Source organism: Affinundibacterium flavidum, assembly GCF_014284175.1.
GTDB classification, from domain to species: Bacteria; Pseudomonadota; Gammaproteobacteria; order Burkholderiales; family Burkholderiaceae_D; genus Undibacterium; species Undibacterium flavidum.
Genome location: NZ_JACOGA010000010.1, coordinates 1 through 115343, shown reverse-complemented (window position 1 = coordinate 115343; position 115343 = coordinate 1). Strand labels below are relative to the sequence as shown.

99 protein-coding genes and 4 tRNA genes (1 of these 103 running past the window's edge) are annotated in these 115343 nt (G+C 44.8%); 39 read left to right on the top strand and 64 right to left on the bottom strand.

Translation table 11 applies throughout. The features are described from left to right. The 8 genes from rseP to rpsB all read right to left on the bottom strand — a co-directional run. Positions 1 to 214, bottom strand: the 5' portion of a protein-coding gene (gene rseP, locus H8K55_RS12065; RefSeq protein WP_186942323.1) for an RIP metalloprotease RseP. The gene continues 1160 nt to the left of window position 1, outside the view; the window shows 214 of its 1374 coding nt (coding positions 1-214); it begins with the start codon at positions 212 to 214; its stop codon lies off the left edge, out of view. Position 215: 1 nt separating this feature from the next. After that, entirely contained in the window at positions 216 to 1403 is a 1188-nt protein-coding gene (ispC, locus tag H8K55_RS12060; protein ID WP_186942322.1) for a 1-deoxy-D-xylulose-5-phosphate reductoisomerase, read from the bottom strand. A gap of 69 nt (positions 1404 to 1472) precedes the next feature. Further along, a complete protein-coding gene (locus H8K55_RS12055) occupies positions 1473 to 2300 on the bottom strand; it encodes a phosphatidate cytidylyltransferase (protein ID WP_186942321.1) in 828 nt (275 codons plus the stop codon). 112 nt (positions 2301 to 2412) lie between these two features. Then, complete coding sequence (uppS, locus tag H8K55_RS12050) at positions 2413 to 3168, bottom strand: polyprenyl diphosphate synthase (RefSeq protein ID WP_186942320.1); 756 nt, start codon at positions 3166 to 3168, stop codon at positions 2413 to 2415. Positions 3169 to 3211: 43 nt separating this feature from the next. Then, positions 3212 to 3772: a ribosome recycling factor gene (gene frr / locus H8K55_RS12045; RefSeq protein WP_186942319.1), complete on the bottom strand. Its 561-nt coding sequence runs from the start codon at positions 3770 to 3772 to the stop codon at positions 3212 to 3214. Between the two features lie 108 nt (positions 3773 to 3880). Continuing rightward, positions 3881 to 4597, bottom strand: coding sequence for a UMP kinase (pyrH, locus tag H8K55_RS12040; RefSeq protein WP_186942318.1), 717 nt, complete (start codon positions 4595 to 4597; stop codon positions 3881 to 3883). A gap of 199 nt (positions 4598 to 4796) precedes the next feature. Next, on the bottom strand, positions 4797 to 5678 hold the full coding sequence (gene tsf, locus H8K55_RS12035; protein ID WP_186942317.1) for a translation elongation factor Ts: 882 nt from the start codon (positions 5676 to 5678) through the stop codon (positions 4797 to 4799). 148 nt (positions 5679 to 5826) lie between these two features. Further along, positions 5827 to 6570, bottom strand: a complete 744-nt coding sequence (rpsB, locus tag H8K55_RS12030; protein WP_186889622.1) for a 30S ribosomal protein S2 — start codon at positions 6568 to 6570, stop codon at positions 5827 to 5829. Positions 6571 to 6951: 381 nt separating this feature from the next. On the opposite strand from rpsB, the gene map reads away from it, so the two are divergent. From map to H8K55_RS12015, 3 genes are read left to right on the top strand one after another with little or no spacing between them, the layout of a single operon-like run. Next, complete coding sequence (map, locus tag H8K55_RS12025) at positions 6952 to 7782, top strand: type I methionyl aminopeptidase (RefSeq protein WP_186942316.1); 831 nt, start codon at positions 6952 to 6954, stop codon at positions 7780 to 7782. After that, complete coding sequence (locus H8K55_RS12020; RefSeq protein ID WP_186942315.1) at positions 7782 to 10343, top strand: [protein-PII] uridylyltransferase; 2562 nt, start codon at positions 7782 to 7784, stop codon at positions 10341 to 10343. The genes map and H8K55_RS12020 overlap by 1 nt, the downstream gene beginning before the upstream one ends. A gap of 36 nt (positions 10344 to 10379) precedes the next feature. Next, positions 10380 to 11126, top strand: a complete 747-nt coding sequence (locus tag H8K55_RS12015; protein WP_186942314.1) for a pseudouridine synthase — start codon at positions 10380 to 10382, stop codon at positions 11124 to 11126. 232 nt (positions 11127 to 11358) lie between these two features. Here H8K55_RS12015 and H8K55_RS12010 read toward each other — a convergent pair whose 3' ends face one another. The 6 genes from H8K55_RS12010 to smc all read right to left on the bottom strand — a co-directional run bounded on the left by H8K55_RS12010 (position 11359) and on the right by smc (position 20650). Continuing rightward, on the bottom strand, positions 11359 to 12219 hold the full coding sequence (locus H8K55_RS12010; RefSeq protein WP_186942313.1) for an ankyrin repeat domain-containing protein: 861 nt from the start codon (positions 12217 to 12219) through the stop codon (positions 11359 to 11361). Positions 12220 to 12390: 171 nt separating this feature from the next. Next, positions 12391 to 12924, bottom strand: a complete 534-nt coding sequence (gene def / locus H8K55_RS12005) for a peptide deformylase (protein ID WP_186942312.1) — start codon at positions 12922 to 12924, stop codon at positions 12391 to 12393. A 32-nt stretch (positions 12925 to 12956) separates the two neighbouring features. Beyond that, entirely contained in the window at positions 12957 to 13841 is an 885-nt protein-coding gene (gene galU / locus H8K55_RS12000) for a UTP--glucose-1-phosphate uridylyltransferase GalU (RefSeq protein ID WP_186942311.1), read from the bottom strand. Between the two features lie 96 nt (positions 13842 to 13937). Then, a complete protein-coding gene (ligA, locus tag H8K55_RS11995) occupies positions 13938 to 16007 on the bottom strand; it encodes an NAD-dependent DNA ligase LigA (protein ID WP_186942310.1) in 2070 nt (689 codons plus the stop codon). A 30-nt stretch (positions 16008 to 16037) separates the two neighbouring features. Then, on the bottom strand, positions 16038 to 17132 hold the full coding sequence (locus H8K55_RS11990) for a cell division protein ZipA C-terminal FtsZ-binding domain-containing protein (protein WP_186942309.1): 1095 nt from the start codon (positions 17130 to 17132) through the stop codon (positions 16038 to 16040). 5 nt (positions 17133 to 17137) lie between these two features. Then, entirely contained in the window at positions 17138 to 20650 is a 3513-nt protein-coding gene (gene smc, locus H8K55_RS11985) for a chromosome segregation protein SMC (protein ID WP_186942308.1), read from the bottom strand. 472 nt (positions 20651 to 21122) lie between these two features. On the opposite strand from smc, the gene dapC reads away from it, so the two are divergent. From dapC to H8K55_RS11945, 8 genes are all read left to right on the top strand, one after another. Next, positions 21123 to 22355 carry a succinyldiaminopimelate transaminase gene (gene dapC, locus H8K55_RS11980; protein WP_186942307.1) on the top strand — a complete coding sequence of 411 codons (1233 nt, stop codon included), beginning with the start codon at positions 21123 to 21125 and terminating at the stop codon, positions 22353 to 22355. A 57-nt stretch (positions 22356 to 22412) separates the two neighbouring features. Beyond that, on the top strand, positions 22413 to 23240 hold the full coding sequence (dapD, locus tag H8K55_RS11975) for a 2,3,4,5-tetrahydropyridine-2,6-dicarboxylate N-succinyltransferase (RefSeq protein ID WP_186942306.1): 828 nt from the start codon (positions 22413 to 22415) through the stop codon (positions 23238 to 23240). Between the two features lie 77 nt (positions 23241 to 23317). Further along, the gene (locus tag H8K55_RS11970) at positions 23318 to 24457 is read left to right on the top strand and encodes a PilT/PilU family type 4a pilus ATPase (RefSeq protein WP_186942305.1); all 1140 of its coding nucleotides are present in this window, start codon (positions 23318 to 23320) and stop codon (positions 24455 to 24457) included. Positions 24458 to 24468: 11 nt separating this feature from the next. Beyond that, a complete protein-coding gene (locus H8K55_RS11965) occupies positions 24469 to 24849 on the top strand; it encodes an ArsC family reductase (RefSeq protein ID WP_186942304.1) in 381 nt (126 codons plus the stop codon). A gap of 6 nt (positions 24850 to 24855) precedes the next feature. Further along, a complete protein-coding gene (gene dapE, locus H8K55_RS11960; RefSeq protein ID WP_186942303.1) occupies positions 24856 to 25986 on the top strand; it encodes a succinyl-diaminopimelate desuccinylase in 1131 nt (376 codons plus the stop codon). A 7-nt stretch (positions 25987 to 25993) separates the two neighbouring features. Then, positions 25994 to 26896 carry a 50S ribosomal protein L3 N(5)-glutamine methyltransferase gene (gene prmB / locus H8K55_RS11955; RefSeq protein ID WP_186942302.1) on the top strand — a complete coding sequence of 301 codons (903 nt, stop codon included), beginning with the start codon at positions 25994 to 25996 and terminating at the stop codon, positions 26894 to 26896. A gap of 126 nt (positions 26897 to 27022) precedes the next feature. Beyond that, positions 27023 to 29023, top strand: coding sequence for an ATP-binding cassette domain-containing protein (locus H8K55_RS11950; RefSeq protein ID WP_186942301.1), 2001 nt, complete (start codon positions 27023 to 27025; stop codon positions 29021 to 29023). A 148-nt stretch (positions 29024 to 29171) separates the two neighbouring features. Next, the gene (locus H8K55_RS11945; protein ID WP_186942300.1) at positions 29172 to 29930 is read left to right on the top strand and encodes a substrate-binding periplasmic protein; all 759 of its coding nucleotides are present in this window, start codon (positions 29172 to 29174) and stop codon (positions 29928 to 29930) included. Positions 29931 to 30333: 403 nt separating this feature from the next. Here H8K55_RS11945 and H8K55_RS11940 read toward each other — a convergent pair whose 3' ends face one another. The 5 genes from H8K55_RS11940 to ppsA all read right to left on the bottom strand — a co-directional run bounded on the left by H8K55_RS11940 (position 30334) and on the right by ppsA (position 36943). Further along, positions 30334 to 31383, bottom strand: coding sequence for a DNA ligase (locus H8K55_RS11940; RefSeq protein ID WP_186942299.1), 1050 nt, complete (start codon positions 31381 to 31383; stop codon positions 30334 to 30336). 179 nt (positions 31384 to 31562) lie between these two features. Next, positions 31563 to 32480 (bottom strand): SPFH domain-containing protein, encoded by a 918-nt coding sequence (locus tag H8K55_RS11935; protein WP_186942298.1) that lies wholly within the window; start codon positions 32478 to 32480, stop codon positions 31563 to 31565. 59 nt (positions 32481 to 32539) lie between these two features. Next, on the bottom strand, positions 32540 to 32974 hold the full coding sequence (locus H8K55_RS11930; RefSeq protein ID WP_186942297.1) for an NfeD family protein: 435 nt from the start codon (positions 32972 to 32974) through the stop codon (positions 32540 to 32542). 532 nt (positions 32975 to 33506) lie between these two features. Further along, positions 33507 to 34424 carry a hypothetical protein gene (locus tag H8K55_RS11925; RefSeq protein ID WP_186942296.1) on the bottom strand — a complete coding sequence of 306 codons (918 nt, stop codon included), beginning with the start codon at positions 34422 to 34424 and terminating at the stop codon, positions 33507 to 33509. 89 nt (positions 34425 to 34513) lie between these two features. Next, positions 34514 to 36943 carry a phosphoenolpyruvate synthase gene (ppsA, locus tag H8K55_RS11920; protein ID WP_186942295.1) on the bottom strand — a complete coding sequence of 810 codons (2430 nt, stop codon included), beginning with the start codon at positions 36941 to 36943 and terminating at the stop codon, positions 34514 to 34516. A gap of 290 nt (positions 36944 to 37233) precedes the next feature. On the opposite strand from ppsA, the gene ppsR reads away from it, so the two are divergent. After that, entirely contained in the window at positions 37234 to 38079 is an 846-nt protein-coding gene (gene ppsR / locus H8K55_RS11915; protein ID WP_186942294.1) for a posphoenolpyruvate synthetase regulatory kinase/phosphorylase PpsR, read from the top strand. A gap of 74 nt (positions 38080 to 38153) precedes the next feature. Here the strand turns inward: ppsR and H8K55_RS11910 are convergent, their stop codons facing one another. The 16 genes from H8K55_RS11910 to H8K55_RS11835 form a co-directional block, all read right to left on the bottom strand. Further along, a complete protein-coding gene (locus H8K55_RS11910; protein ID WP_186942293.1) occupies positions 38154 to 38951 on the bottom strand; it encodes a TrmH family RNA methyltransferase in 798 nt (265 codons plus the stop codon). A 2-nt stretch (positions 38952 to 38953) separates the two neighbouring features. Continuing rightward, positions 38954 to 39598 (bottom strand): ribonuclease HII, encoded by a 645-nt coding sequence (gene rnhB, locus H8K55_RS11905; protein ID WP_186942292.1) that lies wholly within the window; start codon positions 39596 to 39598, stop codon positions 38954 to 38956. Beyond that, positions 39591 to 39866 carry a glutaredoxin family protein gene (locus H8K55_RS11900; RefSeq protein WP_186942291.1) on the bottom strand — a complete coding sequence of 92 codons (276 nt, stop codon included), beginning with the start codon at positions 39864 to 39866 and terminating at the stop codon, positions 39591 to 39593. Before H8K55_RS11900 ends, rnhB begins: the two co-directional genes overlap by 8 nt. Before the next feature lie 137 nt (positions 39867 to 40003). Then, positions 40004 to 41545: a DegQ family serine endoprotease gene (locus tag H8K55_RS11895; RefSeq protein WP_186942290.1), complete on the bottom strand. Its 1542-nt coding sequence runs from the start codon at positions 41543 to 41545 to the stop codon at positions 40004 to 40006. A gap of 30 nt (positions 41546 to 41575) precedes the next feature. Then, positions 41576 to 42577 carry a MucB/RseB C-terminal domain-containing protein gene (locus H8K55_RS11890; protein WP_186942289.1) on the bottom strand — a complete coding sequence of 334 codons (1002 nt, stop codon included), beginning with the start codon at positions 42575 to 42577 and terminating at the stop codon, positions 41576 to 41578. Between the two features lie 4 nt (positions 42578 to 42581). Beyond that, positions 42582 to 43259, bottom strand: coding sequence for a sigma-E factor negative regulatory protein (locus tag H8K55_RS11885; protein WP_186942288.1), 678 nt, complete (start codon positions 43257 to 43259; stop codon positions 42582 to 42584). Between the two features lie 78 nt (positions 43260 to 43337). Continuing rightward, complete coding sequence (rpoE, locus tag H8K55_RS11880; RefSeq protein ID WP_186942287.1) at positions 43338 to 43940, bottom strand: RNA polymerase sigma factor RpoE; 603 nt, start codon at positions 43938 to 43940, stop codon at positions 43338 to 43340. Between the two features lie 82 nt (positions 43941 to 44022). Further along, positions 44023 to 44520 carry a protein YgfX gene (locus H8K55_RS11875; RefSeq protein ID WP_186942286.1) on the bottom strand — a complete coding sequence of 166 codons (498 nt, stop codon included), beginning with the start codon at positions 44518 to 44520 and terminating at the stop codon, positions 44023 to 44025. A gap of 124 nt (positions 44521 to 44644) precedes the next feature. Continuing rightward, positions 44645 to 45886, bottom strand: a complete 1242-nt coding sequence (gene fabF, locus H8K55_RS11870; protein ID WP_186942285.1) for a beta-ketoacyl-ACP synthase II — start codon at positions 45884 to 45886, stop codon at positions 44645 to 44647. Between the two features lie 37 nt (positions 45887 to 45923). Continuing rightward, on the bottom strand, positions 45924 to 46163 hold the full coding sequence (gene acpP / locus H8K55_RS11865) for an acyl carrier protein (protein WP_186889650.1): 240 nt from the start codon (positions 46161 to 46163) through the stop codon (positions 45924 to 45926). 131 nt (positions 46164 to 46294) lie between these two features. Further along, entirely contained in the window at positions 46295 to 47047 is a 753-nt protein-coding gene (fabG, locus tag H8K55_RS11860) for a 3-oxoacyl-ACP reductase FabG (RefSeq protein ID WP_186942284.1), read from the bottom strand. Between the two features lie 122 nt (positions 47048 to 47169). Beyond that, positions 47170 to 48108: an ACP S-malonyltransferase gene (gene fabD, locus H8K55_RS11855; protein ID WP_186942283.1), complete on the bottom strand. Its 939-nt coding sequence runs from the start codon at positions 48106 to 48108 to the stop codon at positions 47170 to 47172. Positions 48109 to 48158: 50 nt separating this feature from the next. After that, complete coding sequence (locus H8K55_RS11850) at positions 48159 to 49145, bottom strand: beta-ketoacyl-ACP synthase III (RefSeq protein WP_186942282.1); 987 nt, start codon at positions 49143 to 49145, stop codon at positions 48159 to 48161. Positions 49146 to 49160: 15 nt separating this feature from the next. Next, complete coding sequence (gene plsX, locus H8K55_RS11845) at positions 49161 to 50228, bottom strand: phosphate acyltransferase PlsX (RefSeq protein WP_186942281.1); 1068 nt, start codon at positions 50226 to 50228, stop codon at positions 49161 to 49163. A 197-nt stretch (positions 50229 to 50425) separates the two neighbouring features. Further along, the gene (gene rpmF / locus H8K55_RS11840) at positions 50426 to 50608 is read right to left on the bottom strand and encodes a 50S ribosomal protein L32 (RefSeq protein ID WP_162018712.1); all 183 of its coding nucleotides are present in this window, start codon (positions 50606 to 50608) and stop codon (positions 50426 to 50428) included. 149 nt (positions 50609 to 50757) lie between these two features. Beyond that, a complete protein-coding gene (locus tag H8K55_RS11835; protein WP_186942280.1) occupies positions 50758 to 51291 on the bottom strand; it encodes a YceD family protein in 534 nt (177 codons plus the stop codon). 146 nt (positions 51292 to 51437) lie between these two features. On the opposite strand from H8K55_RS11835, the gene H8K55_RS11830 reads away from it, so the two are divergent. The 3 genes from H8K55_RS11830 to H8K55_RS11820 all read left to right on the top strand — a co-directional run bounded on the left by H8K55_RS11830 (position 51438) and on the right by H8K55_RS11820 (position 55395). Then, entirely contained in the window at positions 51438 to 52058 is a 621-nt protein-coding gene (locus H8K55_RS11830; RefSeq protein ID WP_186942279.1) for a Maf family nucleotide pyrophosphatase, read from the top strand. Between the two features lie 54 nt (positions 52059 to 52112). After that, the gene (locus H8K55_RS11825; RefSeq protein WP_186942278.1) at positions 52113 to 52862 is read left to right on the top strand and encodes an SAM-dependent methyltransferase; all 750 of its coding nucleotides are present in this window, start codon (positions 52113 to 52115) and stop codon (positions 52860 to 52862) included. Positions 52863 to 53256: 394 nt separating this feature from the next. Beyond that, positions 53257 to 55395, top strand: a complete 2139-nt coding sequence (locus H8K55_RS11820; protein ID WP_186942277.1) for a hypothetical protein — start codon at positions 53257 to 53259, stop codon at positions 55393 to 55395. Positions 55396 to 55508: 113 nt separating this feature from the next. On the opposite strand, the gene H8K55_RS11815 is transcribed toward H8K55_RS11820, so the two are convergent. The 5 genes from H8K55_RS11815 to H8K55_RS11795 form a co-directional block, all read right to left on the bottom strand. Further along, on the bottom strand, positions 55509 to 56762 hold the full coding sequence (locus H8K55_RS11815; protein WP_186942276.1) for a hypothetical protein: 1254 nt from the start codon (positions 56760 to 56762) through the stop codon (positions 55509 to 55511). Positions 56763 to 56776: 14 nt separating this feature from the next. Next, a complete protein-coding gene (locus tag H8K55_RS11810; RefSeq protein WP_186942275.1) occupies positions 56777 to 57550 on the bottom strand; it encodes a hypothetical protein in 774 nt (257 codons plus the stop codon). A gap of 100 nt (positions 57551 to 57650) precedes the next feature. Then, positions 57651 to 58244: a hypothetical protein gene (locus H8K55_RS11805; RefSeq protein WP_186942274.1), complete on the bottom strand. Its 594-nt coding sequence runs from the start codon at positions 58242 to 58244 to the stop codon at positions 57651 to 57653. Next, positions 58241 to 58519 carry a DnaJ domain-containing protein gene (locus H8K55_RS11800; RefSeq protein WP_186942273.1) on the bottom strand — a complete coding sequence of 93 codons (279 nt, stop codon included), beginning with the start codon at positions 58517 to 58519 and terminating at the stop codon, positions 58241 to 58243. The genes H8K55_RS11805 and H8K55_RS11800 overlap by 4 nt, the downstream gene beginning before the upstream one ends. A gap of 250 nt (positions 58520 to 58769) precedes the next feature. Further along, complete coding sequence (locus H8K55_RS11795; RefSeq protein WP_186942272.1) at positions 58770 to 59252, bottom strand: FKBP-type peptidyl-prolyl cis-trans isomerase; 483 nt, start codon at positions 59250 to 59252, stop codon at positions 58770 to 58772. Positions 59253 to 59690: 438 nt separating this feature from the next. Here H8K55_RS11795 and H8K55_RS11790 point away from each other — a divergent pair, with 438 nt between their 5' ends. Continuing rightward, complete coding sequence (locus H8K55_RS11790) at positions 59691 to 60935, top strand: nitronate monooxygenase (protein WP_186942271.1); 1245 nt, start codon at positions 59691 to 59693, stop codon at positions 60933 to 60935. A 156-nt stretch (positions 60936 to 61091) separates the two neighbouring features. On the opposite strand, the gene serS is transcribed toward H8K55_RS11790, so the two are convergent. Further along, positions 61092 to 62387 carry a serine--tRNA ligase gene (serS, locus tag H8K55_RS11785; protein ID WP_186942270.1) on the bottom strand — a complete coding sequence of 432 codons (1296 nt, stop codon included), beginning with the start codon at positions 62385 to 62387 and terminating at the stop codon, positions 61092 to 61094. A 1176-nt stretch (positions 62388 to 63563) separates the two neighbouring features. Here serS and rpoD point away from each other — a divergent pair. Further along, positions 63564 to 65744: an RNA polymerase sigma factor RpoD gene (rpoD, locus tag H8K55_RS11780; RefSeq protein WP_408057973.1), complete on the top strand. Its 2181-nt coding sequence runs from the start codon at positions 63564 to 63566 to the stop codon at positions 65742 to 65744. Between the two features lie 122 nt (positions 65745 to 65866). On the opposite strand, the gene H8K55_RS11775 is transcribed toward rpoD, so the two are convergent. Further along, entirely contained in the window at positions 65867 to 66406 is a 540-nt protein-coding gene (locus tag H8K55_RS11775) for an AAA family ATPase (RefSeq protein ID WP_230408584.1), read from the bottom strand. After that, positions 66394 to 66987: a nicotinamide riboside transporter PnuC gene (gene pnuC / locus H8K55_RS11770; RefSeq protein WP_186942268.1), complete on the bottom strand. Its 594-nt coding sequence runs from the start codon at positions 66985 to 66987 to the stop codon at positions 66394 to 66396. The genes H8K55_RS11775 and pnuC overlap by 13 nt, the downstream gene beginning before the upstream one ends. A 194-nt stretch (positions 66988 to 67181) precedes the next feature. On the opposite strand from pnuC, the gene H8K55_RS11765 reads away from it, so the two are divergent. Further along, on the top strand, positions 67182 to 68216 hold the full coding sequence (locus H8K55_RS11765) for an OmpA family protein (RefSeq protein ID WP_230408583.1): 1035 nt from the start codon (positions 67182 to 67184) through the stop codon (positions 68214 to 68216). A gap of 165 nt (positions 68217 to 68381) precedes the next feature. Here H8K55_RS11765 and H8K55_RS11760 read toward each other — a convergent pair whose 3' ends face one another. The 3 genes from H8K55_RS11760 to H8K55_RS11750 form a co-directional block, all read right to left on the bottom strand. After that, a complete protein-coding gene (locus H8K55_RS11760) occupies positions 68382 to 69299 on the bottom strand; it encodes a ChaN family lipoprotein (protein ID WP_186942266.1) in 918 nt (305 codons plus the stop codon). A 281-nt stretch (positions 69300 to 69580) separates the two neighbouring features. Then, positions 69581 to 70888, bottom strand: coding sequence for a DUF3472 domain-containing protein (locus tag H8K55_RS11755; RefSeq protein ID WP_230408582.1), 1308 nt, complete (start codon positions 70886 to 70888; stop codon positions 69581 to 69583). Between the two features lie 249 nt (positions 70889 to 71137). Beyond that, positions 71138 to 71223: transfer RNA gene (locus tag H8K55_RS11750), tRNA-His, on the bottom strand. 123 nt (positions 71224 to 71346) lie between these two features. Between H8K55_RS11750 and H8K55_RS11745 the strand changes: the two genes are divergently transcribed. The 11 genes from H8K55_RS11745 to H8K55_RS11695 all read left to right on the top strand — a co-directional run bounded on the left by H8K55_RS11745 (position 71347) and on the right by H8K55_RS11695 (position 77526). Then, on the top strand, positions 71347 to 72696 hold the full coding sequence (locus H8K55_RS11745) for a tyrosine-type recombinase/integrase (RefSeq protein ID WP_186942265.1): 1350 nt from the start codon (positions 71347 to 71349) through the stop codon (positions 72694 to 72696). A gap of 42 nt (positions 72697 to 72738) precedes the next feature. Beyond that, positions 72739 to 73011: a BrnT family toxin gene (locus H8K55_RS11740; protein WP_186942264.1), complete on the top strand. Its 273-nt coding sequence runs from the start codon at positions 72739 to 72741 to the stop codon at positions 73009 to 73011. Next, on the top strand, positions 72980 to 73273 hold the full coding sequence (locus H8K55_RS11735; protein ID WP_186942263.1) for a BrnA antitoxin family protein: 294 nt from the start codon (positions 72980 to 72982) through the stop codon (positions 73271 to 73273). The genes H8K55_RS11740 and H8K55_RS11735 overlap by 32 nt, the downstream gene beginning before the upstream one ends. Positions 73274 to 73444: 171 nt before the next feature. Next, positions 73445 to 73582, top strand: a complete 138-nt coding sequence (locus H8K55_RS21850) for a toxin-antitoxin system HicB family antitoxin (protein ID WP_329605034.1) — start codon at positions 73445 to 73447, stop codon at positions 73580 to 73582. Positions 73583 to 73855: 273 nt separating this feature from the next. Then, positions 73856 to 74542 carry a hypothetical protein gene (locus H8K55_RS11725; protein ID WP_186942262.1) on the top strand — a complete coding sequence of 229 codons (687 nt, stop codon included), beginning with the start codon at positions 73856 to 73858 and terminating at the stop codon, positions 74540 to 74542. Positions 74543 to 74675: 133 nt separating this feature from the next. Next, complete coding sequence (locus H8K55_RS11720; protein ID WP_186942261.1) at positions 74676 to 74894, top strand: hypothetical protein; 219 nt, start codon at positions 74676 to 74678, stop codon at positions 74892 to 74894. A 340-nt stretch (positions 74895 to 75234) separates the two neighbouring features. Beyond that, the gene (locus H8K55_RS11715) at positions 75235 to 75474 is read left to right on the top strand and encodes a hypothetical protein (RefSeq protein WP_186942260.1); all 240 of its coding nucleotides are present in this window, start codon (positions 75235 to 75237) and stop codon (positions 75472 to 75474) included. 1 nt (position 75475) lies between these two features. After that, complete coding sequence (locus H8K55_RS11710) at positions 75476 to 75952, top strand: hypothetical protein (RefSeq protein WP_186942259.1); 477 nt, start codon at positions 75476 to 75478, stop codon at positions 75950 to 75952. A 1-nt stretch (position 75953) separates the two neighbouring features. Beyond that, positions 75954 to 76241: a conserved phage C-terminal domain-containing protein gene (locus tag H8K55_RS11705; RefSeq protein WP_186942258.1), complete on the top strand. Its 288-nt coding sequence runs from the start codon at positions 75954 to 75956 to the stop codon at positions 76239 to 76241. After that, positions 76232 to 76648 carry a hypothetical protein gene (locus H8K55_RS11700; protein WP_186942257.1) on the top strand — a complete coding sequence of 139 codons (417 nt, stop codon included), beginning with the start codon at positions 76232 to 76234 and terminating at the stop codon, positions 76646 to 76648. Before H8K55_RS11705 ends, H8K55_RS11700 begins: the two co-directional genes overlap by 10 nt. Beyond that, positions 76639 to 77526 carry an AAA family ATPase gene (locus H8K55_RS11695; protein ID WP_186942256.1) on the top strand — a complete coding sequence of 296 codons (888 nt, stop codon included), beginning with the start codon at positions 76639 to 76641 and terminating at the stop codon, positions 77524 to 77526. The genes H8K55_RS11700 and H8K55_RS11695 overlap by 10 nt, the downstream gene beginning before the upstream one ends. Before the next feature lie 562 nt (positions 77527 to 78088). Here H8K55_RS11695 and H8K55_RS11690 read toward each other — a convergent pair. From H8K55_RS11690 to H8K55_RS11660, 7 genes are all read right to left on the bottom strand, one after another. After that, positions 78089 to 80221 (bottom strand): ATP-dependent helicase, encoded by a 2133-nt coding sequence (locus H8K55_RS11690; protein WP_186942255.1) that lies wholly within the window; start codon positions 80219 to 80221, stop codon positions 78089 to 78091. A gap of 329 nt (positions 80222 to 80550) precedes the next feature. Next, entirely contained in the window at positions 80551 to 80805 is a 255-nt protein-coding gene (locus H8K55_RS11685) for a hypothetical protein (protein ID WP_186942254.1), read from the bottom strand. 554 nt (positions 80806 to 81359) lie between these two features. Beyond that, complete coding sequence (locus H8K55_RS11680) at positions 81360 to 82088, bottom strand: SIR2 family NAD-dependent protein deacylase (RefSeq protein ID WP_230408592.1); 729 nt, start codon at positions 82086 to 82088, stop codon at positions 81360 to 81362. Positions 82089 to 82482: 394 nt separating this feature from the next. Beyond that, positions 82483 to 82558 (bottom strand) — tRNA-His (locus tag H8K55_RS11675). Positions 82559 to 83131: 573 nt separating this feature from the next. After that, on the bottom strand, positions 83132 to 84142 hold the full coding sequence (dusA, locus tag H8K55_RS11670; RefSeq protein ID WP_329605029.1) for a tRNA dihydrouridine(20/20a) synthase DusA: 1011 nt from the start codon (positions 84140 to 84142) through the stop codon (positions 83132 to 83134). A gap of 68 nt (positions 84143 to 84210) precedes the next feature. Next, on the bottom strand, positions 84211 to 84411 hold the full coding sequence (locus H8K55_RS11665) for a DUF3079 domain-containing protein (RefSeq protein WP_186942413.1): 201 nt from the start codon (positions 84409 to 84411) through the stop codon (positions 84211 to 84213). 42 nt (positions 84412 to 84453) lie between these two features. Further along, the gene (locus tag H8K55_RS11660; RefSeq protein WP_186942252.1) at positions 84454 to 85023 is read right to left on the bottom strand and encodes a YIP1 family protein; all 570 of its coding nucleotides are present in this window, start codon (positions 85021 to 85023) and stop codon (positions 84454 to 84456) included. A gap of 321 nt (positions 85024 to 85344) precedes the next feature. Between H8K55_RS11660 and H8K55_RS11655 the strand changes: the two genes are divergently transcribed. After that, positions 85345 to 85776, top strand: coding sequence for a MarR family winged helix-turn-helix transcriptional regulator (locus tag H8K55_RS11655; RefSeq protein ID WP_186942412.1), 432 nt, complete (start codon positions 85345 to 85347; stop codon positions 85774 to 85776). A 9-nt stretch (positions 85777 to 85785) separates the two neighbouring features. Beyond that, positions 85786 to 86982 (top strand): HPP family protein, encoded by a 1197-nt coding sequence (locus H8K55_RS11650; protein ID WP_329605028.1) that lies wholly within the window; start codon positions 85786 to 85788, stop codon positions 86980 to 86982. Positions 86983 to 87040: 58 nt separating this feature from the next. On the opposite strand, the gene H8K55_RS11645 is transcribed toward H8K55_RS11650, so the two are convergent. Continuing rightward, positions 87041 to 89005 (bottom strand): diguanylate cyclase, encoded by a 1965-nt coding sequence (locus H8K55_RS11645; protein ID WP_186942251.1) that lies wholly within the window; start codon positions 89003 to 89005, stop codon positions 87041 to 87043. 373 nt (positions 89006 to 89378) lie between these two features. Between H8K55_RS11645 and aptA the strand changes: the two genes are divergently transcribed. Further along, on the top strand, positions 89379 to 90710 hold the full coding sequence (gene aptA, locus H8K55_RS11640; RefSeq protein ID WP_186942250.1) for an omega-aminotransferase AptA: 1332 nt from the start codon (positions 89379 to 89381) through the stop codon (positions 90708 to 90710). A 140-nt stretch (positions 90711 to 90850) separates the two neighbouring features. Here aptA and H8K55_RS11635 read toward each other — a convergent pair whose 3' ends face one another. Both H8K55_RS11635 and H8K55_RS11630 read right to left on the bottom strand, forming a co-directional pair. Then, positions 90851 to 91315: a CYTH domain-containing protein gene (locus H8K55_RS11635; protein ID WP_186942249.1), complete on the bottom strand. Its 465-nt coding sequence runs from the start codon at positions 91313 to 91315 to the stop codon at positions 90851 to 90853. 4 nt (positions 91316 to 91319) lie between these two features. Further along, positions 91320 to 92444: a M14 family metallopeptidase gene (locus H8K55_RS11630; protein WP_186942248.1), complete on the bottom strand. Its 1125-nt coding sequence runs from the start codon at positions 92442 to 92444 to the stop codon at positions 91320 to 91322. Between the two features lie 415 nt (positions 92445 to 92859). Between H8K55_RS11630 and H8K55_RS11625 the strand changes: the two genes are divergently transcribed. Then, positions 92860 to 92936: transfer RNA gene (locus H8K55_RS11625), tRNA-Pro, on the top strand. 87 nt (positions 92937 to 93023) lie between these two features. Here the strand turns inward: H8K55_RS11625 and H8K55_RS11620 are convergent. From H8K55_RS11620 to H8K55_RS11610, 3 genes are all read right to left on the bottom strand, one after another. Next, entirely contained in the window at positions 93024 to 93611 is a 588-nt protein-coding gene (locus tag H8K55_RS11620; protein ID WP_186942247.1) for a hypothetical protein, read from the bottom strand. Positions 93612 to 93834: 223 nt separating this feature from the next. Further along, positions 93835 to 94125: a hypothetical protein gene (locus H8K55_RS11615; protein ID WP_186924519.1), complete on the bottom strand. Its 291-nt coding sequence runs from the start codon at positions 94123 to 94125 to the stop codon at positions 93835 to 93837. Positions 94126 to 94404: 279 nt separating this feature from the next. Next, positions 94405 to 94495: transfer RNA gene (locus H8K55_RS11610), tRNA-Ser, on the bottom strand. A 404-nt stretch (positions 94496 to 94899) separates the two neighbouring features. Between H8K55_RS11610 and H8K55_RS11605 the strand changes: the two genes are divergently transcribed. Continuing rightward, a complete protein-coding gene (locus H8K55_RS11605) occupies positions 94900 to 96756 on the top strand; it encodes a GGDEF domain-containing protein (protein ID WP_186942246.1) in 1857 nt (618 codons plus the stop codon). A gap of 224 nt (positions 96757 to 96980) precedes the next feature. Here H8K55_RS11605 and purL read toward each other — a convergent pair whose 3' ends face one another. The 3 genes from purL to H8K55_RS11590 all read right to left on the bottom strand — a co-directional run bounded on the left by purL (position 96981) and on the right by H8K55_RS11590 (position 104323). Next, entirely contained in the window at positions 96981 to 100982 is a 4002-nt protein-coding gene (gene purL / locus H8K55_RS11600) for a phosphoribosylformylglycinamidine synthase (RefSeq protein WP_186942245.1), read from the bottom strand. 332 nt (positions 100983 to 101314) lie between these two features. After that, the gene (locus H8K55_RS11595; protein ID WP_186942244.1) at positions 101315 to 103192 is read right to left on the bottom strand and encodes a type IV pilus assembly protein FimV; all 1878 of its coding nucleotides are present in this window, start codon (positions 103190 to 103192) and stop codon (positions 101315 to 101317) included. A gap of 363 nt (positions 103193 to 103555) precedes the next feature. Beyond that, positions 103556 to 104323: an RNA methyltransferase gene (locus H8K55_RS11590; RefSeq protein ID WP_186942243.1), complete on the bottom strand. Its 768-nt coding sequence runs from the start codon at positions 104321 to 104323 to the stop codon at positions 103556 to 103558. Between the two features lie 193 nt (positions 104324 to 104516). Between H8K55_RS11590 and H8K55_RS11585 the strand changes: the two genes are divergently transcribed. The 3 genes from H8K55_RS11585 to mutS all read left to right on the top strand — a co-directional run bounded on the left by H8K55_RS11585 (position 104517) and on the right by mutS (position 109688). Next, positions 104517 to 105311: an inositol monophosphatase family protein gene (locus tag H8K55_RS11585; protein ID WP_230408581.1), complete on the top strand. Its 795-nt coding sequence runs from the start codon at positions 104517 to 104519 to the stop codon at positions 105309 to 105311. Positions 105312 to 105443: 132 nt separating this feature from the next. Then, positions 105444 to 106841: a DEAD/DEAH box helicase gene (locus tag H8K55_RS11580; RefSeq protein ID WP_186942242.1), complete on the top strand. Its 1398-nt coding sequence runs from the start codon at positions 105444 to 105446 to the stop codon at positions 106839 to 106841. A gap of 204 nt (positions 106842 to 107045) precedes the next feature. After that, positions 107046 to 109688, top strand: coding sequence for a DNA mismatch repair protein MutS (gene mutS / locus H8K55_RS11575; RefSeq protein WP_230408580.1), 2643 nt, complete (start codon positions 107046 to 107048; stop codon positions 109686 to 109688). A gap of 177 nt (positions 109689 to 109865) precedes the next feature. Here mutS and H8K55_RS11570 read toward each other — a convergent pair whose 3' ends face one another. Both H8K55_RS11570 and H8K55_RS11565 read right to left on the bottom strand, forming a co-directional pair. Further along, on the bottom strand, positions 109866 to 110585 hold the full coding sequence (locus H8K55_RS11570) for a hypothetical protein (protein ID WP_186942241.1): 720 nt from the start codon (positions 110583 to 110585) through the stop codon (positions 109866 to 109868). Between the two features lie 161 nt (positions 110586 to 110746). Further along, the gene (locus H8K55_RS11565) at positions 110747 to 111553 is read right to left on the bottom strand and encodes a M90 family metallopeptidase (RefSeq protein WP_186942240.1); all 807 of its coding nucleotides are present in this window, start codon (positions 111551 to 111553) and stop codon (positions 110747 to 110749) included. Positions 111554 to 111754: 201 nt separating this feature from the next. Between H8K55_RS11565 and rarD the strand changes: the two genes are divergently transcribed. Then, the gene (gene rarD / locus H8K55_RS11560; RefSeq protein WP_186942239.1) at positions 111755 to 112639 is read left to right on the top strand and encodes an EamA family transporter RarD; all 885 of its coding nucleotides are present in this window, start codon (positions 111755 to 111757) and stop codon (positions 112637 to 112639) included. Positions 112640 to 112859: 220 nt separating this feature from the next. Further along, the gene (locus H8K55_RS11555; RefSeq protein ID WP_186942238.1) at positions 112860 to 115130 is read left to right on the top strand and encodes an arginine/lysine/ornithine decarboxylase; all 2271 of its coding nucleotides are present in this window, start codon (positions 112860 to 112862) and stop codon (positions 115128 to 115130) included. The last annotated feature ends 213 nt before the right edge of the window (positions 115131 to 115343 follow it).

Below are 115343 nucleotides of genomic sequence, written 5' to 3'. Positions count from 1 at the left end.
CGTAACCACCTAATGGAATAGCCGAAAGTGTCCATTCAGTTTCGCTATTACCAAATTTTTTGATCCACAATGGTTTGCCAATACCAACTGAAAAGCGCAGCACGCGCACACCGCATAGTCGTGCCACCCAGAAATGACCGAGCTCATGAAAGATAATCAGGATGCCGAGGGCGAATACAAATGACAGCATGGTTTGCAAGAAGTGTCCGCCCATCTCAAACCTCACGCTTAGCGACAAAATCCGAAGCGACACGTCGCGCTTGCTGATCGATTTCAAGAATAGAGTCAAGCGCATTCAAAGCTTGCGATGCAATCTTCCCTAAAGTATCGGCGACCACTTTTTCTATGTCCATAAATCCCAATTGCGCGTTCAAGAAGGCTTCAACTGCAATTTCATTGGCAGCATTCAAAATCGTCGGGGCCGAACCGCCAGCCCGCAGAGCGTCATAAGCCAGACGCAAACAAGGGAAGCGTTCAAAGTCGGGTTTAAAGAAATTTAATTGCAAGAACTGACTCAGGTCCAATGCTTCAACTCCAGAAGCGATGCGCTCTGGATACGCCAAGCCGTAGGCAATTGGCGTACGCATATCAGGATTACCTAATTGCGCTAACAATGAACCGTCCACATACGAGACCATGGAATGAATCAAACTTTGCGGATGAATCAGAACATCGATTTTATCGGCTGGCGCACCAAACAACCAATGGGCTTCGATAACCTCTAAGCCTTTGTTCATCATCGTGGCGGAGTCAACGGAGATTTTACGTCCCATCACCCAATTCGGATGCGCAATCGCTTCTGCTGCCGTTACTTGCGCTAAGGTAGAAATATCACGTTTCAGGAAAGGGCCGCCAGAAGCAGTTAAGACAATCTTAGCTATCCCCCCTGCATCCAAATTTCTCTGATATCCATGTGGCAAGCATTGAAAAATGGCATTGTGCTCGCTATCAATCGGCAATAAGGTCGCACCACTCTTCGCCACCGCATCGATAAACAATTGCCCTGACATCACCAAGGCTTCTTTGTTCGCCAATAAGATACGCTTACCGGACTGAGCAGCCGCGAGCGATGCAGGCAGACCAGCCGCACCGACGATCGCGGCCATCACGACATCACAATCGTTGGCGCTTGCGACTTCACATAAAGCCGATGCACCATGTAAGACTTGCGTTTTTGAAGAAAACTGCGCCAACAAGTCACGCAACTCCTGCGCCAGTGGAGCATTAGCCACCACCGCAAACTGCGGCTCGAATTGCTGGCATTGCGATGCTAACTTACGGATTTGTGTATGGGCAGTCAATGCAAAAACTTGATAACGCTCGGGATGGCGCGCAAGCACATCCAACGTCGAGACACCGATAGACCCGGTCGATCCTAAAATACAGATTCTTTGTTTTTGCATACGATTCGACAAGTCTGATTGTGCGTGTGATTAAGCGCTTGATTAAGCGTCTGATGATGCTAGGAAAACTTATGCCAGATTCCAGATAGCGACAAACATCGCGGCCAAGGGCAACACGGGAATCAACGCGTCGATTCTATCTAAGACACCGCCGTGACCGGGCAAAAGATTGCTACTGTCTTTCATACCGATACGACGTTTGAGCAAAGACTCGAACAAGTCACCAATCACGCTTGCGGCGGAAATCAAGAGCATGACCAAAGCCAAGCCTATCGGGCCTTGATGCGCATAAATTTTAGCGGGCAATGTATCGGCAAGCGTAGGCGTCAAAGCGCATGCCACACCGAACAACAGCACCAATACGCCACCGCCAATAGCACCTTCCCATGATTTCCCAGGAGAGATCGTAGGCGCTAATTTTCTTTTCCCTATCGCTTTACCAACGAAATAGGCTCCAATATCGGCAATCCACACCAACACCAACACCGACAACAAGAGCTTCGCAGATTTTCCAAACAAATAACTCATAGCGACAAAGCAACCAAAGATCGCAACTGCATACACGCCACTAATCAAGCCACTGGCAAAGCTAGTAAGACTTGGCAAACCAAACTTTAGACTAGGAATTAAGCCAAAGATCCAAAACAGTACACACAGCGTAAACAAAGTTTGCAATGAGAAACTGGTATTTTGTAGCGTCAAATACGCAAACGCCAAAGCCCACACTGCGGAAATAATGATCGCACCAGGCTTATTAAATAGGCGCTGACTTTCCCACATTGCAGCACCCAGAAAAAGTGCCGCAGCAGCGGCAAAAGCCAAACTCGACCCAGAAAATACGATGGGCACCAAAATAGACAACAACACGATGGCTGTAATAATTCTTGTTTTAAGCATGAGAGTTATCCGTGGTGAGTAGATCGATATGCGAGTCGAAAAGAAATCTAAAAGTGCCAAGAGTACGTTAATGAGTCAGGCGGCATTTCAGCAAACTAATTCAGAAATCTGATTAAGCTTGCGTATTGTCGAGTAACTGCGCGCTGGTTCTGCCGAATCGCCGTTCACGCGATTGATAAGACGCAATTGCTTCATCCAAAGATTTGCCATTAAAGTCGGGCCAAAACGTATCTGTAAAAAACAGCTCCGTATAAGCCAATTGCCACAACAAGAAATTGGAAATACGTGTTTCGCCACCAGTACGAATAAACAAATCTGGTTCAGGCGCATACGCCATCGACAATTGTGACTCCAGCATTTCTTCGGTAATTTCTGCTGCAGCTAGCCCGTCAGAAGTCAATTTATTCACAGCCTGAACGATATCCCAGCGACCACCGTAATTAGCGCAGATTGTCACCGTTAAGCGAGTATTCTCCGCAGTCAATTCTTGCGCCTGCTGTATGGCTTCTTGCAACGGAAGATCAAAACGTGACAGGTCGCCGACAATTTTCAAACGAATATTATTGTCATGCATCTTTTTAACTTCTTTTTCCAAAGCAGTGACAAACAGACGCATCAACAAGGACACTTCGTCAGCAGGACGTCGCCAGTTCTCAGAACTAAAGGCGAACAAAGTCAAAAATTTAATATCGCGTTTGATACAGGCTTCAACGATGCCACGCACTGCATCAACGCCTTTAACATGACCTGCAACACGTGGTAAGAAGCGCTTGGTAGCCCAACGCCCATTGCCATCCATAATAATGGCAATGTGTTTCGGCATCAGTCCCGCATCAGGGACTGTTTTCGTTGAGCTTGAATGATTCATGAAACTCCGGGATTGGATAAAAAAGAAGAGAAGATGCCGAAGCTTAAACGGTCAACACTTCTTTTTCTTTTTCAGCCAAAAGCTTGTCCACTTCTGCAACAAACTTATCTGTCAATTTTTGAATATCATCTTGCGCACGACGCTCATCATCTTCAGAAATATCTTTATCTTTCAAAAGTTTTTTCAATGACTCATTCGCATCACGGCGGATATTACGCACAGCGATTTTAGCGTCTTCACCTTCCGTCTTAACCAGCTTCACCATTTCTTTACGACGTTCTTCAGTCAGCGGTGGCGTTGGCACACGAATCAAATCGCCTTGTGACGCTGGGTTTAAACCCAAATCAGATTCACGGATCGCTTTTTCGATCACGTTTAACATTTTCTTTTCCCACGGCTGTACACCGATGGTACGAGAATCGATCAAAGTGATGTTGGCGACTTGCGAGATATTCGTCGGTGAACCGTAGTAATCCACCATCACGTGATCCAGAATACCTGGATGAGCACGGCCGGTACGAACCTTGGATAAATCCGCTTTCAAGGTTTCAATAGATTTTTGCATGCGCTGATCGGCGCTACTTTTAACACTGGCAACTGTCATGATTTACTCCTGAACTAAATGAGAATGAGAGCTTACGCTCTCATTGACCTCAAAACAAATTAAGTTTGGTGAATCAGTAAAGATCACCTTGCAATCCGAAACCGCGCATTATACGTGGACTAAGGTACCTTCGTCTCCACCCATAATCAGATTTTTCAAAGCACCCGGCTTAACGATAGAGAATACTTTAATCGGCAACTTCTGATCACGACATAAAGCGAAGGCTGTTGCGTCCATGACTTGCAAATGACGCGAAATCGCTTCGTCGAAAGAAATAGTTGTGTAACGAGTCGCGGTTGGGTCTTTTTTCGGGTCTGCTGTATAGACGCCGTCAACTTTGGTGGCTTTCAAGACTAATTCAGCACCGATTTCCGAGCCACGTAAGGCGGCCGCAGTGTCCGTAGTGAAGAAGGGGTTGCCTGTGCCAGCAGCAAAAATGACAACCTTCCCTTCCTCCAAATATTGCAAAGCTTTAGGACGTACATAAGGCTCAACCACTTGTTCAATCGCGATAGCAGACATGACGCGCGCAGTGATACCAACCTGACGCATAGCATCGCCCAAAGCAAGGGAATTCATCACCGTGGCCAGCATCCCCATGTAATCAGCTGTCGCCCTATCCATGCCTTGCGCGCCAGGCGCAACGCCGCGGAAAATATTACCACCGCCAATTACGATGGCTAATTCAACACCCATACGGGAAATTTCGGCGACATCAGCCACCATACGCTCAATGGTAGCGCGATTGATGCCGTAGGCATCATCACCCATTAAAGCCTCACCAGAGAGTTTTAAAAGCACACGCTTATAAGCTGGTTTAGTCACGATCTGGGCTCCTTTAAAGTTGGGAAGACATTATTGCAAAAATTCTGTGAGGTCAACTCTGATTCTAAAAACCAAAGAAAAGTCTCGGTGTAAAACACTTGCGATAATCGCTTGCACTGGCAAGATTCTTTATTTATAGCATTACAAACACGGCTCTTAAAAAAACGGGCCTTGCGGCCCGTTTTCTTTTTGAGTCTGCTTACGCTTGTTTAGCAGCAGCAACTTGCGCCGCCACTTCAGCAGCGAAGTCATCTTGCTTCTTCTCAATGCCTTCACCAACGACGAACATCGTAAATGCTTTTACAGATGCGCCAGCAGCTTGCAACATTTGCTCAACTGTTTGCTTGTCGTTTTTGACGAATGGTTGATTCAACAAAGAAACTTCTTTCAAGAACTTCTGGATAGAACCTTCTACCATCTTCGTAACGATGTCAGCTGGCTTACCAGATTCGGCTGCCTTCAAAGAAGCAACTGAACGCTCTTTTTCGATCAATTCTGCAGGAACTTGTTCGATAGACAAAGATACTGGCTTCATCGCTGCGATGTGCATCGCTACGTCTTTACCGATTTGCTCATCAGCCGCGTCAAATTCAACAACTACGCCGATACGTGTACCGTGCAGGTATGAAGTCACTTTAGCTGCAGATTCAAAACGTTGGAAACGGCGGATAGACATGTTTTCACCGATCTTACCGATCAAACCAGCACGAATGCTTTCTACTGTACCATCTTCCAATGGCAATGCTGCCAATGCTGCCAAATCCGCTGGATTTGCTTCAGCGATCAATTTCGCTACTTTATTTGCGAAAGCGATGAAATCATCATTCTTAGTCACGAAGTCAGTTTCACAGTTAACTTCAACCAATGAACCAACACCACCAGAGATGAAAGATGCCACTACACCTTCAGCTGTAATACGGGAAGCCGCTTTAGAAGCTTTGCTACCCAATTTAACGCGCAAAATCTCTTCCGCACGTTCCATATCACCTTCAGCTTCCGTCAATGCTTTTTTGCATTCCATCATTGGCGCGTCTGTCTTTGCACGTAATTCGCCTACCATCGCTGCTGTAATTGCTGCCATGTTTCTCTCCTAATTCATTGCATCACAAGATGCACATTTCAATATAAATTCGATTTAAAAAAAGGGGCAAACACGCGTTGGCCCCTTTTTACTTTTTCAAACACCGCGCTTAATTTTCAAAAAACTTCGAAAAAGCTACGGCGTGAAATTAAGCCTGTTCTACTTCAACAAACTCATCGCTTGGCTTAATAGCTTCAAGCACTTCATTCACTGCATTTGCACGGCCTTCCAAAATTGCATCTGCTACGCCACGAGCGTACAAAGCAATCGCTTTAGAAGAGTCATCATTACCAGGAATGATGTAAGTAACGCCAGCTGGAGAATGGTTAGTATCAACTACGCCAATCACTGGGATACCCAATTTAGCTGCCTCAGTGATCGCGCCTTTGTGGTAACCAACGTCAACCACGAAAATTGCATCAGGAACGCCGCCCATATCTTTAATACCGCCGATAGATTTTTGCAACTTGATCATTTCACGTTGGAACATCAAGCCTTCTTTTTTCGACAATTTTTCTACAGAACCATCTTGCACAGATGCTTCCATATCTTTCAAACGTTTGATAGATGTTTTAACTGTTTTAAAGTTAGTCAACATACCACCCAGCCAACGTTGATCAACGAAAGGCATACCAGCACGGTTTGCTTCTGCAGCGATCAATTCGCGTGCTTGGCGCTTAGTACCAACCATCAAAACCGTACCACGGTTAGAGGACAATTGGCGGATGAATTTCATCGCTTCTTGATACATCGCCAATGTTTTTTCCAAATTCATGATATGGATTTTATTGCGATGACCGAAGATGTACGGTGCCATTTTTGGATTCCAAAAACGGGTTTGGTGACCGAAATGAACACCAGCTTCTAGCATTTCACGCATTGTTACAGACATAATAACTCCAGGGTTAGGTCTTGAACCGAGTCAGTGATTCCTCAACTTTTTATATCGAGTGAGAAACACCCTTTTCGACCAGATTCGTTCTTTAAGAAACAAACTTATTTACTACTACTCGCCTTTACTTCTAATTAGCATGCAATTTGATCAAGCTAACCATCTATTGTAACTCGAAATGCCGACATTAATCAAGTCTGGCAATAAACTCCAGCTTCACTCGGGCTCATAAACACACCACGCATTCAAAAACACGAGAAATAAATTCACAAAAAGTAAGGATTATTCTAGGGCCATCACAGCGCGCTTGTTACTCCTCGTCTATAATTCACTCTTAAATTCCACTAATTCCCCTATTTACCTTCTGATTGCAGAGAACGCATGTCATCTATTTCTATTAAAACCGCTGAAGATATCGCTGGCATGCGCATTGCCGGTCGTTTAGGATCTGAAGTACTTGATTACATCACGCCCTTCGTCAAAGCGGGCGTCACCACTGGTGAACTTGATCGCTTGTGCCATGAATACATGACGAATGTACAAGGATCTATTCCGGCACCTTTAAATTATTGCCCTCCTGGCTACACACCTTATCCAAAAGCGATTTGCACCTCCGTCAACGATGTGATCTGCCACGGCATTCCGGGCGATAAAGTATTAAAAAATGGCGACGTCGTTAATCTGGATATTACGGTTATCAAAGATGGCTACCACGGTGACAATAGCCGCATGTTTTTCATCGGTGAGCCATCCATTTTAGCGAAACGCCTGAGCGAAATTACTTACGAATGCATGTGGCTGGGTATACAACAAGTCAAACCCGGCAATCATTTAGGCGATATTGGTCATGCCATCCAACAACATGCAGAAAAAGCTGGCTACAGCGTAGTACGCGAATTTTGCGGCCATGGTATAGGTAAGGTTTTCCATGAAGAGCCACAAATTCTGCATTATGGCCGCCCTGGCACACTAGATGAATTGAAACCAGGCATGATCTTTACCATAGAACCGATGATCAACGCAGGTAGCCGCAAGATTCGTACAATGGATGATGGTTGGACGATTAAAACCAAAGATCGCAGTCTGTCAGCACAATGGGAACATATGATCTTGGTGACGGAAACTGGTTATGAAGTATTGACCTTATCCGCTGGTTCGCCACCTCCGCCTGCCTTCATTAGCAAGCAGGCTACAGCACAAGCCACAGCCTGATGAAAACAGCCATCGCGAATGCCATGGCTTTCAAAGCAAAGCTCAAGGCTGAACAGCAAGTCATTATTCAATCCTTCAAAGATAAACCGAAGGCTGAAACTCTGCTCAAAGATTTGTGTCGCTGCGTCGATGCTAACTTAGGTGAAATTTGGAAAAGTTTTAATTTTCCGAAAGAGCTCGCCTTGGTGGCAGTCGGCGGCTATGGTCGCGGCGAGTTATTTCCCTATTCGGACGTCGATGTCTTAATTTTACTAGCCGATCATCCGGACAAAGCCCTCAAAGAAAAACTCGAAAGCTTAGTGCAAATATTCTGGGACATCGGACTAGACATCGGCCATAGCATACGCACGATAGACGAATGCATGACGGAAGCTGCCGCCGACATCACCGTCAAAACAGCGCTGCTCGAAGCACGTCTTTTGGCAGGCAGCCGCAATAGTTTTCGTGAACTGAAAAATCGCTACGATGAGGCAATGAATCCTCAACAGTTTTTCCAAGCCAAACTACTGGAATTACATCAGCGTCACGTCAAATACGAAGACACACCATACAGTCTGGAACCGAACTGCAAAGAAAGTCCGGGCGGCCTGCGCGACTTACAAGTCATTTTATGGGTAGCAAAAGCCGCTAAACTCGGTGACTCATGGGCTGAACTCGCCGCGCATGGCTTGATCACCGCGACGGAAGCGCATCAACTCAAACGCAATGAACGCGCATTCAAAGATATTCGCGTGCGCTTGCACATACAAGCTGGTCGTCGTGAAGATCGTTTGGTTTTCGATCTGCAAAACGCGATCGCCGCCACCTTTGGTTTTGAAACCACTGAATCGCGCCGCGCCAGTGAATATTTGATGCAACGCTATTACTGGGCAGCCAAGGCAGTCACGCAACTCAACACCATCTTATTGCAAAATATTGAGGCGGTACTATTCCCCTTGCCGCACCAGGCGCAAGTCATTAACGAACGCTTTAACGAAGTCAACGGCTTAATCGATATCGTCGAAGAAAATGTGTTTGAACAAACACCGTCCGCCATGCTGGAAGTGTTTTTGCTGTTATCACAAAACGCCAACCTGAAAGGCATGACCGCAAAGACACTACGCGCTTTATGGCATGCACGCAATCTGATCGATGCAGAATTCCGTCACGATATTTTCAATCGCGGCACGTTCTTACAAATTCTGCAATCGCCACGTGGCATTACGCACGTACTGCGTAGCATGAATCAAACTAGTATTCTTGGTCGCTATTTGCCCAACTTCCGCCGCATAGTCGGCCAAATGCAACATGATTTATTTCATGCCTATACCGTTGATCAGCATATTCTGATGGTCGTGCGTAATCTGCGTCGTTTCACCATGACCGAGCATGCGCACGAGTATCCGTTTTGCAGTCAATTAATGGCGAATTTTAATCAGCCTTGGGTCTTGTATATCGCAGCACTATTTCACGATATCGCCAAGGGAAGAAATGGCGATCACTCTGTTTTAGGTATGAGCGATGCGCGTAAATTTTGCTTTGATCATGGCATTTCCAAAGACAATACTGAGCTAGTGATTTTTTTAGTACAGCAGCATTTAACGATGTCGCAAGTCGCACAAAAACAAGATCTTTCCGATCCCGATGTGATTCAGGCCTTTGCGAATTTGGTCAAAGATGAACGTCATTTGACCGCTCTGTACTTACTCACAGTATGCGATATTCGCGGCACCAGTCCAAAAGTATGGAATGCCTGGAAAGGCAAGTTACTAGAGGATTTGTATAAAATTACGCTACGCGTACTTGGTGGAGAAACACCTTCGGCCGACCGTGAGCTAAAAAACCGTCAAGAAGAAGCTCTCAAAGCACTGCGCTTAGTTGGGATAGAAAACAATGCGCATACCAAACTGTGGAATGAACTAGATATCGTCTACTTCCTGCGTCACGACGCGTCTGATATCGCTTGGCAAACGCGCGTATTACACGACAAAATCAGCAGCCCGACACCCATCGTCAAGTGCCGTGTTGCACCTATCGGTGAAGGTTTGCAAGTCACGGTTTATTTGCCAGATCAGGCCGATTTATTTGCGCGTATTTGCAATTATTTTGACTGCAAAAATTTTGCGATTCTCGATGCAAAAATTCATACAACAAAAAGTGGCTATGCACTCGATACCTTTTTGGTGACCGAGCCCGCTTTCGCCAGTAATTATCGCGACATCATTAATTTGATCGAACATGAATTGGCAGAAGTATTGGCAAAGCAGGTTCCATTGAGCACACCGAATCAAGGTCGATTATCACGTTTGTCACGCAATTTTCCTTTGGTGCCAACGGTAGAATTGCGCCCCGACGACAAAGGGCAATACTTCCTTTTATCGATTTCTGCAAACGATAGAAATGGCTTACTGTATTCAGTCGCTGGCGTCCTCGCCAAATACAAAATTAACCTACACACAGCCAAGGTAATGACTCTAGGCGAACGTGTGGAAGATGTATTTCTGGTCGATGGCGCAGCTTTACACAATCCGAAAAATCAAATTCAATTTGAATCTGAATTACTAGATGCACTACGCATCTAAATGAACACTCAAATTCAATAAAAAGAAATATTAGCTATGACAGAACAATTAAGACTCTCCAAACGCATGTCCGAATTAGGACTGTGCTCACGCCGCGAAGCCGATGAATGGATCGCAAAAGGTTGGGTGCGCGTTGATGGCAAGGTAGTATCCGAACTTGGCAGCAAAGTCTTTCCGGATCAAAAAGTCACAGTAGAACGCCAAGCCGCCGCAGAGCAATCTAAGCGCGTCACCATACTCATCAACAAACCAGTTGGCTATGTCAGTGGACAAGCAGAAGACGGCTATGAGCCTGCGATTGCTTTAGTCAAAGCAGAAAATCGCTGGAGCGAATGCAAAGTCGAAAACGAATTTCACCCAACACAATTGCGCAGTTTAGTGCCGGCTGGGCGTTTAGATATTGATTCAGTTGGATTACTGGTGTTGACGCAAGATGGCCGCGTTGCCAAGACCTTGATTGGTGAAAATACCGATGTTGAAAAAGAATACTTGGTACGCGTTGAGTACACCAAACCAGGCAAATTACCTGCTGGCGATTTGCGCTTGCTGAATCACGGCTTAAGCTTAGATGGGAAGAAACTAATTCCCGCGAAGGTACGTTGGATGAATGAAGACCAATTACAGTTCATCCTCAAAGAAGGCAAAAAACGCCAGATCCGCCGCATGTGTGAGATGGTGGGATTGCGGGTGGTTGGTCTGAAGCGTGTGCGTATCGGCAAAGTGCGCTTGGGGCATTTGCCTGAGGGGCAATGGCGGTATTTGCGGGATGATGAGCCGTTTTGATTTTTTGTTTTTTTGGATTTTTTATGAAGGAGCTGGCTTACATTGCTGGCTCCTTTTTTTTGTTTCTGCTATTGATTTTGGCTACGGCCAAAAACCTTTTTATCCTGCCCTGCACCGGAAAAGCTACAAGCTGTACAAATCAAAGAATTAGAATTGTTTCTTAAGAAAGCTGACTCCATTTATATTCTAAGGAAGAGACATCCTTCCTTTTAAATCTGACACCCAAGTCTCGTTATTGACATTCTTTTATAAATAGTCCGTCATAATCCAATTTCCATGCAGGCAATATTTGAGCAAGCCGATCATTTATTTGTTTTGCAGTCTCTTCTTTTAAATTTTTCAAGCATTCATCCGCTCCTAGATTCAATAGTTGCTCTACGATTGATCGAGATGCTGAATTTCCTATAGCAAATAAAAGTGGCGTATCACCATCATTATTTTTAATATTCAAATTAAAACCATGTTTTAGCAGGACATTAAGTGCCGACAAATTATTACCGTTAATAGCAGAAAAAATTAACTCCCCTTCATTTTTTTGTTGTCTGTGATAACTTAATTTAACACCAGAATCAACTAATAAATCAAATGCATACGGGGAACCATTTTTCAATGCAAAATTTATTGCATTTTGATTTTCATACGGTTCGTAATACAACTTAGCCCCCGAATTTATCAATAACCTCATCATTTCTAGATTACCGACGCTCGCTGCGACCATCAACGGTGAGTAATCTTTTTTATCAATACTGTTTGAGGACTCACCATTTTTCAATATAACTGACACAAAACGTTGGAGGTTTTGCTTTATCGCCATTTTCATTATGATCTGCTCATTATCAACAAAAATATTGAGTTTTTTTGCTCGATAAAAATGTTTGATTGCTGCACTCTCCGAGCCATACAATACATTTAACAAAATAAGAGACCTACCACACCCATCTCGCCATTTAGGAGATATTTTTTTATCATGTAATGCAATTTTGATTGCAGTCCAATTTGACGATTGATGACATGCTTCAGAATTTGGTGCTGTTGCAAGCGCAGGAGTACTCAACAAAAAAATTGCGGTAAAAATACATATTAATTTGAACATTTTGGCTTTACCACGGTTTCCATTTTAAGTACCCCAAACTTAACGTTTTAAGTACATTGAAATTGCATGGCTGAAACAAAAAAAAGAGATCAGTTCTGACATTAATACATTTGAAAAGCAAATTCCTCAAATCTCAAAATCAGTTAAGCCATACGTACCACTCACTCAAACTCAATCATCCTCACCAGGATCCAACTCAGGAAACAAAACCTCAGTAAACCCAAATTTAGTCAAATCCTTAATCCGCATAGTATACAAAACCCCATTCAAATGATCGGTCTCATGCTGCACAACCCGCGCATGGAAACCATCCACATCACGACTAATCTTCTGACCATACTGATCAAAACCCTCGTACCGCAAACGACTCCAACGTGGTACCAAACCACGCATGCCTGGCACAGACAAACACCCTTCCCAGGCATCATCAGTTTCATCCGATAAGGGCGTCAATACAGGATTGATCAAAACCGTTTCAGGCACATTCGGTGCATCGGGATAACGTGGATTTTGTTTAAAACCGAAGATCACTAATTGTAAATTGATGCCAATTTGCGGTGCGGCTAAACCTGCGCCATTAGCGTGCTGCATGGTTTCAAACATGTCCGCAATTAGCTGATGTAAGGCAGGCGTATCAAATTCTTGAATAACATCCGACACCTTGAGTAAGCGCGGGTCACCCATTTTTAAAATTGGATAGATCATGGCTTCCTATCTCCAGTTAGCATCAATCACAATTACTTCGCATTCATCAATTCATGCAGATATTTTGCAAACTCTTCACCCACGTCAGGATGTTTTAAGCCGAGCGCAACGCTGGCTTTAAGGTAACCTAGTTTAGAGCCGCAATCGTAACGTTTCGCGTCGCAGCGATAGGCGAACACGGGTTCATCCTTGAGCATTGCCGCGATACCATCGGTTAATTGAATTTCACCGCCAGAACCCTTGCCTAGATTCTCTAAATAATTAAAGATTTTCCCTGACAACACATAGCGCCCCGCTACTGCCAGCGTTGAAGGCGCATCTTCTGGTTTGGGTTTTTCAACGATGCCGTGCATACGTTCCAAATTCGGCTTATAAGCTGTGCCGCTAACGATACCGTATTGATTGGTGAATTCGCGCAAAACATCTTGCACCGCGACGATACTGCCGCCTTCTTGCCCATACAAATCTGCCATTTGCGCGGTAACACTTTTTTGACCGGGACGTACGTCCATTAAATCATCGGCTAATAAGACCGCAAATGGCTCATCGCCGACCACGGGGCGAGCACACAAAACGGCATGCCCCAAACCTAAAGCGGCTGGCTGGCGGATGTAGATGCAATTAATGTTATTCGGAATGACGCTACGAACAATTTCCAATAAAGCGTGTTTGCCTGCAGCTTCAAGTTCGCTTTCCAATTCGTAGGCCGTATCAAAGTGATCTTCAATCGCGCGCTTATTGCGTCCTGTGATGAACACCATTTCGGTAATACCGGCTTCTACCGCCTCTTCCACCGCGTATTGAATCAAGGGTTTATCAACGACCGACAACATTTCTTTGGGCTGTGCTTTCGTCGCTGGGAGAAAGCGGCTACCAAATCCGGCTACGGGGAAAACAGCTTTTTTAATTTTTTGCATGGATATCTCTCACCAATTTTTTTACTTTTTATCTTGTTTGCGTAATTTTCTGTGGAACCTTGTTGGGCTTCACTTCGTTCAGCGCCAACCTACCACTTATTGCGCATTACAAAGCGCAAGCAATTCTTCCTCAGATAAAACCGTCACACCCAATTCACGAGCTTTTAATAACTTGCTACCAGCGTCTTCACCCGCTACGACATAACTGGTTTTCTTGGAAACCGAGCCAGCCACTTTGCCACCATTCTTTTCGATCAAGGCACCTGCTTGTTCTCGACTCAAAGTCGGTAAGGTTCCAGTCAGCACCAAAGTTTTACCTGCAAATATGGCTGTGCTCAAATCCATTTTTTCTATCACGGGCCAGTGTATTCCCGAAGCAATCAGCTGACGCACCAACTCGACATTAAAGGGATCGGCAAAAAAACGGATGATCGATTGCGCAACGACAGGACCTACATCATTAACCTGCAATAGTTGCTCTTCTGTTGCAGCCATCAATGCTTCCATATCAGCGAATGTGAGGGCTAGATCTTTCGCGGTCGATTCACCGACATGGCGTATACCTAGCGCATAAATGAAGCGCGGCAAAGTCGTCGATTTGGAGGCCTCTAATGCATCCAACACGTTCTGCGCCGATTTCTCTGCCATGCGGTCAAGCTCAGCCAAAGCCATCAAACCCAATTTATAAAAATCGGCCGCGGTCGTCACCACGTTTTTGTCGACCAACTGCTCAATCAATTGCTCGCCCAAGCCTTCGATATTCAAGGCCTTACGTGAGGCGAAATGAAACAAGCCGCCTTTGCGCTGTGCCGCACATTTGATCCAACCACCGGAGCAACGGGCAATCGCTTCATCTTCTAACTTGACGATATCAGAGCCGCAAATCGGACATTGTTTCGGCAACACAAACACACTAGTTTGTTCTGGGCGTTTTTCTAGAACACTGGCAACGACTTCGGGAATCACATCGCCAGCACGACGCACAATCACCGTATCGCCAACGCGTACATCTTTGCGTTGAATTTCTTCTTCATTGTGCAGCGTCGCATTCGTTACCGTCACGCCACCCACAAAAACCGGCGCTAAACGCGCAACTGGCGTAATCGCCCCCGTGCGTCCAACTTGCACTTCAATATCGAGTACCGTGGTTAAAGCTTCTTCTGCGGGAAATTTATGCGCAATCGCAAAACGCGGTGCGCGGGACACAAATCCCAATGTTGCTTGCTGATCGAAGCGATTGACTTTGTATACAACGCCATCAATTTCATACGGTAATTGCGCACGCTTCTCTTGTATGCGGCGATAAAAATCTAACAATGCTGGCGCGCCATTAACAACGGCTTTTTCTTCGCACGTCGGAATGCCCATGCTCTGATACCAATCGAGCAAAGCACGATGTGAAGTGGGCAAATCGGCATCCTCTAACAGACCAATGCCATACGCAAAAAACCGCAAACTTCGTTGTGCGGTAATTTTTGAATCGAGTTGACGCAAACTACCAGCCGCCGCATTACGTGGATTGGCAAATTCTTTTGCACCGAGGTCGCGTTGACGTTGATTTAATTTATCAAAATCAGCCTTAAACATGAGAACTTCACCGCGCACATCCAGAATTGCCGGTGGCTTCTCACAACGCAGGCGTAAAGGCAAACTACGAATTGTGCGGATATTTTCGGTAACATCCTCACCAGTATAACCATCACCGCGCGTCGCTGCCTGCGTAAATACGCCATTCACGTAACGCAGATTAATCGCTAAGCCATCAAACTTTAGATCTATCGCATATTCGATATCTTGATCGATGATTTCTAATCCCTCGCGCGCACGACGATCAAACGCGATCACATCGTCGTCTTCGAAACCATTATTCAAAGACAGCATAGCTACTGCATGTTGAACCTGGGAGAATTCCGGCAGTATCATGCCGCCCACTCTTAACGTAGGGCTATCTGTCGTTTTTAATTCAGGATATTGTGCCTCTAGCGCTTGCAATTGCTGAAAGAGTTTGTCGTATTCCGCATCGGGTATGGTGGGCGCATCGAGGGTGTAATAGTTATAACCATGTTGCGTCAACTCGCGACGTAAACGCTGTGCCAAGTCTGGCAATGACTCTTGTTCTCGTCCGGCTTGCGGACCTGCATTGCCAGCAAATAAATCATTTTGCATGATGAAGCGCTCTACTAATTAACTACTCAATTAACTAAACAGGCGCTTGGCGCGACGTGACCCAGCCGGGATCTCAGCCACCGCCATCGCATTACAAAAGTCGCGCACTTGATCGGCGATTTCCGCTAAGGCTTGATCAGAAATTGGGTTATTTCCATCGTCAACGACTGTTCCACCCAGACGTGACGCTAAGGATCGTGCGCATTTTGCCATCACGCCAAAACCTTCTAAATCTGGCGATACACAAGGCACATCCAGTAACAAGGTCAATTTAGAGGTCACAGTTTCGCTGGCACTAACATTGGTCGACAGCGTAAACAAGTTACCGACATCACCATCCGGCATTACTAAGCGACCATCTGGACGTACATCAAAGCCCTGTTTCTCCAAGGCTCCCAATAAAGTCGTGATATCCCAAGGTGCACCATTGGATAAAACATTGACACTCAGTTGTGCATCGTGTTCCGCAACAAATTGATGTAATTCACGCGCATTCGACATCACACGATTCATGTCTGGCACATCAGAATGCGCATTGAAGCGATCAGCGATCTCGCGCAGTTTACTGACGAATTCGGAATACTCTAATTCATTCAAAGGACCGCTACGACTGACCATTTGTACGCCAGCGAACAGCGCAGTGTAAACACCGCCATGGGCGATTTCATCACGTTTTCCATCATGCGTTAAACCAATGAAGTGCACAGGCTTACGTCCCACGTATTTCAAATCACTGATTTCTTTAAGTAATTTTTCACCACGAATCGGTGCTTCGAATTCGAGTGGAATAACGCAATCGATCAAATCATCCACCGATAATTCTTTACCATACATCGTGGCATCAAAGTCCGGCTTACTGTTATAAACCTGATCGGCGTTGGAAGTGTCAGCAGTTGCGTCTTCGTCCATGTCGCCAATGCCACTCAAATCGTCTTGATCAAATTGTGGTTCCTGACGAATCAAATCCGCGTCATCACGCGCACTCATTAAGACATCATCATGTCCGCCAGAAAAGGCGCGGTCGACGCTTTTCCGTGCACGATATTCCTGCCATTTACTATAAATATAAACCACCACTACAAATGCAACACCTGCAATGATCAAACTCATCGTTAACTCTGACATACCGCTTAACCCTCACCAACTAAACTTGCCGCCGATTCCATATCGACCGCAACGATTCGAGAAACCCCCTGCTCTTGCATAGTGACACCAATTAATTGTTGTGCCATTTCCATTGCAATCTTATTGTGGGAGATAAATAAAAATTGTGTATTGCTAGACATACGTTTCACCATATTACAGAAACGTTCCGTGTTTGAGTCATCCAGTGGCGCATCGACCTCATCGAGTAAGCAGAATGGGGCTGGATTTAATTGGAACATCGAGAACACCAATGCGGTCGCCGTCAATGCTTTTTCACCACCCGATAACAGATGAATCGTCGCGTTCTTTTTACCTGGCGGTTGCGCCATTACCTGCACACCAGAATCGAGAATTTCGTCGCCCGTCATAATCAATTTTGCCTGACCGCCACCAAACAAAATCGGGAACAATTCGGCAAAATGATGATTCACGCGATTGAAAGTATCTTGCAACAAATCTCGTGTTTCTATGTCGATTTTGTGAATTGCATCTTGCAAAGTCGTGATCGCTTCGGTCAAATCGGCATACTGCGCATCGAGGAAAGTCTTGCGTTCAGTTGCTTGCGCCAACTCGTCTAACGCCGCCAGATTGACTGCACCAAGTGCTGCGATCGCATTGGTTAAACGCGTGACCTCACCTTGTAAATAAGATGGCTTCAAATCGTCATGTAACTTCTCTTCAAGGGCAGCTTCATCGACTTCAAAATTACGCAATTGTTCTTCGTACTGCTCTTGATTCAGGCGTGCCGCTTGCTCTTTCAATTGTAGTTCTACGATGCGATCACGCTGCGGTTGCAGGCTGCGTTCGACTTGCATTTTCGATTCTTCTGCGTGCCGCAATTTTTGTGTTAATTGATCGAGCTCATGCCGTGCATCAGCCAAGACACGTTCTTGATCGCTACGTTTTTCCAGCAGAGTTTGCAAACCAGCATGCGCGGTTTGCTCATCCATGCTTTCTAGTTCGAGCTGGCCTTGCTGCATGTTCGCGAACAATTGCGAAGATTGCTCCAAGGCAGTGGCAATACTACGCTTGAGTTCTTCCATTTTGACGCGATGGGTTTTCTCGGCAAAACTTGCTTCTTGCGCCGCCAATTCCAGATCACGCAGACGAGAACGTGCGTCATTTAGTTGCTGTTCTTTTTCAAGAAAGGCGGTCTGTCCATCTTCGTGCGTTTCCTGCATTTCCGCCAGGGCGATATCGAGCTCTTCGAATTTCGCTTCCGATTCTGCGCGTGCTGTTTGTTGCTCTTGCTCTTGCTCGGCAATCTCTGCCAAGTCTGAATGAATCTGCGTGCTACGCTGATTAAAACGCTCTTGGACTTCAGCCAACTTCATGTACTCAATTTGCAGACCATGCACCGCCTGCGTTAAACCAGCGACGCGTACGCGCAACTCTTGCAATGCCTGAGTCGCCTGGCTTAATAAGGCTTCGGCGCGCACTGCACGGGTTTTGCCTTCGTCGGCCAACAAGTGTTGAGCGCGGGCTTGCTTGGTAATATTTTCAATTTCTTGCTGGCGCGCGAGCACGCCATCTTGCTCAGAATCTGCAGCGTAAAATCGTACGCTGTTCGCGCTGATCAAATGCCCTTCTTTGGTAATGAAACTAGCGCCGGCTGGCAACTTCGCACGTTCGGCAAATGCGGTTGGTGCATCTGGTGCGATATAGACATTGTGCAACCAATCTTGCATCACGCTGCGCACACCCGCGTCATTGAGTTGCAATAGACTGAGTAAAGGCTTCAAACCTTCCACCACAGCTACGGGGGCGATGACTTGTGGTGCATACAGTGCCAATTTCGCTGGTGGAGCATCATTAAAAAATGCTTTCGCCCATTCCAAATTCGACATTTCCAAGGCGGAAGTGCGCTCACGCAGGATAGATTCGAGCGCGGTTTGCCAGCCGTTTTCTATCTGCACTTTTTGCCATAACTTCGGCAATTTTTCTAATTCATGTTTCGCCAACCACGGTTGAACCTTGCCTTGGCTTTCTACTTTTTCTTGTAGCGATTTCAAGGCCGCCAAACGCGCATCGAGTTGGGCTGATTGCGTTGTGTCTTTATTGACTTGTTCTTGGGCGGAACGACGTTCTTCTTCCAACCGCGGCAAACGTTCTTGCGCTTCTTCCAGTTGCATCGTCGTTTCTTCTAACATCTGCTTTTTTTCTTCAAGTTGCAGAGCCAGATTTTGTAAATGAGAAGAGTCCGGGATAACCAAACCTTGCTTCTCTTGGTTCAGACGTTCACGACGTACTGCTAAGGTATTCAGAATATTCGAAGCATTGCGTTGATGTGCAGATTCGAGTTCTATCTGCTGTTGCATCTGCATAATTTTGGCGCGCGACTCGGTCGATTTGAGTTGTGCATCACGCCAGACTTGCTCTAACGCTGGAATTTTTTCGTTTTGTTGCGCTACTGTCTCTTGTGCTTGTTCGCTACGCATCGCCAATTCTTCAACGTGCATTTCTGCATCAGATAAATCATCTTGGAATTGCTGACCTTGGCGCTGCCATTGATCGCGTTGCGCTGACAGGGAATTTAATTGTGATTGCAAACGTGCACGTGATTCAATAACGAATTTAATCTGCGCTTCAAGACTGCCAATTTCAGCATTAGTTTGATACAAATTACCCTGCGCCTGATGCATCTTGTCGCCGACGGCATAATGCGCCTGACGCATTTGATCGAGTTCTAATTCGACATGGCGTAACTTGGCCGTTTGTTCTTCCAGATCAAGCTGGCATTTCTCAATTTCAGCGAAATGCTTTTTTTGCTCAGTTGCAGCTTCGCGCTTACGCAACATCCACAATAATTTTTGTTTCTCTTCTTGATCTGCCTGTAAAGAATGATATTTGTTGGCGACAACAGCCTGCGCTTCAAGTTTTTCTAAATTATTATTTAACTCGCGCAGAATATCTTCAACCCGCACCAAATTTTCGTGCGTATCGTGAATGCGATTTTCGGTTTCGCGGCGACGCTCTTTATATCGTGATACACCCGCAGCTTCCTCCAAGAACACGCGCAATTCTTCTGGACGCGATTCGATAATGCGGGAAATCATACCCTGACCGATAATCGCGTAAGCGCGAGGCCCCAGACCAGTTCCTAAGAAAATATCCTGAATATCACGGCGGCGTACTGGCTGACCGTTGATGTAATAGGTTGACGTACCGTCACGCGTCAATGTCCGTTTGACCGCGATCTCGGCGTATTGGCTCCACTGTCCGGCGGCTTTACCTAAACTGTTGTCAAAAATCAGTTCGACCGAGGAACGCCCGGCAGGCTTACGATGCGTTGAACCATTAAAAATAACGTCTTGCATGGATTCACCACGCAATTCAGAGGCTTTCGATTCGCCCAAGACCCAGCGCACGGCATCGATAATATTCGATTTGCCGCAGCCATTCGGACCAACCACGCCGACTAATTGGCCAGGAACATGAAAGTGAGTGGGATCTACGAAGGATTTAAATCCAGCTAATTTAATAGAAGTTAAGCGCACGTTATTTTTATTTATCGATTTTTAGACCAATTTTAGACCAATTTTAGACCAATTTTAGACCAATTTTAGACCAAGATGCACAAATTCAATCCGCTTCTGACACGCTATCAACTCGTCTTTTGCTTTTACAAAAAACATCATAATAGATGACGATTTACTTATTGTTCAAACAAGTAAGGCTGCACATCATAACATTCTGACGGCCTAGTTTTGCAGATTTTGGCAAGTAGGCGACGCTAAAAAACTTCGGCCTTGACACTTTAAGTGAAGGAATGGCAAAACTTCCTTGAACTTGCCCGCTTAGCATAAGCCAAGCGCGGCTATAATACGTCTCTGCTGCAATCTGAAAATGCATAGGCATCCGTCGCTCAAAGCTGGATGTTCAAAGCTGGAAACTCTTAATTAGCTTGCCACATTTTTATCGTTTTAATTTGAAATCCTATTTTCTCCGTATTTTTAAGTGAATTTCTCCGTGAATCCCAATTTAGAAAAACTACAAGCTTATCCGTTTGAAAAATTAAAACGCCTGTTTGCTGGCATTACTCCCAATCCCGATTACCCTCCTATCAGTCTTGGTCTAGGCGAACCTAAACATGCTACGCCTCAATTGATTAAAGATGCCTTAATCGCCAATTTGAATGGTTTAGCCAATTATCCATCGACTAATGGCATCGAAGGATTGCGCATCGCGATCAGCAATTGGTTAGCGCAACGCTATGACATTCCGGCTTTAGATGCTGCAACGCAGATTTTGCCCGTCAATGGCTCACGTGAAGCACTATTCTCATTGGCCCAAGCGGTGATTGATCCAAGCAAGAATAGCCGCGGTGCACCCATCGTGATGTGCCCAAATCCCTTCTATCAAATTTATGAAGGTGCGGCCTACTTGGCTGGTGCGGAGCCCTATTTTGCGAATGCGAATCCGGCAAAAAATTTCGCCCCGGACTTTAGCCAAATTCCTGAATCTATCTGGCAACGCACACAATTGCTTTTTGTCTGTTCACCAGGCAATCCAACCGGCGCAGTGTTAACGCTGAATGACTGGAAAGAATTATTTGATTTATCGGATCGCTATAATTTTGTGATTGCTGCCGATGAATGTTATTCAGAAATCTACTTTGGTGAAACAGCACCGCTAGGTAGTTTGGCTGCAGCACGTGCATTAGGTCGCGATGATTATCCGCGTTTAATCACCTTATCCAGTCTCTCCAAACGCTCTAACGTTCCAGGCATGCGCTCAGGCTTTGTTGCCGGTGATGCCAATATCATCAAACAATTTTTGCTATATCGCACCTATCACGGTGGCGCCATGTCGCCTAGCATACAAGCAGCATCGATCGCTGCGTGGAATGATGAACAACACGTGATAGAAAATCGTGCTTTATACGTAAAGAAATTTGCACAGGTCACCCCTGTTCTACAAGAAGTTCTCGATGTTGCTCTACCTGACGCCGCATTTTACCTATGGGCAGGCGTTGATAAGCACATTCAAATCTCTGACACAGAGTTCGCGCAAGGTCTTTACCGAGACTATAATGTGACAGTATTACCGGGGAGCTTTTTAGCTCGAGAAGCACATGGCATCAACCCGGGTAGTAATCGCATTCGCATGGCCTTGGTCGCCGAAGTTGAGGAATGCATGGAAGCCGCGCAAAGAATCACTGCTTACACAAAACAATTAATGGAGCTTAATCACACTGGATAGCTCCAGATCATCATTTTCGTATTCAATTTTTTACTTTCACTTTACTCAAATAACGTCATGACACAGCAATTACAAAACATCATCGATCAGGCATGGGAAGACCGCGCTAGTTTTTCACCGAAAAATGCACCAGCAGAATTACGTGAAGCGGTTGCGCACGTATTGGAACAACTTGATTCCGGTAGCTTACGCGTAGCGCAAAAAATTGACGGTGCATGGCATGTCAATCAATGGGTAAAGAAAGCCGTATTACTGTCTTTCCGTCTGGAAGACAATATCGTGATGCCATCTGGCGAGCACATGCAATTTTTCGATAAAGTGCCGACGAAGTTTGCGAATTACACCGCAGAAGATTTCGCTAAAGGCGGCTTCCGTGTAGTCCCACCAGCAGTTGCACGTCGCGGTAGTTTCATCGGCAAAAACGTCGTGTTGATGCCTTCTTACGTCAACATCGGCGCGTATGTCGATGAAGGTGCGATGGTTGATACATGGGCAACGGTTGGCTCTTGCGCGCAAATCGGTAAGAACGTGCATTTATCTGGCGGCGTTGGCATCGGTGGCGTATTAGAACCTATGCAAGCAAATCCAACCATCATCGAAGACAATTGCTTCATCGGCGCCCGCTCCGAAGTCGTCGAAGGCGTCATCGTCGAAGAAAATTCTGTGATTTCTATGGGTGTGTATATCGGCCAATCCACTAAGATTTATGACCGTGCGACTGGCGAAGTTACTTATGGTCGTATCCCAGCAGGTTCTGTCGTGGTATCTGGTAATTTGCCATCGGCATGTGGCAAATATAGTTTGTATTGCGCTGTCATCGTGAAACGCGTTGATGCACAAACACGCTCTAAAACCAGTATCAATGAATTATTACGCGGCGCTTAATTCCGCAGGTTTACGCAACAAAATCAAGCAAAGTCATAACATAGAACAACAGGCTTTATCTTTATAGGGGAATTATCATGGCAATGGATCGTTTGTTTCAGTTGATGAAAGAAAAAAACGCGTCGGATATGTTTTTCGCGATCAATTCACCAATACATTTAAAGATTAATGGCAATCTCCTTCCCATCAATCAACAAAAGATGGATGAAGACAATATTATGGCTTTGCTGGCAGAAGTTCTTTCTACGGAACAGTTAGCGCAGTACAAGCGTGAGAATGAACTCAACATTGGTATTGGTATGGCGGGTGTTGGTCGTTTCCGTCTTTCTGCGTTTAGACAACGTGGCTCTACTTCTGCAGTGTTTCGTTTTGTACCTGGGCATATTCCATCATTTTCGACACTGCATTTGCCGCCGGTGTTGTCTGAGTTGATCATGGAAAAACGCGGTTTGATTTTGGTTGTCGGTGCAACGGGCTCGGGTAAATCGACATCAATTGCCTCGATGCTCGACTATCGCAATGAAACCAAGACTGGCCATATATTGACGATCGAAGATCCAATTGAATATTTATTCAGAAGTAAGAAATCTATCGTCAATCAACGAGAAGTTGGCACAGATGCTGATAGCTTGAAAACGGCATTGCGCAACTCACTGCGTCAAGCGCCTGATGTTATTTTGATTGGTGAAATTCGCGATCTGGAAACCATGATGGCGGCCATTGCTTATGCACAGTCTGGTCACTTGGTCGTTGCAACCCTGCATGCGAATAATAGTTATCAAGCCTTGAATCGCATCATCAGCTTCTTCCCAATTGAAAACCGTAGCGCCCTACTCTTAGATTTGGCGTCTGCTATTAAGGCCGTCATTTCACAACGCTTGATCAAAGCAGTGAATGGTGGTCGCTGCCCTGCAGTCGAAATCATGTTGAATACACGCTATGTAGGCGAATTAATTGAACAAGGAAATATTTTCCAAATCAAAGAGGCCATCGAAAAAAGTCTGGCGCCTGGCTCACAAACATTTGAACGTGCGCTCTTACAATTGATTAAAGATGGCTTAATTACGCAAGAAGAAGGCTTAGCGAATGCGGATTCTGCGAACAATTTACTGTGGTTACTCAACAATGACACAGCGCTTGCGCAAAAAGCCAAAGAAGAGCCTGAGCCAGAACATCACACCGAAGCGACCTTTACTGAATTTAATTTGAACATGTAATTATGAGTGCAATGAGCGCAACAACTAGCATCACCCTATTTGGCATCCCCAATTGCGACACGGTAAAGAAAGCCCGCACATGGTTGGAGCAACAATCGATTCCTTTCGCATTTCACAATTTCAAAAAGGATGGATTGACTGCAGAGCAAATCGAAATCTGGCTACAAAGAATCGAGCTCGATACTTTAATCAATCGCAAAGGTACGACTTGGCGCGCACTCTCAGAAATTCAAAAATCTGAAGCGAATAACAGAGCAAATGCGATCGCATTGATGTTAGAAAATCCGTCCGTCATCAAGCGTCCGGTTTTACAAATCAATGACGACAAATTGACACACGTTGGCGTTGGTTTCAACGAACAACAATACCAAACTATTTTTAAAGAAATCTAAGTTTTCATGAGCAAAACTCTCACACTCACTGAGCAACTAATCGCATTGGATTCTGTTACACCCGAAGATAAAGGCTGCCAAAATACTTTAATCAACTTATTGAAACCATTAGGCTTCCATTGCGAAACTATCCAATCCGGTGATGTCACCAATCTATGGGCGCGCCGCGGCACGAGCCAACCCTTGGTAGTTTTCGCTGGACATACCGATGTAGTTCCAACTGGCCCAGTCACTCAATGGCAATCTGAACCATTTGCACCTACGCACAGAGATGGAAAACTGTATGGTCGTGGCGCAGCAGACATGAAAACCTCGATTGCAGCTTTTGTCGTAGCAACTGAAGAATTTGTCGCTGCGCATCCGGATCATGCTGGCTCTATTGGTTTTTTAATTACCAGTGATGAAGAAGGTCCTGCCACCGATGGTACGGTCGTCGTGTGCAATCAGTTAAAAGCGCGCGGCGAACAACTGGACTACTGTATCGTCGGAGAACCAACTTCTAGTGAAGTGCTTGGTGACACGATTAAGAATGGTCGTCGTGGCACGATGTCAGGTAAACTTACTGTTAAAGGTATACAAGGTCACATCGCCTATCCACAGTTGGCTGAAAATCCGATTCATACAGCCACACCTGCATTAAATGAATTAGTCAGTGAAGTTTGGGATATGGGTAACGACTATTATTTGCCAACTTCCTGGCAAATCTCCAATATTCATGGTGGCACTGGAGCATCAAATGTCATTCCTGGTGAAGTGGTGATTGATTTTAATTTCCGTTTTTCGACAGCTAGCACAGCGGAAGGTTTGCAACAACGCGTGCACGAGATCCTCGACAAGCATCAACTCAAGTACGATCTAAAATGGACCATAGGCGGGCATCCTTTCTTAACTCCAAAAGGTAATTTGAGTGATGCTCTCGCCAAAGCAATCTTGGATGAAACTGGCGTTACTACAGAATTGTCAACAACCGGAGGTACCTCCGATGGTCGCTTCATCGCCAAGATCTGTCCGCAAGTTGTGGAGTTCGGCCCTCCGAATGGCAGTATCCATAAAATTGATGAACATATCGAAGTGCGCTACATCGATCCACTCAAAAACATCTACCGCCGTGCGCTGGAAAATCTTTTACTAAACTAGAATTATTATGACGAGCTCAAACACACTCCCGTTTCAAACCTTACGTGACCTGTTGCGCTATGCCGTAACTCGTTTCAATACGGCGCAACTGTTCTTTGGTCATGGCAGTGCGAATGCTTTAGACGAAGCCGCCTATCTGTTGCTGCATACTTTGAAATTGCCGCTCGATAAAATCGAACCATTTTTAGATGCCCGCCTGTTACCACATGAAATCGATGCGGCGATTGCCGTCATTGAACGTCGCGCTACCGATAGAATTCCGGCATCGTATATTACGAATGAAGCTTGGTTAGGCACGTATAATTTTTATGTTGATGAACGCGTCATCGTACCTCGCTCATTTATTGCAGAATTAATTCCAGAACGCTTCACACCTTGGGTACAAGATCCAGAAGAGGTGACCGATATTTTGGAACTCTGCACAGGTTCTGGTTGCCTGCCTATCATGTTGGCAGATGCCTTTGAAAATGCCCACGTAGATACGGTCGATATTTCTAAAGACGCACTCGCTGTTGCCGCAAAAAATGTCGCTACCTATGAATTAGAAGATCGCATCACGCTGATTGAGTCAGACTTGTATAGCAATGTGCCAGACAAACTCTACGACATGATCATTACGAATCCACCTTACGTGAATTCGAACTCCATGAACAAATTGCCGAAAGAATATTTGCATGAACCGCAAATTGCATTAGCGGGTGGTGACGATGGCATGGATCTGGTGCGCAAGATTGTCGCTGGTGCTGCATCACGCCTCAAGCCAAATGGTATTTTGATGGTGGAAATCGGCAACGAACGCGTATTCGCCGAAGAAGCCTTTGCTGAATTTGGCTTAACCTGGTTGTCAACGAGTGCTGGTGATGACATGGTATTTCTGCTCACGGCTGAACAACTGCAGGAAGGTAATTAATTTGCAGTAAAAGCATCAACAGACTTTTTTTACTCTTTAGTTTTATCGCTCAAAACACTTGTGAAAAAGCGTTTTGAGCATTTTATTTTTGTAGTTCACTACGCCTCTATTTTTTGTTAGTCAATAATGATACGTCTTCAACAGGTCATCCTCGCCCGTGGTACTAAACCCCTTTTCGACAGCGTCGATGTCACACTTAATCCGGGCGATAAGATCGGTCTGATTGGTTCTAACGGCGCAGGCAAATCAAGCTTATTTGCCATGTTGCGTGGTGAATTACATCCTGATCAAGGGAGCATAGAATTCCCCGCCAAATGGCAATTAGCGCACGTCGCACAAGAAACGCCACCTCTCGAACGCAGTGCGATTGAATATGCCATTGATGGTGATGTCACCCTACGTAAGCTAGAAGCGCAATTAGCAGAACTCGAAGCACAACCTGAATCTCACGACAACGGTATCGCGATTGGTGAAGTCTACGGTGCGCTGGCCGATGCCGATGCGTATACCGTACGTTCGCGTGGCGAGCAATTATTGCTGGGTTTGGGCTTCACGATTGAACAGATGGAACAATCGGTCGCGAGCTTCTCTGGTGGTTGGCGTATGCGTTTAAATCTGGCACAAGCATTGATGTGCAAATCCGATTTACTGCTGCTTGATGAACCAACCAATCACTTGGATCTCGATGCAATTATTTGGCTAGAAGACTGGCTCAAACGCTATGCGGGTACGCTGATCATCATTTCGCATGATAGGGATTTTTTGGATGGTGTAGTCAACGTCGTCGTGCATATCGATGAACGTAAACTTAAACGTTATTCTGGCAACTATTCCGCGTTTGAACGTCAACGTGCAGCGCAGTTAATTCTCGCCCAAAGTTCTATCGAAAAACAAAGCCGCAAACGCGCCCATTTACAATCCTTTATTGATCGCTTTGCGGCAAAAGCCTCCAAAGCAAAACAAGCGCAAAGTCGGATTAAAGCCTTGGAGAAAATGGAAGAATTGGCACCTTTGCGGGCTGCTGCGGAGTTCTCATTTGAATTCCGCGAGCCACTGAGCGCGCCCAATCCTATGTTGGTGATGGACGATGTCGATTGCGGCTACCGTATTGAATCGCAAACCGACCATAGTTTTACCGAAAAGAAAATTGTCGGTGACGTAAAGTTCTCTTTGCAAATCGGCCAGCGCATAGGTTTATTGGGAATTAACGGTGCAGGTAAATCAACCTTGATCAAAACGATCATGGGTGAATTACCTCCACTGACAGGTACGATCACCACAGGTAAAGGTTTATCAGTAGGTTATTTCGCTCAGCATCAGGTAGAAATGTTGCGTCACGATGAATCGCCGCTCTGGCATTTGGCACACATTGCGCCCGATGTACGTGAGCAAGAATTACGTAATTTCCTCGGTGGCTTCAACTTCCCCGGCAGTATGGTGACTAGCCCGATTGCGCCGTTCTCTGGTGGTGAAAAGGCGCGTTTAGCATTGGCGATGATTGTCTGGCAACGCCCTAACCTATTGCTGCTCGACGAACCGACCAATCACTTAGATTTAGAAACGCGTGAAGCCTTAACTGAAGCCTTGGCACAATTCGAAGGCACATTGGTGGTCGTCTCCCATGACCGTCATTTATTACGCGCAACGACAGATCAGTTCATCATCGTTGCCGATGGTAAGCTTTTGCCTTTCGATGGTGATCTCGACGATTACAAAGACTGGCTCTACAAAACTAAGTTAGAACAAGCCGCTGCTGCAGCCAACGCTGCCGCTCTGCCAGTAAAATCCAAAGAAAAGGCAGCTGCATTACCTCAGGCACAACCAGTTCCGAGTGCACCCGTCGATGAAAAAGAACGCAAACGCCGCGATGCCGAAGAGCGTCAACGTATCGCCGCTTTACGTAAGCCGATAGAAACCAGAATCAAACGTCTGGAAGAGCAAATGGCGAAGCTGAATCTGAAAAAGGATGACTACAGTAAGCAACTCGAAGATGGCGCCATTTATGATGATGCCAATAAAGAGAAATTAAAAAATCTCCTATTAGATCAAGCTTATGTCGTGAAAGAATTGGATCAGCTAGAGGCCGACTGGCTGGAACAACAGGAATTTCTAGAAGCTGCAAGCTAAGAACATCGCATATCGTCAACAAAATGAGGGGATTTACGCCCCTCATTTCATTTCTGTTGTACGAATTTGTACCAAATGGCGCAGTCCTTGCGTATCTATCGGTTCAGCATTACCATAAAGCATCATCTCTCCTGATATCGAGAGCAACATGCGTACATCTTGTTTGCTACTGTCTCAAGCGTGTTTGGTGTTATCACTGATGACGCCTGTCTCGCTTCTTCAAGCACAAACTTTGCAGGTGTACACCCAGGCCTGGCCACCTTATAGCTACTATATTGAAGGCAAACTCACTGGCTATTCGACTGAATTGCTGCAGGCTGTATTACAGGAAGCCGCCCTAGACGCTAATTACACGCTCATAAGTTGGAATCGTGCCTATCAACACGCCAGCACTGAAGCAAACACCTTGCTTTATACGACGACCAGAACCCCCGATCGTGAGAATTTATTTGAATGGATAGGCCCGATTGGCATCAGAAAATTATGGCTATTCAAATTAAAAGAACGCACTGACATACAGATCAAAGATAAAGAAGACTTAAAAAAATATAAAGTGAGTATCGTACGCGATACCTCTAGTCTCAAATTGGTGATGGAGCGCGGATTTTTCCCGCGAGAACAAATTGATGAGGCGCCGACCACAGCATCGAATGTTAAGAAGCTCTTCTTCAAGCGAGTTGATCTTATTTTGGCGACGAATGGTGGTGCGAATTACGAATTGAGTCAGTTACCTTACCCCAAAGATGCTATGGAACCCGTGTATCTACTAAACGATGAATTCCTGTTCTACTTTGCCATTAACAAAAAAACTGAACCAGTGATCATAGAAAAAATTCGTCACGCATTTGAAAAAGTAAGAGCCTCAGGTCTCATCGAAACACTCAAGAAAAAGTATATGATCGACTAGGGTCTGCTGACATATATTTTAGGCAAGCGTTTCATTCAAAACGCAGGATGGCAAGGCGCATCTCGCCGCTGCGGCTGGCCGCCCCAGCAAGAGATGCAACGCTGTTCATCGTGCGTTTTGAGTGAAACCCTCCGGGAATGGCTCAAATGGGCACATGGCGGTGTTGCAATCTGCTTATAGTGCATGTTGTTTAAAACCCGCTACCGCGCAGCTTGCGGTGTAGTCAGGGTTTCGGACAGCATGCTGTCCGCTGACGTAACGGAGTTCCCTTGCAAGGGAACTTTCCTATAGCGATAGCCTAGCCCTGTGCTCATTTGCGCGCATTCACTTGCCTAAAATATATGTCAACAGACCCTAATTTTCCACCTGTTTCCCATATCTCCTTTTTCATCTTTTTCTTAATTTATTCAGGTCGATACACACGCACAAAACTAGCAAATTTGGGTAATCCGCTAGCAGTCCAATCACGATAACGATAGGTAATCAAAGAGCCGACCTGTGGTGGATTTCTTCTTTGTTCGTCGTCAAAACCTGTACCAAGCTTGAAGCGTTTGCCTTCTGAAGTCTCAAGCAGTAAAGCCCCCATCATGCCTTGATATTTTCCTTGACCAGCTTGTATAGCGATTACTTTCGCTTCTGCATCATGTTGTGGTTTCAATTTATAAACGAACTCACTGCGCCCCGCCTGAAATTCTGCACTCGCCAGGTGTAAAACCAATCCTTCCGCTTTCTGCAAGCTCAGTTGTTTGAGCTTTGCTTCGATTTGTTCTACGGACTTCACCGATTCTTGTGGGATGATACGCAGCCAAGGAATATGTAGTTTGTCCACCGTATTTTGCAAATCTTGCAAACGCTGACGAAATTCACCTTTAGCCAAAGGATATTCAAACAAGCAATATTGAATTTGTCGCCACTCTTGGTCATTGGCTTGCTGTCGCCGTACCGCACCAGATAAGCGTTCAAATTGCGCACGTCCCATCCATAATTCGCCATCCATAGGATGTGTAGGAAATTTTTCGGTGAACCACGCTGGCGCATTAATCACACGGCCGCTTCGAAAATACAATTTCTTACCATCCCAATAGGCTCGCACGCCATCTAATTTTTCACTCATCAGATAGTCGGTGAGATTCGAACTAAGTAATTGACTCGCGTCTCTCAGCGCTAGTGGTAAAACCAAGGCTAAACCAAGGTGGTTGTCTGGTTCCGCTATCGAAAAATCTGCAGGTCTGGCAGCCGATCTTTCTGCTGCAATGAAAGACTTGGCACTCACCGATAGCGCTAAAAAATTCAAAGGAAGCAGAGAATAAAATAAGATCTGTCTGCGCGCTTTACCGCGGTTATTCAGATCTTGAGAAAGTTCAGTAGTGGGCTCACTGCTGAACTCATTACCGAACTCACTGCGGAGCTCGTTACGAAACTCCATAAGCGAGTCGTTCTTAATCTTTTTCATCTCTGCACCATTTAAGTGATAGAAAGATTAAAAGTATAAAAACATTTATATTAAATTACAATTAAATAAATTAACTATGTAGCAAAAAAACAAAACCACCGTTCGCGGAAGAATCGGTGGCTTTGTTGATGACGACAGTCGAACAAGAACTAATGTGTTAGAACCTCAAGCGCGAGAACTTATTTCTGTGCTTTCACAACTTGCATCGCGCTTGCAATCAATCCACTCATATCACTCATATTCGCAGGCACGATGATGGAATTATTCGTCTTCGCCAAATTCGCAAACGCAGCAACATATTGCTCAGCTACTTTCAAATTCACCGCATCCGCGCCACCTGGCTCACGAATCGCTGCTGCTGTTTGACGAATCGCGTCTGCACTCGCTTCGGCAATGGCGCGAATCGCACCAGCTTGACCTTCCGCACGATTAATCGATGCCTGCTTCTCACCTTCAGATTTCGCAATAGATGCTTCACGCTCACCGGTTGCGATGTTGATTTGCTCCTGTTTGCGCCCTTCCGATGCCGCAATCAAGGCGCGTTTTTCACGCTCTGCCGTGATCTGTGCTTGCATCGCATGCAGAATTTCTTTTGGTGGCGTCAAGTCTTTAATCTCGTAACGTAATACTTTTACACCCCAGTTTGCAGCGGACTCATCAATCGCATTGACGATCGTCGTGTTGATATGATCGCGCTCTTCAAAAGTTTTATCGAGCTCCATCTTACCGATCACTGAACGCAGTGTGGTTTGTGCTAATTGCGTAATGGCTGCAATGTAATTAGACGAACCGTAAGAGGCACGCATCGCATCGGTAATTTGAAAATACAAGATACCATCCACTTGCAACTGCGTATTATCTTTGGTGATACAAACTTGTGGCGGTACATCCAGCGGGATCTCTTTTAACACATGCTTGTAAGCGACGCGATCAACGAATGGAACCACGATGTTGAGCCCCGGTGCCAAAGTCGCATGATACTTACCGAGGCGCTCAACAACCCACGCATCCTGCTGTGGCACAACTTTAATCGTTTTCATAATAAAAACGAGCGCCAACACAAATAATACGAGTACGACAAAGCCAGAATTTTCCATTTTGATTTCCTTTATTATTTTGTTTAAACCGATTTAAAAACTACTTGAACTGAGTTTGACTAAGCGGGGCGAACAATTAATCGACTACCTTCTACTGCCTCGATCACAAATAAACCTGAGCTGCCATTTGCATGACGTAATTCCACATCCCACATAGCGCCACGGTACTTGGTCCTTGCGACAAACACGCCATTGCCTTGATCTTCCCATTCGTCGACCTTTAATTGCTGGCCGATGTCGATATTCACGTTTGGATCGCGTGCTGCTTCGCCCCTCTCTTTCCAACCATATTTACTATGATGCAGAGCCAGAGTTGCGGCACTACCGATCACCGCAGCGATCAACATTTGCAATTGCACCGAGCCGATGAATAAAGATGCGGCAGCGGCACTTGCTAAACCAAGTGCAAACATCAACAAATAAAACGTACCAGTGAACAACTCACAAATAACGACCACTCCAGCTAACACTAACCACCAAGTCCATGCTTCCATTTATTATTCTCCTTATAAAGAATTACAACAGTCTGCCCGATAACTAATAAATTGTCATCGGTATTCTACAAACAAAAAAACCCTCGACACCGATGATGTGGAGGGTTTTTTTGCAGGTAATTTGAGGGATTACTAATTCTATGTTTTTTCTTGTTTTTGATACGCTTAATGTACAAGTTGATTGTGACAAGGCGATGAAAAGATTTGTACACAACACAAAAAGTAAGTCCCCATAAACGTCGCTTTACTCATCCAAACCAAAGTCTTCGCGAAGTGCTAACAGATTAGTGATTTCTTCAAGTTTCTTAGCATTTATTAGTTCACCGATTTTTGGTTGTATACCCAAACTCCTAGGACTATGAAAGAACTCATCTATACAAAATGTGCTATGACAGAATCCCAATAGATATTTTGCGTGATGGAGAAACGACTTAAATTGACTCAAACCCAATCTCAGTCACCCTAGAAAAACTGGTAACGATCAGATCGAGCCTGGTTAGTACACATAACCGCAATTAACAAAAATTGAAAACTATATTTCACCCGATATGAAATGCTTTTCCATATTGGTGAGTACGGCATTATGCTTAATTAGATAATTCCGACGGTCTACATTTTCAGAGAACAAGGGAACTCGCTCCAGCTCCCTACCCTCGTCACTAATAGCGACAACAGCTAACCCGAAGACGCGCTCGCCATTTACTTCCGCAAATCGACTAGTCAACTGGCGAACGATTGCTTCGCTCCTCATTGCAACTTCATTGACACTTTGTCGAACCTCGCGATGAAGTCGAGCCATGCTGGAGAGGTATTCCCTTACCAATGGTTTTACATCTAACTTATCTTCATCACGAGCTACAAGCTCCTCTCTTGTTTTCGACCTGATCTTCTTATTTTCGGACAATTCACGAGTACTAATGTAAGCGGTTGCGTGATGACTACACTGAGTTCTTTCCTCATTTTTCCATTGATTGCCATGTTGCATGAGTTGAATTGGGAAATCACTGTGCTGCACATGATTTCGCACTGCACTCATAATACGGTACGAGTAAAAGTCATCGAACTCTTTATTGGTATTCTTTTCGAACAACTCAGACTGTGAACAGCTATCGCCGAAGATGTCATTTAGATTCTGGGGAACTTGATCAAGGTATGCTTTAGTTGAAGAAAGGAGGTTAAGAAGTTTTCCATTAACCAACTGAATCTCATTCATGTACTCAGCCCATTCTTTGACGCCAAAAAGGAGTGTCGATAACGCAATTGAATGCAATTGACTTTCGAAGTCTGCATAGTTCTGCAAGATTAACGAGTACTTCTCTTCAAGTGCCAAACACCTTTGGTTAATAACATAAGCTTGCTTGGCATCGATGAATTCGGTGAGCGATATCTCGATACAGTCCGTCACGGTTCCTGACTTGAGTACGAATTTCGAAGCATTTTTTAGTGTCATAGTTCTCTCTCTGAGATTATCCAGCAAAAAAGCGCGAAGACTCAATTGAATCTTCGCGCTCTCATTTACCGAGAATTTACAACGGCACTTTACTTAGCAACGGCAGCCAACTGCTTCCATGTATCGATCACTGAATCTGGGTTCAAGGAAATCGATTCAATACCTTGTTGCATCAACCATTCTGCAAAGTCAGGATGATCGGAAGGTCCCTGGCCGCAAATGCCGACATATTTGCCCGCTTTAAGACACGCAGAAATCGCGCGTGACAACATCGCTTTTACCGCAGGGTCGCGTTCATCAAAATCTGCCGCTAGCAGTTCCATACCAGAGTCACGATCCAGGCCCAAAGTTAATTGTGTCAAGTCATTAGAACCAATAGAGAAACCATCAAAGAACTCTAAGAATTCATCAGCCAGAATCGCATTTGAAGGCACTTCGCACATCATGATCAAACGCAAACCATTTTCGCCGCGCTTCAAACCATTTTTACCGAGCAAATTCACGACTTTTTCTGCTTGACCTAAAGTACGTACGAAAGGCACCATGATTTCGACATTAGTCAAACCCATGTCGTTACGCACGCGTTTCATTGCCGTGCATTCCATCTCGAAAGACTCGGCGAAATCGCTGGCCAAATAACGTGCAGCACCGCGGAAGCCTAACATTGGATTTTCTTCGTCCGGTTCGTAGCGTGTACCACCGATGAGTTTTTTGTACTCGTTCGATTTAAAATCAGATAGGCGCACGATGACTTTTTTAGGCCAGAACGCTGCGGCAATCGTCGCAACACCTTCAGCTAATTTATCGACGTAAAAGGCCTTTGGCGATGCATGACCACGCGCCACCGATTCCACCGCTTTTTTCAAATCAGGATCAATATTCGGATATTCCAAAATCGCTTTTGGATGTACGCCGATATTGTTATTGATAATAAATTCCAAACGCGCCAAGCCCACGCCTTCGTTCGGTACTGATTGGAAATCAAATGCCAATTGCGGGTTACCGACGTTCAGCATAATTTTCAATGGCAACTTCGGCAATTCACCACGAACTTCTTCGGTCACTTCAGTTTCAATCAAGCCGTCGTAAATTTTACCTTCATCACCTTCAGCGCAAGACACCGTGACTAATGTGCCGTCTTTCAAAAGATCCGTCGCATCACCGCAACCAACTACCGCTGGCACACCGAGTTCACGCGCGATAATCGCCGCGTGACAAGTACGACCACCACGATTAGTGACGATGGCGGCGGCACGCTTCATGACTGGTTCCCAGTTGGGATCGGTCATATCCGCGACCAGTACATCGCCTGGTTGTACGCGTTCCATTTCGGATGGGTCGTGAATGACGCGTACGCGACCAGCGCCAATTTTTTGACCAATCGCACGGCCTGATACCAATACTGCGCCCGTACCTTTGAGTTTAAAGCGTTGCTGTGCGTCGCTTGCTTTTTGCTGCGACTTCACCGTTTCTGGGCGTGCTTGCAAAATATAGAGTTTGCCATCGCGACCGTCTTTGCCCCACTCGATGTCCATAGGACGACCATAGTGTTTCTCGATGATCACAGCGTACTTAGCTAATTCAACAACCTCTGTATCGTCCAACGAATAACGATTACGCAGTTCGATAGGTACATCGACAGTCTTCACAGAACGACCCGCTTTGGCTTCGCCGGTAAATTCCATTTTGATCAATTTGGAACCAATATTACGGCGAATTACTGGCAGCTTACCTAATTCCAACATCGGTTTATGCACATAGAATTCATCCGGATTCACCGCGCCTTGTACTACCGTTTCACCAAGACCGTAGCTAGAAGTAATGAACACCACGTCTTTAAAACCAGACTCAGTATCAATCGTGAACATCACACCAGCTGCGCCGAGATCCGAGCGCACCATGCGTTGCACACCAGCAGACAATGCGACTTCAGCGTGAGTGAAACCTTTATGTACGCGATAAGAGATCGCACGGTCATTGTATAAAGAGGCGAACACATGCTTCATCGCTTCTAATACATTGTCGATACCAACGACGTTCAGGAATGTTTCTTGTTGACCTGCGAAAGAGGCATCTGGCAAATCTTCAGCGGTTGCAGAAGAACGCACCGCGAACGACATTTCCGCTGTTGAATCTGCAACGAGTTTGTTATAAAACTCTTCAATTTCTTTTTGCAGGCGTGGCTGAAAAGGTGTATCAATAATCCATTGACGAATTTCCGCGCCAGCTCGCGCTAACTCTTTAACGTCTTCGATATCGAGTGTCGCGAGGCGATCTGCGATACGTTGAGCTAAAGGCAAACCGCCGTTTTCGCTATAGGAAAGAAAATCACGAAATGCTTGTGCTGTAGTGGCAAAACCACCCGGAACACGCACGCCAGCAGAAGCAAGCTGGCTAATCATTTCGCCAAGTGAAGCATTTTTACCGCCAACGGAATCAACATCGGTCATCCGTAAGTTTTCGAACGAGGCAACATACACAGATTCACTGCGCGCCTCGATATTTGCTGCGTTAGACATAACAACCTCTTTTTTGATGATAAGAAATCTTTCGCACTGCTTCGTCGCACGCCTACAGGCTTTCTTGTTATTCTGTTGCCAGCGTCAACTTTACTATTGAATTGCTATTGAGCGGCATTTTACCTTGTGCGCTGCAAAAATTACATTTGGCTTTTAAAATTTATCGGAATTTGTGAATTTTTTAGTTGATATATTTATTCTGTCAAATTCACCATACGATAAACTGAGCCTGGACGGTTTACTGTACAATTTCCCTCAATATTTGACTACCCATTTAACCATTATTCCCTATGTCCGATCATCACGCCCCCGCTCTGCCCATTGCCAATCGCACTGTCTTTTTTGTCTCTGATGGCACTGGCATTACGGCGGAAGCATTTGGACACTCGGTCATCACGCAATTCGATCTTAAATTTAAGCAAGTCCGCTTGCCGTTTATTGACGATATTGAAAAAGCAGAAGATGCGGTAAGACGTATCAATGAAGCTTTTGAATTGACCGGCAATCGACCTATTGTTTTTTCCACTTTGGTAAAACCTGATTTAGCCAGTGTGATTTTCAAATCCAAGGGCTTGCATATGGATTTAATTCAAACCTTTGTAGCACCGTTAGAAGAAGAGCTCGGTATTAAGTCGACACATACAGTCGGTCGCAGCCACAATATTGCAGATACCGAAGAATATAAGAATCGGATTGAAGCTATCAATTTTTCGCTGGCGCACGACGATGGGCAATCGAATAAAAATCTCTCACTGGCCGATGTCATTTTGGTCGGCGTGTCACGTTCAGGTAAAACGCCAACCACGCTGTATTTAGCAATGCAGTATGGAATTAAAGCAGCCAACTATCCTTTAATTCCGGATGATTTTGAACGCGGTAAGCTACCGTCTGCTTTACCTGAATTCAAAGGAAAAATATTTGGCCTCAGCATCGCCCCAGAGCGCTTATCCGAGATTCGCAATGAGCGCCGCCCAGGCAGTAAATACGCATCTTTGGAAAACTGCCGCTATGAGGTGAATGAAGCAGAAGCGATGATGAAACGAGAAGGGATACGCTGGTTATCATCTACCGCAAAATCCATCGAAGAAATCGCCACGACAATTTTGCAAGAAGTAAAGCCTGACTCCCGCCTGTAAGAACAAAAAAGCTTGAAGTCATTTTCACGACCTCAAGCTTTTTTGCAGAAAATCCTCAGAGCTACTCCAAAAACTTATTTGGAAGCGCCAGCAATCTGCTGCCGAACTTGCTCAAAAAAACAAATCGCTGCACTTGCCGCCACGTTCATCGATTCGATCTCTGGTTTCTGTGGAATCGTTACCGTATCAGTCGCCAATGCCATCAATTCGGGATCAACGCCCTGCCCTTCATGTCCAAACAACCATGCCAATGGTCGATTTAAGTTGATTTGATAAATCGTCGTCTTGGTGTGCGAACTAGTTGCCAAGACGGGAATAGTCGACGCACTGATCAATGCATGTAAATCGACATTTTCGAAAATATCCAATAAAAAGTGCGCGCCCATCCCAGCGCGTAAGACTTTAGGTGACCATGCAGAAGCACTGCCAGGGCTGCAAAATACTTGCTGAATACCTGCGGCTGCGGCACTACGCAAGATAGAACCAAGATTACCTGGGTCTTGTAAATTATCGAGCAAAACTGCGTTCAACGACAATTGCTGTGGCGCTTGTTCCTGATTCGCAGCGATCACAAACAAAATACCGATACCATTTTCAACCTGACTTAAGGCCTGATATAAATTATCAGGTAACACTATGCAATCCGCACCGTCTTCTTCGCACTGTGCGAGTATGCCAACTACCTCATGATGATCGACACAGCTGGCTGAGACAACACATAACTCAGGGCTGCCGCGATGCTGTAAAAATGCCTGACAGAGATGCACACCATCCAGCATCGTTTTAGCAGATTTTTTTCGTGCACTGGCACTGCTGGCTAAATGCTTAAGCTCTTTATATGAAGCATTGTCACGTGAAGTAATCTGTTTCATAGTCACTGATCTTTCAAGAGCGCTTTCACCGGCGCATAAGATTTTCTATGAATCGGTGACACGCCATGTAGTTTGAGTCGCTCTAAGTGCAAAGCAGTTGGGTAACCTTTGTGTTGATCTAAAGCGTATTCTGGATATTGTAAATGCAGCTGTGCCAATAAATGATCTCGTGCCGTTTTGGCTAAAATTGACGCAGCAGAAATCGCAGGAACTTTATCGTCACCTTTAACGATCGCCTCAGAACGCACGGACATCACTGGACAACGATTACCATCGATCAAGGCCAAAGTCGGCGTCACTTTTAAGGCCTCAACTGCCCGTCGCATGGCCAGCATGGTTGCCTGCAAAATATTCAGCGTATCAATTTCTTGCTCAGAACATTCTGCTATTGCCCAGGCTAATGCTTTTTCTTTGATTTCTATCGCTAAAACATCACGTTGAGCTTCACTCAGCTTTTTAGAGTCTCGCAAGCCAGAAATCGGACGCGCAGGGTCGAGTATCACTGCAGCGGCAGTCACTGGCCCTGCTAAAGGGCCGCGTCCAGCTTCATCGACACCACAGATTACTTCACCTTCGTAGTCGAACAAGGCAAACAAGGACAGATTTTCTTGCGCTTGATCCGTTTTTTCTTTCGTTTTCTTAATCATGCAAGAAGGCTCTCAGTTTTTCTACATCCAAAAAATAATGGCAGATTTGTTGTGCCTCTTGACCTTCTTTTTGCCCAAATAGAACGGGGACCAATTCATCGAATCTGGCTACTAAAGTCTCATCAGCATCGACATCGACGACATCAATATCAATACTTGTATCGTCCAAGCTAGCCTTGAGCTGGTCCAGCATGTCGTCACACAAATGACAATAAGTGCGTGAATAAAGCGTGAATTTGATCGGAAAATCAGATGAAATTTCAGACATAAGGCAGAATAAATTACGACAAATTGAGAATGCAGTGATTATATCGCCTCTCAACTGCTTTCCGATTGAATTCTCCCAAAAGACAAAGCCGCACAAGTTGCCCTGTGCGGCTTAAATTACACCTACTTACAAAAAGTCTATCCAGCTGGACGAATCACTAAGAACTGCGATGCCTCACCACGACGCACTAATAAGACAACTGATTTCTTGGTATCTAATTTAGCTAACATCGCATCAAATTGCTTTACATCTTTAATATCAACATTATTCATCATCAAGATAATGTCGCCTGGACGTAATCCACTACCCGCTGCCAGTCCATCAACGTTGTCAATCACGACACCATTGCCATTTGGCATACTGCGTTTTTGCGCATCGCTCAAATCAGACACCGTAATCCCGAGATGGTTTTCTGCCTTCTCTTTTTTACTCTTCTTGTCATTTTTCTGAATTGGTTTATCGGCATCTGCCTCACCAACCGTCATCGTGATGTCTTTAGCAGAACCTTTACGCCATACAGAAACGACTACTTTACTACCAGGCTTAGTTGCACCAACCATGCGAGGTAAGTCGCTACGTTTTTCTATCGGGTTACCATTAAATTTGAGGATGACATCCCCTTCTTGTATCCCTGCTTTATCCGCTGGACCACTTGCTTCCACTCTTGCAACGAGGGCGCCTTGCGCTTTGCTCAGTCCCAAACTCTCCGCAACCTCTTTACTCAAATCCCCAATTTCAACCCCCATACGACCACGCGACACGACACCGGAGCTTTTCAATTGCTCAACTACGCGCATCGCTTCGTCAATCGGGATCGCAAAAGAAATTCCCATGTAACCACCGGAGCGGCTATAAATTTGAGAGTTAATACCGATGACTTCGCCCCGCATATTGATCAGCGGACCACCTGAATTACCTGGATTCACAGCCACATCAGTTTGTATCAATGGCAAGTAATCGCCAGTATCACGCGCCTTGGATGAAATGATCCCTGAGGTGACCGTATTATCCAAATTAAATGGTGAGCCGATAGCAATGACCCATTCACCTGCTTTGATCTTATCAGAGTCACCAATGGCTATTTTTGGCAACTTACTACCATCAATCTTCAATACGGCGACATCGGTACGTCTATCACTGCCAACGACTTTGGCTTTGAATTCTCGTTTGTCAGTCAGTTTAACGTACACTTCAGACGCATCTTCAACCACATGGGCATTGGTCAACACATAACCATCTTGGCTGACGATGAAACCGGAGCCCACGCCGCGTGGTACCTCTTGCTCTTGTTGTTGTCTTGGTGCTTGGCGACGATTCTTAGGCGCTTGTTGAGGTGCAGGAATGCCAAAAAAACGACGAAAAAGCTCTTGCGCCTGCTCATCGTCACTGAATGGATCACCTTGAACCTGAGTGATTTTTTGTGTGGTGCGAATATTCACCACCGAAGGGCTCGTTTTCTCAACCAACTGTGTGAAATCAGGCAAACCGCTTACCAACAAAGGCGCTGGCGTTGCGCTTGTTGTTACCGGATTAGATTGAGCTGGTGAAGATGCTTGTGCATTCGCGTCATTTGCAGTGCCGAAAAAACTCACTGCAGAAAATACCGATGCGCTGATTAATACCGAGGAAATAAGAATAGAGATATGTTTTTCAACAGGAAAAGAGCGTACATTTTTCATATTGCCACCATGAATCTGAATTGTGTTGGACTATTTTTTAAATTGAATGGAATTGATTACTTGTTTAATTGCCGCATTTGGCACTTCGCCGACCACCGTCAACCAATTATCACCCTGACGTTTGCCCATGATAGTCATCGCGCCCTGTTGCAAGCTGCCTTCAGTCCGACTGCCCGTATTAGGTTCTACAAAAACCGAAATTGTCGACAATCCATCAGAAAACATCATTTGAACAACTTGATGTGATTTTGTTTGATTTGCATCTGTGCCCGATGCATTGCCTGAGATAGGAATGAATCGTTTAGTTTCAAGAGTTTTTTTGAAGCCATTTGGTAAATTTTTGACTGTCCAACCAGAATGTACATTCGCTTGCACTGTCATATTTTCAGTTTTCCACTGTGCGACATTGGCAAAGCTCGGCTTCAGTTTTGTCTTATCTACTTCACCAAGTGAAATCTGTGTGAATGCAATTTGCTCAATCACTTCGTTGCGCGGATTCAATGTTTGAATACCTAGCAAGAGTCCTGAGTTTTTTTCTATGCACAGGCGAAATCCATAACGCAACGCATCTTTTGGTTGAAAATTCAGGACTTGACACTCAGTACCTGCAACGCGACTCATTTGCGCCTTCTTAATCAAATAAGATTCAGGCAATAAATGGGCATTTTGATTAAGTAAAGCAGGGAATTCTTCTTGACTCAAATTCTGTTCAACTTGAATGACTTTACTTTCAGGTAAATAACAAGAAACCTCTCCATTGCGGCGAATATACTCACGTGGCTTCGCATCTAAGATTTCGAGTTTTTCGACTTCGGTATCGCCGTCAAAACCATGCGTTATTTTAGAAGTTCTGGTTTGATTTCCTTGCTGATAAACAAAAGTTCCTGAGTAACTCGTTTTCTTGGCCGCATTCTGCACCGATTGCAGCATCTTCAGAAGATCACGATCTTCATTGGATTGCGCGTCAACATTGCCCGATATTGACACAATAGCCAACGAAAAAATTGCTAAGAAAGCGTGTTTAAACCACATAAGATTATTTATTGGATTCTGTAGGAGAAACAACATTCGCACGTTGAACGTAACGCGCACTGTTATCCAAGCTTGGCGACACTTTCTGATGTGCCAACAGATAACTATCCAAGCGTGGATCACGCAACATTTCGACCTGATTTTCCAATTTAGGAGCGAATTCAGCCTCCTTATTGACATGGTTAGCGGCTGATCCGGACGACGATGCACTTGCAGATGCTCCAGTATTCGATGCCAACTTTACGCCAGGTGCAGAGAAAGGATCTGCGGATTCCACTTTGGCTATTGTTCCATCCATATTACTTGGCGACTTCAGTAATGGAATGATTTGTGGCGCCATCAAAAATGCCAGTATTACGGTTGCTGCGACGCTCGTCACAGCCCAATAGGCTGACTTTTTGGCGGCATTTCTTTTGTTACTTTTCATTGTGTTTTGCGGTGCCAGAATGACTGGTTCAGCATCTAGCAAAGCAGACATTTTTGCAGAAAAATTCGGGCTAAGTGCCACAGCCAAATCATCAGAACGCAACACATCGCCAAGCTCATGATATTGAGTCCAGGTTTGCATCACTTGTTGACCGTCTTGCCCCTTCAAACGATCCAACAATGCATCTAGCTGAGCATCCGATAGCTCGCCATCTAGCACGCTAGAAATTAGTTCGTCATGGTTACTCTTATTCATCGCTTCTTCCCGGTTCAACTTCATTTATTTTTTCTACTATTTTCTTTTACTAACAATCTTACTTACCATCGCTGCTGCTTACCATCTCTGATCAATTGATGTACCAATTAATGGCCTCAATTTTTCGGCTATGGCCTCACGTGCCCTAAAAATCCGGCTACGCACTGTTCCTATCGGACAAAGCATGACTTCTGCAATTTCGTCATAACTTAATCCTTCTATTTCGCGCAAGGTAATTGCATTCCTCAATTCTTCAGGTAACGACAACATCACTGCGTTTACTGTTGCTGCAATCTGTTTACTCGCCATCAATGACTCTGGCGTATTGATATCTCTTAGTCCATCGGCATCGTGAAAAGTTTCCGCTTCTGAGACATCCGCATCCGTCGATGTTGGTGCGCGCCGCCCTTGCGTCACAAGATAATTTTTTGCCGTATTAATTCCTATTCGATATAACCAGGTATAAAACGCTGAGTCACCCCGAAAATTCGCTAAAGCGCGATATGCCTTAATAAACGCTTCTTGCACTACATCTTCTGCCTCTGCATGATCATGGACGAGTCTGGACACGAGCCTATATAGTTTCCTTTGATATTTAGAAACTAGAAGCTCAAATGCTTTTTTATCACCACGCTGAACGCGCTCAACCAATAGTTGATCTATATCGCGTTCGTTTGTCACACAAACATTCCCATTTTGCTGAGTTCTTAATTATTTTTTGTTTAGAAATTTATTGTAACTAGTCGTTTGACGCTATCAGGCCTTAAAAGTTCCCTTCAGACATTTGATTCCCATCAATCAAAGAGCGCTGCCGCCTCTGAGACAAATATGTTAAAGCAACGCTCAAGCGGCGAAACTCATTGATGCTCACTGCATCGCGAAAAATCAATAGTCGACGCTGCATTCCAGTCTCATCTTGAACGCGCATCACGATCAATTGAGACCACACTACTATGGGCGATCTTACTGACATTGCGCGAAAACTTTGCTCGTTCAAGCTTGGTCGCATATCACGTACAGCCATGTTCCCATCAGAATCTATTTCTAACTGATACGGCACTGTATCAACCAACTGACGTCGAACCAAGCACGCAATGAAAAACAAACCTGCTGCCATGACCAATAGGCCATAGATTCCTACTTCTTCATACAGCACCATTGCTACATACGACAATGCGCAGAAGACCAGCACTGACACTACCAACAAATACAACTTTAATCTCTGCGATGACTTAACAAACATTGACACAGCCAAGTTCATACAGATCCTATTCATAAGAAAACAAAAAAACAAAAAACAAAAAACAAAAAAAAACACCACATACATTATGTGGTGTTTTTTTAATATGATCCAGTTTAAAACCAAGAATTTTTAAACTCCTGAATTAAGCTTTCGCAAAAATCAATGTTCCATTAGTACCGCCAAAACCAAACGAATTCTTCATCGCATATTGAATATTCATATCGCGAGCAGTATTCGCACAATAATCGAGGTCACATTCTGGATCTTGATTAATGATATTGATCGTCGGTGGAGAAACTTGATTGTGCACAGCTAATACGGACAGTACAGATTCCAAACCACCGGCCCCACCCAACAAATGACCGGTCATCGATTTAGTCGAATTGATAGTCATCTTGTAAGCGTGATCACCGAACGCCGACTTAATTGCGTCAGTTTCATTCTTATCACCTAAAGGCGTAGAAGTACCATGCGCATTCAAGTAGCTGATCTGATCTGTATTTAATCCTGCATTTTTCAATGCATTGAGCATACTACGACGCGGACCATCAACCGTCGGCGTGGTGATATGGTAGGCGTCGCCGCTCATACCAAAGCCTAACACTTCCGCATAGATCTTAGCGCCTCGTGCTTTTGCGTGCTCATATTCTTCTAACACCATAACCCCAGCACCTTCACCCAAGACAAAACCGTCACGGTCTTTATCCCAAGGACGCGAAGCTGTCGCAGGGTCATCATTGCGGGAAGACAAAGCACGAGCAGATGCAAAGCCGCCCAAGCCCAAAGGAGAAATCGTTGATTCCGCGCCACCAGCAATCATTACATCCGCATCACCGTACTCAATCATACGGGCAGCGTTACCGATGCAATGCAAACCAGTCGTACAAGCAGTAACTATCGCCAAATTAGGACCTTTCAATCCGTATTTGATCGACAAATTACCAGAGATCATATTGATAATGGAAGCTGGCACAAAGAAAGGTGTAATGCGACGTGGTCCACGCGCAATCAAAACTTCCTTAGTTTCTTCGATCAATGGCAAGCCACCAATACCCGAACCAACAATCACACCTATACGCTCTGCATTTTCTTCAGTGACTGTGATCCCACTGTCTTGAAAAGCCTGCACACCAGCCGCAATACCAAAATGGATAAAAGTATCCATATTGCGTGCTTCTTTAGCTGGAATATAGTCTTCGATATTAAAACCCTTCACTTCACCAGCGAAGTGGGTCGTGAATGGCGTAGCATCAAACTTGGTAATAGTTGCGATACCAGATTTACCAGCGAGGATGGCTGCCCATGTGTCAGCAATATTATTGCCGACAGGAGACACACAACCAAGGCCAGTAATTACAACTCGACGTTTACTCGTGAGGCTCAAGCGTCTCTCCTGGAATTAATAAAGCAATCCGACAGAATTAAGCTTTGACGTGCGCAGTTGCGTAGTCGATCGCTTGTTTAACAGTCGTGATTTTTTCTGCTTGTTCGTCAGGGATTTCCATTTCGAACTCGTCTTCCAAAGCCATGACCAACTCAACTGTGTCGAGTGAGTCTGCGCCCAAATCATCTACGAAGGAAGATTCAATTTTGATGTCAGCTTCAGCGACGCCTAATTGTTCAGCGACGATTTTTCTAACGCGTTGTTCGATATCAGACATGTGGTCTCCATTAGTGGTTACAGAAAGTGCGCGCATTTTAGCAGGTTTGCGCGCGAAAAGAGCATTTTTAGATGCCTCACCTTTAACTCCGCTTAATTTCAGCGAAATTCGCTTAATTTACAACAACCATATTAACACAAATACATGCCACCATTCACGTGGATTGTTGTTCCCGTGACATATCCGGCACCTGACGATGCCAAAAAGACAGTTGCCGCAGCAATATCTTCCGGCTGCCCTAATTTGCCCATAGGAATTTGTGTCAAAATTGCATTCTTTTGATCATCTGTTAGCGCTTTGGTCATGTCCGTGTCAATAAAGCCTGGCGCAATACAATTGACCGTGATGTTACGACTACCAATCTCCAATGCCAACGCACGACTCATCCCTGCAACACCAGCTTTTGCTGCAGCATAATTCATTTGCCCAGGATTACCGGAAGAACCGACCACGGAAGTAATATTAATGATACGCCCATGCTTAGCTTTCATCATGCCGCGCAAAACAGCACGAGATAAGCGTGCAACAGAATTCAAATTGGTAGAGATAACACTATCCCAATCATCCTCTTTCATGCGCATCGCCAATTGGTCCTGGGTGATGCCCGCATTGTTTACCAATATAGACAAAGAACCGAATTCTTTTTGAATTTCATCAACCAGAGAACTACAACGCTCTACATCGTTGACATTAAATGCCACGCCCTTACCGGCCTCGGGATTCACTTCTTGCAAATACGCTGTAATGGCTTGCGCACCAGACTCAGAAGTCGCAGTGCCAATGACTTTCGCACCCGCTTGCGCTAAGGCGATAGCGATTGCTTTACCAATTCCACGAGAAGCACCAGTGACCAATGCCACCTGATTTACCAGTTGTTGCGTCATATTTCCTCACTATCTTGACAATTTACACAATTATCAAATTGACATAATTTATTATTTAATTAGCTTAATTAATAATTTTAACTTGTTTTGAACTTATTTTAAAAATTAATCTAAATTTAATTTCAGCCCAGCGATGCCAACACTTTTTCCAGTGTTTCTTGATCATAAATCGCATCACCAAGCAAATCGCCATTAATGCGCTTAGTCAAACCTGCCAACACCTTACCCGGACCACATTCGATTAGCTGAGTAATGCCAGATGCAGCAATTGCATTCACCGTCTCAACCCAGCGAACTGGACTTGCTGCTTGACGCACCAAAGCATCTTTTATCAAAGCCGGGTCAGTAACAATGGCGACATCTACATTATTAATCAAAGCAATCGCGGGTGCGGAAAATGACACGTTTGCCAAATATTCGCGTAATTGGTCAGACGCTGGCTTCAACAACGAAGAATGAAATGGTGCAGATACTGGCAAAGGCAAGGCACGTTTAGCGCCTTTTGCTTTAGCCAATTCACATGCTCGTTCAACCGCTGCTTTACTACCAGCAATGACCACTTGAGCTGGCGCATTGAAGTTGACGGCCTCAACTACTTCAGAAGTTGCCGCAGCAGCCTCTACACATGCAGCGATTACATCAGCATCACTCAAACCCAAAATAGCTGCCATACCGCCTTGCCCCACTGGCACAGCGCTTTGCATCGCCTGCGCGCGAAAACGCACCAAAGGCACAGCATCTTTAAAGGCAATCACACCCGCTGCAACCAACGCAGAATATTCACCCAAGCTATGACCTGCAACAATCGATGGCTGCTTACCGCCAGCAGCGATCCATGCGCGATATGTCGCGACAGCTGCAGTCAACATCACGGGTTGGGTATTTGTCGTTAAATCTAAATCTTCTTTCGGACCTTCGGAAATCAATTTTCCCAAATCCATTTGCAAAGCGTCAGAAGCTTCTGCAATCGTTTCTTGAACAACTGGGTTACCAGCAAAGCCATTTAACATGCCAATTGCTTGCGAGCCTTGACCTGGAAATACAAATGCAAATTGCGCCATAATATTTTTACTCTAGGTGTTTTTAAATGAAAACAACAATGCCATCAGCATTACATCTTGACCAAAGCGGCACCCCACGTGAAGCCTCCGCCAACGCCTTCCAACATCACAATCTGACCTTTTTTGACGCGACCATCACGCACTGCCGCATCCAAAGCAAGCGGGATCGAAGCAGCCGAAGTATTGCCATGCTGATCCACAGTCACAACTACTTTTTCCAAAGGCAGTTTCAATTTTTTTGCAGTACTTTGCATGATACGAATATTTGCCTGATGCGGAATCAACCAGTCGATTTGACTCGCGTCCATGCCAGCGATTTCCAATGCTTCGTTAGCGACTTTTTCCAGTACGTTGACAGCCAATTTAAAAACTGCCTGACCATCCATATACAGGAAAGCACTACCAGCAATCACGCCAGCGTTAACACTTCCGGGCACACACAAAATATGTCCATGACTACCATCGGCGTGCAACTTTGTCGCCAATACACCCGGTTCTTCTGATCGTTCCATGATGATCGCACCGGCACCATCACCGAACAACACACAGGTAGTGCGATCTTCAAAATTGAGAATGCGCGAAAACACTTCGGAACCGATGATTAAAGCTTTTTTATGCGAGCCAGATTTGATCATGCTATCAGCCATCGCCATCGCATAAATAAATCCACTACATACAGCCTGGACATCCACAGCCGCAGCACCGTTAGTGATGCCCAATTTGTTTTGAACGACACAAGCCGTGCTTGGGAAGCCGCCAAAAAAATCTGGCGTCGAGGTGGCCAAAATAATCAGGTCAATATCATTCGCTTGCAAATTAGCCGCCTCAAGCGCGCGCTTTGCAGCCTCAACCGCCATATCACTGGAGGTGACGTTCGACTCGGCATAATGACGCGCCGAAATACCGCTGCGCGACACGATCCATTCATCAGAAGTTTCAATTCCTTTTGCAGCCAACTGCGCTGCCAATTCGTGATTTGTTACTTTTCTCGGTGGCAGGTAGCTTCCTGTGCCTATAATTTTGCTATAGAAAGTCATGCGTCTTTATCTGTATTATTGTTCAGTCGAACCGGAACTAGTTGTACTTGCCTCTGCGGGCACTGGCATTAATTCCGCCAAGGATGTTGTGATGCGCGCAAGCACATCATTTTTTACTGCATCAAATGCGCGTTGAATCGCCCATTCGTAACTATATTTATCTGCACCACCGTGGCTCTTAATGACAACACCACGCAAGCCCAATAAGCTGCCGCCGTTGTAATTAGATGGATTCATCGTTTTGGAGATTTGCTTTAAAGCGCCCCGCCCTATCAATGCACCTAGCATATTCAAGGGATTACTCTTAAATGCATCCGTCATCGTCGTTTTGACGAAACGTCCCAAACCTTCCACTGCTTTCAACGTCACGTTACCGACAAAACCATCACAGACAACAATGTCGGTCGTTCCTTTAAAAATATCATTGCCTTCAACGTTACCGTAGAAATTCAAAAGGCCGCGCTCATGATCTGCACGTAATAATTGTGCAGTACGTTTTACGACGTCATTACCCTTAATATCCTCTTCACCCACATTCAACAAACCTACCGTAGGACGTGGTTTATTCTCAAGTGCTGCGACTAAAGCCGATCCCATAATCGCAAACTGATGCAAGTGCAAAGGCTCACAATCGACATTTGCACCCAAGTCGAGCATATAGGTTGGTTGCTTATTTTGATTTGGCAAAATACTGCAAATTGCGGGACGATCAACTCCCGGCATGGTTTTCAGCACGTAACGCGACACCGCCATCAAAGCTCCGGTATTACCTGCGGAAACACAAGCTTGCGCTAAGCCATCTTTAACTTGCGTTAAAGCGACACGCATAGAAGAATCCTTTTTTCTGCGCAATGCAACTTCGATGGGATCATCCATCTCGACCATTTCACTCGCATGCACGATGGATAATCGTGGATGATTTTGCGCGCCTAGCTTTTTTAGTTCGGACTGCAAAATTGCCTCTTGACCTACCAAAAGAAACTCAACATCCGGTTCGCGCGTCGCAAATGAAACTGCTGCAGCTACAGTGACTGAAGGGCCAAAATCGCCACCCATACAATCAATTGAAATTTTTATTGTCATGTATTTGTTACTATTTTTTCACCCCAAGAGAACTATCTTAACAAGAATGACGCAAAGAATCATCCGTTTTAAGTTCGATGGTGAAAAATGAAAAAGTCAATGAACAAAAACAAAAGACGCTTTTGAACATTTTTCAGAATAAAAAAAAGCGGCGTCAAGTACGAGACTCGCAACGCCGCTTTATCACCAAGAACAAATTACTCGTCGTTCTTAGTTTTCAATACTTTACGACCACGGTAAAAGCCATTTGGGCTGATGTGGTGACGCAGATGTGTTTCACCAGTTGTTGGCTCGATACCTAACTGTGGTGCAGTCAAGAAATCGTGTGAACGGTGCATACCACGTTTGGATGGTGATTTTTTGTTTTGCTGAACGGCCATGATAACTCCTAATACTTCAAAAAATGTTTCTAAAATTTAACACACTTGAATCGACAATCAAATCTTTCTTGCCGCTCAAGAATCCCTAACAATACTTCGACCTGAGTGTTTTTTTCAGAATAATGCCACTAGGTACGCCCACAGACTTCTCATTGCAACTTCTTCAGCACAGCGAATGGAGACACTTTGGTACTTGTGCTCGCTGTATCTAACGCATTTACATCGTTCGCTGCCTCTGATTGATTGAATGAACCAACTACATCAGGGCATACTGCATGTTTGGGCGATTGGGGTATTGCCAGCAACGCCTCATCCTCTATCAATTCCATGACATTGAATGTCTTGCTGCCTACTACTACATCAATCTCGTCATCTTCAAGCATGCCTTCAATTTCATCGGCATGATCATCGTTTTTGGCGAGAATTAATTCTGATTGTGAATCTATTGCGAAATTATACGGCGTTAAGCAACGCTGGCACATCAATTGAAATTGTCCATCTACAATCAGTGTCAATTGAGGAAAACCTAATTGATTCATACTGCCTTGCAAAGACCAGTTCAATACACCATCACCATTCGCGCATTCCACGGCTAAGCGAGGAAAATCGGCAACTTTTGTACTACCTTCACGTTGTTCACGGTGCTGACAAAACGTAAAAGCGTCGATGACAAATGCTTGCATAGGATTTCTAGACCCAGAAAACCTGCGATAATAACAGGATTGCACCTTAATAGTCAAAGCCTTAGCGCATTTAGGCACAGAGGAAAGTAAAAATCTCCTTCAAGTTTCGTAAAAAATTGATTGTTTCATACCAAAAGAAGTTCTCAATGCTTAAAAATTTAGCAAATAATCCTCATCAACAGATCATACTTGCTTCAAGCTCCGCCTACCGCAAAGAGCTACTAGCTCGCCTTTGCTTGCCATTCATTACTATCAGCCCCGAAATCGATGAAAACCCAAAGGCTATGGAAAGTCCCGACCAAACAGCAATGCGACTAGCACAGGAGAAAGCGGAAGAAATCGCCTTGCAATATCCCGAAGCGATCATCATTGGTTCAGATCAAGTTGCCACTTTAGAGGGAATGCAAATAGGAAAGCCGGGCAATCACGTCCGCGCTTTACAACAACTGCAAGCCATGCGCGGAAAGACCGTCATTTTTCATACCGCTCTGTGTGTGATCAGTAAGCTGCCACAGACCCAAAATTACGCTACGCAATTGCAAAACTGCCAAACCATTGTGCGCTTTCGCGACCTCAGTGACATAGAACTCGATGCTTACCTGCACATAGAAAAACCCTATGATTGCGCCGGCAGTGCAAAAAATGAAGGCTTGGGAATTGCGCTCCTGGAATCAATAGAAAATGATGATCCAACTGCACTCACGGGCTTGCCTCTGATTGCCTTGACCACCATGCTTCGCAATCTCGGTGTCAAATTTTTTGCCTAGATTCAGTGCAATTTCAAATTCCAACTAAAACAAATCAAAATTCAGGATATTTTTATGAGCGGAACTCTCTATCTAATTCCAAACACTTTGGGACAATCAGATACGACACAAACAAATGTATTGACACATATTATCCCAGAGACCGTACAAGCGATGAGCGCCCAATTGCATCACTTTGTTGCTGAAAATGCGAAGACCACTCGTGCATACTTAAAACTACTCGGTCAATATCATCCTCTTGCAAAACCTATGCAAGAATTGCAGATTGCAGAATTAAACGTCAATACGCCGAATGACGCTCTTCAGGCTTTGCTTCAACCACTACTTGATGGAAACGATGTTGGATTGATTTCAGAAGCGGGGGTACCTGCAGTGGCGGATCCTGGTGCTAATTTGGTACGCCTGGCGCATCAGCACCATATTAAGGTACGCCCTTTGGTTGGCCCTTCGTCTTTACTACTCGCATTAATGGGCAGCGGATTAAATGGGCAAAGTTTTGCTTTTCACGGCTATTTACCGACCGATGCCGCTGCGCGCGCCAAACGCGTGAAAGAACTGGAAGACCGATCTCGCAAAGAAAAACAAACGCAACTCTTGATAGAAACACCCTACCGCAATACTGCCATGCTTGAAGCTCTCGCTAGCACATGCACTCCGCACACACTAATCTGCGTTGCGACCGACCTCACGTTAGAGACTGAGTCGATACAGACCAAAACAGCGGCGGAATGGAAGAAAAAAATCTTATCCAATGCCGGGCCAGATTTTCACAAAAAACCGACTGTTTTTCTATTTCTGGCATAGTTAAAATTTCCGAAAAAGATTTCAAGAATGAATAAGAGAAGATGCATATTCTCTTATTCAACTCTGCCAAGCATTTCCCACCTCTCGCCTCCACACTTTTCGATATAGACCTCAAAGTGTTCAACTCCATCGGTCAAACATCAGAACTCCTTTCAGATCAAAATATCAAAATGAAATCTCCTCCAAACATTTCTTTTGAAAAATTAATTTCATCATATTGAACAAAAGTTTCGTCAATTTGTATTATCGAGTGTTGTTTATAGCGACTTTTGACGTCTATTTTCAGACAAAAAATGCAACTATACTTCTTAAGCGTTATCCGAAATACAAGGCCACAAAGAGCCTGCGGAAGCGCATCAGAAAGCAACATAACTATTCTTAGGGAGACAAAACAATGCAGCATCCAGCACGCAACATCTTAGCCTCACTTCTGGCCTTAACATTTGCTCAAGGCGCCTATGCCGCGGACAAAGTAACAAAAGATAACATCACATTCTTTAACGGTTTAAAGGTCGCATCAGCGACTGAAGTACTGCGTCAAAATGCCGAAGAATACGGCCTGCCCGCCAACCTGAACAATCTCGTTTTAACCAAGGTTCAAGACTCCTTGCTTGGCAAGCACTACTACTATCAACAAATGCTGCGTGGTCTGCCAGTTGACCGCGCGGAGATCATTGTTTCCATTAGTAAAAATGGCGAGTTACTGAAAATCTTCAATGAAACCAAGCACATCTCCGAAAAAATGGAGGCAAATGCAATCAATCAATTATTTGTACAGAAAAAAATGTCCCCTAATGAAGCTTTAAACAAAGCTTGGGGCAATATGAAAGTTCAACATCCGCTGGTTGCAAATCCTTCCAATCAAATGGTCTGGGTTCCTACAAAAGATGGTGTGCAATTAGCACATAAAGTCAATATCGCTGCACAAATGCCAACCGGTGGCTTCGTACAATATATTAACGCTCATAACGGCGAGCTATTGGATTCATATTCAACATCATTACCGCGCGTTGGCAAAAACTCTGACCGCCAATTAGCTAGCCGAAGCTTACTTGTAGGTCAAAGCATTAACCTACAGCAGGCATTGCAAGAATTAGGCGCAAAAGGAATTGCACCATCTAGTACAACTGGCGCTGCCAATACAGTTACTACTGTCGCCTCAGGCATCAATGGTTCTGGCCTGGTATTTGATCCTGATCCACGTACCGTACTCAATACTGATGCATTGACTGATACCTCGGCCGCCAGCGCATTTGATGCTGCTTACAGCACAAAAACTTTACGTGATTTAACGGTTAGTGGCGGCGTATACAGCTTATCCGGCCCTTACATCAACATTAAAAATATTGAAGCACCAAACACCGCGCCAAGCACAACCGCCAACGGTGTATGGACAGCAAAGCGTGGCAACAATGCTTTTGACGATACCAATGTTTACTTCCATATCGATCAAAATCAACGCTACATTCAGACTTTAGGATTCACTGGAACAAAATCCATCATCAATCGTCCGTTGAATGTTGATACGGATGGCGTGAACGGCGACGACAATTCCCACTACAGCGGTGGCTCCAATGACTATTTGGCTTTTGGCCACGGCTGTGTGAACGATTCTGAAGACGCGGATGTGATCTTGCATGAATATGGTCACGGCATTCAAGCCAATATCAACTCTGGCTGGAGTGGCGGCGATACCGGTGGCATGGGCGAAGGTTTCGGCGATTACTGGGCTGCGTCTTACTCATACAGCACACCAAATGGAAAAACTTATCATCCAGAATGGGCATTTAGCTGGGATGGTCATGGCGCATGCTGGGGTGGACGTATGCTCAATCGCACCGACGCAAAATACAATAGCAGCAAAACCTACGGTGCACATCAATCAGTTACTGAAGGTAGCGCGACATTCCAATCAGATGAATTGTGGTCTACACCACTGTTCCAATCACTTGTTTCATTGGTCGCCGCGGGTAAACCTAGAGATAACGTCGATAAAATTATTTTGGAAGCGCATTTCGGCTTAGGCTCCAACATTAAGATGCCAGCTATGGCTACTGCGATTGTGAATGCCGCGACTAGTTTGTTCCCATCAGATCCTACTTACGCGAACACTTTCAAAGCAAAGTTTGAAGCACAAAATATCCTTTCAACATCCGTTCCACCTGGCACGACGATCAGCGAAACGGAAAGCAACAACACCACAGCAACAGCCAATAATATCGCAACAGCGAATACCTTGGTCAATGCCACGATGAGTGCAAAAACAGATGTGGATTATTTCAAAGTCAGCATTCCAGCTGGAAAAACATTAACACTGACAATGAAACCGAATGCAACTTCAGACTACGATTTGGAACTGTATAGCAGCACCGGTACAAAAATCACTTCTAGCACCAATGGCACAGGGGCGACTGATACGATTAGCAATGCCAACACGGGCACTACTGCAAAAGTTGTTTATGCAAAAGTGATCTACTATGCTGGCGGAACTGGCGCAACCAATGGCAAATACACTTTGCAAGCTGCTTGGTAAGTTTAGTATATTGATTCGTTGTGATTTATTGTGATTTGTTGTGATTAATACTGCTGCCAACATACATGATGTTGGCAGCAGTTTTTTTATGCGTTTTTCACTACCACAACAGCTTACTTTTTCATCGCTTTTTCTATGTGGCAGTTTTCCTGCAAGAATCGCAAAGCGCCGCTGTAATTCGTATCCCAATCATCAAGCAAATAGGTTTGCGCTTCCTCCGCAAACTCTTGCCAATCTTCCAGCAAACCTTCTTGCTTTTCATGCGGGGCAGTTGTCTTAATCCATGCTATCGTTTTCTGGCTATCCAAGCCCTGCTCACGAATTTTTTTCACAATAGACTTTGCTGTTTTTTCAGGCAAACTAGTCTTAGCAGGTACATCCATTGCGATGCATAGAAACAAAGTCAATAAAGAATCGATATCTGTCTTACCTTTGGTAAGTTTAGACCACTCTTTCGACACCAAAGCATCATAATCTGAAGTATCTTCAATTTCGTGCGCACAAATAAAATAGCGCTCTTTGAGTTCAAAGACTAAGCGATCTAAAGAATTTTTTGCATCTACAATCAATGGCAAATCACGTTTCAAAATCTCATCAAGAATTTGCAAACTCAGCTCATGAAATTTCTCTGGAATATCGTCTGCAACGATCAAAGCCTGTGCTTTTTCAACGTCAAAAATCGCACTCTTTTTACCCTTGGTTTTAGATTTTGCTTGTGTGCGAAATGCTTCGATGATCATCGCAAATTCAATTTGATTTTCTATCGGCGCATCACCTTCATCCATCAAGCGCTTTAAGATCGCCGTGCGGACAACAGCATTTGCCTCAACATCTTCTTCTTGCAATTCGGTCTGCGTCAAATCCATGCCACGACCAAACCACAAACCAGCCTCAATTTCTAAGGCATTATTTTTTCTATGTGCTAATAAATTTCTATACTCTTGCGGCTTTTCTTTCAAAGACCAAACCTCAAGAAACTCTTCTATCGGCGTTTTTTGCTCGCGCCCTAACAAGGCATATTCAGGTAGTGCATGGAGCGCCTTGAGCAAACCAGAGCCGCCACGAGACAGCGTCAAAAAGGTGTTATCGCGAATTAATTTCGCAGCGATATCTAAATCTCCCTGAGACGTTTCTAGCAAGTACAAACTCGCGAGATTCACGATACGCTTGCGTGCCGTTTCTATCTCAGGGCGCAAGTATTTACTGCCAAAAGTATCGGCGATTTGCACCAATCCCTTGGGCGCTTCGGCTTCTATCGCTTCAATTTTAGCGCGCGTAATGATGGCAAAGCGCAATCCATGACGCAACGCCGTTTCAAAAAACGGCCGGTCGTCGTAAAGTGCAATTGCTTGTAGTGTTTCAGACATAATGACTCTATCGCTTACAAAGCAGATTCTTCATCGTCGTCATCATCGCCGTCATCGTTGTTTTTCTTCGGCGCTCCAGCGTCTTCATCTTCACTTTCTTCCGTTGCGACTGTTTCAGCAAATTCATCGTTTTGCAGATTACGCAAATACACTTGATAGCGGGCACGCAATTTCATCAACACTTCACGGAAAATTTCTGGCAATTCGTAGCGCAGCAAATACGTTACTTCCATCCAGTCATGATCTTCCACACTGGCTCTATCAATGGCTGAAGCACGCGTTTCTGTGTCACGCGTGAGACTCAGGAGGTCATCATCTATTGCCTGGGTTTTATTGTCATCGCCATACTCATACAAATCAAAGGTCGCATAACGATAAAAGTGTTCCACCATTTGGGTACGATCTTGCAAATAATCTGCGAGTGCATCATAACCACCTTCGACTTCTGCAATCTCATATAGAAATTCGGCCGCATCCGCACCATCGCGAAAAATCACAGAATTGATCATGCCGCGCAATTGTTCATGCGTAAGATCTGCGTAACGCTTCTCCAACACAACCGCTTGCGCGAATTGTTCTGGGGTCACCAATAAATTTACTAAAGACTCTTTAGATGCGTCGTATTCGCGAATAATCGCCAATAAATCTTTCGCTGGGAATTCATCTAATGCCGCAACCAATGCCTGGTCGCCTTCTGTTTCAGCCAATGTCGCCAATGCATGCTCAGCGCCTGCGATGTCACCAACTTGAATTAAATGCTGCGCTTCTACCAGAGCTGGAAGATTCATTTTTTATTCCTTCTGTCTTAATTTTTTTGTCGAAATTCTATGTGAATATCTACTCAGATAGAAATCAAACTGACTTGAATTACTGAGCGATCTAGGGATCTCAGTCCTTACGATCAAATCCTTGTTCCGCTAACCAATCTGCGCCAGCTTCTTCCAGATCAACATCGTCACCATCATCGCCATCGTCGCGACCATGGCGTCCATAATTACCATCCAGATCGCCATTTTCATGCAGGTCTGCATCGCCATCGTGATCTTGCTCTTCAGCATCGTCCTCAGCACTACTCACAGCAGAAGCGCGCGTATGATGACTACGACTCAGGTATTCGAGACATGCAGCCGTCACCATGAACGTATCACCAGCCTCTTCGGCCAATACCATCTGCGCCATTTTTTCTGCCCATGGCTCCAACTTCACCGCGCCAGATAAACTCTTCCAGCTCGGCAATTTATTCGCCTCCTTCGATGCCAATGCTTCGAAATTCAATGGATTCATGAACAAAAACGCATCATGAAATGCCGGTGCTAACATTTCAGGATTACTTGCCATCATTGGCAACAAGAAGCTCAACTGCTCACGTTTTTCCTTCAGGCGATGACGCATGACGTCTTTTCCCTCAGAATCAGAACGCAAATCATCTAACTCTGCCTTATAGGCCAACATCAATTCTTGAAAATAGCGTGAAAATTTCACTGCAGTACTCCTGACAAATAATTTTTCCAAATTTCGGTCGCGGTTTCTAACGGCGACTCTAACAAATTACGACGACGGTTTTCATCGTAGGAAGCACGGGCGCCCTCATCTGAGAGCACGTCATAGGCTTCTTTTACGGCATGAAATTTGACTGGTGCTAACTCCGAGCTGTTGCGGTCGGGGTGAAATTCAGCCGCCTTGACCCGATAAGCTTTTTTGATATCGGCCAACGACGCATTGGTCGCTACGCCCAGAATAAAGTAATAGTCTTTCATGTCTCATCTATTCACAATGAAAGTCACTCGAGTAACAGCTCGTGTTTTCTCTCCAAACAAACACTACTGTCAAATTGAACTGCAGAAAATCGATATGAAACGTTCAGCAAACAAAGCGAGTCGACATTGAGCAAACTCTCGTCCCACGGAATATGTCATTTACAAGGCAATTACAAGACACAAGGTTTCAAGCACATCATACGCATGAGCGCATTGAAATATGGTGGTGCCCGTAGTATCCAACAACTACTTAGTCGTGATGATGACCATGCTCGCCATGAACGTGTCCATGTGCAATTTCTTCTTCCGTGGCAGTACGAACCGATAATATTTCAGCGTCAAATCGCAATTTCATACCTGCTAAAGGATGATTTCCATCAACAGTCACTAATCCGGCATCGATCGCGGTCACACGAAATTGGGCAGCTTCGCCCGTCTCAGGATCTCGTGTTTCAAACATCATGCCAACTTCAAGATCTGGTGGAAATAATCCCACGTCTTCTTCATGCACCAGACTTGGATCAATTTCACCGAATGCCTCATCTGCTTCCATCGTAACGGTAATGGTTTTACCGGCGACCTGACCATCTAAGGCTGCTTCCACAGCAGGCAAGATATTGTCATAGCCACCATGTAAATACACGATAGGATCATGATTTTTGTCGATGATATTGCCTTGTTCATCGAACATGGTGTAGTTCAATGTGACTACGGAATCTTGAGAAATTTGCATAGAAAATAAATTAAAAAATAATAAACCGGTGAGAATTGCGGTGACGTACAGTCGAATACTGTTTCACCAAAGTGTGCATTGTAACAGAGCGTGAGCCGCTCTTCCCTAGCAAAAATTACGCAGCAAAACTGATCTGCATTAAAGAAAAGCCCAGAAAACCTTAATAATCTTGGGTTTTTCAATCATGACAAGCCCAAAAAAGAGCACCTAGGGTAGAATTGCGCTTGTAGAAATTTTGCAGTGCCGTGCAGCGTCGAGTTAAGGATAAATAAAAAGCACGATTAGAAATCGAATTCTAGTTAAGAATCTCAACAAAGATACCTTTATCAACGAAACTGCATAAAACAGCATAAATACCAGACAGTGCGCAAATCAGTAGCTTAAGAAAAATAAATGCGCCGCGACATAATTTAAATACCAAGTTGTCCAAGGAAAACAATGAAACGTGTAGATGATTTTCGCCTGCGTCTAGGCAAACATGAACTTGTCCCGATTATGATCGGCGGCATGGGCGTGGATATTTCAACCGCAGAATTAGCTTTAGTTGCAGCACGTTTAAATGGTATCGGGCACATTTCCGACGCCTTGGTTCATGACGTTTCTGATCGCCGTTTCGATACGAGTTTCATCAAAGATAAAACCAAACTCTACAAATACAACATCAACAATTCTGACAAAACAGATATCAAATTTGATTTAGATTTATTGGCAGAAGCGACGAAGCTCCATATAGGTCGCACCATGGAAGCCAAGCAAGGTGACGGTATGATTTTCGTCAACTGCATGGAAAAACTGACCATGAATGGCCCACGTGACACCTTACGTGTGCGCTTAGCGTCCGCCTTGGATGCAGGAATTGATGGAATCACCTTAAGCGCCGGCTTACACTTGGGCTCCTTTGGTCTGATGGAAGATCATCCGCGCTTCCGCGATGCGAAGTTAGGAATTATCGTTTCCTCAGTACGTGCCCTGCAATTATTCTTGCGCAAAAATGCCAAGCTGAATCGCTTACCTGATTACGTGATTGTAGAAGGGCCGCTGGCTGGTGGTCACTTAGGATTCGGCCTGGATTGGGCAAAATACGATTTGCACACGATTGTTGCGGAAGTTCTGCAATATTTGAAAGATGAAAATCTGGCGATACCGGTGATCGCAGCGGGCGGCATTTTCACTGGCAGCGATGCCGTTTCTTTTTTAGAAGCTGGCGCGGGAGGCGTGCAGGTGGCGACTCGTTTTACAGTCACCAAAGAGTGCGGCTTACCGGACGACGTCAAGCAAGAATATTTTAAAGCGCAAGAAGAGCAAATCATCGTGAATACGATCTCTCCGACTGGCTACCCGATGCGCATGTTAAATAATACGCCTGCAATCGGTTCGAATATTCGACCTGGCTGCGAAGCTTACGGTTACTTGTTAGATGGCAATGGCAATTGCTCGTATATTGATGCCTATAACCGCGAAGTGGAAGCAAATCCTGACAGTAAAGATTTTAAAGTCATGGACAAAACCTGCTTGTGCACACACATGCGCAACTTCAAATGCTGGACTTGTGGTCAAACAACCTATCGACTCAAAGATACGGCTCGCCAATTGCCTGATGGTAGTTATGAATTATTAACTGCTGAACACGTCTTCCGCGACTATCAATTTAGCGTCAATAACGAAGTTGCATTGCCAGCCTAATCGGCAAACTTGGCAAGCGTTGCAAATTGCCAGACCACAAAAAACCCCATCATCTTGATGGGTTTTTTATTTCAAGCTTACTTTTCAAACTTATTTTCAAACTTATTTTCAAAGCTTAATATTCAAGCTGAATATTTTTCAGCCCATTTCTAGCACTTAAGCCTTAGGCAACAAACGCTCAATACCGCCCATATACGGACGCAAAGCCTCAGGTACGATTACACTACCATCTTCTTGCTGATAGTTCTCCAGCACCGCCACCAGCGTTCTACCAACGGCTAGTGCAGAACCATTCAAGGTATGTACGAATTCAGTCTTACCCTGCGCATTACGGAAGCGTGCTTGCATACGACGCGCTTGGAATGCGCCCATATTCGAAATAGATGAGATTTCGCGATAGGTATTTTGCGCAGGTAACCACACTTCTAAATCATAAGTTTTCGCAGCGCCAAAACCCATATCGCCAGTACACAAACTCATCACACGATATGGCAAACCAAGTTTTTGCAAAATCATTTCAGCGTGTCCAACCATCTGCTCTAAGGCTTCAAATGATTGTTCTGGATGAGCGATTTGCACCAACTCTACTTTATCGAACTGATGCTGACGTATCATGCCGCGCGTATCACGACCATAACTACCAGCTTCAGAGCGGAAGCACGGTGTATGCGCCGTCATTTTCAGTGGCAAACTTTCCAAAGGAAGAATTTCATCACGCACTGTATTGGTCAACGTCACCTCTGCGGTAGGGATCAGATACAGTGATTCACCTTCACCATCTTGGCCGCCTTTTTTTACCGCAAATAAATCTTCTTCAAATTTAGGTAATTGCCCCGTCCCACGCATGGAATCCGCGTTCACCATATATGGCGTGTAATGTTCGGTGTAGCCGTTTTCCATGGTTTGCGTATCTAACATGAACTGTGCCAGAGCGCGATGCAGGCGTGCGATTCCACCCTTTAACACGGCAAAACGTGAGCCAGTCAATTTCACCGCCACATCAAATTCCAAGCCTAAATTAGCACCGACATCAACGTGATCTTTTACAGTAAATGAAAAGCTCGCTGGCGTGCCGAAAGTACGAACAACGACGTTGCCCGCCTCATCCGTCCCAACGGGCACAGATTCATCCGGCAAATTAGGAATCGTCAGCATAAAATTGCTTAACGCATTCTGCACTTCTCCAAGGCGCACTTCAGAAGCTTTAAGTTCATCCGCGATTGCCGCAACTTCGGCCATGACCGCAGACGCATCTTCGCCTTTGCCCTTTAACATACCAACTTGCTTGGACAAGGAGTTACGCTTCCCTTGCAATTCTTCGGTACGCATTTGAATCTGTTTGCGCTCATTTTCCCAAGTAGAAAAAGTCGACACATCTAGCACAAATTTACGCGTTGCTAAACGCGCAGCAACGGCGTCGATGTCTTTACGGAGTAGTTGAATATCAATCATGATCTAAGAAAAAAAGTAGTGAACTGTGAATCCAACTTCTATGCTCCATACAGATGAATCAAACTCATCTTTGAGCATCTCACACGACACTTAGATTGTTGCGCGATAGAAGTTACGACGACACATGCAAAACACGTATTGTAACAAGGCTCATGCATTTCCTCTATGATTTCATTTTGAATCGCCTACGCAAATACAATATAGACGAATTGAGTTCACAAGATCGCACAGAAAATCGCAGAGAATTTATAAGAAAATTATTGTTCCTTGCGTTTTTCCCAATGTTTCTACAAAAGCTGAGTAAAAATTAGACGAAACTCTTCAAACAAAATGTCGGTAATACTTGTCAAGAACAGGTAAGCCGTGGATAATCCCGACCTCGCATAAAAATACGCAAAAAAAAATCAATTTAATACTCTCGCCCGCAATCGCGGGTTTTTTATTTAATTGATCAGTGAGTGTCTATTGAGCTTTGAAATACTTTGAAGTTTATTCAAAGATTGTTACTCGATTCGAACACTGTACTTGCCAGGTTTCATACTTTTGCTTTTGTTGTTGCCATCCAAATTTGATTGGCATTTGTTGTCGCACTTGATTTGTTACATGAAAAACAGCTTAACACCATCCGAATCGCACAATAGCACTACGACTGTCGCTCCAGCTTCCAAGACACTCAAATTAGGCAAACCTCTCTCCATTTCAAAATCCAAGGCTCCTGCAGTTCTGGCAGAAACGCGGACTTTTGCTATGCCGGTACTGACTGAGTCACCAGAATTAGACTCCGGTGAGGTTATCAAGACGCAAGTTCAATCCGTCACTGTCGTCACAAAACGACGTTCGCGCTTGGCGGTGGTCAGCAACACGGAAAGTACTGACACTGAAAATACCAGCACTGACAATACTGAAGTCAAAGCTATAGATAACCCAGAGTCTAACGTGGAAAGCGTAGGTAGTAATGCGGTCGCTGACATCAATCAAAATGACACAGTGACAGAGATTAGTTCAGCCGCCCTCGCCACATCTGAACCAAGCACACCAACTGAGATTGAATCGTCTATCGACATTGGTAACGAATACGACAATATGTTATCGAATGTGCCAACAGGCCCAGCGCCGGTCATCAAAGTCAAGAAAAAGAAAATCATCGCAAAACTAGTCGACTCGGATGTAAGCGAAGTGACTGACTTGGTTCCTGCGCCCGCAGTAGCAAGCACAGCGAACATAACGAATACAGAGTTGCCAGCGCAAGAAAAAACTGTCGCCAAAGCACGCATCGCAAAAGCACCGATCGTCAGCACAGTCACAACGACTAGCAGTGCTGAAGTTGATACTTCCGCGTATGCATTCCCGACGGTAAAAGAAGCGGCGCGTCGTGGTCGCAAGCCCTCTTCTCCTCAAATTTATAATGAAGAGATTCACGCATTTAATGCCCTGGAATCAGCAGAATTAAAACGTGCAGCGCGCGTTAAGTCTGGCAAGGTCAGCACCAGCACCGCCAGCAAAGAACAATTAGAAGAATACCGCCAGCGCTTAACTAAGTTGATTCAACTCGGTAAAGATCGTAGCTATTTAACCCACGCAGAAATCAACGATCATTTGCCTGAAAATGTCGATGATCCAGAAATGATTCAGGGCATCATCAGCACCCTCAATGACGTCGGTATTGCCGTTTACGATCAAGCCCCAGACGCAACGATGTTACTATTGTCTGACAATGTCGCAACATCCGTCAGTGACGACGATGCTGAAGCCACTGCAGCGGTCGCATTGTCTACCGTCGATTCCGACTTTGGTCGCACCACCGATCCTGTCCGTATGTATATGCGTGAAATGGGTGGCGCAGAATTATTGACGCGCAGCGGCGAAATTGAAATCGCCAAACGTATCGAGTCTGGCTTAAAAGATATGCTGCAAGCAATTTCAGCTTGTCCATCTGTCATTCAAGAGGTTTTGATCACCGCTGAAAAAGTGAAATCAGATGACGTCATTATTGATGACATCATCGACGGTTTCCACGTTCCTGACAGCTTAGATATTCCTGCGCCAGCCATTTTGGCGAATGCAGAAGATGATGAAGATGAGGACGACGATGACGAAGGTGGAGCAGCAGAAAGCAGCAACACCTTAAGCGCAGAACAACTAGCGCAAATGAAGGCCACAGCCTTAGAGAAATTCGCGGCGATCAAAACAAGTTTTGACGACATGTTTGCGCAAATTGAGAAAAATGCGTATCAATCGCCAAGCTATCAAGACGCACAAGAAAACGTCGCCAAAGAAATGGAAAGCATCCGTTTCAGCGTTAAGACAACAGAAAAATGGTGCGACATTTTGCGTAAGCAAATGACAGAATTACGCCAGACTGAAAAACGCATGCTGGAATTATTGGTAGATCGTTGTGGTATGCCACGCGCCTACTTCATTAATCATTTCATGAAAAATGCAACCAATCGCGATTGGTTAGAGCAAGAAATGGAATCGCGTGAAGCCTATGGCGCCGTACTTAAACGTCACATTCACGCAGCGCGCGAACTACAAGGCCGTCTCATTGTACTTGAGCAAACCGCCAAAGTTCCGCTGACAGATTTACGTGCGATTCATAAAAAAATGATCTCGGCGGAAAAACGTACGCGCGATGCGAAAGCGGCAATGACCGAGGCCAATCTGCGTTTGGTGATTTCCATCGCGAAGAAATACATTAATCGCGGCATGCAGTTCCTGGACTTAATTCAGGAAGGCAATATTGGTTTGCTTAAGGCAGTCGATAAGTTTGAGTATCGTCGTGGTTACAAGTTTTCGACTTACGCAACATGGTGGATACGCCAAGCGATTTCCCGCGCGATCGCGGATCAGGCACGTACGATCCGGGTGCCTGTGCACATGATAGAAACTATCAACAAACTCAATCGGATTAAGCGTCAATGCTTGCAACAAAATGGTACTGAGCCCGACCCGGCTTTGATAGCGGAGAAAATGGACTTACCAGAAATCAAAGTCCGTGAAATTTTAAAGATCGCCAAAGAACCTGTATCACTTGATGTGCCTATCGGTGACGATGGCGATTCTCAATTGGGTGACTTCATCGAAGACAACATCACGCTGTCTCCTATGCAGGCCGCAATGCAAGCTTCCGTGCAAGGCAAACTGAAAGAAATTTTAGATGCTTTAAGCCCACGTGAAGCGAAAGTTTTGCGCATGCGTTTTGGCTTGGAAATGGCAAGCGATCATACTTTGGAAGAAGTCGGCAATCAATTCGACGTGACACGTGAGCGGATTCGTCAGATCGAAGCGAAAGCAATGAAAAAACTGCGTCATCCATCTCGCCTCGAGCAATTAAAGAGCTTGCTGGAAAATAGCTGATACAAGTAGATTTCAGCGAACTCTTTACTGCATTGATCCTTCTATTTACGCTATTACGACAATAGAAGGATCAATCGCAAACTACACTGAGATCAACGCAGCTCAGCTTGACTCAACTCAGCTCAACTCAAAAAATCTAAAGTAAAAATGACTTGTCGAAGGCGCTCGTCCAAACCACCTTCTACCAGCAAAAATGGAATGTCGCGCTCATCTAAAGTCTCGACTAATTGTGCATGTATTTGTTGCCGGACCGCTGGTGATTCTCTTTGCAGACCATCTGCGATCCAAGGGATATCAGGTGCAGTTACGATAGTGAAATCATAATCATGCAGCAGCTCTAAATCTTCCAACTTTGCAGGAATTTGCTTGAAATAATATCGGCTATAGAGCGCAATCATCATTGGAGAAGTGTCACAGAACAGCCAATTGTTCGCACCTGGCAATAAGACACGCTCACGCTCAAGCTGCGTCAGCGCGATATGCAATTGCTCCTCTTCTAATGGCACACGCTGCTTAGCCTCCACAAATTCTCGCAAATACTCTGGCACCCATACCGTTTGATAATGTCGTGCCAAAGCTTCTGCCAATTGCGATTTACCAGATGATTCCGCTCCCAAGATCACTATTTTTTGCACGTTTTTTTCGGACATCACTTTGGACATAAAGCTCTCCAGGTGCGTGCGCCAATGATCGCCATCACCACAAAAATAGCGTACAACACAGCGGTCAACATCAGGCTCTTATACACATAAAGTGCCACATATAAAACATCGACAATTATCCACACGTACCAGTTTTCCAATTTCTTTCTCGACAAAAGAATTTGCCCTAACAAACTACCGGCAGTGAGAAAACCGTCAGCCAAAGGAACATCGGTGTCGGTCGCTAATTTCAAGAAGAAATACAGGACAACAAACATCACGCCGCAACCGACTACAGAGATTATTTTTTCTAAAGACTGTAAGCGCGAAATCTGAAATGTCTGAACATCGTCACCATGGCGCAACCATTGTGACCACCCCCAAATGGAAACTAAAACAAACACTACTTGCAGGCCGCTATCGCCATAAAGTTTGGCATCAAAAAATACTACGCCATATAAAGCAGAAGACAAAATTGAAAACAACCAAGCCCAATGAATTCGCCGAATATTTAAGGCGACTGTGATAATCGATAACAGGAATGAAATTAATTCCAACGGTGTGGTTGTCCAACCCCACATTAAAGAGAAACTTTGGTTCATAAAGAAATTAATCGTCTATAGTGACTAAATGTATGCGTGCCGCAGCATAACAAATTTTGAGCGAGAACATACATAAGAGTCGGCACATCATTGTCGAAGCTGTAACAATTTTTGACCTTCAGTTTTGCTTATTCCAGATACAATTCGCCTGTTCAAATTTCCGACCCTTTTTCCAACTATTCATGAGGAATTCTATGAAAAAAATCGCTCTAGCATTGGCACTTATCGGCACAGCGAGCAGCGCGCAGGTAATGGCACAAAATCTCGATCTCAATCCTTCTTGGTATGTTGCGCCAAGTATTAACTACACGAATACTGATAATCGTTTTGGACTAACGAAAGATGGTCAAGGCTTAGGCCTGCGTTTTGGTAAAGCAATCAATCCGAGCTGGGATATACAATTAGGCGGCATCACCGCGCGCACCAAAGAAGCCGGTACAACATATAAGCAAAATTTGTTAAGCGTTGACGCTTTGTACATGCAATCACGTGAAGCGGTTCATCCATTCTTGTTATTCAGTGCAGGTGGTCAACAAGACAAATTTTCAAAAGGCTCTTCTGACAAATCCAAAACTTCTCCATTCCTAGGAGCCGGTATAGGTTTGCAAGCTCAATTGACTGAGCAATTAAGTCTGCAAGCAGATGTACGTCGTAATATGGCTTACCTCAGTGGCCATGAATTCAATTTCAAACGTGCTTATACAACTTACGCCTCAGTTGGCCTGAACTACTTTTTCGACAAAGTTGCAAAACCTGCACCAGTCGTAATTAAAGAAGAACCAAAACCAGAACCTATCGTCGAAGTCAAAAAAGAGCTTCCACCACCGCCACCAGCACCTGCACCGAAATTTGAAAAATATACTTTGTCATCGACTGAGTTGTTTGCATTTGACAGTGCGGTATTGGCTAGCTATCAACCAAAACTGGATCAGATCTCACAAGCATTGAAAGAGACTCCAAATGTTTCAAATGTCGTGATTTCAGGTTTCACCGATCGTTTAGGTTCAGATAAGTACAATTTGAAATTATCTGAAAAACGCGCAAATGCTGTACGTGACTATTTGATCAATAGCGGCATCGCTGCGAACCGCTTAAATGCGGTAGGCAAAGGTGAAGCGAATCCAGTCGTTACTTGCACCAACAAAAAACGCGCAGATTTGATTAAATGTTTAGAACCAAATCGCCGCGTAGAAATCGAACAAATGACTTTCGAGCGTCGCGTGAATTAATCTATTCAGTTAATCAACTTAGTTAATCAACTTAGTTAGTCAACTTAGCTAAATTAATTTGATTAACTGGGCTAATTTACTTGCTCAGTTTGATTCAAAAAAATGGCGTGCAAATTAAATTGCACGCCATTTTTTGTTTTAAATTCTACTTCGAAACAACATAAATTACTGCGCTGCCTTCCCCTTCACACCAGCACAATAATCTTTCGCCTCTGTAGCTCCTGTGAACCAATATAGATCTGCTGTGCCAGCTTTCTTAATATAGCTAGCGACGTCAACATTACCAGCCTGCACTTCCACAATTTGAATTACCATCATTTCAGCATCCGGTATTTTTTTCCGTAAATGCCAAGGAGCCCCAGTTTCAGCTCGCACATGTTCGCCCCCCGCGATTAACATCGCCGCTGGCGTCTCCGACATTGCCGAAGCCATACTCGCGTCTTTCGCTAATTGTATGTGTAACATGGGCGTCAAAGTTTCCCGGCTTTGCATCCCGCAATGCGAGGCAAATATTTGATCAAGCAAATAGTTTTTCAGCGTCTCTGGTGGATTCAACGCGCTAGAAAATCTGGGAACATCAACAAAATTCTTCTCGCCATTTTTATATACGCTAGTGATAAATGGTCGGTCAATATTCCCTGCTGCCAAGGCGGAATTTTTTAATGCTTCTTGAAATGACAATGAATAAGCGTTCCAATCCCAACCACCTTTTGCTGGCCAATTAAGTGTCGCTTTCATTTGTTCCAAAGTATCGCTAGGTCGAAGTTTGGCAATCCCACTATCGTGACTGCTATCCAACATTTCAAACACGACACGCCCTTGCGACGTTTGCTTTTCGGTTTTGAATCGTTCTTGTATTAAGCGTTGTTCGAGTTGATGATGTTCCGGATTATCGTGCTTCTCGCCGACAAAAACATATCTATGTTGACGCACTAAATCAAAAGCTCGCTGCTCAGTCACAAAACCATTGTGCGCGTTGACAATTTTCCCCTGCAAAGGATGTTGTGAAGGTAAATTGTCTTGCGCTTGCGCTAAGAAAGGCAAGCAAACAATAAAAAGCATCGACGAAAAATTAGTACGCATAGTCATCTTCCAAAACGAAAAAATCACTATATCGCAGCCAATTTATTACCGCAAGACAATAAAATATAGAGAAAAGATCAGGAAGTTAATTCGAAATGCGTATTCGAAGGTGTGCGTACAAGACATCGGTGTGCTGCCCGGAACAAGCCTGACAATGCACACCTGCCTGCCGTCATACATATCGGTTGCATGTACAGCAGATATCGATATTTTAGTATTTCAGTATGACGCGTGTATGACATAAGAGCGAACGAATAGACCGCTTATTCGTTCGCTGGAACTTACGGCAATGTGGTGACATTTACGCTTGGCGCAATCCCCGTTGCAGGACGATTAAACGTCTGCCCCAATGCAACATAATTTGCGAAGAATCCACCATTTCGCATATAGAATTTGCCATTTTCCAAGCCACCAGCAAAGTCCATACGTTGCTTGTTTGCCGCCGTTGCATCACCATTGAATTGGCCTTGTGTGACTTCACTCCACACACCAGAAGTGTTGCGCGCCCACTGATTTCCAACCAAGACCTTGCGCCCCAAGTAGCCATTCGTATCAATAAAATTTTCAAGGAAGGAATGATTGCCTGTCAAATAAGTCGTTGTACTAGGACGTTTCCATGTCGCGATAAAGCGCCAAGTTGCAGTCTCTGGAGCATAAAACCAAGCGGAATATAAGGTGCTACCAGCACCATCGGGAATAGCGCGAGTAATGAATTTGTAGGTATTCCCAGCTAACCAGTTGTACACCAGGTAGCTTTGTCCGCCAGTTCCTTCACCACCAAAACTATTATCAACGACACCTGCACCTTTTCTCACCAAAGTCGTTTTGCCGCCATTATCAGCATCCCAAACTGAAAACAATATCCAGCGCTCAGTCGTGGACTTCACTTGTATACCCATATAGCCCTGCGAAAAGCCATTTGCCATGAAATAAGAGCCAATCTTATCTTCACCTGTTGGCACTGTCATCTCGTTATAGAAATACTCGGTATTCGCCGGCGTGCTGTAGCCAAAATTAACTGATGGTCCACGGCGTGACCAATAATAATTCGCAGCATCATCGGCGAAATTCATACCGCTTGTCGCTGCTGTTCCTGCGATTTTTACTGCAGATACATCACCGAAATATCCACCGTTTTTACTGACACCCTGCAGGTCCACCTTCACATAGCCTGGCGCGGTGATGTTGATGGTTCCGACATCATAAGTCTTAGAGCTAGAACCGCTTAAATTCACATTGTAAGCGGTGCCATTAATACTTACTTTCACCGTGCTTGCGGTTGAGCCAGACAAACGCGCAACCAGTCCTAGCTTCAATTGCCCTGTTTGCGCCAATCGAAAATACATGCTAGTGATCGTCGATGAACTTGTCCAATTCGCCAAACCACTGTCATTGATGATTTCTCCCGCACCAGGCGCCGCACTAGTAATAAAGGCATTACCAGCCAAATTAACTGTTGCGTTATAGGTTGTGGCTGGTGGTGCCATGTTGTCACTAGCGCTCATTTTTTGCGCGTCTGTCTGCCCACCACATCCAAGCATTGCCATCGCCATCAAAGCTATGGCACCCATTTTTTTGCTTTTGTTCATTGTCGTCTCCCTATGGTTTTCTAAATATGAAAATAGAATTCAAAAGCAAACTGAACTATCCATTCAACGTAATTCAGAGAAAGCGTATCTTGCTTATCAATTCGGTATTTTCTTTTTTTATTGTAGGGAGAGTAAAAATTCACTGCCAGCGATATATTCTTGACGGCTCATGTACAAAAAATAACGGTGATGCAGAAAATATAGAAAATAAAAAAGCCCGCAGAAGCGGGCTTTTTTACTGAAATTGAGTGGGGTGGACGATGGGGCTCGAACCCACGACAACAGGAATCACAATCCTGAATAAATGGCATTTATTGCCGTTGATTAATATTCACAAAAACACACAATCATATAAAAATCAATGACTTAATATTTTTCACGCGCATATCTGTGTTGATGAAGATTGATTCATATATAATTAAAAATCCTACACAGCCCCTACACGGAGAATAAAAGTTATGAAATGGGAAAATTTCACCGCTGGCCGTGTTGCTGGCTTTAAATGTGCCGAAGGCAAGAAGCAAAGTATATTTTGGGATGGCAAAGTATCGGGTTTGGGTTTGCGTGTAACAACCGCTGGAGCGAAATCTTATATTTTCGAAACTAGCCTAAATAACAAGACCATTCGAATGACGATTGGCGATGTCTCTACCTACACCATTGCGGCCGCACAAAAGATTGCGACCGACCTCAAGGCAGATACCGACAAAGGCATAGACCCGCGCCAAGTCGCCAAAGACGAAGAACAAGCACGACAAGCCGCCATTGAAGCCGCAGAAACTAAGAGAATTGAAGCCGAACGCCAATTAGTACGCGATTCTGTCACTCTTGGCATGGCTTGGCCTATTTATATCGCAGCAAAACGGAACGCCAAACGCAAAGGTGGAAAAGTTGGCTGGAGTGAGTGGCACATACGCGACCATGAAAATGTTGTAAGTCTTGGCGGTGCAAAAAAAGTAAGGGGGAAAGGCTTAACGGAGGCTGGTGTACTTGCTCCATTACTAGATGTTCGCCTTACCGACCTTACAGGGGCACGTATAGCGGCATGGCTGGCAAAAGAAACCATCACCAGACCAACACGCACCGCCCTAGCGTTTCGCCTGTTATCGGTGTTTATCAATTGGTGTAATTCGCACGATGAATATAAAGGGTTAGTACCTGATGGCGCGTGCAAGGCCGATAAAGTCAAAAACGAACTACCCGCCAAGAACTCTAAATCAGGAGACAGCCTACAACGTGAACAATTGCCGATGTGGTTTAAAGCCGTTCAACAAATCGCAAACCCTGTTCAAGCTGCCTATTTGCAATCCCTTTTACTTACTGGTGCGCGTCGTCGTGAACTTGGAGCACTAGAGTGGGAAGACATTGATTTTCAGTGGAACACATTAACCATACGCGACAAAGTAGAAGGCGAACGAACAATTCCACTTACCCCGTTTGTTTCGCAGCTCTTAGCCGCCCTGCCCCGCCGAAATGAATGGGTCTTTAGTTCACCCGCCGCCAAGAATGGACAACTTGTGGAACCTTCACCTGCTCACAAAAAAGCATTAATAGCCGCTGGACTACCGGACATCACCTTACATGGCTTGCGCCGTTCATTTGGTTCACTTGCAGAATGGACAGAAACCCCCGCTGGCATCGTCGCTCAAATCATGGGACACAAACCAAGCGCCACCGCTGAAAAACACTACCGCGACCGTCCTATAGACTTGCTGAGGATGTGGCACATCAAGCTAGAGACTTGGATATTAGAGCAAGCGCAAATTAAGTTCACGCCAACACAAGCAGGTTTGCGAGTCGTGGTGTAAATACCCTTTGACATACACATAAATATACATATAATAAACCTTATGCGATACAACTACGACCGATCAAAAAAAGCAAGCAACCTTGAAAAACATGGTCTTGATTTTGATGATGCGAGACAAGTTATAGAGAGCGAACAAACCGTCACATTTGAAGACAAGCGCTTTAATTATGATGAACCACGCTTTATCACGATGGGAATGTTAAGGGGTTCAGTAGTCGTTATCGTGACGACAGAATCAGATACCAATATACGCATTATTTCCATGCGAAAGGCAGAAAAAAATGAACAAAAAATCTACTTCGAAAACCTTTGATGATGACGCACCGATTACGCAATCAGACATCAAAAGCGGTAAGCTTGTCTTGCGCAAGCGTGCCACCAATGGCGTGATTTTATCCAACAAACAGCGCGTCAATATCTATTTGGACAGCGCCATCATTGAACATTTTAAAGCGATGGCAGGCGAGCGTGGTTATCAAACTTTGATAAACGACGCTCTAAAACAAGCATTACAGGCAGAGAGCATTGAGGCCACGATAAAAAAAACGATTCGTGAAGAACTGCGCAAACACTAAATCACGGTCAAACAATGAAAATAACATGCACAACATGACGCATAAAGGCTATACAGCCAAAATTCAATACTCAGACGATGACGCACTATTGATTGGCAGACTTGCAGGTATCGATGATGTGATTGGTTTTCATGGAAAGTCTGTTAACCAGCTACAAACCAACTTTATTGAATCGGTGGAGGATTATCTCGACACCTGCAAGAAGCTAAGCAGAAAACCGCAAAAACGTACTCGGGAAGATTTGTCGTACAGGTAGAGCCTGAGATACATGTACGCGCAGCCATCGCTAAGAAGCAAATAGCGCCCTAATAAGAAATGAAGAACTCTTTGTTTGTGATTGAGTGCCTTTCTCTAATATTGATAAATGTATTCAAACAAGCATAGCAAGCAGAGAATATTGAAGCCACGATAAAGAAACTGATTCGAGAAAATCTGCACAAATATAGAAATCGCATAATTAACATCAACAATTTGAATGCTGTAGCACATAAATTCTAAGTTTTTTCAAAGTCCCCTACATAATGGCTCCACACGCTTCATTGCAAGTCAATGCAGCCAAATGAAACTCATAAGGAGCACATCTTGTCTAGTATCACAGATTTCCCCACAAAGTTTGCCATACTTCAGTATCTAGAAGATCCATCTACCAACCCAGCAATAAATCAAAATGATAGTTTGCCAGAGAAGTGGCTAAATGATGCACTAACTTGGGAAGATGCATGGAGTGAAATTAAACCGATCAAATGGGAATATTGGTTCACTATGCCAGCTTGGACACGTGAGGATGCAGCATATTTGTTTTTCGGAGTATGTCCAATTCGTGTGGAAAGGAAAAGCACCCCAGAGGACTTGACTGTAAATATCATGGAATTTATCAAGATGGCAGAGGCAAAACAAATAAACAATCTAAGTTCGAGGGATTGGCTGCGATGGGGGGAAATGAATAAATTTTGTCCAGTCGGTGGATTTAGAAATGCTTTAATGAGTTTTACCTCAATCAAAGAAACAGAAGGCATTGAGTCGATCTCAAAAGACGGTACGCCAAAGTACGTTTCTAAATTGATTTTGCGACAGTCCGAAATTATCAGGTTGATCGAATCGAAAGGACACAACCCAACATCATTACCTAAACCGCAACCTGGCAAATCTGGGATAAAAGCGGAAATTTGCGCCGAAGCACTAAAAAGCAAACAACTATTTACCGATAGCACATTCAAAACTGCTTGGGACATATTAAGGGCGAAAGGACAAATAATCGACAGAAAATAGCCAATGCAACCCTCCTACAAAATAGGGGATAGTGGGAGGGTTGCGTAGTAGGATAGTGCAAATTAGATCATTCGTATTCCACTCGCTGAACTGTTATTCGACAGAGGCGAAAACCTTAAACAGGATACGAAAAATGGCACATCAACATACTTTAGAACTTAAACAAATCGCAGCAGGCCGCGACCACATCCAAACATTTGAATTTGCCCGAGTATTTAGCCGTGCAGCACAAACAATCCGCAAAAGTTACTGCTTGACTGGACACTACTTAGGTATTCGCCCACTCAAACTAGGCAATAGACTTATGTGGCCTGTTGCTGACATTGCAGCACTCTTGAACGGGAGCGTGTAATGAAAAAATATTACACACTATTCCTCGTGCGTCTTGCACCCAACTTACATACGCTTACATTCATCAGTTATGCACTGACATTGATCACCATATTTTGCAATTTGGGGGTGAGATGAGAAGTGTCCAACTTAATCTGATAGTAGAACTGAATAAAGCCAACCGTGGGCAGCCTACCTCAAAGAGAAAGCCACAAATAGACGTGGGAAGCGCAAAGTCACGGAACCTGCGTATCGTTCACTCTGTATTTTCAAGATCAAGCGTTAGTCAGACATCAAACGTAGTTACTAATTGTTCAAAAGCGCTAGAGATAGTAGCCAAACTACGTCGCAATACATTACGTATGGCTAACGCAAAAGCTTCAATACCAAGTAGTAAAAAAATATTCTCTCGTAGCTACATCGATGCCCAAGCCAAAAAGTGTGACGAAAATATTGCAAAGTATCAGCTCGGCAAACCCAATCGTAACCCATACGTAGTGTATGAAGAACGTAAAAAACAATGGGATCAGCAGCACCCTGATGCAAAGCCTGAACAACGCGATGCGGCCATGACTCGCATAGCGAGAGAATGCGGGGTTTAACATGGCTAGAATCCGAACAATCAAACCTGAATTTTGGACTTCTGAACAAGTCGCCGAATGCTCACCGACAACTCGCTTGCTATTTATTGGCCTGTGGTCATTCTGTGACGACAACGGCATACACCCTGCATCTTTCAAGCGCATAAAGATGGAAATATTTCCCTCGGATGCAATTTCCGGAAGTGAACTACAAAACGCGGTTCAGGAATTAATTACAAGCGGTTTATTGTATGAATACGAAGTAGCTGACAAACGCTACTGGCAGGTTACAGGCTGGCATAACCACCAAAGAATTGATCGACCAACCTACAAGTTTCCAGAACCAAAGATAAAAGAAACACCCGAAAGAATCCCACTACTCGACGAGCAATCAACGACTATTCAACGAGGATTCGTCGAACACTCGTCGATTATTCAGCAAGAGGCTGTCGAGCAATCGACTACGGAATTGAAAGGAAAGGAAAGGAAAGGAAGTTAAATTGTCAGGCAAGCCTAACGCCACGTCGGTGTTAAATCATCTTAACGAGCAAACTGGTAAAAACTACCAAGCTGTAAAAGCTAATCTCTCCTTGATTGAAGCTCGATTAAAAGAAGGCTTCACAGTAGATCAATGTAAGGCTGTCATTGACACAAAAATAAAGACATGGGCACATGACGAAAAAATGTCTGCTTACTTACGTCCAAAGACCTTATTCAACGCTACCAATTTCGCACAGTATGCAGGCGAACTAGAAAGCAATGCCAGCGAGGTCCAATCATGGGAATAATTCCTTCTGGTGCTACACCAATTCTAGCAGCAAGAAAACAAGGCAAAAAGCCCGCCGATTTAATTCTCTTATCTATGGTGGGAGATTTACCCAATGAAGCAAACCCTGTGGTTCAAATCAAACCATCAATTCAGTACGACTGGAGTTGGCTTAGGGGGCTAGCCGCATGCTTTTGGACAACGCCTGAAACCTATCAAGCAAAGCACATCATTGACGCTGCCAAAGCCATGCCGGGATGGCTGTACCTTTGGGATAGCGCCAACCAGAAAGGCTATGACATATTCGTAATACCAACGCTGGAAAGCATTGAGAGACCTCAAGCACAATGGAATTGGCTAGTAGATCCAATGCCGTGGCTACCATTTCAAAATAAAGCATTCGCATTAGGAGATGTTATATGCAACTAATCAGGGATACCATCGACTTTAATGCATATCAAACTGAGCCAGAAAGTCACAAAGTACGTTCTGCTGTTGAATTTCTTGAAGAGACAATTTCAGCATTCTACCCAGCACCTAACGCAACGCTTCCGCCAAGGCCACTATGGGACAAAGCTAACGGAAAAATTGCTTTTCGACGTGGCGAAGTATCACTATGGGCAGGCATTAACGGTCACGGCAAATCCATGATGTTGTCACAAGTGGCTTTGGATTTGATGATCCAGGGTGAAAAGCTGCTTATTCTTTCATTTGAAATGAAACCCGCTCGCCAAATGCAAAGGATGAGTCGTCAAGCCTATGCAGGTGACGTACCTCCAAAAGAATTTCTAACGGTTTTTCATAAATGGTCAGATGAAAAGTTATGGATATACGACCATAATGGTGCGATTAAATGGCAGCAAGTGATGGCAGTAATGCGCTACGCTGAGCAACATTTCGGCATCACTCAGTTTGTTGTTGATAGCTTGATGAAGTGCGTCAAAGGTGACGATGATTACAATGCCCAAAAAGATTTCGTCAATGAACTATGCGCCTTTGCTCAAGCAAGGCAAGTACATGTTCACTTGGTGCATCATGTCAGAAAAGGCGAAAGCGAAGACAAAGCACCAAACAAATTTGATATTAAAGGCGCTGGCGCAATCACCGACCAAGTTGATAACGCATTTATCGTCTGGCGCAACAAAAAAGCGGAACGAGCAAAGAGCAACGATCCAACAGCGATACTCAAATGCGACAAGCAACGCAACGGTGAATGGGAAGGCTCCCTTGGATTTTGGTTTCACCTAGAATCGATGCAATATCTAGAAAGACTAGATGGAGTTCCGATGCGCTACAGTTTGAGATGATTTTAGATTGATGAACGAATAAAGTTTGACGACTGTCTAGCGGTAGAGCTTTTATCATTGAAAGTTGAAGGTTCGCTGAAAGAACTTTGCGCGAACCTTCACGTGCGAACTTTGAACTTAGTAATAGTTTGCCTCGCTGCACGGCGATAGAGCGTGGAAGATTTGACAGCCATCGTTTATGACCGCCAAAGGCACTATGGTTAGTCGCAACGATTATCGATAAAGTGAATCAGCTTATTCAGCCATTCAAAGCGACTGTAACGATAAACATAGTTGACAGCATTGCCTCCATTGATCTGACAGTAAAGCCTAGTGGCCAGCGCAGCGGCGCTAACTGGAATAGAGAAATTTTCATATTCTTTCGGTCTTTCGGAAATATGGGCGAGATTATCAATATGTTTTTCTATGGGTCGCTTAATTTTAATTTGAGAAGGCGTTTGGATCAAACTTGGCAATACTGGTGTCTATTGAGAACACTACGTTGGGTCAAATCGGCAATAAACGTAAAAGTCAAGATTTGAATATCCGTGTAATGCGATCAATTTGATACGAACAGACTTGACTACATCCACTCCGCAAACGCTTCCAAATCCATTCCAATTGGTACATACCACTTTTTCCTTGTCTGATCCCAACGAGCACCCAGTGCTTTCAAACGATCCTTATCAGAATAACTCGACCGTAGGTAGTGGCGCGACGCCGGTGTGACTCTAAAAATATTTTCGTTGCGTGTCTGTGCTATATTTGCAGCCGCATTCGTACCTGTAATATTCATTCGTTTAATAAAGGTACTCCTTTTTTCACCGTCTAAAGGAGTCACCAGAGTGAGTCGAAGTTTCGCTCGAGTGGCGCCAACATAAAAAAGGTTTTCTTCGTCCTTTAACGGGAACATGGGGCTAGGATATTCCCCAACCTCAACGAACGGGAGGATGACATGGTCAAATTCCTTACCTTTGGAATTTGCAACGCAGTCCAAGGTCAAAACATCCTTATCACGATACTTAATTGCAAACTGCTCGGCCGCACTTAGGTCGCTCCAAAATTGCGACAAGGTTTGCTCACCGGCTATCGAAAGAAATCCCTCAATCGACCTAATGACCACACTAGCATCATACTGTCGAACATATAATTTCTCCGCGATCCTTTTGAGGTGCATTCGATCACAAACCTTACGAAGGATATCAACTGCCAAAGCGTCAGGTGAAGCGTCAATAACAAAGCGAATCGTCGAATCCAGAACGGTAGGTGCCTTGGTTTCGTCCTTGCTCTGGATATATTTTTCATAAAACCAGTGCAGTTGCGAATGCTTCGCCATACCAACTTTAACCGCCTGCAACTCATCTGGAGGAATCCGAAGGTTGCCATAGAGATCAAGCGCTTCCACAATACTTTCCTTAACCTCTTTGCTTTTCACAGCCCCAAAATCACGAAGTGCTATAGCCATAATACCCCTGAGAAAGAGTATCTCTTCACGCTGCAAGTATGAGCCCATAGGGGGTGTGCGATATCCAATACCCCCCGCACGAAGAGCATTTTCTATCACGACCGAATGGTGGCGATCCCGAATCAATACTGCGCAAGCATCTACACCTGAGCCATTACGTTCCCACTTCTTAATTGATTCGACAACGCACTTCGCCCCCTCCTCCAACCCGCCAGTATAAGTTTCTACCTTAATTTCAAGTTTGTCGGCAACATTGGATTCAACCGGCTTCCCCTTGAAAGCCTGCATACAAAATGCTAAGTGCGACCCGTACCTGTGCGTGATTGTGAGGGGAAGTCGTTGTGTTTCTATAAAGCGTTCTTTGAATCGGGTACTCAAGTATTCGTGGCGAGCACCTAAGGTCGCATGGATGACTTGGTCGCAATCACCAGCACCTACAAAAAAGCATCGCGGTCGGTCAATCAGCGCGCACACTATTCGAAATGCCGCCTCGTTAAGATCATGAAGCTCATCACAAATCACAAGGCGGTAGTCGGAGAATTCCGAAAAGCGATCTGGGTCTCGATTGATATCTCTTGCCAGATCGTAAGTCGAATCAAAAGACCCGCGAAAATTGGGCTGATTGCGGAGCCCCAGTCTGATTCGTTCGTACTCTACAGCGACAAGGAATTCCGCCTCAGTTACACCGTAACGCTCGAAAACCGTGGATAGGTCATCGATCGAAAATTCTTCGCACAACACCATATTAGCCTTGAGCTTAAGTTGCGCATCCAAATACTGGGTTAATGCCAGCCCATTAGTACTGAACTGAAGGTTTTCAACTGATTCACTGTATTTGACGTACGCCTTATCTACTGCAGCCAGCATGGGCGGGAATTGTTGCCGTATGTTCGGATATGACGCCACCCCCTTATCTTCGATTAACGCCAAGCGATCTCGAGAGAAATCTTCAAAGGTCTGAATTTTAAGTTGCTTGACAATCGTGTGGTGCACGCCAATTTCGATCAAACGCCTGAACATCACATCTCGCGCAGTCTCAGTGAACACTAAGATTAAAATGCATTCGGGAGCCATCCCATTTGCCAATGCCTCCCCAACTCGCAACGCGAGAGTTGTGGTTTTTGCCGCCCCTGCATTCGCTTCAATCAGAAGAACTTTGCGCCTATTGGTTTGAATGTCAATCTGTTCCTTTGTTCTAATTATCCCGACAGGAATGAACCGGGAAGAGTCCACTTGATTGTCTTTAGGCATATTGATTCTTTTCAGGTTGATTAATCAAATCTGAGAACGTTGACAGCGCGGCACCGTTAATATCCGATGCATCATAAAACAGCAAGAAATTGAGTAAAATATCACAAACACCACCAATTTTAACAATTATTTTGTTACATACAAACAATGAATAGGGATAGTAAGTTCAATTTAGTTTTGTCTGTATTACTCGCACAAACTGAAATTGCATTACCTAAAGTTGTTTCACCGGAATACCAGCTTTTGACAGCACGCCTTTATCCTATCATTGACTTCGTCTGTGTTTCCAACTTGCCTGCTTCGCTCACTGTTGCCTGGCACGATTCCTCCTATTCGAATGCTTTTTTCAAAAAATCAACGCAATGTACGAGATTGCCGTGAGCTATTTCATCGGAATGACTAGAAAAAACCACCCCATCACTGAACAACACACCCTCATCCAATAGATTGGCTAACAACCTGCGAATCGCATTTTCATCTGGAGAGTCTGTTGCCTGAATTTTGCATTCGAGTACGATGGTTGCAAAGTCCTGTGCACCCAATTCATCTAGCAACGCCATCACTGCTTGCTGCGACGTATACATATTTTTCCTTTACACGATTTGAGTGTGTCGAGAAGGGTTTCCGTTGTCTCGTTGAAAACATTGGCTTTTTTATCGCCCGAATTTGAAGCAAGTAAATTTGCACGCATACAATCCCCAAAAAAACTCCTTCAACCTAGCCCCACACTCAACATAATCCGCCACAAAAAAACTCTCAATCGACGTCTACATGTTGGCAAACTGCAGGAGCACACCAATAGGTAAAACTGATTTACTCATATTTAAATTAACACGACTTTGAACGAAATGCCGAAGGCTGGCTAATTACTTTTTTAAGCGGCTTCTCAGGAAATAGAAGATGCTACACAACCATTTAAAGCGTAATTTCCGGTTGGATTTACTATCCATCTTGTTGATAGGCTTCCAAGCAACACAAATATATGGGGGAGGCTCCAAGAAGTTACGCATAGTAGCAAAATCAGTTTTATCCTGATTGGACTTGGTGCGTTGCCAGCAGATAAAGGTACGTTTTTTCATAAGCTTTGCGACTTTGAGATTTGAGATTAGAATTTTGATTGCTAGCTACACCCTCATAATCAACTACCAAACCTTAGTGTGCTTGAGATTGCTTGAAGCGCATCTTTTGCGCCCAACGGAATAGAGATGTCCCGATGTAACCCTACATCACTCTCGGTGGGATTGACACGAATCAGAGGACACCCCAATTCCTCTCCAAAATGACGCGCACTTGGGATTGCAGTGCCAGCACCAAGTTCAATGACGACAGGTCGAGAAGTACGCGCCAACCAAGTCTTAAGACTAGATTCAGATTGCTCATACTTACGCCCTTCAAAATTCCAGTCACCGAACATCAGAATATTAGGTCGCGCTAGTCCACCACAAGCCGGGCAACAAGGCAATTCAGATATTAGCAACGAACTTTCTTCATCAATACTTGGTCGGAAATCGGCAGCAGACCATGGTTCCTGCCCGCATTGATCAAAACATTGCAAGGCGTGAATTGAGCCGTGGCATTCCGTTACATGATGCTGTGCAAATCCTGCCTTTTGAAATTGTCCATCGACATTGCTTGTAAATACACGTGCACCAAACGGCATTTGTTGCGCAAGTTCTAAAAGAGTTTGAAAGCCTGTGTGCGGTATTGTGTCGCGATAAAGATTTAAACGATGCCCATAAAATCCCCAAGCTAGTGTTGGGTGTACTTGAAATGCTTTAGGATTTGCAATCTCAATGAAGTTGATACCGAGCCTTCCAAGTGCTGGATATGCCCTCCAAAAACCGTTTTCACCACGGAAATCCGGCAGTCCAGAGTCGATTCCTATTCCAGCCCCCAGAAGTAATGACTAGTGCATCAGCGTCAGATATCAGTTCTGCGGCGTCGCAAATAGCTTGGGTGTTTGAAATTTGTGTGTGAGCCATGTGTCAGTAGCGATGAATTGACTTGAAGAAAATATTAGCTACAAATAATAGCAAACCCTTCAGACCACACGAGAAGATTTATATATTTTAATTTCGATTTAATGAAATCAACTATTTTGAATAAAGGTGATACTTGGGAAAGTAAAGTGAATTGCCGAAGCCGCCATGTATTCCCTGAATCGGGTTACATGGCGGTTACATGAGCGAGAAATTTTTTCAACCAAACAAAAAGGGTTACAAGCCCAAACTTGTAACCCTTTGTTTTTACTACATATTCTGTGGGGTGGACGATGGGGCTCGAACCCACGACAACAGGAATCACAATCCTGGACTCTACCAACTGAGCTACGACCACCACTGAATTCAACTTAATGACATTGCCATCAAGTGAGCCTCGCATTATACGAGGATTTGTCATTTCAGGCAAATGTTTTCAAAATTCAATCTACGAAGGCTTAAGACTTAGGGCCTGTTGACATATATTTTAGATAAGCGAATGCGCGCAAATGGGCACAGGGCTAGGCGCAAGCTGCGCTGTAGTGCGAGCACTATAAGCAGATTGCAACAACGCCATGTGCCCATTTGAGCCATTCCCGGAGGGTTTCATTCAAAACGCACGATGGACAGCGTTGCATCTCTTGCTGGGGCGGCCAGCCGCAGCGGCGAGATGCGCCTTGCCATCCTGCGTTTTGAGTGAAACGCTTAACTAAAATATATGTCAATAGGCCCTAGTCCGAACAGTCAATTTCTGCAAGTACCAACGGAAGCAAATTTAAGGCAAAAAAAACCCGCTAAAATTTAGCGGGTTAATATCCTATTGAGGACAGGATTACAACAAACTCAACAAACATGTTCAATATAGATAATCCTGAACGACTCAATCCAATTTATTACAATTTCTTACGAGTTCAGCCAATTCGATACATTGCTAAGCAGCATTGACTGCCTGTACTTTAAGTAACGCCTCCAATAACAACTCTGGATCGCCAGAAGCAAGTTTCTTTGTATCCGACAGAGTCTGACGAAATGCGCGAGCGCCAACTAAGCCGAAGGTCAAGCCCAACATGTGCCGCGTGATGCTGTTCAACTTTAGACCTTTTCCATTGTCACCAAATTTGGCTAGCTGCTGAGCTATGTAAGGTAGCATCGCTTTCACTACTTCTTCACGTGTTTTCACTGAAGTATTGTCGCCATAATAGCGGGCATCAAAACTACTCATAATGTAAGGGTTGTGATATGCCTCACGTCCGAGCATCACGCCATCAACGTTTTGCAAATGCAAGTCAATTTCTTCCAACGTTTTAATTCCACCATTGATGATGACTTCCAATTCAGGAAAGTCTTTCTTTAACTGATAAGCATAATCATATTTAAGCGGTGGTACTTCACGATTCTCTTTGGGGGACAAACCTTTTAAGACGGCATTACGCGCATGCACAACAAAAGTCTTACAACCAGCATCTGCAATCTGCCCGACAAAATCGCGCACGAATGCATAGGAATCAACATCATTAATACCGATGCGATGTTTAACAGTGACATCGATATCCACGACATCGCGCATCGCTTTGACGCAATCGGCAACCAGTGCAGGCTCCGCCATCAGGCAAGCGCCAAATGCGCCTTTTTGTACACGCTCTGAAGGACAGCCACAATTGAGATTGATCTCGTCATAACCCCACTCTTCGCCACGTTTGGCAGCCAGCGCCAAATCTGCGGGTTCACTTCCGCCCAATTGCAAAGCAACTGGATGTTCTTCCTGATTAAAATCCAGATGACGAGCTACATCACCGTACAAAATTGCACCAGTTGTAACCATCTCGGTGTACAACCAAGTGTGACGAGAAATATGACGATGAAATAAGCGGCAATGACGATCGGACCAATCCATCATAGGTGCCACAGATAGGCGGCGAGAGGGTAAAACGGGAGCGTTCACAATATTAGCGGCAAAAATCAAACAGGCCGTATTGTACCGTTTGTCTAAGGGCTTTGCCTATGCAGACCTTATGATCGTTTTTCGGCGTCGGCTTCAGACTGAAGGAAATCTTGTCCCCAATCTGCCCAATCATCTCCAAATAACTCTACAGGGTGCGCTGTCCGATCTGCTCCGTTGCCGCATGCCATCGAGTCTGCGGGACAATAACGATCACAGCCCCAACAGATTCTCTCCGGATTCTTGGGATGCAGAGGGAATTTTTTCGTCAAGTTATTCATTAATATTTGATTGGAAATGGTCATGCATCGAATTCAGGTTAAGACCATCAGGATCACATAAGTACAAAGTATCAACCACACCATCGCACCTACCGAGAACACTTGATAACTCAGTAATTGAGCTTCAATTTTATCCTCTAACCGCAATATGCTATACGCACCATGATACAAAACGCTAGCAGCAAGCCCGAGACCTATAAATGCAGATCCAATAGCGATCCACAATTCAGGGAGGAATAAACCAAGGCTAGAAAGCCACATTGGAACTGCAGATATTGCAGCAAGCAAGAATGCATCCTCAAATGCCATGTCCAGTCCGCCTTTGTCGGCAACACTCTTAATCATCGCTCCCATTATCGGAACAGTGATTAGCTCGGCAACAAAAAAAACGATGGCAAGCTCTAACCAACGAGCTTCGCTGACGACGACACCTAGAGCCGCCGAATGCAAGCTGCCTGCATAAAACAAGCTTGCAGGAGCAATTAGCGAAAACGGCAGCACCAATGCAAAAAAGCTACGCATTATTGATGGGTGAACCTCCACGACTAAATCCCATCCATCGTGAAATGAGAATGGCATTTTGGCAAAATGAAAGATATTCATGGCACCTCCCATAGAAACAATTCAGAGTCAGTTCTGCAAACAACAAATTGGCATGACTTTCAATGGGGGTTCAAATAAAACAACTCTCGCCCGCGAAAGAAATTCCACACAAATTTATATCATCGTATGATATAAAATCCCAAGATCAAGCGATTAAAATTGTCCGCCGACAAGGAAATAGAAATTTCTATACCCCACATCCGATGTTGAGCACTACGCATTTGAAGGATAGGTATCATCGCTCTTAACAGTAACGCAACTACCAAGAATGACTTTTAAACCTTGCCGAGCACAACAACATTGAATACCTCGCCACCTACCTTGACATCAAGCTCACAACTAAGCTCAGCACTAAGTAAGCAGGATTTTGAACAAATCGCAGACTTTCGTTATCAACTGAGAATCTTTCTACGTTTTAGCGAAGAAGTTACGCAACGACACGGCATCACTGTTTTGCAATACCTACTATTGTTGCAAGTGAAAGGCTATCCCGGCAAAGAGTGGGCAACCATCGCCGAGCTAGCTGAGCGCCTACAGTCTCATCATCATGGTGTTGTGTCATTGGTGTCACGTTGCGAAAAAGCGGAATTAATTTTGCGTAGTGCCGGAAGAAGCGACAAGCGCTGCGTTGAAGTGCGATTGAGCAGCAAAGGCGAAACACTTCTTAATCAAATTGCGCTGCTTCACAAAGACCAATTGAGCCAACTGCAGAGCGTACTAGGACGCGTCTATCAAACACAAGTTACTTCCTGAAAGCATTGTGTGAAATCTTTATTGTCAAAATCGACTCTTGGGCGTTGGTTAAAAAGCTTTTTGCCTGGCACCGTGATCACCAATCCGATGGAGCGCCTTCGTGCCAGCGTTGGCGCGTTGCTGGGAATTTTGCTCACGGCGACGATCAGTCATCAAATTCTCGGAGACACAACTGAACTACCTTTTCTCATCGCGCCAATGGGAGCATCCGCCGTTCTTTTGTTTGCCCTTCCATCCAGTCCATTAGCGCAACCATGGGCGATTTTGGTTGGCAATTCTATTTCAGCCGCGGTGGGAGTGTTGAGTGTAACTCTTCTCGGAAGCACACCTTTGGCTGCTGCGATTGCCGTTGCGATTGCCACCGCAGCCATGTTTGCTACCCGTAGCCTGCATCCGCCAGGTGGCGCTATTGCCCTGTCGGCTGTCATTGGAGGCCCGGCAATTCATGCTCAAGGATTTCTATTTATCATTTCACCGGTTGGAATTAATTCCCTAGCACTTCTATTCTTGGCGATTATTTTTAATAATCTGACTCGTCATGATTATCCGCACTTACCTGCGGAACGAAAGAATTTGCACCAAACAAACGACTTACTGCCTGGCGGACGTCTGGGTTTCGCCTCAAGGGATTTGGACACAGTCATCAAGCAATACAATGAAGTACTGGACATCAGTCGCGATGATCTGGAGTTCCTGTTCAAACAGACACAGATGCATGCCTATCGCCGTAACTTTCAACAATTAACTTGTGCCGATATTATGTCGCGCGACACAGTCAGCATCACTTACGAAACATCGTTGGAAGAAGCATGGAATTTGCTGCGCAAACATAAAATAAAAGCGCTGCCTGTCATTGATGATGCACACAAAGTTATAGGAATACTGACGCTAATTGACTTCATGAAGCATGCCAATCTGGATGTCTACGACGAATACGAGATGAAGCTGAGGCACTTAATTCAAGGGGCAAGAGAAGCCACTTCCGGCCATATCAAGGTTGTCGGTCAGATCATGACGACTTCGGTCTTTACCGCATTTGCTGATGGGCACATTGTCGAATTAGTTCCACTCCTATCAGATGCCGGCATGCATCACATTCCCATCGTCGATGAAAACAATCATTTGATTGGTATGGTGACTCAGTCAGATTTAATCTCTGGTCTTTATCGCGCACAATTAAATGGAATAAATAGCGCCCCGACCTAAGAATGTGTGCAGCAAATGCACGCTACACAAAGCTCAAATCACGTCGTTTCCGGCATTCCTATTTAGACAAGGAGACGCGATTGCGCCCGTCATGCTTGGATTGATACATCGCATTATCAGCAAGCCTGAGCAAAGCATCTATATCGTCACCATTTTCTGGAAAACTCGCTACACCTGCGGAGATGGTAATCGATATTGGAATACTTCCATACATCACTGGAGTTTGCGCAATAATTTGACGCAAACTATCAATCTTCCTAAATGCCTGCTCTGGCGTCATATGTGGCATGGCGACCAGAAACTCTTCACCACCATAACGACAGACAATATCACTTTCTCGTGCATGTGCCCTGAGATGCTTAGACAATGTGATCAACACTTGATCACCGACAGCGTGGCCATAGGTATCATTGACTCGCTTAAAGAAATCCAAATCAAGCATAATTAAAGATAAGGAATAATTCTCACGTTTTGCACGTGCTAACTCCTTCATCAATGCCTCATCCATAAAGCGCCGATTATGCAGGCCTGTGAGCGGATCGCGTAAGACTTGCAGCATTAATTGCTCCTGCAATTTCACAATTTGCTGATACTGAAGCTCTAATTTTTGTAGGTTTTCACTCTGACTCTTTTGCCATTTTTTGCGCTCAGTAATATCTTCAAAAACCGTTGCAAAATGATCCAATTTGGGAGAGGACACGTGGATCAGAAAATCTTTCTCCAACTGTTCAAAACACTCTTCAAACTGAATTGCCTCTCCGCCTTCCGCCACACGAACATATTTATCCAGGAAAGGTGCAACTTCTAAGTTATATACTTGACTGGCCGATTTACCAACGACCAATTCGCGGCTTAAGCCTGTTTGAGCAACAAATGATGGATTCACTTCAATGATTTCATAGTCAATCGCTTTACCATCTAAGTTTCGGATAAGGCGATGTAATGCCACACCTTCCGACATACTGCAAAACAACGAATGGAATTTTTCCTCGCTTTCCGCCAAAGCGCGCTGACTGACCAAAACCCCATCAAGATTACGTTCATGTGCATACCAAGAACGTAATAATAACCATGCGAAAGCGCTCGCAGCGATCACAAAGAATCCAACTAATACTAGGCCGATTAAAGCTAAGCGGCGCCACTGTAAGAACTCGTGCTCGCCCGACACGCCGACATTAACGATAAACCCATATTTTTCGTTACGCCGAAAACTATGCGTGCGATTTACGCCATCGATACTGCTTGCGCCGCTCGCATACGTGGCACCCATGGGGGATGACTTTAATGCCTGACGAAATGCCTCGGAAATCGTCTTGTCAGTCGGCAAGAAGGTATTATCTCGACCAAAAACTTGGCGTGCAATGATGCCCAAATCTGCGTCTCGCAATACGATAGAGTCCCCGCGATCGAGTTGATATTTAGAAAAGCTCTCACCTAATTTATCGGCAAAAATTCCAGCAAAAACAACTCCTGCAAACCTGCCATCTTGCTTGTTTAATCTGCGGACAAAAATCCATACCCATTTTTTATAAATTCGTCCAAGCAATAAGCGCGTTAACAAAACATCTGCATCCGAGTTGTCGCGCAAAGCAATGAAATAATCGCGATCGGCTATATTATTTCGAGTCGTCAACACGTCAGATCCATACACTACATCACCTCGCTCGTTGGTCGCCAATATGTAAGCTAGGTGTTCGTGTCGGCGCAATTGACGCTGCATAAACAAATTTAACTGATGATCGTTAATTTTTCCTGTACTTTGCTGGCGTGCGAACTCATCGCTAGTGTTAAGCAAAGCCTGATCTATTGATCCAACCACTTCGGAAATATTTTGCTCTATTGACCTCGCCAGATTTCTGGTCGTCACCTCCGTCTGCACCTGCGCTTGCTGGTACAAATAGAGCGCGGCAAAATAAGTCAAGCCAGATACGGAAATAATCGCAACCACAATTGCAATTAACAGGATATTCCGATTGACCCGCAGGTTACTTGTTCGGCTATTGGTATTATCAAGTGGCATCATATCGCCAGCGCCTTCTTCGTTTGGGCATCCAAATCTACATCGAGAAGTTAAGCCTGTTTTGGCTCACTTTTTCACTCACTTCTTCGCTCACTTATTCGTTCACTTCTTCGCACGCAGATGAAATCTCATCACTCCTAAATTAATCTTAGAACTTTTTACAGAAAACGCGACTACCAACATCTCGTGAGCTTGATCTATTCCAATGTAAATCACAATAAGTAGTGGTAAAAAGCAACGCACACCCGAAAGAAGATGGGCACTAAACCAATTACCAGGAATGATTAAAAATTCTTTTTGCAATACTTTAAGTAAGCTACACTTGGTGAACACCTTTCATACCTCAATTTTTTCTCGACCTTAAAGAAACAGTATTATGAATTCACCGCTACAAACCGAACATTTGTGGATGCCTTTTACCGCAAACCGTCAATTTAAGGCTCATCCCCGACTACTCGATAAGGCAGAAGGTATGTTTTATCAAAGTACAGACGGGCGGCAAATCTTGGATGGAACTGCTGGCTTATGGTGTGTTAATGCAGGCCACAATCATCCCAAAATTGTGGCAGCAATTCAGCAACAAGCGGCCACACTGGATTTCGCGCCGACATTCCAGATGGGACATCCATTAGCCTTCAAAGCAGCGAGCAAATTGGCGGAGATGGCGCCGGCTGGTTTGAACCGCGTATTTTTTTGCAATGATGGTTCAGAAGGAGTTGATACCGCATTAAAAATCGCACTCGCTTATCATCGGATTCGCGGAGATGCTGGACGATATCGTTTAATTGGACGCGAACGCGGCTATCATGGCGTTGGGTTTGGGGGGATTTCGGTCGGCGGAATAGCGGGCAATCGCAAACAATTCGGTCCTGCTCTATCCGGCGTTGATCATCTGCCACATCCCTTAGATATTTCAAGAAATGCTTTCAGTAAAGGCTTACCGCCACACGGCGCAGAGCTTGCCGCAGTATTAGAACAACGGCTTTTAGCCTTGCATGATCCTACAACAGTCGCCGCAGTGATTGTCGAACCGGTACAAGGATCCACCGGCGTGATCGTGCCTCCTCAGGGCTATTTGCAAACCTTACGCGCGATATGCGACAAGTACGGCATTCTTCTGATTTTTGATGAAGTCATTACGGGTTTTGGCCGTTTAGGAAAGCCATTTGGCGCTGATTACTTCGGCGTTATCCCAGATATGATCATTTGTGCAAAAGGCCTGACAAATGCCGCTGTACCGATGGGCGCTGTGATCGTCACGGAATCTATCTACGATGCCTTTATGCATGCGGCGCCAACAGATGCGATAGAGCTCTTTCATGGTTACACTTACAGTGCGCACCCCTTGGCATGTGCGGCAGCGATTGCGACCTTGGAAGTCTATCAGGAAGAGAAATTATTTGAACGTGCGGCACAATCAGCGCCCTATTTTGAAGCTGCTGCACATCAGCTACGCGAACTACCAAACGTGAAAGATATTCGCAATTTGGGCATGGTTTGTGGCATTGAATTAATGCCACAATCTGGCAAAACGACTACTCGTGCTTACGATATTTTTGAGAAGTGTTTCTGGGAAAAAAATGTGTTGATTCGTACGACTGGCGACATCATTGCACTCTCGCCACCGCTCATTATTAACGAAGCACAGATAGATCAATTATTTGCTCAAATTAGCGAAGCGATTCGGGAACAAGCTGAAACCAAGTGAAATTTAAAGCGGTAATCTATTGAGTATTTTATGGAGCATGTATCGAGTATGTATTGAGCATGTATCGAGTCACCTCACGATGACTTGATACATATTAAATCGAAGGCGAAAGACTAGCGCTTCAATGTATTACCTCAGACTTACCAATGCGAATAAGGATGCTTAAATAGATTGGCATTCGCATAGCGATGATCATGACTAACTTCTACGCCAACCCAAGCAGGTTTTACAAATGCCTGCTCAGCGTCATATAACTCCACCTCAGCAACCACCAATCCAGCATTTTCACCAAAGAATTCGTCGACTTCCCATATCACATCATCAATCGCGATACGGTAACGATTTTTCTCAATCAATGGCTGTTCACATAGACCATCCAGCAATTCTTTGGCGTCAGCCAATGGAATAGGATATTCCCATTCGCCGCGAGAAATGCCGGTTGTCTTACCCTTGATAGTCAACACCGCAGATTGATCTTCAATACGCACCCGCACCACTCTTCCGGGTTGCGAACTGAGATAGCCTTGCCGCATAAAAACAGGTAGTGCTAATTGTTTCCAGTCGTCGGCGACGACCAGAAACTTACGTTCAATTTCGATCGCCACAAGATTAGTTTTTCAAAGCAGTTAAAATAGGTTGCAACATCGCTTCACCCAATTTCATGCTACGTGCACCATCCCAGCCAACTTCAAGGTCAGGCATGTTCGCATTGTCTTTAAACGGTAACTCTAAGGTGAGAGAAACACATTTGAAAGTATGACCAACAAACTTCGACGCCAACTTTAACAAGTCCTCGTTATACTTGCTCGCTTCGTAGCCAAATTTTGTCTGAAAATCTGGGCTGGCAGCGCAAAAACTATCGACGAAAGCAGTTTGCTCTTGCATTTGCTTATCGCTAAATCCTTCCAACATTTCGCTACCCGCCACAAACACATAAGGCAAGCCTTCGTCGCCATGAATATCGAGGAACAAATCGCAACCGATTTCTTCGATTTTTTTCTTCACATAATAAACTTCAGGACTAGTTTCTAAGGATGGCGTCATCCATTCACGATTCAAGTTGGCACCCGCTGCGTTGGTACGCAAATTGCCGCGCACAGAACCGTCAGGGTTCATATTTGGCACGACGTATAGCACCGCCTCATCCAAAATTGCACGGGCAATAGGATTAGCCAAATCGAGTAATGCGTTCAATGTGCCTTCGACCAACCACTCTGCCATTGTTTCACCCGGATGTTGGCGCGCAATAATCCATACTTTTTTCTTTGCAGATGGATTGCCGACTATCACCAAGTTTAAATCACGACCATCCACTGTATTACCCAAATCCTCAACACGAACCTGGTCTGATTGCTCTACGCTACCGAGCAACGCCAGATGCCGTTCCCAGCTATACGGTTCAAAATAGGCGTAGTACACGCTATCTGTATCAGGGGTATGCTTGATCGTCATCACTTTACCGTCGAATTCAGTTTCAACCCTGAACCAATTTTCACGATCGTAACTTGCGACTGCACGATAATTGTTCCACCCATCAGGGTAAGTCGCGTCACCAGCATTGACGATACGAATCGTCGCATCCTGATCGCGTGCACCTTGCAAGCGGAAATAAAACCATTGCATAAATTCTGCATTGGAATCTTGGCGCAATTTCAATTCAATATTCTCTGCGCTCACAGCCTGCACAACTTCAATCGCACCTGCGTCAAAATTTTGGCTAATTTTTATCGACATAGTCATCTCTTTAAAATAAATGTTCGGTAAGAACATGATCAATTACCTTGAGCATACGAAATGCTCCAACCCGATATTGTGACCGTTTTTCGCGCACTCTGACAATCTTTTAAGTGAATTAAGAATGACTATTTTCTCCAAAACAAATTAGTCACTTCCTTATAATTAATTTTCAAGTTCAAAATCAGTCGGATCAAAATTTGATCCGCCTTGCACTCAATAGCGAATCATCAGTTTCACAGAATTAGTATCCATACGCTCTAAAAACTCTGTGCCTCTGCGCATGCTCTTGATCTCGTTGTTTCTGCGCAGAGAGCTCTTAACAAAATCAAAAAATAAATTTTTTGGTAGCAGGTTTCTTGAGCAAAACAATGGCAAATGACTTACAAATACCCTATAATTGCACCCTCAGTGTCGGGGCGTAGCGCAGCCTGGTAGCGTACATGCATGGGGTGCATGGGGTCGCAAGTTCGAATCTTGCCGTCCCGACCAACTTCTATAAAAATCTTCGTATCATTCGATTGCAGCTAATTTCAACGCTTCAATTTGCGGTTAAAAACTGACTTTACTTGCGATTATTTACGGCAGAGCTCTTGCGAAATTATTGATAATCGCGACATCCGGCGCCATAGAAATAAATGGAATATTTTCACGAACTAGGACTTCGCGCAAAGCGACATCAATTTTTCTGGCGTCATCTTCACTTTGAAATCGTCCAGTTTGCACGTACTTCTTGTCACCGCGCTCCACCAGAATATTGATATTGTCGTGTTGGTTGTACCAATTCAAGATCTGCTGCCGAGTTTTTGCAACGTCACAAATATTTTCACTATACGATTCGTTGTAATACAGTACCTGCATCAGCGCACATTCGGTGACCAAGTATTGCACCTGTCCATCCAATAACTCCAACATTTCAAATTGGCGTTGCGCGACTTGATATTGATTTTTTAACGCATCAAAATTCTTTTGCCATACCAAAGATTTTGCATAGTCTGGAATTTGCTCGACAGACTTATGACGCAAATTTAAGTTGAGGATAATGGCGGAAGAAAAAAGAGATTTGTCACAACCTGGCCCACCAATAATATTAATAATTTTTGTGGGATAAAGTCGCATCTTCTGGTCGTGACCAAGGCGCGAAGCACCAGTAACTTGAACTGACATGATTACCTCAACCGAAAATTCACATCGATAGATAAGTACATGCTAACACAGCAGATTGCAAATCAGAAACAACGCATTGCTCTTGTTCAATGTTCTTGTACATTACTGTTGTATACACTGACATTATGCTCTTTTTCGCACAAGTAGTTATGCCTCAGGCACAAAATAAAACAGGGTTAAATCATTCCTGATTTAACCCTGTGCTGGCGACAGCGCATTCGAATTAATCGACGCGAATAACCTGATCGCCGATACGGAACTTTTCCCGACGGTCTCCCATCAAGGCACGCAATTCTTTGATACTTAAATCACTTATTTCGTGCATACGAATTAGCAATGAAGCACCAACTGGCAAATGATGATGACGGATTTTACTGATTACTGGAGGAGCAACTTCTAATGCTCTTGATAAAGCCGCGTCATTTTTTAAATGCAGTTGCTTGATCAATGTATCCAAGAGATTGTTAGGATTGTAGTCAAAATCATCTGACTTTAAGTCTAAAAGGTTTGCCATTTTTCTCACTCTTCACAAAATACAGTTAAAGATTATCTGTATGTACCAAGACCAAATCGGTTTGGTTGCTATTTTTAATTTCGCTTTTACAATATGATCATCACAAAAACGCCGTACTTCAAACAGATTTCGTGTCAAACAGCAAGTTCATCATCAATCTGATATGCAAGATTGCATCCACATTTATCGTTTCCGATGATCAATAAACACAAAAACCATTCTAGCTTGACTTGTTCAAACGATTTTTGATCTTTGCCAAATAATCGTTGAATTGCATGCTGGCGGAAAGACAGGGATTTGAACCCTGGATACGTCATAAACGTATGCCGGATTTCGAGTCCGGTGCATTCGACCACTCTGCCATCTTTCCAAACTACCAAATACAGTCAAGCGTGCGATTGTAGCAAAGTTCAAAACCGTTTGGTAGCCTGTTTTTTTGGCAATTTCCCTCTCAAAAGCCGCGAATTCATTAGAGATTTCAGTTTATATCTTGGATATATAAGGCTATAAAGAATATTTCCATACAAAAACAATATATTATTTCAATATTAGAGGAAATTACCTAATATCCAATTTAAGCTAAGAAATTGCTATTTGCATAAATAGCTCTAGATGCAAATATTAGAGCTAAAACCCAGATATATTTAACGAAAATTTCGTCAAACAAAGTTTGATGAGACTTTGTGAAATATCTACGTCACATTCCGGCATTAAGCTTAAAAAACCGAAAGTTAACTTCGACTCGGCAATTTCGATAAAGCTTAAAATCACTCTATGGATCACGGGTTACTGTCAAACTCAAATGAAATTTGTTGCCCTAGCGCAACAAAAACCGCATTATTTATCGATTCGCACGAACAAAATTCCTATTCACACCTCTGCAAAATCATCCAAGAGCGCTTGCTCACAGCGCGATTTCAACCAATTATTCACATGGAGGATGGTCAAATACTCGGTTATGAAGGCCTGATAAGAGGACCATCCGATAGCCCGCTACATTCGCCACTTAATCTATTTCAAGCGGCTGAAGAACATGGCTTACGGGTCACTATTGAACATTTGTGCCGGCGAATTGTGCTGGAGCAATTTAAGGCGCTTCAACTACCGGGCAAGCTCTTTCTCAATGTCAGTCCGGAATGTCTACTCAAACGTGATGCCAGACACGGAGAGACTTTGGACTACATTCACGAAATTGGTATAAATCCTGAACGCGTCATTATCGAACTTACTGAATACCAACCTACACACGATTACAGTTTGTTATACGAAGCCGTGCTGCATTACAGGGAGATGGGCTTTGAGATTGCCATCGACGATCTGGGAGAGGGATTTTCTAGTCTGCGGCTGTGGTCAGAATTGCAGCCAGAATTCGTCAAAATCGACATGCATTTTATTCAGGGAATTGACAAAGACGCCGTCAAACGACAATTCGTCCGCTCGATACAGAGCATTGCTGAGAAGTCAGGTTCTCGCGTAGTCGCTGAAGGCATCGAGACGTCCGCAGAACTCGCTACTTTGCTTGATTTAGGTGTTGCATGCGGTCAGGGCTACCACATAGCAAAACCTCACGCCAATCCCGCAAAATCGATTTCAGCCGAAGTCGCGAAAGCGCTTTCATCCAAGAGAAAAACTAAGCATGCGTATTTAATTGTGCAAAATAAAAAAACCGTGACCATTAACAATTTAATGAAGACACCGCCAACGATCAGCTCATCAACACTTAATAATGAAGTAGAGAATTTGTTCTTGGCAGATCCCAAATTGAAAATTATTCCTGTGGTAGATGCGCACATTCCAGTCGGAATCATCAATCGCCACAACATGATCGATAGATTTTCAAGGCCATTTCAACGCGAATTATATGGCAAAAAATCCTGCAAGGTTTTTATGGATCCCAATCCTCTATTGGTGGAGCATGATACTAACCTGCAGCAAGTCAGTCATATGGTGGTCGAAGCTGACCCTGAGCACTTAATCAATGGCATTATTGTAGTCGAACAGGGGCGCTATCTTGGCATCGCTACTGGGCCGGACCTGATGCGAGAAATCACCAAGATGCAAATTGAGGCAGCTCGCTATGCGAATCCCTTGACGCAATTGCCAGGCAATGTGGCCATCAACCAGCACATTGATCAGCTAATTTTGCAAGAACTTCAGTTCGCAGCATGCTACTGCGATCTTGATCACTTCAAACCATTTAATGACGTCTATGGCTACCAACGAGGTGATGAAGTCATACAACTGACCAGCCAAATTATTGCGCAACACTGCGATCCGCATGATGACTTTATCGGGCACATTGGCGGCGACGACTTCATTGTCTTGTTTCAAAGTTCAGATTGGGAACTACGCTGCCAAGCCATCTTGCGATCATTCGAGACCGCAATTGCGGACTTCTATAGCAACGAAGATCGAGAAAGAGGTGGGTACATTAGCGAAGACCGACAAGGCAAGAAAGTTTTCTATCCACTCATTAGCCTGTCACTCGGTATTATTCGTGCGGACTCCCAAAACTACACTTCACATCACCAAATTTCGGTAGCGGCAACCGATGCAAAAAAACAAGCCAAACGCATGCTGGGCAATAGCTTATTCATCGACAGAAGGAGAGAACTAGGCACGCACGCTTAAACCCAATTCTTTGTTAGGGGCAATCACAAATCATAGGCATGATTGCCCCGTTTCGAATTCCGAAGTACTCAGGCAAGATCTAAATTGTGATAAAAATCTTGTTGCGCATTTTCACCACAATATTGCTTGGTGCTTGCGTCCGAAGAAAAACCGATGGTGCGTGACAAACCCAAAAAACGCAGAGCGCCATCGGCTTAACTCTGCGTTTTTTGTGTGCGATCAAATTACCCCACCCAAACTCTTGCATTTCTAAACATGCGCATCCAAGGAGAATCGTCACCAAAGGATTCAGGTGCCCAAGAATGTAACACGCTGCGGAATACACGCTCAGCATGCGGCATCATCACAGTAAAGCGTCCGTCATCATTGGTTACGGAAGTCAAGCCGCGTGGTGAGCCATTCGGATTGTAAGGATAAGCTTCCGTTGCCAGACCATGATGATCAACAAAGCGCATCGCCGCTTGTACCGCATTAATATCGCCAGTAGTTGAGAAGTCGGCAAAACCTTCGCCATGCGCCACCGCGATTGGCGTTTGCGTACCCGTCATACCTTGGAAGAAAATCGATTTGGATTCGAGAATTTCCACCATAGAGAAGCGACCTTCGAATTGTTCAGATTTATTCTTGGTGAATTTCGGCCAAGCTGTCGCGCCTGGAATGATGGACTTCAAATTACTCATCATCTGGCAGCCGTTGCAGATACCCATACCAAAGGTATCGTTACGATGGAAGAATTCAGAGAATTGCTCGGACATCATAGCGTTGAACAAAATCGTTTTCGCCCAACCTTCACCAGCACCTAACACGTCACCGTAAGAGAAGCCACCGACAGCGATCAAGCCCTTGTAGTCAGCCAATTTAGCACGGCCGGCGATCAGATCACTCATGTGAACGTCAACCGCAGTAAAGCCTGCCTTATGCATCACATACGCCGTTTCAATATGTGAGTTCACACCTTGTTCACGCAAGATTGCAACTTTCGGACGTACGCCTGTTGCGATAAACGGTGCTGCCACGTCTGCTTGCGCATCGAAAGTAACTTTCGGTTGCATACCTGGATCGGACTCATCCGCCAAACGTGCAAACTCAGCGTCAGCGCAATCTGGATTGTCACGCATGCGGGCGATTTGCCAGCTGGTTTTGCTCCAGATTTGATGCAGAGCACTGCGAGATTCTTTGTAGATTTCTTTCGCGTCGCGCATGAAAGAAATGACGCCGCTATTATTTGGCTTACCAATTTCGTGACTGCATGCCCCCAGATTATGTGCACGTAACACGTCCATCACTTCGCTGCGCTGTTCAGTACGTACTTGAATGACTGCACCCAGCTCTTCATTAAACAGTGCGCGCAAAGTTAATTCATTGCGACGTTCAGCAACCTGCCCTGCCCAATTTTTCGCATCACCCTGATCTGCCGCGTGCTCACTTTCCATCGTCAACATGTCGAGATTAATCGCTAAACCGCTACGACCAGCAAACGCCATTTCGCACAATGTGCCATACAGACCGCCGTCAGAACGATCATGGTAAGACAAGATTTTACCGTCTTGATTTAAAGTTTGAATCGCTGCGAAGAAGCCTTTCAAATCCTCTGCACTATCCACATCCGGAGTCTGATCACCGAGCTTTTGCATAACTTGTGCAAAGGCCGATGCACCCAAACGATTCTTGCCGCGACCAAGATCAATCAAAATCAGGCTAGTATCGCCTGCGTCCAATTTGATTTGTGGCGTCAAACATTTACGGATGTCATACACGGGCGCAAATGCGGAGATAATCAAAGACACAGGGGATGTTACTGACTTATCAGCGCCCTCATCTTTCCATGTGGTACGCATGGACAAAGAATCTTTACCAACCGGAATGCTGATACCCAGCGCCGGGCACAGGTCCATACCGATGGCTTTGACCGTATCAAACAAAGCCGCATCTTGGCCAGGCTGACCACAAGCTGCCATCCAGTTTGCTGAGAGCTTGATGCTTTCAATGCTGGAAATAGGTGCTGCAGCAATATTAGTGATCGACTCACCGACCGCCATACGACCCGATGCAGCAGCATTGATGACCGCCAATGGAGTACGTTCACCCATTGACATTGCTTCGCCGAGATGACCGTCTAAGCTCATCGCTGTTACAGCACAATCAGCGACTGGCACTTGCCATGGGCCAACCATTTGATCACGTACCGACATCGCACCAACAGAACGGTCACCGATTGTAACCAGGAAAGATTTATCGCCGACCGTTGGCAAACTCAACACGCGCTCGCCGACGACTTTCAAATCCATACCCGTTAAATCTATCGCTGGGAAATCACGCTTGACGTGCTCAACTTCGCGATGCATTTTTGGTGGCTTGCCGAGCAAAACATTCATCGGCATATCGACTGGTGCATTGTCATTCAGAGGATCAATGACTTTTAATTGACGCTCTTCGGTTGCAGTGCCGACGACAGCGAATAAGCAACGCTCACGCTCACAGAAATACTGGAACAAAGGCAGGCTTTCTGGCGCAATCGCTAACACATAACGCTCTTGCGATTCGTTACTCCAGATTTCCTTCGGTGCCATGCCGCTTTCTTCCAAGGGCACTTTGCGTAAGTCAAAAATCGCACCGCGTTTTGCATCATTCGTGATTTCTGGGAAGGCATTAGACAAACCACCCGCACCCACATCATGAATTGACAAGATAGGATTATTGTCGCCCAATTGCCAGCAAGAGTTAATCACTTCTTGCGCACGACGTTCCATTTCTGGATTGCCACGCTGCACAGAATCAAAATCTAAATCAGCGGTGTTAGTACCTGTCGCCATCGATGAAGCAGCACTACCGCCCATACCGATGCGCATGCCTGGGCCACCGAGTTGAATCAACAAACTACCGACAGGCAAATCAAACTTTTTCGTATGCTTGTCGTTGATGCTACCGATACCGCCAGCGATCATAATGGGCTTGTGGTAGCCATGGACGGTACCACCAACATTTTGTTCGTAAGTACGGAAATAGCCACCCAAAACTGGGCGGCCAAATTCATTACTAAACGCCGCGCCACCGATCGGGCCTTCTATCATAATTTGCAAAGGTGAAGCGATACGGTCTGGTTTGCCGTATTGCTGTGTCGTCGCATTGCTGCTCAGCACATCGCTAGCGTTTTCCCATGCTTGCACATTGCCAGGCAAATTCAAATTGGAAACGGTAAAGCCAGTTAAGCCAGCCTTTGGTTTTGCACCACGACCAGTCGCACCTTCATCACGAATCTCACCGCCAGCACCAGTCGATGCGCCTGGGAATGGTGAAATTGCCGTCGGGTGATTATGTGTTTCCACCTTCATCAAAGTATGCGTCAACTCAGTGGAAGCTTGGTATTCATTCCCGTTCGCCGCACCGTTTGGATAGAAGCGTGTAACCGTCGCGCCTTCCATGATGGAAGAGTTATCGCTGTAGGCAACGATAGTACCTTTGGGTTGCAGTAAATGCGTGTTCTTGATCATGCCGAATAGCGAGATATCTTTTTTCTCGCCGTCGATAGTCCAGTCGGCATTGAAGATTTTATGGCGACAGTGCTCACTATTCGCCTGCGCAAACATCATCAGCTCAACGTCAGTAGGATTGCGCTTTGCAGTCGTAAATGCGTCAACCAGATAATCAACCTCATCATCCGACAACGCCAAACCTAATGTGCTGTTGGCATCGACCAAAGCTGCTTTACCACCACCTAAAACATCGACATGCTCTAAAGGCTTAGCTTCTAATTCCGTGAACAAGCCTTTGGCAGCATTCAAATCTTCCAATACCATTTCGGTCATACGATCATGCAATAAAGCGATCACACCTTGCTTAGAATCAGCGGCGAGTTTTTTTGCACCACCTAACAAACCAGATTTAACTTGTACAAAATACTGTACACCACGCTCTAAGCGTTTGATTTGCTGCATACCGCAATTATGCGTAATGTCGGTTGCTTTTGACGCCCAAGGTGAAATCGTGCCAAAGCGCGGGATCACAACAAAACTATCGCCCTCTTCACTGCTCGTAAATGCGTCACCGTAAACCAAAAGTGCCTTGAGGCGATTGACATCAATCTCACTCAAAGGTGCAGATGTATCGACGAAATGAGCGTAGCGCGCAGTAACCCCAACGATGTTGGCATCGACGGCTTGCAAGCGGGACAATAAATTCTTAGTGCGGAAGGCAGACAGGGCGTTAGAGCCTGGCAATATCAACATGGCGTGAATGTAGTTGAGGCAAAGTGGCTGTTTTCTGAGGCTCGCGCTGGCAATATCACGAGAGAGCACAAACACATCGCGGGTTGGAACGGAAAGCGAGATTATACCTTGATGTCGGTTTTCTCTCCAGCCCGATCTTGAATGTCCACCGAATTTCTCATCTATACACCGAATGGCTGGAGATAGAAATCAATCACGACTCCAATAATAAAAAAGCGACCATACCGGCCGCTTTCTTTACACAAATACAAATGATGCTCAGTCTCTCAAATTGGTCTAACTCAGGTTAATCTAACGCCTGCTGTTATGACAATAAGAATTTATCAATCATTCTATTTTTTGCCTAGTTCGATAGGAAAGTCAATACTTTCAAATTCTATGGTTCCAAATTCAGCATCAGCCAAGTGATCTTTCGCTCCCCCGTTGACTGGTTCAGGCCTAGATTCAGGCTCAGGTGCAACTGGTTCTCGCGTATCTTGTACAGGCCCTTCAATTGCTTTAATTCTATCTAATTCATGCGCGATTCCCAATAGCAATAAGATATCGCGATACACTGGCAAGTCAAATCCTGCACGCTTTCCCTCTCTATCGTCCACCAATAACGCTTCCAAGTAAGGAATAATATTATTCTCTCCCCATACGTCACAGATTTTTTGCATTAAATGAGGAAAGTCTTCTAAGTGCCGACTTGGAATTTGAGACAGATCTGCATCGAATTCTGGAATATTGGCATTGAAGAACACTATAAAGCGATCTCGTAATTGATCGTACTTTGCCCGGTCATTCACAGTCCGATACAAGTCGAGCAAGAACAACCAAGGTACAGGTGAATCTGGATGTTCTAACTGCTCTTGCGCAGATAAAATTTCGATTGCGCGTTGAGGATCATTCATCGAAATCCAAAACTCAGCTTCTTGAGTCACGTCAGAAATTTCTTCGACTTTGACAGAGCCCCCACGCGGAGCGAAGAAATTAAAGATACTGCTATTAGTTTCTTCCAAACTAGGCGTCCGATGGAAATTACTATGATCCGACAAAGCCTGACTTGGACTGAAATCATCTGCAGCGGACTTGAATTCTCCAGTCGGTTTTACAGTCGAATTACGCTTTTCAAGCGGCCCGGATCCAACAGTTGACTCAGTCGATTTGGTGTCATAACTCGCTTGCAAGTTATTGATCACATCTTCGATTTTTTCTGGCTGAGCTCCGTGAAGTTCCTCCTCGCCCTCCCACCAAGTGGCCTTTTGTCCCGCCAAATTTCGTCGTATGTACAGGAGTAAGAACAAGATCACAACAATCGCCAAAATCGCAATGACCGCCAAAGCCAACAGCCAATAATCGAAGCCAGTCTTATTTTGCAATAATGTCAATGCAGACTTATCTAACTGATTTTGTTTCCGCAACTGCTCTGTCTCACGCTTCAAATTAGCAATTTCAACACTATCTTCTAATTTTGACGCGACCGAAACTGACGCTTCAGCAGATACACTTTCATCACGCAATATGGCAGCCATACGAGCTTGTGCTGCTTTTAGCTCCTGCATGTTTTCAACCAACTTTTGACCTGTTTCTGTGCTCAGTACATCGCTCATTCGCAAGCCTTGGGGTGCCCCTGGCATCACAATATCGTCCGACAATCGCAACACATCTTTCACTGGCACCGCGGCGACTTTCTTTTTCTTGGGCTCGCTTTTGGACGCAGCCGCAGGAATCACCTCAACTGGATCACGCGCGAATTCAGGTCTCGTCTGCTTTTTCTTTCTAGGATTAATTTTGGGCTCTGTCTTGACGGATGTCTCTGTAACGTTTGTGGCTGCTGGATTTACGCCATCTTGATTGTTCTTACCGAACGGCGACTCGTCACGACTAAATGCTCCTGCACCAATTAAAGCTTCTGGTGGATCAAGCAACACGGAAAATTCTCTGTGCAACTGAGTTTCGCAATTGATATCAATAATCAAATTGATCGCAGGCTCGTTTATCACCTGCCTGGTCGAAAAACTCAAAACACGTCGCTTTTGATTTTGCTGAATAACAATGTTCGCGCTGGCAATAAATATGCCGTCCATTGTGACAACCCGCGCACGCAAACAACTTGGATTTATCAACTCAGATTCGCCGCCCACCACGTCGGCATGCACCAACAAGGATTGTCCAAGAGAAGAACGAACTCTCATCTCGCCTAAGCCCAGCGCGAACGCCGGCGCCATCGCCAATATCAAGTAGGAGACAGGCAAAACAAAAAGTAAGAATCGACGCAAATGACGAATAATAAATCCCTTTACATATTTACATGCTGGTCAAAATTCAATGTAATTTCAATTCAGCGAACCTAGCCACTATTGAAGTTGACTATCATGAATGTTACTTCTTTTACATGAAGAAACAAAGTAAATTACCTATTTTTGTGTCTGAAAATCACTAATTGCCAAATAAAAAACTGACTTAAATCCGCAAGTAAGCAGTAATTAATCAAATAAGCTAATTTTAAAAACAAGAAACAGAAGCAATTCAAAGAAATTCGAAGTTTCAAGCGCTTTTATCAACGCTCAAGCACAATCAAATAGGCAAGTTTACTTCCTAGTCAAATCCAAAATTCTCTTTGAAATTCCGCGTATTATATTCACTTCCTCAACTTCTAGTTGAGCTCTTGAAAAGAGACGTTTCAATCTTGGCATGAGCTTCTTGGGACTCTGAGGATCTAGGAAATTAATTTTAACAAGTGATTCCTCCAGATGCTTATACATGCCATCTATTTGTTCCATCGAAGCAAGTTCACCTTGAAAGCCAATTTCTGACTGCGGCATGGAATTAGATCGCGTTGCTAAAGCGCTCATACGACACTCATACACCAAAATCTGCACCGCTTGCGCAAGATTCAATGACGAATAGTCGGGATTGGCAGCGACATTAATCAGTACATTACTATTTAACACAATGTCGTTAGGCAAACCGAAACGTTCACTACCGAAAACCAAGGCAACTGGTTGCTTTAATTGATTAACTACCTTATCGGCAAATTCGCGCGGCGCTATAACAGGCGGTGAAAATTCACGCAAACGCGCACTTACTGCAGCAACAAAATGGCAACCCACTAAAGCATCTTCTATCTTTTCAACGACCTTTGCCGACGCCAAAATATCTTGCGCACCGCTGGCAAATGCGATTGCATCTGGATGCGTTAGGGCATCGTCAAAGCGTGGGTTGACCAAGTACAAATCAGAAAATCCCATCGTTTTCATAGCGCGGGCTACTGCACCAATATTGCCGGGATGACTAGTATCGACCAGGATAATTCGCAGGCGACCAAAAACAGATGTATCAGAAATAGCTAAGTTCATTTAAAATAGCGCGATTGCGCGTTAATTTTTGTTGTTTGTGTTGCCGATGTGATTTGCTTATGTAATCAATTCTGCAATGATTCAATCATAATTCACAGCGCCCCGCTCTTTAATTCATCTTTGTGCGACAACTTTACGACCTTGGTCTAGTCCAGACTCAAGGCTGAGCTGCCGCCATTTTAACGGAAACTCTATGCACCCAATGCTCAATACGGCAATTAAAGCCGCTCGTCGTGCCGCGACTATTATTAATCGTGCTTCTTTTGATGTGGACCGCGTCCAAGTCAGCGAAAAGCAATACAACGATTTCGTAACTGAAGTTGATCGCGCTGCCGAAGCTGCGATTATTGAGGTGCTGACTTCCGCTTATCCAGATCACGCGATTCTTGCTGAAGAATCCGGCGCATCTAAAAATCTGCATGACGACAATGAAAATGTCTGGATCATCGACCCGCTCGATGGCACGACTAATTTCATTCACGGTTTTCCACAATATTGCGTTTCCATCGCCCTGCAACAAAAAGGCGTCATCACACAAGCTGTTATCTATGACCCTAGCCGCAATGAAATGTTCACTGCATCCAAAGGCGGCGGCGCATTTTTAAATGACAAACGTATCCGCGTGACGAAATGCGACAAAATTGCTGATGCCTTAATCGGCACAGGCTTCTCTGGTCGCGACATGGCGGGTCTTGATGAATACATGGAAATGTACAAAATCATGACGCAAAAATGCCAAGGCTTGCGTCGTCCAGGTGCTGCCGCTTTAGATTTGGCCTACGTCGCCATGGGTCGCTTAGATGGTTTCTTTGAAAAAGGTTTAGCGCCATGGGATATCGCTGCAGGTTCTTTGGTCGTGACTGAAGCCGGTGGCATTGTCGGTACGTTTTCTGGTGAATCAGATTATCTGTACAAAGGCGACGTATTAGCAGGCACACCAAAAGTATTCGGTCAAATGGTCAACGCTCTACAAGCCTTCGCAAAATAAAACGTTTTTTTGGCGCATCGCTTTCAAACAGTAAGCGATGCGCATAGCCACACAGTACAAAAAAAGCCATAACAAGCAGCACCCAAACCTTTCCCGCTCCCTGCGGGAAGTTTGTTTCATATAGAAATTAGCATGACCACATTTTCAGATCTCGGTCTTTCCGAGTCCATCGTTCGCGCAGTTAGCGAACACGGCTACACCACCCCTACACCGATACAAGCGCAGGCAATTCCTGCTGTGATCAAAGGCGGCGACTTACTGGCTGGCGCACAAACTGGCACAGGCAAAACTGCGGGTTTTACCCTGCCGATCTTAGAACGCCTGTTGCGCAGCACACCTGTTCCAAAAAACAAAACAGATCGCCGCAATATTCGTGTTTTAGTCCTAACACCTACCCGTGAATTAGCGGCGCAAGTGGAAGAAAGCGTTTCCACCTACGGCAAACATACACCTCTCAATTCTGGCGTCATTTTTGGTGGCGTTGGCATCAATCCGCAAGTCAAATTACTTAAAACTGGCGTAGACGTTTTGGTCGCAACACCTGGTCGCTTGCTCGATCATCATCAACAAGGCACCATCGATTTACGCCATATCGAAATCTTGGTATTGGACGAAGCAGATCGCATGCTCGACATGGGCTTCATCCATGACATCAAAAAAGTATTGGCGATACTTCCTGCGAAGCGTCAGAATTTATTGTTCTCTGCCACCTTCTCGGACGATATCAAAACGCTCGCCGATAAATTGTTAAATAACCCAGCAATGATAGAAGTTGCTCGCCGCAACTCCACCGTCGAAGTGATTGCACAAAAAGTACATCCGGTTGATCGTGATAAAAAACAAGCGATGCTGGCGCACTTAATCAAGACGCATAAATGGTCGCAAGTTTTAGTTTTCACCCGCACCAAACATGGTGCGAATAAATTGGTGGAACAATTAATCCGCGACGAAATTAATGCGATGGCAATTCACGGCAATAAGAGTCAATCCGCGCGCACCAAAGCTTTGGCAGAATTCAAAGATGGTAGCTTAACCGTCTTAGTCGCAACCGACATCGCCGCCCGTGGTATCGACATCGATCAATTGCCACACGTTGTCAATTACGACTTGCCAAACGTCGCCGAAGATTATGTACACCGTATCGGCCGTACAGGTCGCGCAGGTGCTACTGGTGAAGCCGTGTCCTTAGTCTGCGTCGATGAATTCAAACTCTTGGCCGATATTGAGAAATTTATTAAACGCCAAATTCCGCAAGAAATTATTGACGGTTTCATTCCCGATCCACACGCAAAAGCACAACCAATACAATTGCGCAGTTTTCCAAATCCTGCGCAGGGTCGTGGCCGTAGTGGTGGTAATGGCGGGGGTAATGGTGGAGGCAATCGCAGCAAAGCACCAAGCCGTCCACAAGGCGCGCCGAAGGCCGCTGGCAGCAATGTCGCACGCAATGCAGGTCCAAAACCTGCAGGCGCAAAGCCTGCATTTAAGCAAAGCACACCACGTCGTTCAGGTGGTCGCGGCGGCGCTTAATTGGTAGCGGTGTTGCAGTAATTAGTAAGACAAAACGGGCAAATGTGCGAGCATTGCCCGTTTTTCATTAATAAAGCCAAAGCTTAAAAAACCATAGCAATTACACTGCCTTCGAGCGTATTTGCGCTATGATTTCGCACCTCAAGAAATTTCAAAAAGAATTCGATTTTTCTCGCATTCAACTTACAAAATATTAATAAAAATATGGCTACCACCGAAACCCACACCCCAATGATGAAGCAATACCTAGGTATCAAAGCGGATTATCCCGATACCTTGGTGTTCTATCGCATGGGCGATTTTTATGAATTGTTTTTTGAAGATGCTGAAAAAGTTTCGCGCATTTTGGGCATCACCTTAACGCAACGCGGAACGTCGAATGGTGCACCGATTAAGATGGCGGGCATTCCTTTTCATTCTATAGAACCTTACCTGGCCAAGTTGGTAAAGATAGGTGAATCAGCGGCAATTTGTGAGCAAATTGGAGATCCTGCGACGAGCAAAGGTCCAGTAGAACGCAAGGTCATGCGCGTAATCACACCAGGTACTTTAACCGATACTGATTTACTACCTGAAAAAGCAGAACGTCCTTTATTGGCGATGTGTTTGTTGAGCCAACGCAAGACTGTCAACATTGGCTTAGCCTGGTTGTCTCTAGCAAGCGGCGCATTGAAGTTGATGGAATTTAGTACCGATGAAAAATCGCTACAAGCGCGCCTGCAACAAGAATTAGAACGAATCTCGCCTGCCGAAGTTTTAGTCTCCGCTGGTGGTTTAATGTTGGAAGAATTTCGTCATGAATTGCCGGGCAAATTTTCTGAAGTACCTGACTGGCATTTCGACTTGAAGCAAGGTCAAAAGTCTTTACAAGATCAACTCGCGACTTCCACATTGACAGGTTTTGGTGTTGAGAATTTTGGCGCAGCTTTGGGTGCTGCTGGCGCATTATTACGTTATGCCGAATCGACTCAAGGGCGCGGATTAAAACACGTCAATTCGCTCAGCGTAGAGTCTGAAAACGAGTTTATCGGACTCGATACTGCAACACGTCGCAACCTGGAATTAACCGAAACTTTACGCGGTCAAGAATCACCGACTTTATTTTCTTTGCTTGACCACTGTCGTACTGCGATGGGCTCACGTTTACTGCGCCATTGGTTACATCATGCACGACGCGACCAGCAAATCGCGCGCAGCAGGCATCAGGCTATCGATGCCTTATTGCAAGCCGATGCGACGACAGGCTTATCGAACACCTTAACGTCAATACCAGACATAGAACGCATCACCACACGCATCGCCCTGCTTTCTGCACGTCCGCGCGATCTTGCGGCCTTACGTGATGGTGTACAACATCTGGGCACAGTGCGTACTTATGTGTCTATGTGTTTGAAAAATAATGAACCACAATTATTGACGCAGTCATTGAGCAATCTGGCGACACCGAACGAGTGTTTAGATTTATTAGAACGCTCGCTGATGCCACAACCAGCAACGATGGTGCGCGATGGTGGCGTGATAGCGACAGGCTTTGATGCTGAACTCGACGAATTGCGCTCGCTCTCAGAAAACGCAGGTCAATTTTTGATCGATCTGGAAACCTCAGAGCGCGCGCGTACTGGCATCGCGAATTTGCGTGTTGAATACAATAAAGTGCACGGTTTTTACATTGAAGTCACGAACGGTCAAGCCGATAAAGTGCCCGATAATTATCGCCGTCGTCAAACTTTAAAAAATGCCGAGCGTTACATCACACCTGAACTGAAAGCATTTGAAGACAAGGCGTTGTCTGCGCAAGAGCGTGCCCTGGTGCGTGAAAAAATCTTGTATGAAAAACTGCTACAAGATTTGTTGCCGCATATTCAAACCTTGCAAACCATTGCACATGCAATCGCGCAATTAGATGCCTTGGTCAGCCTGGCCGATCATGCGATGAAAAATAATTGGTGCGCACCGCAGTTAGTCAGCGAACCAACTTTAGATATCGTGCAAGGTCGCCATCCTGTCGTTGAAAATCAGATCGAACGCTTTATTGCGAATGATTGCCAGCTATCTGCCGAGCGCAAACTGTTATTGATCACCGGTCCGAACATGGGCGGTAAATCGACCTTTATGCGCCAAACTGCGCTAATCACTTTACTCGCTTATATCGGTAGTTATGTCCCAGCGACCCAAGCGACTATTGGACCCATTGATCGTATTTTCACACGTATTGGTGCGGCCGATGATCTTGCAGGCGGACGTTCTACCTTCATGGTGGAGATGACAGAATCCGCGGCAATTTTGCATGGCGCGACAGAAAATTCTTTAGTTTTGATGGATGAAGTCGGCCGTGGTACGTCGACCTTTGATGGTCTTGCATTGGCATGGGCGATCGCGCGACATCTGATCATGACTTCAAAAAGTTACACGCTGTTTGCGACCCATTATTTTGAATTGACGCAGTTACCCGATATTCATCCAAGCGCTGAAAACGTGCATTTGTCAGCAATTGAGCACAAAGAAAATATCGTGTTTTTACATGCGGTACAAGCTGGCCCTGCATCCCAAAGTTATGGTCTACAAGTTGCGCAGTTAGCAGGCATTCCGCAACCAGTAATCCGCGCAGCACGTAAACATTTAGCGGATTTAGAAGCACAATCTTTACAGAGTACGCCGCAGTTTGATTTATTTTCCAGCAGCTCAGGGAATAGCAGCCCCGAAGATCTTACGCCGTCTGAGCAAGTCGACATCATTCAAGATTCAGCATTGTTGTTAGCGATGGATGAAATCGATCCTGACGCGATGACGCCACGAGAGGCATTGGACGCTTTGTACAAGTTGAAAGCATTAGCGAAGCAAGAATAAGACGTGTTCAACGCCCAAAACGAAGCTCAAGATGAAGTACAAAACAAAGCAAAATAAAGCACAGGCACGCAGAAACGAAGTCGTACTTCACGACTTCGTTTTTAATCAAATTTTCGAAATAATTTTTAGAATAATTTTTAGAATAATTTTTAAAAAACTTCGAATTTAATTCACAAATCAATTCTGCAATTGCAACAAGAATTCACGCAAAGTAAGTCGGCTTGCCGTAGTCACCGTTTTGAGATAATCATTCCCTCGAAACACATGCCAACCTTGAATCTCAGTATTCTCCGGAAATGTCTCCAGCTTAGTTTGATACTCCCAAGTCCCATACAAACTATCAAGCTGCTCATCCGACTTTCCTCGTTTGATTTCCATCGCATAAGTAACGACCAAACCTTGCCGTTTTAATGAACCAAAAATCTGCCTTTGTGCCTGCGGATCGCTTGCTTTCCAATAAATAAAATCACGCTCATTAAAAGGCAAGCTTTCGCCAGCTTTCAAGACGCATGGCGTAGGAAAACGTAAGAGATTCGCGATACCGGCATCCCACATGGGAGTAGCAACCGCATTTGAAATTTCAGCAAAATCTTTAGGATTGGGGCGCTGCTTACCAAAAGTAAGGCTCAAACCATTAGACAATTGCAATAATTGACTAATGTTTCCATCGACTTCTAGCATCGAATAGGTCGCATCGCTATATAGTCTCCATTCAGCTTTCGCTGCAAGATTGCCGTTATACGATGTTCTTTGCAAATGCGTGGCGTCTTTCCATGCTAGTGTTTTCGGGCATTTTACTTCTTCTGCATGCAGCGTCGCAGCCGATAACAACAAGCCCGCGCACAGCAATGCACACGCCAATACTTTGTCTATTTTTTTGATAGCATTTATCAACATATCACCCTATGTTTTTCCAAAGCATTGATTGACTGTTCAGAACCATTTACTGCTCTGACGGAAATCTACTCACCTAAACAGTCATACACAGAACATGCGCAGAACACACATTATGCGAATTGCGCCGGAAAATCACAAGCTCACAAGCTGATTTTAAACAACTATGTCCACTCTCTAGGGTCCACGCGATAGTAAGTTTTTAAGAGCTCAAATAAAGCCGCATGGTAGTACGCGAGTTCATGACTTTTCTTGAAAAATGCTTCACTCGATACCGCAAAAAATTCTGCTGGATTAGTTGCGCCATAAGGGTCAATTAATGTCTCTTCATGCTGCGCAAGCGCGCTTTGCAAGCGCTCAAATTCTTGCGCCATGACTTGCGACCAACTACGATAAGCTGCTGTCGTTGGCAAAATTGGTGCGCCATTCACATTGCCATCTTCGCTGTCTAACTGATGTGCAAACTCATGAATCACGACGTCTTGCCCCATTTCTTCCGTGTGCGGATTATGCGCCACTTGATCCCATGCCAAAATGACACGGCCATCACTCCAAGACTCTCCGCTCAAAGTTTGATTGGTGTGGGTGACGATACCACCTGCTGCCATTTGCTGGCGCGGCGCGATAAACGCGCTAGGATAAACCAACACATGCGTGAGCTTTGGATACACTTCTATTTCACGATTTAACAGTAGCAAACAGGCTCGCGCAGCAATCGTCAATCGGATCTCATCATCAATCTCCAAACCACCACAACCGACAAAAGTCTTCTCATATAAAAACTGACGAATGCGACGCTTTAATTGCATTTGTAAATGCGTGGGCATACGACTGTAGCCTGGTACATTTTGACGCAAAATTTTGGAATATGCAGGTGGAAACGCTTTTGCTAGTACATAGCGCAAACGTAACTTAGGCAATACAAAAAAACCGAAAATAAGTGCGAGAACAATCAACGCGAGTAACCACATGTTTTTCCTTATGGGAAGAGAAATTGCCAATACAGCGATCTAAATACAGCGATCTATCATCTTCAATTGGGCATCAGATGCTTGAACTCAATAGCGCCTTCTTATTTATCAGCAAATCACCAATATTCTGCGCACCATCAGCATGCAAATTCATAAGCTGCGATAATCAGTGCTTCCGCCAATTTCACATCCAGTCTCACTATGCGCAAAGGCATCATTTACGCCGCGGCCTGCTATTCGGCTTGGGGTTTATTTCCCATTTATTTCAAAGCGCTGCACAGCGTTCCTTCGGTGGAAATTTTGCTACATCGTATGGTGTGGGCATTCGCCTTCCTATTATTGGTATTAAGTGTACGTAAGCAATGGGCTTGGCTGGTGGACGTATTTCGTCAGCCCAAGTTACTTGCTGGCTTTGCTGCGAGCGCCGTTTTACTCTTGGCAAATTGGTTTTTGTATATTTGGGCGATCAACAATGATCGCATTGTCGATGCCAGCCTGGGATATTTCATGACACCCTTGGTGAATGTTTTTCTCGGTTTTATTCTACTCAAAGAACGCTTACGAACCGTCCAATGGGGCGCGATTACCTGTGCGGGTCTGGGAGTACTGTGGTTAAGCTTGCAAACTGGCCATCCACCCTGGATTGCTTTGGTGCTGGCCTCAACTTTTGGGATGTATGGCTTGCTCAGAAAAACCGCGGCCTTGGGGGCATTGGAAGGCTTGTCACTGGAAACCATGATTTTGTTTCCCTTCGCGCTCGCCTATCTCACTTATTTAGCCCTGAATAATCAAAGTGTGTTTTTGCAGGCTGCAACTGGCACCCAGATATTGTTAGTAGCAGTTGGCCCAATCACCGCGATTCCCTTACTCATGTTCGCCGCCGCAGCGCGTCGCATACCATTAGCAACTTTAGGATTAATGCAATACATCTCACCAACAATACAATTACTGATTGGTGTATGGCTTTATCACGAACAATTTAGCCAAGAACGCCTATTAGGTTTTCTGGGAATTTGGTCGGGTTTACTCATTTACTCAGTCGATAGCCTGCGATTTAGCTTCATGAATAAGGCTACGGCGAATTAAATCTTGCATTTCGAACAGCAAAATTAAGCGCATATTTGGGCATTCCATGACAGTCTGATGAAATTTGTTGGCTTTCAAGGCAATCTGCACAAAATAGGGCAATATTTTTGACATCTGAACCTGCATTTCTGCGAAAATTCGCATCTTTATTTTTTCGGCGCGCAAGCGGTTTAACACACTGGCCCAGGCGTCTCCCGTAACAGGCTTTTTGGAGACCTAAATGAAATTCCGCTTCCCCATCGTCATCATTGACGAAGATTTCCGTTCTGAAAACACTTCTGGTCTTGGTATTCGTGCACTTGCCGATGCCATGGAAAAAGAAGGTATGGAAGTTCTGGGTGTGACCAGTTATGGCGACTTATCTCAATTCGCCCAACAGCAATCGCGCGCTTCTGCTTTTATTCTGTCTATCGACGATGAAGAGTTCGGCGAAGGTACCGATGAAGAAAGTGATTTCGCCCTGAAACCTTTGCGCGCTTTCGTCGAAGAAATTCGCTACAAAAATGCCGATATCCCAATTTATCTCTACGGTGAAACGCGCACCTCGCGCCATATCCCGAATGATATTTTGCGTGAATTGCATGGCTTTATTCACATGTTTGAGGACACACCTGAGTTTGTAGCACGCCATATTATTCGCGAAGCTAAATCTTACTTAGATGGCTTGGCACCGCCATTCTTCCGCGCCCTAGTTCATTATGCAAACGATGGTTCTTACTCTTGGCATTGCCCAGGTCATTCCGGTGGTGTAGCGTTTTTAAAATCACCAATTGGTCAAATGTTCCACCAATTCTTTGGTGAAAACATGTTGCGTGCTGACGTCTGTAATGCGGTGGAAGAACTCGGTCAATTGCTTGACCATACAGGTCCCGTCGCGGCATCTGAGCGTAATGCTGCGCGTATTTTCAATGCGGACCACTGCTATTTTGTCACCAACGGCACGTCGACTTCGAACAAGATGGTGTGGCATTCAACCGTTGCACCTGGCGACATCGTCGTGGTGGATCGTAACTGTCACAAATCGATTTTACACTCCATCATCATGTGCGGCGCTATTCCCGTCTTCTTGATGCCGACCCGCAATCACCTCGGCATTATCGGTCCGATTCCATTGGAAGAATTTTCCATGGAAAGCATACGCAAGAAAATTGAAGCAAACCCTTTCGCCAGAAAAGCAAAAAACAAGAAACCACGTATCTTGACGATTACCCAATCAACTTATGATGGCGTCTTGTACAACGTCGAAACGCTAAAAGAACTACTGGACGGCGAAATCGACACGCTGCACTTCGATGAAGCTTGGTTGCCACATGCAACCTTCCACAACTTTTATCAAGACATGCACGCGATTGGCAAAGAACGCCCACGTGCGAAGAAGTCGATGATTTTCTCAACGCAATCGACACACAAATTGCTGGCAGGTATTTCACAAGCTTCACAAATCTTGGTGCGTGAATCTGAGACCGTCAAGTTGGACAAAGACAGTTTCAACGAAGCCTATCTGATGCATACATCAACTTCACCACAATATTCGATTATCGCTTCTTGCGATATCGCGGCGGCGATGATGGAAGCCCCAGGCGGAACAGCACTAGTTGAAGAATCTATTTTGGAAGCGCTGGACTTCCGCCGTGCGATGCGTAAAGTTGACCAAGAATGGGGGCAAGACTGGTGGTTCCAGGTTTGGGGACCGGAAGACCTTTCCGAAAACGGTGTAGGTACGCAAGAAGATTGGATGATCCATGCTGAAGATGACTGGCATGGTTTCGGCAAACTCGCACCGGGCTTCAACATGCTCGATCCGATCAAAGCCACTATCGTTACCCCAGGTTTATCACTCGAAGGTAAATTTGGCGAAACCGGTATTCCAGCTTCTATCGTCACTAAGTATTTGGCAGAACACGGCGTTATCATCGAAAAATGCGGATTGTATTCATTCTTCATCATGTTCACGATCGGCATTACCAAAGGTCGTTGGAACACATTGTTGACCGCGTTACAGCAGTTCAAAGATGACTACGACAAGAATCAACCGATGTGGCGTATCTTGCCCGAGTTTGCAGCTGCAAACCCGCGCTATGAAGGTGCAGGCTTGCGTGATTTATGTCAAAGCATTCACGAAGTTTACAAAGTACATGATGTCGCCCGTTTAACGACAGAAATGTATTTATCCGACATGCAGCCAGCGATGAAGCCTTCCGACGCCTTTGCGAAAATGGCGCATCGTGAAATCGAACGCGTATCGATCGATGATCTGGAAGGTCGCGTCACAGCGATTTTGTTGACACCATATCCACCGGGTATTCCTTTATTGATTCCAGGTGAACGTTTTAATAAAACGATCGTTGATTACCTCAAATTTGTGCGAGCGTTTAACGACCAATTCCCTGGTTTTGAAACCGATTGTCATGGTTTGGTCAAAGCAGAAGTCGACGGTAAGCGTGGCTACTTTGTTGACTGCGTCCCCAAGGGCGCAGAAAATGTAGAGTAATAAATGTAGAGTAATAAACCCACAAGCAAGACCGCTTATCGGAAAAAAGCCGCACTCAATCTAAAGTGCGGCTTTTTTTCGACGGTTGACCCGTCCTGAAATAGATTGACAGTTTTCTTCGTAATGGAAAGGAACGTCAATGAAATCGACAGAACGCAGGAGTCAAAGAGATTACACCTTAGCCTTTAAATTGTCAGTGGTTGATCAGGTAGA

What these genes read in the sequence shown, in the direction of transcription:
- ispC (WP_186942322.1), bottom strand. Translation starts at nt 1,403, where the DNA reads ATGCAAAAACAAAGAATCTGTATTTTAGGATCGACCGGGTCTATCGGT.
- H8K55_RS12055 (WP_186942321.1), bottom strand. Translation starts at nt 2,300, where the DNA reads ATGCTTAAAACAAGAATTATTACAGCCATCGTGTTGTTGTCTATTTTG.
- uppS (WP_186942320.1), bottom strand. Translation starts at nt 3,168, where the DNA reads ATGAATCATTCAAGCTCAACGAAAACAGTCCCTGATGCGGGACTGATG.
- frr (WP_186942319.1), bottom strand. Translation starts at nt 3,772, where the DNA reads ATGACAGTTGCCAGTGTTAAAAGTAGCGCCGATCAGCGCATGCAAAAA.
- tsf (WP_186942317.1), bottom strand. Translation starts at nt 5,678, where the DNA reads ATGGCAGCAATTACAGCAGCGATGGTAGGCGAATTACGTGCAAAGACA.
- rpsB (WP_186889622.1), bottom strand. Translation starts at nt 6,570, where the DNA reads ATGTCTGTAACAATGCGTGAAATGCTAGAAGCTGGTGTTCATTTCGGT.
- map (WP_186942316.1), top strand. Translation starts at nt 6,952, where the DNA reads ATGTCATCTATTTCTATTAAAACCGCTGAAGATATCGCTGGCATGCGC.
- H8K55_RS12020 (WP_186942315.1), top strand. Translation starts at nt 7,782, where the DNA reads ATGAAAACAGCCATCGCGAATGCCATGGCTTTCAAAGCAAAGCTCAAG.
- H8K55_RS12015 (WP_186942314.1), top strand. Translation starts at nt 10,380, where the DNA reads ATGACAGAACAATTAAGACTCTCCAAACGCATGTCCGAATTAGGACTG.
- H8K55_RS12010 (WP_186942313.1), bottom strand. Translation starts at nt 12,219, where the DNA reads ATGTTCAAATTAATATGTATTTTTACCGCAATTTTTTTGTTGAGTACT.
- def (WP_186942312.1), bottom strand. Translation starts at nt 12,924, where the DNA reads ATGATCTATCCAATTTTAAAAATGGGTGACCCGCGCTTACTCAAGGTG.
- galU (WP_186942311.1), bottom strand. Translation starts at nt 13,841, where the DNA reads ATGCAAAAAATTAAAAAAGCTGTTTTCCCCGTAGCCGGATTTGGTAGC.
- ligA (WP_186942310.1), bottom strand. Translation starts at nt 16,007, where the DNA reads ATGCAAAATGATTTATTTGCTGGCAATGCAGGTCCGCAAGCCGGACGA.
- H8K55_RS11990 (WP_186942309.1), bottom strand. Translation starts at nt 17,132, where the DNA reads ATGTCAGAGTTAACGATGAGTTTGATCATTGCAGGTGTTGCATTTGTA.
- dapD (WP_186942306.1), top strand. Translation starts at nt 22,413, where the DNA reads ATGACACAGCAATTACAAAACATCATCGATCAGGCATGGGAAGACCGC.
- H8K55_RS11970 (WP_186942305.1), top strand. Translation starts at nt 23,318, where the DNA reads ATGGCAATGGATCGTTTGTTTCAGTTGATGAAAGAAAAAAACGCGTCG.
- H8K55_RS11965 (WP_186942304.1), top strand. Translation starts at nt 24,469, where the DNA reads ATGAGCGCAACAACTAGCATCACCCTATTTGGCATCCCCAATTGCGAC.
- dapE (WP_186942303.1), top strand. Translation starts at nt 24,856, where the DNA reads ATGAGCAAAACTCTCACACTCACTGAGCAACTAATCGCATTGGATTCT.
- prmB (WP_186942302.1), top strand. Translation starts at nt 25,994, where the DNA reads ATGACGAGCTCAAACACACTCCCGTTTCAAACCTTACGTGACCTGTTG.
- H8K55_RS11950 (WP_186942301.1), top strand. Translation starts at nt 27,023, where the DNA reads ATGATACGTCTTCAACAGGTCATCCTCGCCCGTGGTACTAAACCCCTT.
- H8K55_RS11945 (WP_186942300.1), top strand. Translation starts at nt 29,172, where the DNA reads ATGCGTACATCTTGTTTGCTACTGTCTCAAGCGTGTTTGGTGTTATCA.
- H8K55_RS11940 (WP_186942299.1), bottom strand. Translation starts at nt 31,383, where the DNA reads ATGAAAAAGATTAAGAACGACTCGCTTATGGAGTTTCGTAACGAGCTC.
- H8K55_RS11935 (WP_186942298.1), bottom strand. Translation starts at nt 32,480, where the DNA reads ATGGAAAATTCTGGCTTTGTCGTACTCGTATTATTTGTGTTGGCGCTC.
- H8K55_RS11930 (WP_186942297.1), bottom strand. Translation starts at nt 32,974, where the DNA reads ATGGAAGCATGGACTTGGTGGTTAGTGTTAGCTGGAGTGGTCGTTATT.
- H8K55_RS11925 (WP_186942296.1), bottom strand. Translation starts at nt 34,424, where the DNA reads ATGACACTAAAAAATGCTTCGAAATTCGTACTCAAGTCAGGAACCGTG.
- ppsA (WP_186942295.1), bottom strand. Translation starts at nt 36,943, where the DNA reads ATGTCTAACGCAGCAAATATCGAGGCGCGCAGTGAATCTGTGTATGTT.
- ppsR (WP_186942294.1), top strand. Translation starts at nt 37,234, where the DNA reads ATGTCCGATCATCACGCCCCCGCTCTGCCCATTGCCAATCGCACTGTC.
- H8K55_RS11910 (WP_186942293.1), bottom strand. Translation starts at nt 38,951, where the DNA reads ATGAAACAGATTACTTCACGTGACAATGCTTCATATAAAGAGCTTAAG.
- rnhB (WP_186942292.1), bottom strand. Translation starts at nt 39,598, where the DNA reads ATGATTAAGAAAACGAAAGAAAAAACGGATCAAGCGCAAGAAAATCTG.
- H8K55_RS11900 (WP_186942291.1), bottom strand. Translation starts at nt 39,866, where the DNA reads ATGTCTGAAATTTCATCTGATTTTCCGATCAAATTCACGCTTTATTCA.
- H8K55_RS11895 (WP_186942290.1), bottom strand. Translation starts at nt 41,545, where the DNA reads ATGAAAAATGTACGCTCTTTTCCTGTTGAAAAACATATCTCTATTCTT.
- H8K55_RS11890 (WP_186942289.1), bottom strand. Translation starts at nt 42,577, where the DNA reads ATGTGGTTTAAACACGCTTTCTTAGCAATTTTTTCGTTGGCTATTGTG.
- H8K55_RS11885 (WP_186942288.1), bottom strand. Translation starts at nt 43,259, where the DNA reads ATGAATAAGAGTAACCATGACGAACTAATTTCTAGCGTGCTAGATGGC.
- H8K55_RS11875 (WP_186942286.1), bottom strand. Translation starts at nt 44,520, where the DNA reads ATGAACTTGGCTGTGTCAATGTTTGTTAAGTCATCGCAGAGATTAAAG.
- acpP (WP_186889650.1), bottom strand. Translation starts at nt 46,163, where the DNA reads ATGTCTGATATCGAACAACGCGTTAGAAAAATCGTCGCTGAACAATTA.
- fabG (WP_186942284.1), bottom strand. Translation starts at nt 47,047, where the DNA reads ATGACGCAACAACTGGTAAATCAGGTGGCATTGGTCACTGGTGCTTCT.
- fabD (WP_186942283.1), bottom strand. Translation starts at nt 48,108, where the DNA reads ATGGCGCAATTTGCATTTGTATTTCCAGGTCAAGGCTCGCAAGCAATT.
- H8K55_RS11850 (WP_186942282.1), bottom strand. Translation starts at nt 49,145, where the DNA reads ATGACTTTCTATAGCAAAATTATAGGCACAGGAAGCTACCTGCCACCG.
- plsX (WP_186942281.1), bottom strand. Translation starts at nt 50,228, where the DNA reads ATGACAATAAAAATTTCAATTGATTGTATGGGTGGCGATTTTGGCCCT.
- rpmF (WP_162018712.1), bottom strand. Translation starts at nt 50,608, where the DNA reads ATGGCCGTTCAGCAAAACAAAAAATCACCATCCAAACGTGGTATGCAC.
- H8K55_RS11835 (WP_186942280.1), bottom strand. Translation starts at nt 51,291, where the DNA reads ATGCAAGCATTTGTCATCGACGCTTTTACGTTTTGTCAGCACCGTGAA.
- H8K55_RS11830 (WP_186942279.1), top strand. Translation starts at nt 51,438, where the DNA reads ATGCTTAAAAATTTAGCAAATAATCCTCATCAACAGATCATACTTGCT.
- H8K55_RS11825 (WP_186942278.1), top strand. Translation starts at nt 52,113, where the DNA reads ATGAGCGGAACTCTCTATCTAATTCCAAACACTTTGGGACAATCAGAT.
- H8K55_RS11820 (WP_186942277.1), top strand. Translation starts at nt 53,257, where the DNA reads ATGCAGCATCCAGCACGCAACATCTTAGCCTCACTTCTGGCCTTAACA.
- H8K55_RS11815 (WP_186942276.1), bottom strand. Translation starts at nt 56,762, where the DNA reads ATGTCTGAAACACTACAAGCAATTGCACTTTACGACGACCGGCCGTTT.
- H8K55_RS11810 (WP_186942275.1), bottom strand. Translation starts at nt 57,550, where the DNA reads ATGAATCTTCCAGCTCTGGTAGAAGCGCAGCATTTAATTCAAGTTGGT.
- H8K55_RS11800 (WP_186942273.1), bottom strand. Translation starts at nt 58,519, where the DNA reads ATGAAAGACTATTACTTTATTCTGGGCGTAGCGACCAATGCGTCGTTG.
- H8K55_RS11795 (WP_186942272.1), bottom strand. Translation starts at nt 59,252, where the DNA reads ATGCAAATTTCTCAAGATTCCGTAGTCACATTGAACTACACCATGTTC.
- H8K55_RS11790 (WP_186942271.1), top strand. Translation starts at nt 59,691, where the DNA reads ATGAAACGTGTAGATGATTTTCGCCTGCGTCTAGGCAAACATGAACTT.
- serS (WP_186942270.1), bottom strand. Translation starts at nt 62,387, where the DNA reads ATGATTGATATTCAACTACTCCGTAAAGACATCGACGCCGTTGCTGCG.
- H8K55_RS11775 (WP_230408584.1), bottom strand. Translation starts at nt 66,406, where the DNA reads ATGTCCAAAGTGATGTCCGAAAAAAACGTGCAAAAAATAGTGATCTTG.
- pnuC (WP_186942268.1), bottom strand. Translation starts at nt 66,987, where the DNA reads ATGAACCAAAGTTTCTCTTTAATGTGGGGTTGGACAACCACACCGTTG.
- H8K55_RS11765 (WP_230408583.1), top strand. Translation starts at nt 67,182, where the DNA reads ATGAAAAAAATCGCTCTAGCATTGGCACTTATCGGCACAGCGAGCAGC.
- H8K55_RS11760 (WP_186942266.1), bottom strand. Translation starts at nt 69,299, where the DNA reads ATGCGTACTAATTTTTCGTCGATGCTTTTTATTGTTTGCTTGCCTTTC.
- H8K55_RS11755 (WP_230408582.1), bottom strand. Translation starts at nt 70,888, where the DNA reads ATGAACAAAAGCAAAAAAATGGGTGCCATAGCTTTGATGGCGATGGCA.
- H8K55_RS11745 (WP_186942265.1), top strand. Translation starts at nt 71,347, where the DNA reads ATGAAATGGGAAAATTTCACCGCTGGCCGTGTTGCTGGCTTTAAATGT.
- H8K55_RS11740 (WP_186942264.1), top strand. Translation starts at nt 72,739, where the DNA reads ATGCGATACAACTACGACCGATCAAAAAAAGCAAGCAACCTTGAAAAA.
- H8K55_RS11735 (WP_186942263.1), top strand. Translation starts at nt 72,980, where the DNA reads ATGAACAAAAAATCTACTTCGAAAACCTTTGATGATGACGCACCGATT.
- H8K55_RS11720 (WP_186942261.1), top strand. Translation starts at nt 74,676, where the DNA reads ATGGCACATCAACATACTTTAGAACTTAAACAAATCGCAGCAGGCCGC.
- H8K55_RS11715 (WP_186942260.1), top strand. Translation starts at nt 75,235, where the DNA reads ATGGCTAACGCAAAAGCTTCAATACCAAGTAGTAAAAAAATATTCTCT.
- H8K55_RS11710 (WP_186942259.1), top strand. Translation starts at nt 75,476, where the DNA reads ATGGCTAGAATCCGAACAATCAAACCTGAATTTTGGACTTCTGAACAA.
- H8K55_RS11700 (WP_186942257.1), top strand. Translation starts at nt 76,232, where the DNA reads ATGGGAATAATTCCTTCTGGTGCTACACCAATTCTAGCAGCAAGAAAA.
- H8K55_RS11695 (WP_186942256.1), top strand. Translation starts at nt 76,639, where the DNA reads ATGCAACTAATCAGGGATACCATCGACTTTAATGCATATCAAACTGAG.
- H8K55_RS11690 (WP_186942255.1), bottom strand. Translation starts at nt 80,221, where the DNA reads ATGCCTAAAGACAATCAAGTGGACTCTTCCCGGTTCATTCCTGTCGGG.
- H8K55_RS11685 (WP_186942254.1), bottom strand. Translation starts at nt 80,805, where the DNA reads ATGTATACGTCGCAGCAAGCAGTGATGGCGTTGCTAGATGAATTGGGT.
- H8K55_RS11660 (WP_186942252.1), bottom strand. Translation starts at nt 85,023, where the DNA reads ATGAATATCTTTCATTTTGCCAAAATGCCATTCTCATTTCACGATGGA.
- H8K55_RS11645 (WP_186942251.1), bottom strand. Translation starts at nt 89,005, where the DNA reads ATGATGCCACTTGATAATACCAATAGCCGAACAAGTAACCTGCGGGTC.
- aptA (WP_186942250.1), top strand. Translation starts at nt 89,379, where the DNA reads ATGAATTCACCGCTACAAACCGAACATTTGTGGATGCCTTTTACCGCA.
- H8K55_RS11630 (WP_186942248.1), bottom strand. Translation starts at nt 92,444, where the DNA reads ATGTCGATAAAAATTAGCCAAAATTTTGACGCAGGTGCGATTGAAGTT.
- H8K55_RS11620 (WP_186942247.1), bottom strand. Translation starts at nt 93,611, where the DNA reads ATGTCAGTTCAAGTTACTGGTGCTTCGCGCCTTGGTCACGACCAGAAG.
- H8K55_RS11615 (WP_186924519.1), bottom strand. Translation starts at nt 94,125, where the DNA reads ATGGCAAACCTTTTAGACTTAAAGTCAGATGATTTTGACTACAATCCT.
- H8K55_RS11605 (WP_186942246.1), top strand. Translation starts at nt 94,900, where the DNA reads ATGGATCACGGGTTACTGTCAAACTCAAATGAAATTTGTTGCCCTAGC.
- purL (WP_186942245.1), bottom strand. Translation starts at nt 100,982, where the DNA reads ATGTTGATATTGCCAGGCTCTAACGCCCTGTCTGCCTTCCGCACTAAG.
- H8K55_RS11595 (WP_186942244.1), bottom strand. Translation starts at nt 103,192, where the DNA reads ATGGCGCCGGCGTTCGCGCTGGGCTTAGGCGAGATGAGAGTTCGTTCT.
- H8K55_RS11590 (WP_186942243.1), bottom strand. Translation starts at nt 104,323, where the DNA reads ATGAACTTAGCTATTTCTGATACATCTGTTTTTGGTCGCCTGCGAATT.
- H8K55_RS11585 (WP_230408581.1), top strand. Translation starts at nt 104,517, where the DNA reads ATGCACCCAATGCTCAATACGGCAATTAAAGCCGCTCGTCGTGCCGCG.
- H8K55_RS11580 (WP_186942242.1), top strand. Translation starts at nt 105,444, where the DNA reads ATGACCACATTTTCAGATCTCGGTCTTTCCGAGTCCATCGTTCGCGCA.
- mutS (WP_230408580.1), top strand. Translation starts at nt 107,046, where the DNA reads ATGGCTACCACCGAAACCCACACCCCAATGATGAAGCAATACCTAGGT.
- H8K55_RS11570 (WP_186942241.1), bottom strand. Translation starts at nt 110,585, where the DNA reads ATGTTGATAAATGCTATCAAAAAAATAGACAAAGTATTGGCGTGTGCA.
- H8K55_RS11565 (WP_186942240.1), bottom strand. Translation starts at nt 111,553, where the DNA reads ATGTGGTTACTCGCGTTGATTGTTCTCGCACTTATTTTCGGTTTTTTT.
- rarD (WP_186942239.1), top strand. Translation starts at nt 111,755, where the DNA reads ATGCGCAAAGGCATCATTTACGCCGCGGCCTGCTATTCGGCTTGGGGT.
- H8K55_RS11555 (WP_186942238.1), top strand. Translation starts at nt 112,860, where the DNA reads ATGAAATTCCGCTTCCCCATCGTCATCATTGACGAAGATTTCCGTTCT.